The organism is Martelella sp. NC20 (assembly GCF_013459645.1).
GTDB lineage: Bacteria > Pseudomonadota > Alphaproteobacteria > Rhizobiales > Rhizobiaceae > Martelella.
This window is the reverse complement of sequence record NZ_CP054861.1, coordinates 5375592-5490934: the sequence shown is the minus strand read 5'-3', so window position 1 is coordinate 5490934 and position 115343 is coordinate 5375592. Positions and strand designations below refer to the sequence as shown.

At 60.5% G+C, this 115343-nt stretch carries 92 protein-coding genes and 12 pseudogenes (2 of these 104 cut by a window edge); 43 read left to right on the top strand and 61 right to left on the bottom strand.

Annotated elements, in window-relative coordinates; translation table 11 throughout:
• The 3 genes from HQ843_RS26085 to HQ843_RS26075 all read right to left on the bottom strand — a co-directional run.
• Positions 1-212, bottom strand: partial view of a peroxiredoxin-like family protein gene (locus tag HQ843_RS26085; protein WP_180900481.1) — the beginning only. Its footprint begins 463 nt before the window's first position; only the first 212 of its 675 coding nucleotides appear in the window; its start codon is at positions 210-212; its stop codon lies beyond the left edge, outside the window.
• Between the two features lie 71 nt (positions 213-283).
• Complete coding sequence (locus HQ843_RS26080; protein WP_180900482.1) at positions 284-1054, bottom strand: enoyl-CoA hydratase/isomerase family protein; 771 nt, start codon at positions 1052-1054, stop codon at positions 284-286.
• 44 nt (positions 1055-1098) lie between these two features.
• A complete protein-coding gene (locus HQ843_RS26075) occupies positions 1099-1731 on the bottom strand; it encodes a glutathione S-transferase family protein (RefSeq protein ID WP_180900483.1) in 633 nt (210 codons plus the stop codon).
• 109 nt (positions 1732-1840) lie between these two features.
• Here HQ843_RS26075 and HQ843_RS26070 point away from each other — a divergent pair, with 109 nt between their 5' ends.
• A complete protein-coding gene (locus tag HQ843_RS26070; protein WP_180900484.1) occupies positions 1841-2716 on the top strand; it encodes a LysR family transcriptional regulator in 876 nt (291 codons plus the stop codon).
• A 107-nt stretch (positions 2717-2823) separates the two neighbouring features.
• On the opposite strand, the gene HQ843_RS26065 is transcribed toward HQ843_RS26070, so the two are convergent.
• The 3 genes from HQ843_RS26065 to HQ843_RS26055 form a co-directional block, all read right to left on the bottom strand.
• The gene (locus tag HQ843_RS26065) at positions 2824-3150 is read right to left on the bottom strand and encodes a DUF736 domain-containing protein (RefSeq protein ID WP_180900485.1); all 327 of its coding nucleotides are present in this window, start codon (positions 3148-3150) and stop codon (positions 2824-2826) included.
• Positions 3151-3291: 141 nt separating this feature from the next.
• Entirely contained in the window at positions 3292-3618 is a 327-nt protein-coding gene (locus HQ843_RS26060) for a DUF736 domain-containing protein (RefSeq protein WP_180900486.1), read from the bottom strand.
• 552 nt (positions 3619-4170) lie between these two features.
• Positions 4171-5322 (bottom strand): IS110 family RNA-guided transposase, encoded by a 1152-nt coding sequence (locus HQ843_RS26055; protein ID WP_180900487.1) that lies wholly within the window; start codon positions 5320-5322, stop codon positions 4171-4173.
• Positions 5323-5625: 303 nt separating this feature from the next.
• Between HQ843_RS26055 and HQ843_RS26050 the strand changes: the two genes are divergently transcribed.
• Entirely contained in the window at positions 5626-5790 is a 165-nt protein-coding gene (locus HQ843_RS26050) for a hypothetical protein (RefSeq protein WP_180900488.1), read from the top strand.
• A 129-nt stretch (positions 5791-5919) separates the two neighbouring features.
• On the opposite strand, the gene HQ843_RS26045 is transcribed toward HQ843_RS26050, so the two are convergent.
• The 6 genes and pseudogenes from HQ843_RS26045 to HQ843_RS26020 form a co-directional block, all read right to left on the bottom strand.
• Positions 5920-6396 carry a hypothetical protein gene (locus tag HQ843_RS26045; protein WP_180900489.1) on the bottom strand — a complete coding sequence of 159 codons (477 nt, stop codon included), beginning with the start codon at positions 6394-6396 and terminating at the stop codon, positions 5920-5922.
• A gap of 144 nt (positions 6397-6540) precedes the next feature.
• Entirely contained in the window at positions 6541-6708 is a 168-nt protein-coding gene (locus HQ843_RS26040; protein WP_180900490.1) for a hypothetical protein, read from the bottom strand.
• A 205-nt stretch (positions 6709-6913) separates the two neighbouring features.
• A complete protein-coding gene (locus HQ843_RS26035; RefSeq protein WP_180900491.1) occupies positions 6914-8128 on the bottom strand; it encodes a hypothetical protein in 1215 nt (404 codons plus the stop codon).
• A 71-nt stretch (positions 8129-8199) separates the two neighbouring features.
• Positions 8200-9129 (bottom strand): DUF2493 domain-containing protein, encoded by a 930-nt coding sequence (locus tag HQ843_RS26030; protein WP_180900492.1) that lies wholly within the window; start codon positions 9127-9129, stop codon positions 8200-8202.
• 315 nt (positions 9130-9444) lie between these two features.
• Complete coding sequence (locus HQ843_RS26025) at positions 9445-10491, bottom strand: DUF7146 domain-containing protein (RefSeq protein WP_180900493.1); 1047 nt, start codon at positions 10489-10491, stop codon at positions 9445-9447.
• A pseudogene (locus HQ843_RS26020) lies at positions 10491-12284 on the bottom strand (strawberry notch C-terminal domain-containing protein); the annotation flags it as partial. The gene HQ843_RS26025 and the pseudogene HQ843_RS26020, both read right to left, overlap by 1 nt.
• Before the next feature lie 221 nt (positions 12285-12505).
• On the opposite strand from HQ843_RS26020, the gene HQ843_RS26015 reads away from it, so the two are divergent.
• Positions 12506-14947: a TOTE conflict system archaeo-eukaryotic primase domain-containing protein gene (locus tag HQ843_RS26015; RefSeq protein ID WP_097143003.1), complete on the top strand. Its 2442-nt coding sequence runs from the start codon at positions 12506-12508 to the stop codon at positions 14945-14947.
• A gap of 39 nt (positions 14948-14986) precedes the next feature.
• Here HQ843_RS26015 and HQ843_RS26010 read toward each other — a convergent pair whose 3' ends face one another.
• From HQ843_RS26010 to HQ843_RS25985, 6 genes and pseudogenes are all read right to left on the bottom strand, one after another.
• Positions 14987-15991, bottom strand: coding sequence for a tyrosine-type recombinase/integrase (locus HQ843_RS26010; protein WP_180900494.1), 1005 nt, complete (start codon positions 15989-15991; stop codon positions 14987-14989).
• Positions 15988-16899 carry a tyrosine-type recombinase/integrase gene (locus HQ843_RS26005; RefSeq protein WP_180900495.1) on the bottom strand — a complete coding sequence of 304 codons (912 nt, stop codon included), beginning with the start codon at positions 16897-16899 and terminating at the stop codon, positions 15988-15990. Before HQ843_RS26005 ends, HQ843_RS26010 begins: the two co-directional genes overlap by 4 nt.
• A complete protein-coding gene (locus HQ843_RS26000) occupies positions 16896-18422 on the bottom strand; it encodes a tyrosine-type recombinase/integrase (RefSeq protein ID WP_180900496.1) in 1527 nt (508 codons plus the stop codon). The genes HQ843_RS26005 and HQ843_RS26000 overlap by 4 nt, the downstream gene beginning before the upstream one ends.
• Before the next feature lie 146 nt (positions 18423-18568).
• A pseudogene (locus HQ843_RS25995) lies at positions 18569-21121 on the bottom strand (strawberry notch-like NTP hydrolase domain-containing protein); the annotation flags it as partial.
• Positions 21122-21273: 152 nt separating this feature from the next.
• Positions 21274-21675, bottom strand: a complete 402-nt coding sequence (locus HQ843_RS25990) for a hypothetical protein (RefSeq protein ID WP_180900497.1) — start codon at positions 21673-21675, stop codon at positions 21274-21276.
• Between the two features lie 97 nt (positions 21676-21772).
• Positions 21773-23919 (bottom strand): annotated as a pseudogene (locus tag HQ843_RS25985) (ParB/RepB/Spo0J family partition protein).
• 187 nt (positions 23920-24106) lie between these two features.
• Between HQ843_RS25985 and HQ843_RS25980 the strand changes: the two are divergent.
• Complete coding sequence (locus tag HQ843_RS25980; RefSeq protein WP_210275284.1) at positions 24107-25219, top strand: TIR domain-containing protein; 1113 nt, start codon at positions 24107-24109, stop codon at positions 25217-25219.
• A gap of 76 nt (positions 25220-25295) precedes the next feature.
• Here the strand turns inward: HQ843_RS25980 and HQ843_RS25975 are convergent, their stop codons facing one another.
• Positions 25296-26489 (bottom strand): DUF932 domain-containing protein, encoded by a 1194-nt coding sequence (locus HQ843_RS25975; RefSeq protein WP_180900498.1) that lies wholly within the window; start codon positions 26487-26489, stop codon positions 25296-25298.
• Positions 26490-26781: 292 nt separating this feature from the next.
• Here HQ843_RS25975 and HQ843_RS25970 point away from each other — a divergent pair, with 292 nt between their 5' ends.
• The 5 genes from HQ843_RS25970 to HQ843_RS25950 all read left to right on the top strand — a co-directional run bounded on the left by HQ843_RS25970 (position 26782) and on the right by HQ843_RS25950 (position 31852).
• Positions 26782-27159: a helix-turn-helix domain-containing protein gene (locus HQ843_RS25970; RefSeq protein ID WP_180900499.1), complete on the top strand. Its 378-nt coding sequence runs from the start codon at positions 26782-26784 to the stop codon at positions 27157-27159.
• The gene (locus HQ843_RS25965; protein ID WP_246710225.1) at positions 27159-28040 is read left to right on the top strand and encodes a type II toxin-antitoxin system HipA family toxin; all 882 of its coding nucleotides are present in this window, start codon (positions 27159-27161) and stop codon (positions 28038-28040) included. The genes HQ843_RS25970 and HQ843_RS25965 overlap by 1 nt, the downstream gene beginning before the upstream one ends.
• Before the next feature lie 78 nt (positions 28041-28118).
• On the top strand, positions 28119-29615 hold the full coding sequence (istA, locus tag HQ843_RS25960; RefSeq protein WP_180899035.1) for an IS21 family transposase: 1497 nt from the start codon (positions 28119-28121) through the stop codon (positions 29613-29615).
• A complete protein-coding gene (istB, locus tag HQ843_RS25955) occupies positions 29612-30370 on the top strand; it encodes an IS21-like element helper ATPase IstB (RefSeq protein ID WP_180899036.1) in 759 nt (252 codons plus the stop codon). The genes istA (HQ843_RS25960) and istB (HQ843_RS25955) overlap by 4 nt, the downstream gene beginning before the upstream one ends.
• 81 nt (positions 30371-30451) lie before the next feature.
• Positions 30452-31852 (top strand): hypothetical protein, encoded by a 1401-nt coding sequence (locus HQ843_RS25950; protein ID WP_180900500.1) that lies wholly within the window; start codon positions 30452-30454, stop codon positions 31850-31852.
• A gap of 457 nt (positions 31853-32309) precedes the next feature.
• Here the strand turns inward: HQ843_RS25950 and HQ843_RS25945 are convergent, their stop codons facing one another.
• The 4 genes from HQ843_RS25945 to HQ843_RS25930 form a co-directional block, all read right to left on the bottom strand.
• A complete protein-coding gene (locus HQ843_RS25945; RefSeq protein ID WP_180900501.1) occupies positions 32310-32987 on the bottom strand; it encodes a HEPN domain-containing protein in 678 nt (225 codons plus the stop codon).
• Between the two features lie 694 nt (positions 32988-33681).
• Complete coding sequence (locus HQ843_RS25940; RefSeq protein ID WP_180900502.1) at positions 33682-34623, bottom strand: DUF3800 domain-containing protein; 942 nt, start codon at positions 34621-34623, stop codon at positions 33682-33684.
• 2 nt (positions 34624-34625) lie between these two features.
• Positions 34626-38957 (bottom strand): NACHT domain-containing protein, encoded by a 4332-nt coding sequence (locus HQ843_RS25935; protein WP_180900503.1) that lies wholly within the window; start codon positions 38955-38957, stop codon positions 34626-34628.
• A gap of 313 nt (positions 38958-39270) precedes the next feature.
• Positions 39271-39999, bottom strand: coding sequence for a hypothetical protein (locus HQ843_RS25930; RefSeq protein ID WP_180900504.1), 729 nt, complete (start codon positions 39997-39999; stop codon positions 39271-39273).
• 397 nt (positions 40000-40396) lie between these two features.
• Here HQ843_RS25930 and HQ843_RS25925 point away from each other — a divergent pair, with 397 nt between their 5' ends.
• Genes HQ843_RS25925 through HQ843_RS29255 form a run of 5 tightly spaced genes read left to right on the top strand, consistent with a single transcriptional unit; the run spans position 40397 to position 43619 of the window.
• Positions 40397-40699, top strand: coding sequence for a type II toxin-antitoxin system TacA family antitoxin (locus HQ843_RS25925; RefSeq protein WP_180900505.1), 303 nt, complete (start codon positions 40397-40399; stop codon positions 40697-40699).
• Between the two features lie 3 nt (positions 40700-40702).
• Complete coding sequence (locus HQ843_RS25920) at positions 40703-41215, top strand: GNAT family N-acetyltransferase (protein ID WP_180900506.1); 513 nt, start codon at positions 40703-40705, stop codon at positions 41213-41215.
• Between the two features lie 29 nt (positions 41216-41244).
• On the top strand, positions 41245-42126 hold the full coding sequence (locus HQ843_RS25915) for a hypothetical protein (RefSeq protein ID WP_180900507.1): 882 nt from the start codon (positions 41245-41247) through the stop codon (positions 42124-42126).
• A complete protein-coding gene (locus tag HQ843_RS25910) occupies positions 42116-42541 on the top strand; it encodes a hypothetical protein (protein WP_180900508.1) in 426 nt (141 codons plus the stop codon). The genes HQ843_RS25915 and HQ843_RS25910 overlap by 11 nt, the downstream gene beginning before the upstream one ends.
• Positions 42504-43619 (top strand): HEAT repeat domain-containing protein, encoded by a 1116-nt coding sequence (locus HQ843_RS29255; protein ID WP_210275285.1) that lies wholly within the window; start codon positions 42504-42506, stop codon positions 43617-43619. The genes HQ843_RS25910 and HQ843_RS29255 overlap by 38 nt, the downstream gene beginning before the upstream one ends.
• A 38-nt stretch (positions 43620-43657) precedes the next feature.
• Here the strand turns inward: HQ843_RS29255 and HQ843_RS30140 are convergent.
• Positions 43658-43855 (bottom strand): annotated as a pseudogene (locus tag HQ843_RS30140) (type II 3-dehydroquinate dehydratase); the annotation flags it as partial.
• A 116-nt stretch (positions 43856-43971) separates the two neighbouring features.
• Positions 43972-45351, bottom strand: a complete 1380-nt coding sequence (locus tag HQ843_RS25890; RefSeq protein WP_180900509.1) for an MmgE/PrpD family protein — start codon at positions 45349-45351, stop codon at positions 43972-43974.
• Between the two features lie 192 nt (positions 45352-45543).
• Between HQ843_RS25890 and HQ843_RS25885 the strand changes: the two genes are divergently transcribed.
• The 9 genes and pseudogenes from HQ843_RS25885 to HQ843_RS25845 all read left to right on the top strand — a co-directional run bounded on the left by HQ843_RS25885 (position 45544) and on the right by HQ843_RS25845 (position 54703).
• Positions 45544-46707 (top strand): CaiB/BaiF CoA transferase family protein, encoded by a 1164-nt coding sequence (locus HQ843_RS25885; protein ID WP_180902029.1) that lies wholly within the window; start codon positions 45544-45546, stop codon positions 46705-46707.
• Between the two features lie 117 nt (positions 46708-46824).
• Complete coding sequence (locus HQ843_RS25880) at positions 46825-47442, top strand: NIPSNAP family protein (protein WP_180900510.1); 618 nt, start codon at positions 46825-46827, stop codon at positions 47440-47442.
• Between the two features lie 396 nt (positions 47443-47838).
• The gene (gene dctP, locus HQ843_RS25875; protein WP_180903354.1) at positions 47839-48849 is read left to right on the top strand and encodes a TRAP transporter substrate-binding protein DctP; all 1011 of its coding nucleotides are present in this window, start codon (positions 47839-47841) and stop codon (positions 48847-48849) included.
• Between the two features lie 73 nt (positions 48850-48922).
• The gene (locus tag HQ843_RS25870) at positions 48923-49432 is read left to right on the top strand and encodes a TRAP transporter small permease (RefSeq protein WP_180900513.1); all 510 of its coding nucleotides are present in this window, start codon (positions 48923-48925) and stop codon (positions 49430-49432) included.
• Positions 49432-50745, top strand: coding sequence for a TRAP transporter large permease (locus tag HQ843_RS25865; protein WP_180900514.1), 1314 nt, complete (start codon positions 49432-49434; stop codon positions 50743-50745). Before HQ843_RS25870 ends, HQ843_RS25865 begins: the two co-directional genes overlap by 1 nt.
• Before the next feature lie 39 nt (positions 50746-50784).
• Positions 50785-51672 (top strand): SMP-30/gluconolactonase/LRE family protein, encoded by an 888-nt coding sequence (locus tag HQ843_RS25860; protein WP_180900515.1) that lies wholly within the window; start codon positions 50785-50787, stop codon positions 51670-51672.
• A gap of 210 nt (positions 51673-51882) precedes the next feature.
• Positions 51883-53380: pseudogene (gene istA, locus HQ843_RS25855) on the top strand (IS21 family transposase).
• Positions 53377-54128, top strand: a pseudogene (gene istB, locus HQ843_RS25850) (IS21-like element helper ATPase IstB). Before istA (HQ843_RS25855) ends, istB (HQ843_RS25850) begins: the two co-directional pseudogenes overlap by 4 nt.
• A gap of 290 nt (positions 54129-54418) precedes the next feature.
• The gene (locus HQ843_RS25845; protein WP_180900516.1) at positions 54419-54703 is read left to right on the top strand and encodes a hypothetical protein; all 285 of its coding nucleotides are present in this window, start codon (positions 54419-54421) and stop codon (positions 54701-54703) included.
• Between the two features lie 30 nt (positions 54704-54733).
• Here HQ843_RS25845 and HQ843_RS25840 read toward each other — a convergent pair whose 3' ends face one another.
• The 9 genes from HQ843_RS25840 to HQ843_RS25800 all read right to left on the bottom strand — a co-directional run bounded on the left by HQ843_RS25840 (position 54734) and on the right by HQ843_RS25800 (position 66646).
• On the bottom strand, positions 54734-56113 hold the full coding sequence (locus tag HQ843_RS25840; RefSeq protein WP_180903352.1) for a M20/M25/M40 family metallo-hydrolase: 1380 nt from the start codon (positions 56111-56113) through the stop codon (positions 54734-54736).
• A 4-nt stretch (positions 56114-56117) separates the two neighbouring features.
• Positions 56118-58160 carry a hydantoinase/oxoprolinase family protein gene (locus HQ843_RS25835; protein WP_180900517.1) on the bottom strand — a complete coding sequence of 681 codons (2043 nt, stop codon included), beginning with the start codon at positions 58158-58160 and terminating at the stop codon, positions 56118-56120.
• Positions 58147-59970, bottom strand: coding sequence for a hydantoinase B/oxoprolinase family protein (locus tag HQ843_RS25830; RefSeq protein WP_180900518.1), 1824 nt, complete (start codon positions 59968-59970; stop codon positions 58147-58149). Before HQ843_RS25830 ends, HQ843_RS25835 begins: the two co-directional genes overlap by 14 nt.
• Positions 59971-60009: 39 nt before the next feature.
• Entirely contained in the window at positions 60010-61017 is a 1008-nt protein-coding gene (locus tag HQ843_RS25825) for an NADPH:quinone reductase (RefSeq protein WP_180900519.1), read from the bottom strand.
• Positions 61014-62018 carry an ABC transporter ATP-binding protein gene (locus HQ843_RS25820; protein ID WP_246710223.1) on the bottom strand — a complete coding sequence of 335 codons (1005 nt, stop codon included), beginning with the start codon at positions 62016-62018 and terminating at the stop codon, positions 61014-61016. The genes HQ843_RS25825 and HQ843_RS25820 overlap by 4 nt, the downstream gene beginning before the upstream one ends.
• Entirely contained in the window at positions 62018-63034 is a 1017-nt protein-coding gene (locus HQ843_RS25815; protein WP_180900521.1) for an ABC transporter ATP-binding protein, read from the bottom strand. The genes HQ843_RS25820 and HQ843_RS25815 overlap by 1 nt, the downstream gene beginning before the upstream one ends.
• Positions 63031-63927 (bottom strand): ABC transporter permease, encoded by an 897-nt coding sequence (locus HQ843_RS25810; RefSeq protein ID WP_210275286.1) that lies wholly within the window; start codon positions 63925-63927, stop codon positions 63031-63033. Before HQ843_RS25810 ends, HQ843_RS25815 begins: the two co-directional genes overlap by 4 nt.
• The gene (locus HQ843_RS25805; protein ID WP_180900523.1) at positions 63920-64897 is read right to left on the bottom strand and encodes an ABC transporter permease; all 978 of its coding nucleotides are present in this window, start codon (positions 64895-64897) and stop codon (positions 63920-63922) included. Before HQ843_RS25805 ends, HQ843_RS25810 begins: the two co-directional genes overlap by 8 nt.
• Before the next feature lie 102 nt (positions 64898-64999).
• Entirely contained in the window at positions 65000-66646 is a 1647-nt protein-coding gene (locus HQ843_RS25800) for an ABC transporter substrate-binding protein (protein WP_180900524.1), read from the bottom strand.
• A gap of 238 nt (positions 66647-66884) precedes the next feature.
• On the opposite strand from HQ843_RS25800, the gene HQ843_RS25795 reads away from it, so the two are divergent.
• Together HQ843_RS25795 and HQ843_RS25790 are read left to right on the top strand one after the other, a co-directional pair.
• Positions 66885-67667: an IclR family transcriptional regulator gene (locus HQ843_RS25795; protein ID WP_180900525.1), complete on the top strand. Its 783-nt coding sequence runs from the start codon at positions 66885-66887 to the stop codon at positions 67665-67667.
• 246 nt (positions 67668-67913) lie between these two features.
• A complete protein-coding gene (locus HQ843_RS25790; RefSeq protein WP_210275287.1) occupies positions 67914-69650 on the top strand; it encodes a M28 family metallopeptidase in 1737 nt (578 codons plus the stop codon).
• Between the two features lie 239 nt (positions 69651-69889).
• Here the strand turns inward: HQ843_RS25790 and HQ843_RS29625 are convergent.
• Positions 69890-70048 (bottom strand): annotated as a pseudogene (locus tag HQ843_RS29625) (IS481 family transposase); the annotation flags it as partial.
• A gap of 3 nt (positions 70049-70051) precedes the next feature.
• On the opposite strand from HQ843_RS29625, the pseudogene HQ843_RS25785 reads away from it, so the two are divergent.
• Positions 70052-70593: pseudogene (locus HQ843_RS25785) on the top strand (IS6 family transposase); the annotation flags it as partial.
• 140 nt (positions 70594-70733) lie between these two features.
• On the opposite strand, the gene HQ843_RS25780 reads toward HQ843_RS25785, so the two are convergent.
• Entirely contained in the window at positions 70734-71930 is a 1197-nt protein-coding gene (locus tag HQ843_RS25780; RefSeq protein ID WP_180900527.1) for a mandelate racemase/muconate lactonizing enzyme family protein, read from the bottom strand.
• Positions 71927-72721 carry an IclR family transcriptional regulator gene (locus HQ843_RS25775; protein ID WP_180900528.1) on the bottom strand — a complete coding sequence of 265 codons (795 nt, stop codon included), beginning with the start codon at positions 72719-72721 and terminating at the stop codon, positions 71927-71929. The genes HQ843_RS25780 and HQ843_RS25775 overlap by 4 nt, the downstream gene beginning before the upstream one ends.
• Positions 72722-72978: 257 nt before the next feature.
• On the opposite strand from HQ843_RS25775, the gene HQ843_RS25770 reads away from it, so the two are divergent.
• The 8 genes from HQ843_RS25770 (at position 72979) to HQ843_RS25735 (ending at position 81579) form a co-directional block, all read left to right on the top strand.
• On the top strand, positions 72979-74151 hold the full coding sequence (locus HQ843_RS25770) for a mandelate racemase/muconate lactonizing enzyme family protein (protein WP_180900529.1): 1173 nt from the start codon (positions 72979-72981) through the stop codon (positions 74149-74151).
• 5 nt (positions 74152-74156) lie between these two features.
• Positions 74157-75326 (top strand): amidohydrolase/deacetylase family metallohydrolase, encoded by a 1170-nt coding sequence (locus HQ843_RS25765; protein ID WP_180900530.1) that lies wholly within the window; start codon positions 74157-74159, stop codon positions 75324-75326.
• Positions 75327-75764: 438 nt separating this feature from the next.
• Positions 75765-76985: an ABC transporter substrate-binding protein gene (locus HQ843_RS25760; RefSeq protein WP_246710222.1), complete on the top strand. Its 1221-nt coding sequence runs from the start codon at positions 75765-75767 to the stop codon at positions 76983-76985.
• 236 nt (positions 76986-77221) lie between these two features.
• The gene (locus HQ843_RS25755; RefSeq protein ID WP_180900532.1) at positions 77222-78082 is read left to right on the top strand and encodes a carbohydrate ABC transporter permease; all 861 of its coding nucleotides are present in this window, start codon (positions 77222-77224) and stop codon (positions 78080-78082) included.
• Positions 78079-78909, top strand: coding sequence for a carbohydrate ABC transporter permease (locus tag HQ843_RS25750; RefSeq protein ID WP_180900533.1), 831 nt, complete (start codon positions 78079-78081; stop codon positions 78907-78909). The genes HQ843_RS25755 and HQ843_RS25750 overlap by 4 nt, the downstream gene beginning before the upstream one ends.
• 4 nt (positions 78910-78913) lie before the next feature.
• The gene (locus tag HQ843_RS25745; protein ID WP_180900534.1) at positions 78914-79729 is read left to right on the top strand and encodes an aldo/keto reductase; all 816 of its coding nucleotides are present in this window, start codon (positions 78914-78916) and stop codon (positions 79727-79729) included.
• 26 nt (positions 79730-79755) lie between these two features.
• Entirely contained in the window at positions 79756-80814 is a 1059-nt protein-coding gene (locus HQ843_RS25740; protein ID WP_180900535.1) for an ABC transporter ATP-binding protein, read from the top strand.
• Between the two features lie 27 nt (positions 80815-80841).
• Positions 80842-81579: a ribonuclease activity regulator RraA gene (locus tag HQ843_RS25735; protein WP_180900536.1), complete on the top strand. Its 738-nt coding sequence runs from the start codon at positions 80842-80844 to the stop codon at positions 81577-81579.
• A 327-nt stretch (positions 81580-81906) separates the two neighbouring features.
• On the opposite strand, the pseudogene HQ843_RS30135 reads toward HQ843_RS25735, so the two are convergent.
• From HQ843_RS30135 to HQ843_RS25700, 7 genes and pseudogenes are all read right to left on the bottom strand, one after another.
• A pseudogene (locus HQ843_RS30135) lies at positions 81907-82164 on the bottom strand (DDE-type integrase/transposase/recombinase); the annotation flags it as partial.
• 208 nt (positions 82165-82372) lie between these two features.
• Positions 82373-83215: a sugar phosphate isomerase/epimerase family protein gene (locus HQ843_RS25725; protein ID WP_180900537.1), complete on the bottom strand. Its 843-nt coding sequence runs from the start codon at positions 83213-83215 to the stop codon at positions 82373-82375.
• A gap of 138 nt (positions 83216-83353) precedes the next feature.
• The gene (locus HQ843_RS25720; protein WP_180900538.1) at positions 83354-83830 is read right to left on the bottom strand and encodes a VOC family protein; all 477 of its coding nucleotides are present in this window, start codon (positions 83828-83830) and stop codon (positions 83354-83356) included.
• Positions 83831-83894: 64 nt separating this feature from the next.
• Complete coding sequence (locus HQ843_RS25715; protein ID WP_180900539.1) at positions 83895-85139, bottom strand: ABC transporter substrate-binding protein; 1245 nt, start codon at positions 85137-85139, stop codon at positions 83895-83897.
• 25 nt (positions 85140-85164) lie between these two features.
• Positions 85165-86268, bottom strand: coding sequence for an ABC transporter ATP-binding protein (locus tag HQ843_RS25710; protein ID WP_180900540.1), 1104 nt, complete (start codon positions 86266-86268; stop codon positions 85165-85167).
• Between the two features lie 3 nt (positions 86269-86271).
• Positions 86272-87219: a carbohydrate ABC transporter permease gene (locus HQ843_RS25705; protein ID WP_180900541.1), complete on the bottom strand. Its 948-nt coding sequence runs from the start codon at positions 87217-87219 to the stop codon at positions 86272-86274.
• Complete coding sequence (locus HQ843_RS25700) at positions 87216-88112, bottom strand: carbohydrate ABC transporter permease (protein ID WP_180900542.1); 897 nt, start codon at positions 88110-88112, stop codon at positions 87216-87218. The genes HQ843_RS25705 and HQ843_RS25700 overlap by 4 nt, the downstream gene beginning before the upstream one ends.
• A 217-nt stretch (positions 88113-88329) precedes the next feature.
• On the opposite strand from HQ843_RS25700, the gene HQ843_RS25695 reads away from it, so the two are divergent.
• From HQ843_RS25695 to HQ843_RS25680, 4 genes and pseudogenes are all read left to right on the top strand, one after another.
• Complete coding sequence (locus HQ843_RS25695; protein WP_246710221.1) at positions 88330-89145, top strand: aldo/keto reductase; 816 nt, start codon at positions 88330-88332, stop codon at positions 89143-89145.
• A 139-nt stretch (positions 89146-89284) separates the two neighbouring features.
• Positions 89285-89725, top strand: a complete 441-nt coding sequence (locus HQ843_RS25690; protein WP_180900543.1) for a VOC family protein — start codon at positions 89285-89287, stop codon at positions 89723-89725.
• A 66-nt stretch (positions 89726-89791) separates the two neighbouring features.
• On the top strand, positions 89792-90847 hold the full coding sequence (locus HQ843_RS25685) for a LacI family DNA-binding transcriptional regulator (RefSeq protein ID WP_180900544.1): 1056 nt from the start codon (positions 89792-89794) through the stop codon (positions 90845-90847).
• Between the two features lie 110 nt (positions 90848-90957).
• A pseudogene (locus HQ843_RS25680) lies at positions 90958-91151 on the top strand (IS6 family transposase); the annotation flags it as partial.
• Here the strand turns inward: HQ843_RS25680 and HQ843_RS25675 are convergent.
• The 7 genes from HQ843_RS25675 to HQ843_RS25645 all read right to left on the bottom strand — a co-directional run bounded on the left by HQ843_RS25675 (position 91127) and on the right by HQ843_RS25645 (position 99345).
• Entirely contained in the window at positions 91127-92947 is a 1821-nt protein-coding gene (locus HQ843_RS25675; protein WP_180900545.1) for an ABC transporter ATP-binding protein, read from the bottom strand. The pseudogene HQ843_RS25680 and the gene HQ843_RS25675 sit on opposite strands and share 25 nt — an antisense overlap.
• 3 nt (positions 92948-92950) lie before the next feature.
• Positions 92951-93889 carry an ABC transporter permease gene (locus HQ843_RS25670; RefSeq protein ID WP_180900546.1) on the bottom strand — a complete coding sequence of 313 codons (939 nt, stop codon included), beginning with the start codon at positions 93887-93889 and terminating at the stop codon, positions 92951-92953.
• Positions 93889-94863 carry an ABC transporter permease gene (locus HQ843_RS25665; RefSeq protein WP_180900547.1) on the bottom strand — a complete coding sequence of 325 codons (975 nt, stop codon included), beginning with the start codon at positions 94861-94863 and terminating at the stop codon, positions 93889-93891. The genes HQ843_RS25670 and HQ843_RS25665 overlap by 1 nt, the downstream gene beginning before the upstream one ends.
• Positions 94860-95843 carry a nucleoside hydrolase gene (locus HQ843_RS25660; RefSeq protein WP_180900548.1) on the bottom strand — a complete coding sequence of 328 codons (984 nt, stop codon included), beginning with the start codon at positions 95841-95843 and terminating at the stop codon, positions 94860-94862. Before HQ843_RS25660 ends, HQ843_RS25665 begins: the two co-directional genes overlap by 4 nt.
• Entirely contained in the window at positions 95840-96799 is a 960-nt protein-coding gene (locus HQ843_RS25655) for a nucleoside hydrolase (RefSeq protein ID WP_180902031.1), read from the bottom strand. Before HQ843_RS25655 ends, HQ843_RS25660 begins: the two co-directional genes overlap by 4 nt.
• Positions 96800-96889: 90 nt before the next feature.
• The gene (locus HQ843_RS25650) at positions 96890-97771 is read right to left on the bottom strand and encodes a dihydrodipicolinate synthase family protein (protein ID WP_180900549.1); all 882 of its coding nucleotides are present in this window, start codon (positions 97769-97771) and stop codon (positions 96890-96892) included.
• A gap of 23 nt (positions 97772-97794) precedes the next feature.
• A complete protein-coding gene (locus HQ843_RS25645) occupies positions 97795-99345 on the bottom strand; it encodes an ABC transporter substrate-binding protein (RefSeq protein WP_180900550.1) in 1551 nt (516 codons plus the stop codon).
• A 129-nt stretch (positions 99346-99474) separates the two neighbouring features.
• Between HQ843_RS25645 and HQ843_RS25640 the strand changes: the two genes are divergently transcribed.
• Positions 99475-100371, top strand: a complete 897-nt coding sequence (locus tag HQ843_RS25640; protein WP_180900551.1) for a LysR substrate-binding domain-containing protein — start codon at positions 99475-99477, stop codon at positions 100369-100371.
• 612 nt (positions 100372-100983) lie between these two features.
• Positions 100984-101184, top strand: a pseudogene (locus HQ843_RS25635) (IS5/IS1182 family transposase); the annotation flags it as partial.
• Between the two features lie 83 nt (positions 101185-101267).
• On the opposite strand, the gene HQ843_RS25630 reads toward HQ843_RS25635, so the two are convergent.
• The 9 genes from HQ843_RS25630 to HQ843_RS25590 all read right to left on the bottom strand — a co-directional run bounded on the left by HQ843_RS25630 (position 101268) and on the right by HQ843_RS25590 (position 112047).
• Positions 101268-102599 carry an NAD(P)/FAD-dependent oxidoreductase gene (locus tag HQ843_RS25630; protein WP_180900553.1) on the bottom strand — a complete coding sequence of 444 codons (1332 nt, stop codon included), beginning with the start codon at positions 102597-102599 and terminating at the stop codon, positions 101268-101270.
• A gap of 53 nt (positions 102600-102652) precedes the next feature.
• A complete protein-coding gene (locus HQ843_RS25625; protein WP_180900554.1) occupies positions 102653-103825 on the bottom strand; it encodes an NAD(P)/FAD-dependent oxidoreductase in 1173 nt (390 codons plus the stop codon).
• 64 nt (positions 103826-103889) lie between these two features.
• Positions 103890-105212: an NAD(P)/FAD-dependent oxidoreductase gene (locus tag HQ843_RS25620; protein ID WP_180900555.1), complete on the bottom strand. Its 1323-nt coding sequence runs from the start codon at positions 105210-105212 to the stop codon at positions 103890-103892.
• Positions 105213-105311: 99 nt separating this feature from the next.
• Positions 105312-107021, bottom strand: a complete 1710-nt coding sequence (locus tag HQ843_RS25615; RefSeq protein ID WP_180900556.1) for a dipeptide ABC transporter ATP-binding protein — start codon at positions 107019-107021, stop codon at positions 105312-105314.
• Positions 107018-107893 (bottom strand): ABC transporter permease, encoded by an 876-nt coding sequence (locus HQ843_RS25610; RefSeq protein ID WP_180900557.1) that lies wholly within the window; start codon positions 107891-107893, stop codon positions 107018-107020. Before HQ843_RS25610 ends, HQ843_RS25615 begins: the two co-directional genes overlap by 4 nt.
• Positions 107894-107903: 10 nt before the next feature.
• Entirely contained in the window at positions 107904-108854 is a 951-nt protein-coding gene (locus HQ843_RS25605; RefSeq protein WP_180900558.1) for an ABC transporter permease, read from the bottom strand.
• 64 nt (positions 108855-108918) lie between these two features.
• The gene (locus HQ843_RS25600) at positions 108919-110574 is read right to left on the bottom strand and encodes a peptide ABC transporter substrate-binding protein (RefSeq protein WP_180900559.1); all 1656 of its coding nucleotides are present in this window, start codon (positions 110572-110574) and stop codon (positions 108919-108921) included.
• Positions 110575-110821: 247 nt separating this feature from the next.
• A complete protein-coding gene (locus HQ843_RS25595; RefSeq protein ID WP_180900560.1) occupies positions 110822-111514 on the bottom strand; it encodes an SDR family NAD(P)-dependent oxidoreductase in 693 nt (230 codons plus the stop codon).
• Complete coding sequence (locus HQ843_RS25590) at positions 111514-112047, bottom strand: MarR family winged helix-turn-helix transcriptional regulator (RefSeq protein WP_180900561.1); 534 nt, start codon at positions 112045-112047, stop codon at positions 111514-111516. Before HQ843_RS25590 ends, HQ843_RS25595 begins: the two co-directional genes overlap by 1 nt.
• Positions 112048-112361: 314 nt before the next feature.
• On the opposite strand from HQ843_RS25590, the pseudogene HQ843_RS29620 reads away from it, so the two are divergent.
• Positions 112362-112508 (top strand): annotated as a pseudogene (locus tag HQ843_RS29620) (transposase); the annotation flags it as partial.
• Positions 112509-112747: 239 nt separating this feature from the next.
• Here the strand turns inward: HQ843_RS29620 and HQ843_RS25585 are convergent.
• Positions 112748-113902: an extracellular solute-binding protein gene (locus HQ843_RS25585; RefSeq protein ID WP_180900562.1), complete on the bottom strand. Its 1155-nt coding sequence runs from the start codon at positions 113900-113902 to the stop codon at positions 112748-112750.
• Positions 113903-114093: 191 nt separating this feature from the next.
• On the opposite strand from HQ843_RS25585, the gene HQ843_RS25580 reads away from it, so the two are divergent.
• The gene (locus tag HQ843_RS25580) at positions 114094-114642 is read left to right on the top strand and encodes a helix-turn-helix domain-containing protein (RefSeq protein WP_210280276.1); all 549 of its coding nucleotides are present in this window, start codon (positions 114094-114096) and stop codon (positions 114640-114642) included.
• A gap of 34 nt (positions 114643-114676) precedes the next feature.
• A protein-coding gene (locus HQ843_RS25575) for an ABC transporter ATP-binding protein (RefSeq protein ID WP_180900564.1) crosses the window boundary here: on the top strand, positions 114677-115343 show its 5' portion. Its footprint extends 458 nt past the window's final position; 667 of the gene's 1125 nt are visible here — the first part of the coding sequence; its start codon is at positions 114677-114679; its stop codon lies beyond the right edge, outside the window.

The following is a 115343-nucleotide window of genomic DNA, read 5'->3' as shown; positions in this document are numbered from 1 at the left end:
TCGGTCGAAGAGACCATGTTTCCCTCGTCATCAGAGAGACTGAAGACCGGCAGCAGGTCCCCCGCCTTCAAGGCGCGACCTGCTGCGCCCGAAGCGATCAACTCTGCGGTCGCGCGGTGCATGGTCTCGATTACCGAGTAAGGAACATTGTACGGCGGCTTGCCGGCTTCAAAATCGGCCTTGAATGCATCGAGTTTGGATTGGAGTGTCATGGTCTTGTTCCTTCGAGAGAGGAAGGCGCTTCAGGGTGGAGCCTGAAGCGCGGTGATTGGTGAGGGACGTTTCAGCCGTTGGAGGCCATGGAGCGAGCGACTTCGGCGGCACTGATGCCTTCGAGCGCAAGGCCGTAGCCGGCGCCTTCATCGACGATCCGGCGCAGCTTCTGGGTCAGGGCGATGCGGGTGTACCGGCTGGTCAGCGGCGGAAGCGCAGCGATGCCCTCGGCGATCTCGTGGGCGCGGGCAAGCAGGTTTTCCGCTGGCACGATCTCGTTGACGGCGCCCCATTCCTTGGCCGTCTGCGCGTCGAGGATCTGCCGGGTGAGAATGAAATAACGACCGCGAATGCTGCCGATCACTTCCGGCCAGAGCAGGTTGACGCCGTCGCCGGGCACGATGCCGAAGTCGAAATGCGGCTTGTCCTGGAAGATGGTCTCCGGCGTCGCCAGCACGATGTCGGCAAGCAGCGCATATTCCGAGTGCAGGAGGACGGGGCCGTTCAGGGCGGCAATCAGCGGCACCTCGATATCGAGGATGTTCATGAGGACCTTCTTGCCCTCGCGGAAGATCTTGTCGTAGCCGCGCGGGGTGAAGAAATCGAAGCCCTCGGGGCTGATCGCATCCATGAAGGCGTCGCCCGAGCCGGTGAGGATGACGACGCTGTTGTCGGGATCAGAACCGATCTGGTGGAAGAGATCGACGAACTGCTCATGGGTATGGCCGTCGAAGACGAGCTTGCCGCCATCGCTGTGCAGCGCGACCTCCAATACGCCGCTTTCCGAGCGGGTCAGGCGGGCGTTGGCGAAGGATTCTTTATAAGCGTTGAAGTTGGACATGATGGTTCTCCTGTTGTCCTGGGTGGATGAGTGTTGGGGAAGGATCAGGCGGCGGGCACGAGGGCCTCGACGCGGGCAATGGCGCGCTGGACGGCAGGGCGCGCGGCCACTTCGTCGTACCAGCGGGAAAGGTTCGGGTGGCCGTCGAGCGTCAGGCCGGGGAACTGGCGGCGCCACAGCCAGCCGAAATGGGCGATGTCGGCGATGGTGAAATCGTCACCGGCAGCGAAGGCCTGATCGCCAAGCTTCGTGTCGAGAAGACCGAGGATGCGCTCGGCCTCGCCGGTGAAGCGGGCCTCGGCAACCAGCTGCGGTTCCGGTGACGACCGCTTGAAGAAACCGGCATTGCCGAAAGCAGGGCTGAGACCCGAGGCGTGAAAGAAGAGCTGCTCGAAGACACGGGCACGGGCAACGCCGCTCTGCGGTAGCAGCTTGCCGGTCTTCTCTGCGAGATAGACGAGGATGGCGGCGCTTTCCGTCAGGACGAACCGCTCGCCGTCCACGTCATCGACGAGCACGGGCACCTTGCCGTTGGGATTCAGCGCGATAAAAGCCTCGTCCTTCTGTTCGCCCTTGCGGACGTTCACGGGCTTCAGTTCGTAGGCGAGCCCCATCTCTTCCAGCGCGATTGGTACTTTGACGCTGTTGGGCGTGGCGAAAGCGTGAACGTCGATCATCTCTGTCTCCATCGGACTGTCTGTTGTCGTTGGAGGGAGTTATGACCATTCCTAGTATATTGCGGCAGGCGCCTTGAAGCGATATTGCTTATTCCCAAGGAGAATAGGCATGGACAGACTGCAGGCGATGACTGCCTTCGTGCGTGTGGTGGAAACGGGTTCCTTTTCAGGAGCAGCCCGGCATATCGGTGTCGGCCAGCCGGCGATCTCGAAAACGATCGCTCAACTGGAGGACAGGCTGCAGGTGCGGTTACTGGTTCGCTCGACCCACGGCCTGACGCCGACGGATGCAGGTGTCCGCTTCTACGAGCGCGCCAGGATGGTCATCCAGGAGGCTGACGAGGCGGAACTGGAGGCGCGCGGCGCGGGGGCCGGATTGAACGGTCGACTGCGCGTATCGGCCGCGACCACCTTTGCCAGGCTTCTGGTTGTGCCGCGGCTGCCGGAATTTCTGGCCCGGCATCCTGACCTTGAGATCGATATCGTCCTGGACGACCGCGTCATCGACCTCGTTTCCGAAGGAATCGATGTGGCGCTGCGAATGGGCCAACTGTCGGATTCCTCGGCGGTGGCAAGACGGCTGGCGCAGGGGCGGCGATCCGTCATCGCAACGCCCGCCTATCTCGAACGGGCCGGAATCCCATCCGTGCCGGCAGACCTCGCGGTGCATGAGGCGATCGTCTACAGCCAGCTTGAAAACAGCTGGATGTTCAGAAAGGATGGCACCGAAGCCTCCGTCGCGATCCGTGGCCGTGTCCGGGTCAGCGCGGCGGAAGGCATCCGGGCGGCGGTACTCGCGGACATGGGGCTGACTGTCAATTCCGACTGGATGTTTGCGCCTGAGCTGGAAACCGGCGCCGTCATCCGCGCGCTGGAGGACTGGGAACTTCCCCCCGTCGATCTATGGGCGGTCTTTCCAACGGGACGCCTGGCAAGCGCCAAGGCACGCGCATTCGCCGAATTTGTGGAGACGGGCCCCTTATAAACAGGCGCCTAAGCATTCGATCACTCTGAATTTGCGCCGCAACCCAGACGTTTGGTCGTTTTGGAAAGCTAGACCCCGACCTTGCGGCCGGGGCCCTGCGCGGCGCCTCAGTCGCCCCGGCGCCCGTTGGCGCGCGACCAGATGAGCGAGAAGGTCTCACCTTCCTCGTCATCGAAGAGGTTGGCGTAGATCGGGGCGTTGAAGCTTGGATCGTCGAGCTTGAGGCCCAGATAGTCGCGGCCTTCGTTGGAGCGCTTGGACCAGGCGGCACCGATCTCGGCGCGGCCGACCAAGACCCGGTGGCTGGGGGCATTCTCGCCGGTGGCGCGCTGGTCGGGGACGATGCGCACGTTCTTGGCCTGGACGCTGAGGGTGACGATTTCGCCGGTGAACTCGTTCGAGCCGGTCTTCTTGAAGGTGCCGATGGTCGCCATTGTAAGTCTCCGTTTTCCGTTCCCGAGCCGCACCATTGCGGCCTCACATGAGGAACCACTCGTCAAGCTGTGTTTCTGAGCTGCTGAGCGGCGCGTTCCGGACGACGCCCCGCCAAGTGCGGAGCGTCGTTTCGGTGTTCGTCAGTCGCCGTTGCGACGGTTCGGTCGTGACCAGATAAGGCTGTGGCTCTGTCCGTCTTCGTCCTCGACGAGGTTGGCATAGATCGGTGCGGTGAAGCTCGGATCGTCGAGCTTGAGACCCAGGTAGTTACGGCCCTCGTTGGACTGTTTGGACCAGGCGGCTCCGATTTCGACCCGGCCCACGAAGACGCGGTGGCTGGGAGCGTTTTCGCCGCTGGCGCGCGTATCGGGAACGATACGGACCTTCTTGGCCTGGAGGGAAAGGGTGACGATCTCGCCGTTGAACTCGTTGTCGCCGGCCTGCTGGAAGTTTCCGATAGTAGCCATTGTCGTTCTCCTGACTTGGTTGTTCGGAGCCGCCCTGTGCGGCCTCGATAGCGGTCGTGAGACGACGATCCGTCCGACTGCATCCCATGGGCCGCAGCGTCAGCGGAGGACGGCGGCAGCCAAGCTTGTTGTCCCGCGAGGAATGCGGCGCAGCCGCAGGGGAAGAAGGTTGGCGGAGCCGTTGCAGGCAAAGGTCGGACCGGCGTCAGACCAGCCAGAAGAGAGGCCGTTCAGGGAGGTTCCGGCATCAATCCCAGGGGAAGAACACCGGCTTACGGACTGTCAGCCATGCACTCGACACGGACGGCGCGATCGGTCCCGCTGCGTGAACCAGAGGTCTGAGCCCATTTCCTGATCCGCGCCTGTGCACGTATCAACCTCACATCCGGTCGCCGCTCGAGCGGCCGCACCATAATCCCGCCTGCGGCGGCAAAGGCTCAGGGGACGAGACCAGTCTCGATGACGGCGATTAACCCATGCCGCAATGCGGTCGTCCACCTGGTTCCGGCGGGGCTGATCAGGCCCGGGCCGAACTGTTACGCGCTCACGTCATCATGGTCTGACGCGCGCGCCTTCGATCACCACGCCGGCGGTGACGTATTTCCACAAAGCCACGACGAGCTTGCGCGCCAGTGCTGTGATCATCACTTTCTTGAAGCGGCCGCCGTTCTGGGCGACGCGCTCGTTGAACCAGCGACTGAGTTCGGAAGCGGGTTGGTGCCGCAGCCACAGCCACGCCATCTCCAGCAGCGTCGATCGCAAGCGCGGATTGCCGGATTTGCCGATTCCCTGTTCCCTGTCGATCGATCCGCTTTGCCATGGTGTCGGCGCCAGTCCGGCATAGGCTGCCACCTGTCGGCGATTGTCGAAGTGGCGGAACAGGCCTTCGCCCCAGAGCACAGCGGCAAATTCCGGTCCGATGCCGACCACCTTCGTCAGCATGACCACTTCGCGTGCTGACCGCTGTTCTTCAGCAAGCATGGCGTCCCGCTCGGCTTCGACCGCCTTGATCTGGTCGAGCAGCATTTCCATCCGGTCGAGCTCTCGCAAGACCTGGCTTTTCAGATGCATCGGGAGTTCCCGTCCGTCACCGGTACGCAGCGTTACCAAGCGCTCGCGACGGTCCCGGCGCAGAGGATCGTAGCCCCTGATCCCCTGCGAGAAGAGCAGGCCCTTGATCCGGTTGCTGTGCCGGATGCGCTCCTCCATCAGAACCTTGCGTTCGCGAACGATCCGGCGACGGTCTTCCTCGAAAGGTGTTGGCACGCTCAGCATCGAGCAGACCCGCGGTTCGCCGCGCTTGAAAGCGAGCAGCGCCCGGATCATGGTTTCGCCGTCGAGCCGATCTGTCTTGACCCTTCGTCTGCGCCGGGATGTCGCGATCGATGCCGCATCAACGACATGGCTTTCGTGGCCTTCGGCTTCGAGAACCCTGTGCACCCAGAAACCGTCGAGACCGGCCTCCTGGATGGTGACGAACGGATAGTCCTGGCCAGTTCGGTCGCGGGCTTTCTGTTTCAGCTGCGCCAAGCGAGCAAGCAGCCCTGCAATATCACCGCCAGGAACGCTGTGGCGAGACAGTTTCTCGCCAGCGCCGGGTGAGATCGACGTGATCAGCCAGGTTTTCTTGCTCAGCTCAATGGATACGTAGATCGTCTGAAGGTTTTCGTATGTCGATTTGCCTGCGTGTTTGTTCTGCGTCATCTTCCTGCTCCTTTCCGCAACGGCCAACAACGACTGCAGCATCAAAGCAGGTCGCCACCATTACTCATAGGATCTCGATGGCGATCGGCAGGCCGGACGCGATCGACGGCGCACCCCGTAGGGGCCTGACAGCCAAGGAGGGCTTTCTTGTCTCGAGAGGAATGACGGCGCAGCCGGCAGGGGAAGAAAGTTTGACGCCGCTGTTGCGTCATAGGCGATCGAGGCGTCAGCCGGCGTTCGGCCAGATCAGGCCATTGAAGAGGCCGTTTGGAGCGGTTGAGGCACGGTCAGAGAACGGAGAAAATGGCGGCCATCCCGCACCGGCAGACCGGCGTCGCGGCGATGCAAATCGGCTTCGTTTCCTACCGGCCAGAACATCGGCGCTGCATCCTGACCCTCCACCAACAACTGGGAGATCGCCGCGCCGGTTCTTCGGTCTGTCGCGGAAACAAGGTCCTGCCGCTCTAGCGCTGTAACGAAGGCCGTTTGCCGGGACCTGGCGTCGTTCCGCACCCCGCGCTTCCATCATCGGCCTCAGGCGGCGTGGGCGGTCGCCGCCCACCGCACGTCTGGCCTTCGCAATGGCGATAACACCTGTCAGGTCCGCGCAAGGTCCCGGCCGGACGGACCCGTGGCCGCCGCCATCCCCGCGATCCGCACGAAGGCGGTGATGCCGACCGCGACCGCGCCGATGAAGGCGGTGATGCCGACCGCGACCGCGCCGATGACGGAGAAGATGATCTGCCAGGTGTCGGAGGGCATGGTGTGTTTCACGATGCCGTGCGTCGCGTGGTAGCCGGCGAGCGCCGCGGGCGCGACGAAGGCGAGTGCGATCGCAAGACGCATCCAGAGCGGACGGATAAAGGCGAGCAGGAACTGCCCGAGCCCGAGCGTCAGTGCGGCGGCGCCAAAGCCGACGATGATTGCACCGAGCCAGCCGGCGCCAGTCTGATAGGCCCATGTCCCGGCGCTAGCGCCCGCGAAGAACGGCAACGCGAAGACAGCCAGGGTGAACAACAGCCAGCACAGGCCGCCGATCGCGGCGATGCTGGCGAGGATACTGATGAAGATCATGGTGGTGTTCTCCGCGAGATAAAGGTCTGACGGTTGCGCCTCCACCACCACCATGGCGCGTTGCCAGTATAGCCGAAGAGAAGGCGGGACGGGAGCGGAAATCCCGCAGGATTCCCGCTTGCGGCCGTGCCGCCTTGCCCGCGATCAGCGGGCGAAGGGATCAACCTCATGAACAATGGCGGCGGCTTCGCCGTCATATTCGCCGGCGGGCATGACGCCCATGGTGCCGTCGCCGGCCTGGAAGATGACGATTGAAACCATGAGGGTGGTAGCGAGGCTGAAGGCGAACGCGTGAGCTTGATTGAGGGACATTTGACCGGCTCCTGTCTTGGAGGCGGGAGACCATCTCCCGCGCGACAGGCGCCCGATGTGTCCGGCCAATGGCCGCAATCACCGCGCAGGCGAAGCTGAAGCGGCGGCACGCTTTCCGTAGTCCGACCCTTTACGGGTTGATGGCGCCAGGCCAGTGGCTGGACCAAGGATCAGCGCATAGAGAGCGGTTGATGGCGACGCGTTCTCAGGAGGAGGGTGTCAGACCGAATCGAAGTCGCGGGAATTCACCGCGTTCGCGAGCGACCTTGAATACCTGCTCAAGCGCCCCAATGAACGCGTCCTCTGTTCGGAGATGAAGCGTATAGTTGTGAAGTTCTGGGTAGTCCAAGACGAAGCATGGAATGCCGGTATCGTCGAATATTCCCATAACTGGTGGTGTATAAACCGAAAATTCATTCATGAAGAGTTCTTTGACCACAATCAGACCAATAATCTCGCGGCGTCCAACATCGATTTTATGAACAATTCCATTCGTGAGAAACGTAAGAGAGTGGTTCTGTTGCGCATATGAAATAGAGCCGCGCAATTGAGCCGTCGCCTTCGTAAGATGGGAGACAACGGTGGATTTTTTACGTTCAATAGATCTTTGCAATGCACGCTTCGTGTTCGGGCTGTCCTTCGCTTGAATGAGCAGGATGGCAGATGCTGTGATGACAAGGACATCTACAAACTCCTTCCCGTCGTCGGGCCTGATCGGATTTAGATAGATCTGGTCGCTCGCGAATGTCCGATGTAGGGCATGAACGATGTCGAGTTCACTGAAGTGACCGGCATCATCACGCTCTAGGACCGTGTGCATGTTGGTTTTCTTGCCATGATACGAGTTCACTTCGGGTCGGACGTCCGAGATATAGAGATCTTCCGGAAATAGAGGCTCTTGGAGATGGATCGCAAATGACTGCTCGTCGTCCAACGTTGTCCTACGACCGAACCAATCAGGCATCTGATCAAGAAAGTCCCTCGCTAGATGAAATGAGAACGGCAAGAAGTTCATGGTTTCAGCGAATGCCCGAAAGCGGGGGGCGTCATCATTCTTCGCGGAATAGCCCAGCAGTTCACGATTATGCTCGTCGAGAAAATGGATCTTAAAGTGATCGGACGAAAGCAGCTGTCTGATGTCGATGGTCATCTGGTCGTCGAACAGCGGAGACCAGAATGTCAACGGCTCGTCGTGGTCGTCGAAGAAGGCCGTTACGAGCCCATAAGAGGATGAGCCGTCTGCTGTGAGCGGTACTAGATAGAAGCGAAATTCACGCCTTACCTTTGCTGCCAGCATGTACTCTTTTGGGCACTTGATGATCAGTCTTGTAGCCTCTTCCTTGGGTAAACGCAGGGGCCAGAGGCCTCCAGGAAAGCTTACAAGTTCGGGGAATATTTCTGGATGAGTAATTGTGAGCATGCCAGTCCGTTCCTCGAATACTTTGCTGAGAAGACAATAGCCGCCTTTGCGAGATTTAGCAGTAGCGGCGCTCAAGCGCCGCCCGTTGCGAACTTCCAGACTGGGATGCCGAGCTTCTTCGCCTTGTCGGCGAGATTGTCCTGGATGCCCGTGCCGGGGAAGACGATGACCCCGATCGGCAGGACGTCGAGCATCTGATCGTTGCGCTTGAACGGTGCGGCCTTGGCATGTTTCGTCCAGTCGGGGGCGAAGCCGACCTGCGGCACCTTGCGGGCGTCGGCCCATTTGGCCGCGATCTTCTCGGCGCCCTTGGGGGACTTGCCGTGCAACAGCACCATGTCGGGGTGTTTGGCGTGGACCTGATCGAGCTTGGCCCAGATTAGGTGGTGATCGTTGAAGTCGAGCCCGCCGGTGAAGGCGATCTTCGGACCGGCGGGGAGCAGCACCTCGTTGTCGGCGCGCTTCTTGGCGGCGAGGAAGTCCCGGCTGTCGATCATCGCCGAGGTGAGGTTGCGATGGTTGACCATCGATCCGCTGCGCGGCCGCCAGTTCGACCCGGTGTGGCGCTCATAGTGCTCGGCGGCCTGGTCACGCATCAGCTCGAAAGCGTTGCGGCGTTCGATCAAGGTCTGGCCCTCGGCCGTCAGGCGTTCCAGTTCGACGGCCTTCACCTCACTGCCGTCCTGTTCACGCTGGCCGCGGCGCTGCGCCTGCTCGTTGTCGTCCAGCTCGCGCTCGATCCGGTCGGTAGCCCGGTGGAAGACATTGACCGTCGACCAGAGGAGATCGTCGAGGTCGGGCTCGAGGCGGGTGTCCTCCAGGGTAACAATTAGGGCGTCGAAGATGTCGGCGATGGCGCCCGCGATATGGTCGCCTTCCGGAAGCGGTCGGGGATCGGGTTCATCGGTGAAGGGACGGTAGCCGTAAAGCTGGAGTTCGCTGAGAACATGGTCGGTGGGGGAAGAGGCGTGGTGCGGTTCGTAGTCGTCGTGCTCGCTCATAGGGATGCTCCGTCGGTTCGGCCGCGACCCTCGCGGCCTTCATGGCGACGAAAGCCGGCGGGCGGGCCGGACCTGCATCCGCAGCGAAGCGGAGGGCCGGAGCACAGCGGAGGATGACGAAGGCGGGCTATTTTGCCTCGCGATGGAAAGCGGCACTCGGCCGCGCCGGAAAATAGTCCGCCGCAGGCATTGTGGGTCCGGGGCGTTTGCTGGCCGATCGCCCTCTCGAAGGCCGGGGACGCGGTTCTCTCCGACCTGGAATCATTCGAGCGATGTCGACGACGGCGCTCCCGCCGCCTGCATTCTCCTCGCGGTCTATGCCGCCAGCGCCATGAAGCGTGCGACGTCTTGGGGCGCGATCTGCACGCGGACCCCTGCCCGGAGGCTATCCAGCCCCGTCAGGCGGAGATCCTCGTTGAAGTCGCTTAAGGCTGGAGACACCACGACCGCCTCGATCCCGGCCGCGTTCGCCCGTTCGATCAAGGTCGCCATCGCGCCGTCGCCGGCCGGATCATTGTCGCGGGCGATGTAGAGTCGGCGTAGCGTATCGGGGAACAGGATGGCCGAGAGATGCGCCGCCGAAAGCGCCGCCGCCATCGGCATGGTGGGCAGCGCCATCCTGAGCGACAGCATCGTTTCGATGCCTTCGCCCGCCGCCATCACTTCGCCCGCCACAGCGAAGCGAACGGCATGCCCCAGCAGATCGCCCATCGCCCGTCTCGGCGTGTCGATCGGAGCCTTGTCCGAGCCGTCGGGAGCGAGCCAGGTGCGGTGCGCGCCGGTCTGACGCCCGGCGAGATCGGTGACGGATGCGATCATCGCTGGCCAGGTCTCCATCGGGGAATGTTCGTCGGGACGGTAATAGCAATGGGGATGGAAGCGCAGGCTTCCGGTTCCGTGCAAATCCGTAATGCCGCGTGTGCGGAGATACGTCTTTACGAGTGTGCCGGAAATTGGCTGCGCCATTGCGAAGAGCCGCCGTGCCGCTTCCGGTGATCCTGATGGCGCCGACGCCGGTGTGCGCCGGGTAGAGCTTGGCTCCGGTTCGGGATGCGGCATCGCCAGGAAGGTGCGCGCCTCATCGGCGACGTCCTTGAAGTCGACCAGGCCGCAGCTCTGGCGGATGACGTCGAGGAGATCGCCATGCTCGCCGGTGGCGGCGTCGGTCCATTTGCCGGCGGCGCCCTTGCCGATTTCGCCGCCCTTCAGCCGCACGAACATCGAGCGGCCGGGCGTGTTGCGCACATCGCCGACCAGCCAATAGCGGCCCTCGCGATGACCGGCAGAGAGGTAGTGGCGGCACACCGCCTCTGCCTGCCGGCCGAGACGGATTGCCAGTTCGGAGGCGTCCTGTCGTGCCATCACGCCACCTCCCGCTCGCCGATGCGCTCGACGGGATAGCGCTCCAGCACCTTGGCCAGAATGGCATTGCCGGTCCCATCTGTCGGCACGAACATCCGCAGCTTCCACGAGATGATCTCGTGGAAGAGGCCATAGGCACGCAGACGGTCGCGCATGGCGTCGGTGAAGCCGGACAACTCGATGCGGTTAGCACCCATGACCCGGACGCGGCGAATCTGGAGCCCCTCGGCCAAGTCGAGGATGGTCTTTCCGTCCATCAGCGCCATGAAGGCGTAGTCGGGCGTCAGGGTCGATGTGCCGGTGGCGAGCGCGCCGGCCACCCATGCGGGGGAGACGCGACGGCCAACGATGCGCTCGCCGTCGTCGGTCTGGAGTCGATACACCCGCGTCGACTCGCTCGGGAGGCGTTTCCAGATCGGCAGCAATAGGCCGCTGACGACATGGATGGTGCTTTCGGCATACTCCGGCACCTCGGCTACCTCGGCGTTCCATGCCGCGGTGAAGCCCGCCCGGTCCGCGTCGACCCAATGGGTCTCATCCATCATCTTGATGGGGATGTTGTGCGCCTCCATCGGTCGGATCAACCGCACGCGCCGTTCGATCTCGCCATCGTCCAGCATGATGCTGGTGGTCGGTATCTGTACGGCGGCGCGGCCCGAGCGTTCGTTTATCAACAGCCTGGCGCGCGGATCGTTGAGATGATCGAGCGCCTCGGCAAGCGTCACCGGCCGGTTGCGCTGGCGCTGGGTGATGGTCAGCAGCCGGGCTTCGGCGCCGGTGCCGGGATGAACGTGGATCGTTCGGCGGTCGGTGACGATGAAGCTCTCGGCCTGCAGTGTCTCTAGCCCGACGTCATAGCTGCCCGAGGCGATGGCGCCTTCGATCTTGGCGTTCAGCAGCCGCTCGAAGGCGGTGAACAGGACGCCCTGGAGTTCGATGGTCAGCGCCAGCAACCTGTTCAGGAACGTCGTGATCGGCGGCAGTTCGTCCTTGATGCCGGTGGAATCCATCAGCGAGAGGCCGGTGGCGTCCTCAAACATTTGGAGCGAGCACCCTTCGATCTTGCCGCGCACCAGCAGCAGATAGAGCTGCCGCAGCGCGTCGCGGGCGTAGTGCGATTCCAGATTATCCTCGGGCCGGAACAGGCCCTGGCCGCCAGTCTGACGCTGGCCGCGCGTGATTGCGCCGAGTGTGTCGAGGCGGCGGGCGATGGTCGACAGGAAGCGCTTTTCGGCCTTCACGTCGGTCGAGATCGGCCGGAACAGCGGCGGCTGCGCTTGGTTGGTCCGGTTGGTGCGGCCCAGGCCCTGAATGGCGGCGTCGGCTTTCCACCCCGGCTCCAGCAGATAGTGGACGCGCAGCCGCTGGTTCCGCACCGACAGATCGGCGTGGTAGCTGCGCCCGGTGCCGCCGGCGTCGGAGAAGATCAGGATACGCTTCTGATCATCCATGAAGGCCTGCGTTTCGGCGAGATTGGCCGACCCGGCGCGGTTCTCCACCGACAGCCGGTCGATGTCGCCGGGGCTGGTCTTGCGGACGATGCGGCGCGAGCGCCCTGTCACCTCCGCCACGACATCGGTGCCGAAGCGCTGGACGATCTGATCGAGCGCGCCGGGCACCGGCGGCAGCGAAGCGAGCCTCTCGATCAGTCGGTCACGACGGGCAACGGCGTCGCGGCTCTCGACCGGCTGGCCGTCGCGAAACACTGGTCGCGATGACAGGTTGCCCTCGCTGTCGGTGAAGGGCTCGTAGAGCTGCACCGGGAAGGAATGGGCGAGATAATCCAAAACGTAATATGCCGCGTCGGCGTTATGCTGAGTTCGGGGTTTCAATCTGTTGTTCTTCTGATTCATTTTCGGTTTTCCGCTTTGGATAATCATGATGCCTCTGCTCTCAATCGCAGAAGGACATCCCCAACGAACTCCCCCTCCAACTCTTAATGCCGACCTTCTTACGCCGGCCTCTTCCGCGCATTATGCTGGGCGGGACAGAAGAGACTGGGTGGAAATCACGCGTGACCGACAAGAACGATATTGAGGAAAACCTGACGCGGGTTCGAGCGCGGCTGGCCGATCTGGATGCTGAACGGCATGAGCTTCAGCGCGAGATGGCGGCACTTGAGGCTCGTCTTGCTGCAGAGCCCGCGCCAACCGTGAAACAGCCCTCCTTCGAGAACGCCTCCGTCACGAATGCTTCGCCGTCGCACGAAAAGGTTGACCTGTTCCGAAGCCTGTTCGCCGGTCGGCCTGACGTGTTCCCGTTGCGATGGGACAACAGGAAGACCGGTCGCTCGGGGTATTCGCCTGCTTGTGCCAACGAATGGGTGAAAGGAATATGCGGCAAACCGAAGGTCAAATGCGGTGAATGCCTCCATCAGAAGTTCATCCCGCCGGACGAAAGTGTCATGGAAAAACACCTGCGCGGTGGCGATGGCCGAAGTGGCGATTTTGTAGCCGGCGTCTATCCGCTACTATCCGGTGATACATGCTGGTTTCTGGCGGCGGATTTTGACAAGGCATCCTGGGCGGATGACGCGAATGCGCTGCTCGAAACCTGTCGGGCAAAGGGCGTTCCCGCAGCGCTGGAACGATCGAGATCTGGAAATGGCGGTCATATCTGGATCTTCTTCTCCGAACCGGTCTCTGCCCGTGTGGCACGCCAGTTTGGATCAGTTCTGATCACCGAAACGATGGAGCGGCGGCCGGAAATCGGTTTTGCTTCCTATGACCGGCTGTTTCCAAATCAGGATATCATGCCGCTCGGCGGCTTCGGCAACCTGATCGCACTGCCGCTCCAGAACACCGCGCGCAAGGCTGGCAACAGCGTCTTTGTGGACGCGGGCATGCGGCCGTATGACGATCAGTGGGCTTATTTGTCCTCCTTGCCGAGATTGTCTGCGGCAGCGGTGACCAAGCTCGTCGAAGCCGCCGAGCTTTCCGGGCGGATACTGGGCGTGCGCATGCCTGTGGATGACGAACAGGCGGACGAACCCTGGAAGATGACTCCGTCACGCCGCAGCACGGCGCGACGCCTCGACGTGCCCGTTCCACCGACCATCAAGGTAACGATTGCCGACCAGATCTATATCGACCGCTCGGAGTTGCCTTCGGCCATGGTTGCCCAACTGGTGCGACTGGCCGCGTTCCAGAACCCCGAATTCTATCGCGCGCAGGCGATGCGGCTGCCGACATTCGGAAAGCCGCGCATTGTGTCCTGTGCCGAACTGCATCCCCGACACGTCGCCCTGCCGCGCGGCAGCTTCGACGAAGTGGTCGGGTTCCTGTCCGATCACGGTGTGAGAGCCGAACTGGACGATTTGCGTGAAGACGGAACCCGCTTGCCTGAGACGGTCTGCTTCCGTGGCGAACTTCGCCAACAGCAATCGCGAGCGTTCGAAGCATTGGCCGAACACGATACCGGCGTGCTTGCCGCCACGACCGCATTCGGCAAGACGGTTGTGGCCTCGGCGCTGATCGCGCGTCGTGCCAGCAATACGCTGGTTCTTGTTCATCGTCGCGAACTCCTTAGCCAATGGATCGAGCGCCTCAAGTCCTTTCTGCAGATTGACCCGAAGCAGATCGGCACCATTGGCGCGGGAAAGCGCAAACCCACCGGTGTGATCGACGTGGCGCTGATCCAGAGCCTGGTTCGCAAGGGCGAAGTTGACGATATCGTTGCCGATTACGGTCATCTTGTCGTCGATGAGTGCCATCACCTGTCCGCTGCAAGCTTTGAGCTTGTCGCCCGCAGATCGAAGGCGCGCTATGTTACGGGATTGTCGGCAACGGTCGCCCGGAAAGACGGGCATCACCCGATCATCTTCATGCAATGCGGTCCGGTACGCCATCAGGTAAGCGCCAAATCACAGGCAGCAGAAAACGGCCTTCACCATCGGGCGCGGGAACGTCATACGAGATTCAGATTGCCGGAGGCCCTCGCCATAGCCGAACGCCCGTCCATCCCCGCAATCTATGCCGCTCTGGCGGAGGATGAGGCCCGAAACGATCTGATCTTCAATGACGTGTTGAAATCGCTTGAGGTCAAACGCTCACCGATCGTACTGACCGAGCGGAAGGATCACCTCGAGCATCTTCATCAACGACTCTCCCGATTTGTGAAAAACATCGTCGTACTCCGTGGCGGCATGTCCGCAAAGGACCGGAATGCCGCGCATGCGGCGCTGAATGTCGATGATGATGAGGAACGGCTGATCCTCGCGACAGGGCGTTATATCGGCGAGGGCTTCGATGACGCCCGGCTCGACACCCTGTTCCTGACAATGCCGATCGCCTGGAAAGGCACGCTGGCGCAATATGTCGGCAGGTTGCATCGGCGGCATGACGAAAAGAAGGACGTGCTGGTGGTCGATTATGTCGACAGTTCGGTCCCGGTCCTCGCCAGAATGGCCGCCAAACGACGGACCGGCTATCGGGCGCTCGGCTATGTGATGGAATAGCGCCCCGCCGATAGCGGGACACCAATTCTGCCCGATCAGTCAGGATCTCTGTGTCGCGACGGCCAATATCTGCATCAGCTTGTCCGAGGGTTCCCGGAATTTGCCGGGTTTGATCAGCGGGGCATGATGCGCATCCAGAAGTGCGAGCTTCTCGGTCGGGTCCGCGCGCAGATACATCTCCGTCGTCTGGATGCTGGTATGTCCAAGCCAGAGCGCGACCTTGCGGATATCGCCGGTAGCCTGAAGCGTATGCATGGCGCAGCTGTGCCGCAGCACATGCGGGGTCACGTGCTTTGCGGCGATCGAGGGTGCCAAGCCTTCGGCGGTCGCCACATGCTGCCTGAGCCTGTAGGCGAACCCGTCCCGTGTCATCTGGCGACCATCACGGTTCAGGAACAGTTCGGGCCCCACATTGCCTGGCCGGACAGCCAGCCACGCGCGAATGGCGGCCTGGGTCTCCTTCCAGAGCGGCAGGACGCGCTCCCGCCGCCCCTTGCCCAGGATCCGAACGCTGGACAACGAAACTTCGGGAAAATCGTCCATTCGCACCGCGAGCAGTTCGGATGCCCTCAATCCTGCGGCATAGGCAAGATGCAGCATCGCCCTGTCCCGCAATCCGCCCGGCGTGTGACGGTTCGGCGCGGCAAGCAGGGCACGGACTTCTTCCTTGGTCAGATAGTCGATCAGCTTGGCATCTGTCCGCTTGATCGGCATGGCCCGGATCATCATCGCCTGCTCAAGGCATGCCGGGTGACGATGTTCGACGAAACGGAAGAACGATTTGATCGCCGCCAGCCGCGCGTTGCGGGACCGGACGGAATTGGCGCGCCCTTCCTCGATATGTTCAAGGAACGCCCTGATCATCTGCACATCAAGGTCTTCTATGGCGAGTTCCGAAGGGGTTCGCCTGAGCCGCCCCGCCGCAAACCGCAGCAGAAGGGTGAACGCGTGGGCATAGGCCGCGATGGTATGTCGGCTCGCGCCGCAATCGCCAGGAAGATGGGTTTGCAGGAAGGCCGAAAGATCGGGAGCAAGCGGGGTCATGCCGCACCTCCGATCCAGATATCTTCGGCGGTCGACGCGATCATCTTCAGCAGGACCGGCGTGGCCTCGAGGTACCAGTAGGTATTGGCGATATCGACATGGCCGAGATAGGTGCTCAGCGCCTTCATGTGCCGCAACACCGCCTGCGGATCGTTGCCGCAAGCTTCGAGAGATCGCACTGCGAATGTATGGCGCAGATCGTGCACACGGGGGCCAGGGCCTGTTGGGTTGCGATAACCGAGCTTGCGCACGATCCGAACGAAGACCACGTAAACCCTTGTCGCCGTCGGGGCGCGGCCGTGGCCCAGAACGAAGAGATCATCGCCCGGATGGCGCACGGCACTGCGGGCTTCGAGATACCGTTCCAGCGCGGCGCGGGTTGAAGGATGTATCGGTACAAGGCGGCTCTTGCCGAACTTGCCCTTGCGGATCATGAGGCCATCCTCCGTCAGGTCGTCGCGCTGCAGGGACAAAGCTTCCGAAATCCGCAAGCCTGTCGAAGCAAGCAACCCGAACAGGTTGTGGTAGGTCAGCGGGCTGATCGGCGTCAGGCCGGGTACCAGAAGCGCTTCCTGCATGATACGATTGATCTGGTCTCGCGTCAGAATATGCGGGGCGGGCCGCCGTCGGCGTGAACGGCCCAGCAGGCCCATCGCCGGTATCTCATGCCGTGCATCTTCCGCGTGCAGGAACACGGTCAGGGCACGGGCGCGATCAAACCGGGCCCGCGCTGCATAAGGCGTCGCGGCGCCACCGGCCCATTCCAGGATCAGCGCGGTCGTCACATGCGTGATGGAACGGGCCGCGGCAAAATCCGCGAAGGCGCGCAAGGATGTCTCTTGCGCGGCAAACTTCATTCCAAGAGCGCGATTGAGTTGGACGAAGCGGTCGACATGGTGATGCATCATGACGCGCATCCCGGCCATGGCTGCGCTACCTCTGCCAGCATCTCGACATCGACCTTGGCATAGATCGCTGTCGTATAGCGGGAGGTGTGGCGCAGCGCGACACCGATCTGGTCAAGATCCGCACCGCCGCGTAACCAGGCGGACGCCAGTGAATGCCGAAATACATGTGAGCCGGTCGGCAAGCCGGCAAAGCCGCCGCGGTTCAGGACACGGGAAACGATCCCGGCGATCTCGGCGGCGGATCGCAGTGGGGTGAAAGGAGCCTGGGTTCGCAGAAAAACTCTGTCCGTGGCGACCACCGGACGCGCATCCTCGATATAGGCCAGCACCGCATCGCCTGCATCCTGCGGCAGAGGCATCATCACTCCGCGTCTACCCTTGCCGTGCAATCGCAACCGGCTCGCGCGCCAGTCGATATCGGACAGGCGCAGTTGCCAGATGTCTCCCGCGCGCAGGGCCAACCGGGCGAGGAGGAGGAGAATGGCGCGGTCCCGTATCGCGACCGGCGTATCGGTGCGACAGGAGGCTATGATCTCTTCTATCTTCGCAGTGGGTATGGTGCGCGGGACGGTCGAAAGCCTGCGCCGAACAGCGGGTGGTACCGCATGGAGAAGCGCCGGGGCGCATTCACCTTGAATGATGGTGAAGCGCAGAAAGGAACGCAGCACGGTGACCGTCATGCGCACGGATGATCGGGAGCGCTCTTCGCCCTGATCCAGAACGATCGACCGGATTGCCGCCACGTTGTAGTCCTTCGGGGTTGCCCCAAGGTGATCCAGCCAGCGGTTCGCTTCGTTAACATAGCGCCGCATGGTCTCGGACGTTACCCCACGTTCACGGTGCAGCCATTCCGCAAATGCGGTTAGGCGCGGATCGCAGGCGGTGACGCAGTCAGGCTCTTCGACCGGAACCAGACCCTCATCCCTAAGGAACCGCACAAAAGTACGAGCACCACGACGACGATCCCTGGTTCCTGAACCCTTGACCCGTTTGCCGCGCTTGGTTTTGATCCCGCATCGGCAATCATGATGTGCGAACTGGTCGATAATGACATCATCAAGCCCGTGGGCCGGAACACGCATCTGCAGCGCCCATTCCGCGAAATGGCGCGCCTGGCTCAGTCGCATCGAATACGTCACTTCGCTGTAACGGGCGGCGCAGAGCTTCCCGGCATAGGCCTGCAGATATTGCCCGAGCCGTGCGACGTCATCGGCAATGAATACCATTCCGGTGGCTTCGAGATAACTCAGGAACCTGCGGGTATCGGTCGCGTAGGCCGGGTGGCGCAACTGCGCAGGTCTGTAGCGGCCGCAACGACAGCGATGGCGCAGGAACCGATTCACTGCCGATACATCGAGGTCTCTGATCAGGATCTTCCGGGCGCGTGCCCACTTCAGGAAATGTCGGGCGGCGCTCAGCGCACCGGCCGACAGCCCGGGATTATCTGTGAAATACCTGCGGACGAGAGTCCGGTTATCGGCCTCGGCATAGCCACCGAGCGGAGAGTTGGAGGGGGAGTTCATTGGAGATGTCCTTCTGCGATTGAGAGCAGAGGCATCATGATTATCCAAAGCGGAAAACCGAAAATGAATCAGAAGAACAACAGATTGAAACCCCGAACTCAGCATAACGCCGACGCGGCATATTTATGTTTATCCGGAGCTCCGGATAATACATATTCGCGCGGGGTGATGTCCACTCGGACGTCCTTCCATTCCTCGGTGGGGATTTCCGCGAGACGGCGCTCCATCAGGGCTTCGCCGGTCGAGACGATCTGGATCACGGCGGCGTGGCCGTCGACCAGGTCCTGCTCGATCGAGCGGATCAGGGTCGGCGTCTTCATGCTGGTGAGGAGATGACCGAAGAAGCGCTGTTTGGCGGATTCGAACGCCGAGCGGGCGGCGGACTTGGCCTGGCGGTTCAGCGTGCCCCCACTGCCATCAGGGCCGCCGGTGATGTTAGCGGCCTGCATCGCGGCATCGAGATTGTTATGGATGACGGCGAAGGCCCCGGCATAGGCGTCGTAGATGCTGGTCTGTTCGGGGGTGAGCTGGTGTTCGACCAGCTCGTATTCGACGCCGTCGTAGGAGAGCGACCGTGCCGTGTAGAGCCCGAGCGAGCGCAGGTCGCGCGCCAGCACTTCCATCGCCGCGACGCCGCCGTCTTCTATCGCCTCGACGAATTCGGCGCGGGTCGAGAACGGGAAGTCCTCGCCGCCCCAGAGGCCGAGGCGCTGGGCATAGGCGAGATTGTGCACCGTGGTCGCGCCGGTCGCCGAGACATAGACGATGCGCGCATTCGGCAAGGCGTGCTGGAGGCGGAGGCCCGCACGACCCTGCTGCGAGGCGGCGACGTCGCCGCGTTCACCCTTTCCGCCTGCGGCGTTCTGCATGGCGTGGCTCTCGTCGAAGATGATCACTCCATCGAAATCGGAGCCCAACCATTCGACGATCTGCTTGACGCGGGAAAGCTTCTCGCCACGATCGTCGGACCGTAGCGTGGCATAGGTGGTGAATAGGACGGCTTCCGAGAGTGTGATGTCCTTGCCCTGCGGAAAGCGCGACAGCGGCGTGACCAGCAGGCGCTCCATGCCGAGCGCCGACCAATCGCGCTGCGCGTCCTCCAGCAGCTTGTCGGATTTGGAGATCCACACCGCCTTGCGGCGGCCCTGCATCCAATTGTCGAGGATGATGCCGGCCGACTGGCGGCCCTTGCCGGCGCCGGTCCCGTCGCCGAGCATGAAGCCCCGGCGGAAGCGCACAGAGTTCGGCGCGTTGTCGGGCGCTGCCGAGATGACGTCGAAAGTCTCGTCGAGCGTCCACGAACCGGCGAGGAAGTCGGCATGCGCCTCGCCGGCGTAGATGACGGTTTCGAGCTGGGCGTCAGAGAGTAAGCCATCCGGGACGATGTTTGCAGGCAGCCGGGGCCGGTAGCTCGGCCTGGGCGGCGCGACCGAGGCCATCGCGACGGATTGCACAAGCTTGGTCGGATGGGCCTGCGCCCCGGGAATACGGATCGCCTGCAATCCATATTCTTCATAGATCGCGTCGGTGATCCGGGCGTCTTCGGCGGGTGTCCGGTCCACGGTTTCATAGGCGAGTTCGACGCCTTCCGGCTCGATGGACGCGGGCGTGGCGGGCGCGGCAGTGGTACGGGCGCGGTATCCGCGAATGGTCCGGGGCGACGCGGCGGACGCCGAGGTTTTCACTGGCGGCAGGGTTGCAGTCGGACGCGGCGGAATCTGCGTCGCGATCCAGCCGAGCAGTGTGGAGACGTCGGGTGCGATGCCTGGCGAAGGGGGAAATGCCGAACGATCGTCGGCCGGCAGCTTGTCGATGACCGTCAGCCGCGTGTCGATGGTCGTGCCGTGCCTGGCATAGACCGAGCCGTCCACGGCCGCGGTGAAGACGATGCGGCCACGCTCCTGAAGCGGGACGAAGGCCGCTGCCCAAGCCGGGTGGTCGGGGCTGAAGTTGGCGCCGGTGATCGCCACCAGTCGCCCGCCATCGGCAAGCCGGGCCAGTGCTGAAGCGACATGGCGATAGGCGGCGTCGGCCACGCGGCCGGAGACGTTCGCTATGGCGGAGAATGGCGGGTTCATCAGCACGACTGTGGGGGTGGCGTCTGGCGCGAGGTGATCGTCGATCTGGGCCGCGTCGAAGCGCGTGACGGCAACGCCCGGAAACAGCGCAGCGAGCAGATCGGCGCGGGTTTCGGCCAGCTCGTTAAGGAGGAGCGTTCCGCCTGATATCTCGGACAGGATGGCGAGCAGGCCGGTGCCAGCCGACGGCTCCAGCACGATGTCGCCAGCAGCAATGGAGGCGGCCGCCACGGCGGCAAGGCCGAGCGGCACCGGCGTCGAGAACTGCTGGAGCGCCTGCGATTCTTCCGAGCGCCGGGTATGCGTCGGCAGGAGCCCGGCAATCTTTGAAAGAGCGGAGAAACGTGCAGCCGGAGATGCGGCTTTGCGGAAAAGCGCCTTTCCGTATTTACGCAGGAAGAGGACTGTCGCGACCTCGCAGGCCTCATAGGCCGCCTTCCAGTCCCAGGTGCCGCTGGTGTCGGATGCGCCGAAGGCCGTTTCCATCGCTGCACGGAGGATCCCGGCGTCAATGCGCTGGCCGCGTTCGAGATAATCGAGAAGTTGCTGCGCCACGTCTAGGATCGAAGACGCACGGGTGATGGGCGCGGCCGGAAGGGCCGCGGGAGACAGTATGTTCATGGGAGGAACCTCGGGAGAGCGGAAGGGACAAGCCCGGTCGGCGCTCTCTCTCGACCGCCCGGACTCGACCCGTCCCGGCCGTCCTCTCCCTCTCGTCCGCTGACATAAAAAAAGCGCCCGACCGCAAGGCCGGGCGCGCGTATGGGCGGGAATCATCGCACACCGCCCTCAGCCAGCCACCGGCCGGTGCTGATCCACTCGATCGTGCGGCCGGTGGAGAGATCGAGCAGATGGGCACCGCCGGAGAAACCGTCGACGACAGGGTCCGAGGCAATGCCGGCCCATTGAAACCCCCAGGTGCCGGAGAGCGCGAACGCCTCGGCGCAGCGGGTGACGAAGGTGACCAGCAATTGCGGATCGGCGGTTCCGGGGTCGCGAAGCCAAAGGCGCGTCGCGCCATGCTCGGGCGTGAGCGAGAGCAGGAAGGGTTCGGCGGGCGGGTCCTCGCGACCGTTCTCGGCCATCAGCGCGGTGTAGATGTCGAAGGCCCGCGCGACATTGGTAACCGAGCCGACGTCCAGCAGGCAGGAGAAGCGGGTGAGATATTCGGCCATATCAGGCTCCTGAAACGAAAAGAGCCCGGCGCAGGGCCGGGCTCAGAGTGGTTGGAATTGGAAGGTGCGGAGCGGCCGAAGCCGCCCCGCGAACCGCTCATTCGGCGGCGATGAGCTGACGTTCGTCGTCCTCGCCATCGGCCGGCAATTCCGAGTCATCCTCAGTGCTGAGGAAGTCAGGCAGCTCGGCCCCGTCGGCTTCACCGCCGCCATCCGTGTCCGCTGCGGGATCGCCGTCAACGCCGGCCAACCGAAGCGGCTCGGGTAGCCAGCCACTATCGGCCAGGAGACGCTCGGCCTCCTTGGCCATATCGCCCTTTTTCAGATGGTCGATGAGCTGGGCCGCCCGTTCGCCGGCGCCTTCCCGGACGGCTTCGAGGATGCGCGGCTTGGTGACACGGTTGAGGTAGTTGCCGAAGGTCGGGCGCCACCCAGCTTCGACGATGTCGAGCCCGGTCGCCCGCGTCAGCCGGTCGGCCTGCGCGAGCCTCATATCGAGCGTGTGCTGCGACACGCCGCCCGCGCTGTGCGGGTTCGGCCGCTCATAGAGCGCGTTGACCCCATAACTGACGCAATGCGCCAGCAGCGCCATGCGGCTGGCATCGTCAAGCGCGGCGAGCCAGTCCCATAGGGCGTCGTCGTCCTTCGGGATGTCGGCGGCCCAGGCGTCGTGACGCTCCTGCACGGCCCGCGCGGAGGGGCTGTCCTTCAGCGTCTCGTCCTGAACCGGGAAGAAGATGTGCTTCACCCCGGCTTCCATGGCGCCCGTGTACATGCGGGTCATGAAGTTGTCCGAGACCAGCTTGTGGAGAAACGCCGTCATGGCGATGTGCGGGTTTTCAGCCACCGCGTTGCGCAACGCGAGGGTGCGGTAGGCGGTCAGCTCAACGATGAGGCGTTCGGGCAGCGGCTTGATCCCGTCGTCCTCATCGTCGTCATCGGACTCGGCGGGCTGGCCGCCGATAGTTATAACAGCGCGTTGCACAGAGGGGCTCGGGGTGCCGGCGGATTCGGTATCCGTCTCCGATTCTTCCTCACCATCGGTCCGGACCTGAGGCACATCCTCGGGCCGGACGAAGCCGCGATCGACCGAAAGCGATCCGTTGGCGTCGATGCTGACGAAGACGCCGGCGATGGCGATGTCGGCCGGGTCGAAGTGCTTGGGCCGGTCGTCGAAGGCTGCCAGTGCCGTCTCGATTTCACCTAGACGCTCGTCGATCTCATCAGGCAGTTCGTCGGCGTCCTGATATTCCGCTTCAAGCCTGGCCTGCTCGGCGTTGAGCGCCTCGATGGTCGCTTGTTCCTCGACCGCCAGATCGATCGGCACGCCGGGAACCTCGTGCAGGCCGCGTACCGCGTCGTAGGGGAAGCTGACCGCGACCTCGATCCACTTCCAGCCTTCGACGGCGATCGCCTCGGCCTCGGCCTTCAGCTTCTCGGCGACGAGGCGATCGAGAAGCCCCACGTCCTGCAGCCAGCCGCCATCATCGGCCTGGAAGAGGTCGCGCATGACGGTGCCGCCAGCCGCCTCATAGGCTTCGATGCCGAGGAAGACGGCACGCTTGTCGGACGCGCGCACCGTGGTCTCGGTCAGCATGCGCCGGATCTGATAGGGCTCCTTCGACCAGGCGTCCTTGATCGCGTCCCAGACCTGGGTCTGACGCTCGTGGTCTTGGGAGACCGTGAAGGCCATGAGCTGCTCCAGCGTCATGCCGTCTCGTCGGCATAGACGTCGTGGAGGACCGGTGAGACGGTCGCGAGGCGCAACCGCTGCTTGACCACGTTGACGGGCACGAAGAACGCCGCGGCGATCTCCTCCTCGGTCATGCCCTTGATCAGCATGTCGTGGAAGGCGCGAAACTGATCGAGCGGATGGAGCGCAGCGCGCTCGATGTTCTCGGCGAGGGACACCTCCTCGGGGAGGATGGCGCCGTCGCGATCGCGGACCACGCAAGGGACGGGCGCGACTTTGGCGAGACGCTTCTGCTTCACCAGCAGTTCGAGCGCGCGGAAGCGGCGGCCGCCGGCGGGCACCTCGAACATGCCGGTCTCGTTGCCCTCGGCATCGACGACCGGGAAGACGCTGATGCTCTGGATCAGACCGCGACGGGCGATCGAGGCCGCCAGATCCTCGATCGAGACGCCGGCCTTGATGCGCCGGACGTTGGACTGGCTCAGCACCAGCTTGTTGAAGGGAATGTCGCGCGAGGACGACAGGGTGATCTTCTGAACGGCAGTAGCCATCGGGATTTACTCCGCGACGGGCGGCCGGGAGCCTCTCTCTCGACCTCCAACCCGTCACGAAGCGAAGCGCCGCCCTCTCACTCTTGGAGGGCAGCGCCTACCGAAGATGTGGATACAGAAAGGGACAGAAGCCCTACAATAATCAAGAAAATCGAATCAATGCCATTTGTTGCCTGGGAGAAATCCATTGAGCTTATTAGGATATGCTGAAGACTTACAAAAATTATCTGAGGCATTTAAGCAGGTGCACCAACCTCAACTCAAAAAAATAATGGATGAGGCGGTGCGTCTTCAAGAATCCTGGAGTGGTTCCAACATGGGTTATCATGCCTATGTCTATTATTCTAATTTGTCGTCTCGACCACCAGGAGCGCAGTTTAGTCCGGAATGGGGGCTAATGGACATGAGTTTTACCAGCATGGGATCTGTTGGCGATTGGCAGGAATACCCAAGTGGGGCCGTGAAGGAGGAGATCGAGCGGCGAGCAGGTAATCCGGATATTACACTAGCCATCCGTGATAGCGCGGCAATACGTGAAAAAATTGAAGAAATCCGAGATGAAATTATTTCAGAATTGACGGTCGCTTTGGATGAAGAAAGTGACGAGTTTCTCCGAAGGCTAAAAGATGAGGCGGAGAAAATATCTCTGCCAACCGCAGATGTTTTAGGTCGCGCCATGCTACCAAGCGGTCAAGTTTGGTCGCGCGACAGTAATGCGATTAGCGGCGGCCTGCACCTCGCACCTCACCAAGAAGTTATTGCAAAAATTGCGGCCCTACAAATTCCTGCCGATGAATGTGGCGGGCTAAGTAAAATTGCTAGAAAGGCGGGTTCTCATTTGGGTCGCCGCAGTAAGAAAAGTCGTAGAGAAGAGCGGATAGGAACCAATGTATTCATTGGCCACGGCCGATCACCTTTGTGGCGAGAGTTGAAGGATTTCGTGGTGGGTCGACTGGGGCTGCCTTATGAGGAATTCAACCGCGTTCCCGTGGCTGGCGTCACAAATATCGCGCGCCTGTCAGAGATGCTGGACGGCGCGGCGTGTGCCTTGGTCGTACTTACCGCTGAAGATGAAATGAAAGACGGGTCCGAGCGTGCTCGGATGAATGTCATTCATGAGGTAGGGCTTTTTCAGGGTCGTCTCGGCTTCACCAAAGCCATAGTCCTGTTGGAGGAGGGATGTGCGGAGTTCTCGAACATTCAGGGTCTTGGTCAGATCAGATTTCCTCGCAACAATATAGCCGCAGCTTTTGAAGAGGTGCGAGCGGTTCTGGAGCGAGAGGGTGTCTCCACCGCGTAGGCCTGTTTTTGACATATTGGATCAACCAGATAGCAAGCCGGAAACACGGACATCTGCATTTCCGGCTTTGAGTAATTCAGGCCGCCCGATCGAGCAGCTTCTTCGCTTTGCCCTCCATATCGAGGCGGGCATCCTGATGCGGCTTGTCACGCGCGACGGCGGTGATGCCCTGCACGAAATCGAAGATGCTTTCGGGCGGGCGACCTTCCTCGGCCAGCACCGTGTCGATGATCTTGCTGGTCTCGATCTTGGAGAAACCGCGACGGCGCAGGAAATCGGTGCGGTCCTCGTCAGTCTTGGAGACAATCCGTTCGCGGGCGGCCCTGATGCCGTTGACGAAGGGCATTGGCGACGAGTTCGCGAAGTTCAGGAGCGCCGGCGCCGCCTCATGGGAGAAGCGGTTGGCGGCATATTTGCTGTGGCGGATGGTGATTTCCTCGAAATCCTCAACGCCCCACAAATTGCGATTTTGGCAAACGGCACGCAGATAGAAGCTCGCCATGCCAAGGCTCTTGGCCCCGACTTCCGAATTCCAGCAGTAGAAGCCCCGGAAGAACAGGTCGGGCGATCCGTCCGGCAGGCGGCCGGCTTCGATCGGATTCAGATCGTCGACGAGAAAGAGGAAGACATCACGATCCGAGGCGTAGAGCGTGGTCGTGTCCCTGGTGATGTCGACGCGCGGATTGTAGACGCCGGTCGACCAGTCGAGCACGCCCGGCACCTTCCATCGGGTGTCGCCCGTGCCGTTGCCGGCGATGCGCTGCACGGCCTCAACCAGCTCATGGTCGAAGATGCGGCCGTAGTCCGGCCCGGTGACGGCGCGCAGCTCGACCCGGCCGTTGTCGGTTTCGAGCGTCTTGATCTGCTCAGCCCGATTGGAGGTTAGGCCGTATTGCAGGTTGATGGCGGCAAGTGCGGCTGGGAGCTGCCTGAGATAGGCGGCGGGCGCTCCGACCAGGTTGGCGAGCTGTCCAAAGGACCAGTGCGTTGGCGCGATTGCCGCATCCGTGCCCGGCAGGATGAGGGCCAACCGCTCCGAATCGTTGCGGTTCGCCTCGACATGGATGAGCCCGCTCTCCACCACCCGCGTCCGGCTGCGTTCGGTGCGGTCGCGGACCGTGTGGGCCAACTCGGACAAGGAAAGGTAGCGCTCGTCGGCTGGACGCGAGAACCATTCGGACGAGACGCGGCCGATCCGCTCGCCACGGCTGACATCCACCTTGTAACCGCCGCTCGTGTTACGGGACGCATCGAGTGCTTGCATGTTCATGGTACCAATCTCCACGACGGGCGCGGGAGCCTCTCTCCCAGCTATTCACCCGTCACGGAAACCGATCCGCTCTCTCACTCTGGGGGCGTTGCAGGGTTCTCCCCGCTCGAAGGGGTCGGCCGAGACCCAAGGCTCGGACGCAGGGGAAGGCCTTCCCCACCTTCTGGCCGCAAGATGTCGAACCGAAACGATACCGCTGCTGGGGGAAACTGGCTAGAAATCTTGACCAAAGACGTAATCAGTCATATATGATCGATTAATAGCGACATTCTATCAAATATGGATGATTGATATGGGTTCCCCCAAGGCGAAACCAGCACTGGAACGGCTGGGCCAGGATATTCGCAACGCGCGTCTGCGGCGTGGCATCGCCGTGGCGGATCTCGCCGTGCGTGCGGGCACCTCGCCAAGCTCCATCGCCCGCCTTGAACGAGGTGATCCGGGCGTTGCCATCGGAACGCTTGCCGACGTTCTCGTTGTGCTCGGCCTTCTGGAGCGGCTCGCTGACCTGGTCGATATCCGCAAGGACGATCTGGGGCTGGCGCTGGCAGCGGAGCACGGACCGCGCAGGGGCCGCTCCTTCGCGGCAAGGCTGAAAAAGCAGAAGGCTCAGACGGAGGAGACGCAGGATCGACAGGACGTTATGGACCCTGACGGGGCCTCCTTCTGATGGCCGATTTCGTCGCCCATGTTGCGCTTGGCGAAGCCCGGGCATCGGTGGGCCAGTTGCGTTTCACCCATGCTGGGCCACGGCAATTCTCGACCTTCACTTATAGTCCCGAATGGATGGAAAACCCGCGCGCCTTCGCCATACAGCCTGACTTTCTTCTGGAGGCCGGCCCATTCCACACTTCGGGGCAGCCCGGCAACATGCGCGACGCCTTGGCGGGCGTTTTCGCCGATGCGGCGCCGGACAGTTGGGGGCGCAGGCTGCTCGAACGCGCCTATGGCAATGGTCTCAACGAATTCGAGTATCTGACGCTTTCCGACGATGCCTGCCGTCAAGGCGCGTTGCGCTTTCTGGATGACAAGGGCGAGGTCATTCGCGGCAAGGCGGCCGACGCCGTTCCCCGTCTGGTCGATCTTGAAACCATCACGGCGATCGCGCGCGCCTATGAGCAAGGCAAGGAAATCTCGCCCGAGGAAATGCAGGCGCTGGCCGGCGCGGGCGGCTCCGGCGGCGCTCGCCCCAAAGCCAATGTCAGGGATGGCGATGTGCTGTGGCTGGCGAAGTTCACCTCGGTTCACGATCAACAACCGATCGAGCGCGTCGAGGTCGCGACCCTTCGCCTGGCCGCGGCCTGCGGTATCCGTACGCCCGAGACACGGTTGGAACTGGCCGATACGCCGTTTCCGGTCGCGCTGATCCAGCGGTTCGATCGGCGTGGGTCCGCACGGATTCCCTACATCTCCGCGCGCACCGCACTCGGCAAGACAGGAACGGAGCTGGGTTCCTATACCGAGATCGTCGATTTCATGCGGGCTCACTCACCCGATCCCTCTGACGTGAGAACGGCGGTGCAAAAGTCGGCCACGGAAGCGGCGGAATAATTCGTCCGCGGGCGGAGTAAAATCCGGCCACCTATTTTCCTTCTGCAATGAGCGCAGGAGGGACAGAGGATCTACACCGTGGAACTTTATCTGAAGGTTCGTCTGGCCGTCTCGGAAGGGATGAGCCGACGTCAGGCAGCCAAGCACTTCAACATATCCCGCGACAGCGTAGCGAAGATGTTGTCGTATTCGACGCCTCCTGGCTATCAGCGACAATCACCGGTCCGGCGGCCGAAGCTGGACGCGTTCGTTTCAACGATCGACCACTGGTTGGACGAAGACAGACACGTACCGCGCAAACAGCGCCATACAGCCAAGCGTGTGTTTGACCGGCTTCGTGATGAGTGCGGGTTCACCGGCGGCTATACGATTATCAAGGGCTATATCCGGGAGCGGGAACAGCGCCGTCAGGAAGTCTTCGTGCCGCTTTCTCATCCGCCCGGCCATGCGCAGGCCGATTTCGGTGAGGCGACGGTCGTGATCGGAGGTGTCGAGCAGAAAGCCCATTTCTTCGTACTCGATCTTCCGCATAGCGACGGTTGCTATGTGCGGGCTTATCCGGCGGCGGTAGCCGAGGCTTGGGTCGATGGCCACGTCCATGCGTTCGCCTTCTTCGGGGCCGTGCCTCCATCAATCGTCTATGACAATGACCGCTGCCTTGTGGCGAAGATCCTGCCTGATGGCACGCGCAAGCGGGCAACACTGTTCAGCGGGTTCCTGTCCCATTATCTGATCCGGGATCGCTATGGCCGCCCCGGAAAGGGTAATGACAAGGGGAATGTCGAGGGCCTCGTGGGCTATGCGCGGCGTAACTTCATGGTCCCCATCCCGCAGTTTCCAACGTGGGATGCGTTCAATGCCTTTCTGGAAGAACAGTGCCGCAAGCGCCAGCGCGACAGGCTGCGTGGTGAGAGCGAGATGATCGGTGAACGGCTGCAGCGTGATCTGGCTGCCATGCAGTCCTTGCCAGCCTCCCCATTTGACGCCTGCGATCAGGCCAGCGCCAGGGTCACGGCACAGTCTCTCGTTCGCTACAAGACGAACGACTATTCCGTACCCGTCGCCTACGGTCACCAGGACGTCTGGGTCCGAGGCTATGTCGACAAGGTGGTGATTGGTTGCCGCGGCGAGATCATCGCCCGCCATCCCAGGAGCTTTGATCGGGAGGATGTCATCTTCGACCCTGTGCATTACCTGCCGCTGATCGAGCAGAAGATCAATGCGCTGGATCAGGCAGCCCCTTTGCAGGGCTGGGATCTGCCGGAGGAGTTCGCGACACTGTGCCGTCTGATGGAAGGCCGCATGGCAAAGCATGGCCGGCGAGAATACGTGCAGGTTCTTCGACTGCTGGAAAGCTTCGATATGGCTGACCTGCATGCGGCGATCAAGCAAGCCATTCATCTCGGTGCGATCGGCTTCGACGCCGTCAAACATCTGATTCTTTGCCGGGTGGAGCGCCGGCCGCCGCGACTTGATCTGTCGATCTATCCCTACCTGCCGAGAGCAACCGTGGAGACGACATCGGCGAAGGCGTATATGGGCCTCCTGTCATCGGGGAAGGGAGAAGCGGCATGAGCACCGAAGCACCCGAGATCCTGCTTGCCCACGACCTCAAGAGCCTGAAGCTGCCGACCTTCCAGCGGGAGTATCAGAAACTGGCCCGGCTTTGCGCCACCGAGGGCGTTGATCATATCGGATACCTCACCCGGCTTGCCGAGCGGGAAATGATCGAACGGGATCGCCGCAAGGTCGAGCGCCGTATCAAGGCAGCCAAATTCCCGGTTGTCAAAAGCCTCGACAGTTTCGATTTTACCGCCATACCGAAGCTCAACAAGATGCAGGTGCTGGAACTGGCCCGCTGCGAATGGATCGAGCGTCGCGAGAACGTCATCGCTCTCGGCCCCAGCGGAACCGGGAAGACGCACATAGCGCTCGCCCTTGGCCTGGCCGCCTGCCAGAAGGGCCTGTCCGTTGGCTTCACCACAGCAGCTGCCATGGTCAGCGAGATGATGGAGGCCCGTGACGAGCGGCGTCTCCTACGTTTCCAGAAGCAGATGGCAGGATACAAGCTGCTGATCATCGACGAACTTGGCTTCGTGCCGTTGTCAAAGACCGGCGCGGAGCTGCTGTTCGAGTTGATCTCGCAACGCTATGAGCGGGGCGCCACCCTGATCACCAGCAATCTGCCCTTTGACGAATGGACAGAAATCCTGGGATCCGAGCGACTGACTGGCGCTCTGCTCGACCGCGTCACCCACCACGTCAACATTCTCGAAATGAATGGCGACAGCTATCGTCTCGCCCAAAGCCGCGCCAGAAAGGCTGGCTGAAACCCTTCAGAAAATCGCTACGCCGGTATGAGACCCCCGCTCGGGCTACGCCCTCCCGCGGGTCTCATACCGGCGTCCAAAGTGGCCGACTTTTGCTCCGCCCCGTGGCCGGTTTTTACGCCGCCGTTGACACGTGGCACTGCCATTTGTCCGTGCTGCGGTCAACGGGATCGGCTGATAGATGCTGCCAAATTCACCGGCAGGTCTCCCCGGTTCCGTCTTTTCGCCGTTGAAACCATTCCCGCTGGCGTTGAGAAAAGGTACCCCAATACCCATCGGCGGATCCGCGCGGCGAACGCGAACGATATTGCCGTCTATGAGGCGGCACAAGCTAGGTTGCAGGCAGAGCTGCGGCGCGACCCCGATTTTTTAGCACCAGGGCCAATTCCGAAAGAACGGCGAAGCGACAATCGCCTCGTCCAGTACGGCTACGAGGACTACGGCGACCTGTTCGGTGCGAGACAAAAGTTACACTTGGGCCTACTGGCGCGAGAGATTGGCAGACGTAACGGTACGGTTGGTGAGGCCATGAAGATCGCGTTTTCCGATCACCTCACGACCAACAATATGCTGTGCGCATATGCTGGTGGCTGGCGCCGTTTGACCGGGCTGTTCTCCATCCGCGCCTACCGTCACATTGCGAGGCCTGTGGAACTCAATCCTTGGCTTGAGAAAAACGGCAGGGGTACGTTCCCTAACGCCGTAAGGGCCGTGCAGCGGGCTGCAAAGGCGATGCGCGAGGCTACAGAGCCCACAATCACCGACGGACCACGTGCAGTGAGATGGTTTGAGCAGGGAAGTTGGGACGTTCGTTGTCAGGACGCACGCGACCTTTCCCATATTGCTGACGCGTCGGTCGACCTTGTCCTTACCGATCCTCCGTACTTCAACTACATCGCATATTCGGAACTAGGACACTTCTTTGCGCCATGGATGGTCAAACTCGGAATTGTCGGTCCGGAGCACCTCAAGGGCTTTCCGACGGGACAACTCGCTAAACCCGGCAACGGGCTCGACGCCGCCGAGACTTTTGGTAACAGCCTCGCAGAGGCACTCGTCGAGGTTCGGCGGACCTGCAAACCTGCCGCCAGAATCGTTTTCACCTACCAGAACCTTGATGGGCGAGGTTGGCAGTCGCTTGCTTCTGCACTGGCCGTGTCAAACATCCGCCCCGTCCGGATTTGGCCGATGTATGGCGACAGCAGCGGCGGGCTTCACAAGAGAGCTAATTCCATCTCTTGGGATTGCGTGGTGCTGTGTCGGCTGGAAGATGTAGGGTCAGTTGGGCCAATCGCCGACCATATGTCAGCCGGTGAGATCAAGGCTATGTCTTGGAGTGAACGTCTCAAGCAAGAGGGCCATAATCTCGCACCTGGTGACATCCGCAACCTAACGCATGCCGCTGCTATGGTCGAGTCATTCGACTGCGCTGCCAATATTTCAACCGAGCGGCGGTCTGAACAAACCCGAGCAACGGTATAGCGAGACCAACGGCGGAGTAGTGATTCGGCGAAGGTGCCTATAGGTAAGCATAGGAGTCTGGGTCATTTGTGACCGTCGGCGGACGGCCGACTGGGGGGTGATGACGTGCAACCTGAGTTGTCCCCGATTTTGGGTTAGCCTGTTCTTGAACATAAGAGGAGGCAGGCCTCCTCAGCGATCAAGGATGGTGCTGGCTGCATTGATTTAGCTGATTTTGACGGTACTCTATCGAGAGAAAAGGATTCGGAGTTTGAGGTCAGCGCCTCACTGCGAGACGGTCGATAGATGCCGATAGTTCACAGAATTTTTTCCTGCCCTGAAATCCCAAAAACTATAGTAAAATCAAGAGACTAACTTTTTAACGGCCCTGGTCACGGCGCTGGGAACCAAAAAGGAAGTTTTCTTTAGTAAACTCAATTACTTAGAGCGGAAAAAATATTGGAGTGGGCATTCGTCGCTAGAACTCGTCGAGGAAATCTAGCTCATCGAAGTAGCGAACGGGGTGGTTTACAGCGACCTCGGCGATGGCGCCCTGCAATGCTGCGTTCAAGGTAAGCATGGCGCGTTGCAGATGTGGCAAGCTAATATACATCGCTGAGGGCACCGGCGGCACATTCGCCTTAATTGCCCGATCGTAGTTCTCGCCATAGCGGAAGGCGGTTGACTCCGGATCTATCGCGGCAATTTCTTTCAGGCGCGCAGAGATCCAGACTGGTAGCGGCCGCCCCCAACGAGCGATGGCCGTAGCATCGAGCATATCCGCAAGCTCGGAAAGATCATGGGTTCGCGGTGATGCGCCGAGCAACCCTTTAACCAGCAATTCGAGGGAGTGCCGATAAAGAAATAGGGCCGGACTAACGAGCTTATAATCTTCCCAATCTCCACGCTTGATCGATTCCAGCAGCAGGTGTGCGGCATCGAAATACTGCTGCGCCATCTCAATGCGCGTCGGGATGAATTCATCGCCAACCATAAAGCCTTGTGGGCCAGATATCGGGTCGTCTCGAACGATATGATCCCCCGGCTCCTCGAACAGCGGCCGTGTCATAGCTTCGCGTGTAAAGACGCGTTCCGTCTGGACTCCCGACGGTTCAACGGGAAATGCTAGCTTGGGTAGCTTCGACGAATTCGCCATCAACGTTTCTTGTCACGATCTTTCAACGGGATGCGGTCTGCTTCTCGGAGCTTGGCAAGATGAATAAACACAAACCATAGGCATTCGGGATGAGGCGCTCAAGTTGTTTCAGCTTTTCTACGCTTCGCTCACTCATGGTGGACTTTGTAAATCATTTTCAAACCGAATTTCAGTTTGAAAATATCTCGTTTAGCGTCACGTCGGTTAGTAAATGCGGCATGTGACAAACCCTCAGTCTTCGCCTTGATACAAATCCTCGGATTCTGATGGCTGAAATCCGCGGTTTCGTATCAGCCAGCCAGAGAGGCCTAGCCCGTTTCGGCTCCCTTAATCGGCAAGACCAACCCTCCATCCCAGCAATCTGGGATGGAGGTGGGTGTATTGATTTCGTCGATTTTGACGGTACTTTATCAGGGGCAAAAGATTCGAGGTTTGAGGTCTATGCCTCAGCGCGAAATGGTCGATAGATACCGATAGTTCACAGAATTTTTTCTGTCCTGAAATTCCAAAAAACTCTAGCAAAATCAAGAGGTTGCCTTTTTGACGGCCCCGGCCACGGCGCTGAGAGCCCAAAAGGAAATTTTCTGCAGGAAAATCAATTCCTTAGGACAGGAAAAATATTAGAGTGGGCCGGCGGATACAAACGGCGGCAATATCGTGGTTTCGGTGGGCAGTTCCTCGTCGCCATCCTGGTTCAGGAACGACGACGGCCGCGCTTTCTTAGGTTCCGCCGGGCTAGCGCGGCCCAGAAGTGAATGCGCAATCTAAAAAGGAGATGTGAGAGCCGGCTGCCGTTCGGTGGGATTGCTCCCGCCTCGGCAAAACGCACCAGATCTCGTCTGAATTCCTGCCATTGCCCTTTGCTCTTTAAGATTTGAACACCTTCCTGCTTTTCATGATGCTCGGCCCATCTGTGGAGGTGGGCATCATCGACATGGGATTCCAAATGTCCTTTCGGATTCCTCAGCAAGTCAGCCATCGGGAGAATATCGTCAGGGGACGATCGGTTCTCATGCTCCCGGCGTAAATGCCACGCCAGCATGTCCGCTGCTTGGAGCGGCGGCAGCAGTTTGTCATTCTCAAAGGCAGGGACGCCGCTGATAAGATTTCGGGCTCTGCGCGGGATGTTTCGCTTCATCTCGTGGAACAAGAGGTGCATGTCCGAGCTCACGCCGTCTTGTTCGTCAAAGATATATTCGATTCGAGTTTTGGCTTTAGTCTCTGCGACGTAGCGTGCGACGCCGGATATGACGCTGAAGCAGCAGGTGAAGTGCGGGCTTCCCAGACCGCGAGGCGAGACGGGGGTAAGAACGCGAAAATGCTCGCAACGATTGATCGTAAATTGGAAGGATAGGGGCTCGAAATGGTTGATAACGCGCGCCAGACCTTTCAGCTTCTGATCGCGAGCCTCCTTCGTCCATCCTTTAAACTCACCGCGCAGGTTATTCGCTTCCACCATGCGTAAGTACGCGATCGAGGGCAGCACCTGTAGCTCCTCGCGCCATGCCTCGGAAAAGAGCTGCCATCTATTGGCTCGGTTGAGATAGCCCGCCATGAACAGCCGCTTGTCTCCCTTGTCACTGGCTGAGTCGTCACAGAACGCCTGAAGGAGGATAGGGCTTCGTCTTTCCCACATATCTACGCAGCTCTTTTAAGGAGGTCTATGCCGATGACCGTAATCTCATCTACGCGCGGAAATTCCTGCGCAATTACTTCCCAGCGATTCTGAAGCGCTGCAATCAGACCTTCAAAATCAACCCGGTTAGCTCCACCCGGAACATCCCAGCCAGCCTTTTCGCCCGTGCGTACCAGAACGAAAACGCCGCGTTCCGACCTGTTGTCGCGCAAATAGTCACCACAGAGCTGGTTCTCCAGCCGCTCGAAAAGTTCGGGGCCAGTCCACTTGTCGGCCAGCTTCAACTCGGCCGGCACGGGTGCATCAAATCCCATCCCGTGGAACCTGATGTCCGGCTTCTTGGCATCTGCAAACTCCTCCTCTTGCGGGACGGAATAGCGAGCAGACGCCTTTTCACGAAGCTCACGTCCGATATATTTCCGCATATCGGTTTCAAGCCTCGCACCTGCTTTGAGTATCGTCGCGATGCTACTGTCCCCGTTCTCAAGATCATCTTTCAAATCGAGGAACCGCATCACCGCAAGCTCCGCTAGCTCTCGATGATTGGCCGGCGTTCGTTCCAGCTTGTCATGGAAGTCGCGGACCTGTGCCGGCATCCACGGCGCGATATCCGAGTCCTGCTCGGCCTTAACCTTTGCCAAGTGAGCGAACCATGGACGGGATTCCGCCTCCGGGTGGGATCGCGATATTTCTTGCAGGGCCAGGAAGGCTTCCTTGCCGGGAATTTTGTTCAGCAGATCAAATAGCCCGTTCCTTGAGTCCTGCGCCTTGTCGCGCAAACCTGGTGAATAGACCCCCTTGCCGGCGCGATCGATGTCCTCGCTTCGCCGAATATGGCCATGCATAAGCAGGTAGAGAGTCTTCAAATGCCGGGGTGTTTGATATCTGGCCCTGGTGCTGGCTGCGCTTCTGCGGCCGCCCCATAGGTTTGTTACAAAGTTCATCGCGAACTCCGTTCGCGCCTCGCCCTGCGGCAATTCTTCAAAATAGGCGGCAAGGTCGGGAATTGCGGCTTCAGGATCGACACCCACCCATACGGCGTACCAGTGAGCCACATGCTGCGAGGGGTGTACCGACCGGACCTTCTGCGACGCAAGCACTGCTATTTCCTCGTCGGACAGTGCCGACCCTTGCAAAACCTTGAGAAGCTTGTCTAACGTGGCTGCGTTCGCAGGTTCGGATTCCTTCAGCAGATTTGCGATGTGCGGGCCGAGGGTGGCCCAGCTCCATTCACCTGACCAGCTAACGTCACTGAGGACGTAATGATCCTCCTTCTCAGGTGTCGCTTTCGAAAGCTCGAAGCGGATCTCCTGAAGAAGGAAATCTGTGACGATGCTCGTATGCGCCTCGAAGAGCTTGGGAAACCAGGTTGGGAAACCGTTCAATTCGAACGAGGCATATCGGCAGGCGAGCTGGATGTCTGCTTCGCTGAGGCTTTGCGCCCAATTTGGTGTCTCCTGCGCTTCGATTTCGAGTCCGGCCAAGCCCAGAATTACCGACATTGGTGTCGAGTTTTCTGGTGCGCCTTCCGAACGAATAGTCGGTCTCTCACGCCGCCAATAAGCAACAATTCCGTCTCGGAACGCTTGCGCGATATCCTTGCCGAACTCGGCTTCCAAGTTTCTCCAGTTGCCATGGGTCCACCGACCGGAGCGATCGCTATCGCGGCGCATCCGGTCGTGAAGGTAGGTTAGGCCGTTGAAGACATAGCCAGGTTTGGTCAGACTTGGGTCGCGCAATTTGTCGAGATTTTCGCTCAGATACTTTTTTGAGTCTGCGAGATTCTTTTCCTCTTTTCGCTTTCTTCCCTCGGAGCGTCTCTTCCACTGCGCTTCCTGGCGTTTCCAGGCGCGGGCGTCTTTTCCTTGTGCCGGCGGATTGAGGAACTTGTCCAACTCATCCGACAACTCCGTGTTGCCGCAGACGAGTCGCTTGAGCTTTTCACGCCACAAACGCGGCCGGTCGTTCGTGATGTAGAGTCTAAAAGCCAACGACAGCGCGACAAGCTTGTCGTCTTGGAAGGGCTGAGTTGCAATTTGCTCGGAGACATAGTCGAAATCCTCCGCGCCAAAGCGCCAGAACGGCTCCATGACAAAAACCGGCCAGAAATCGGTAAGCCGTTCCTTGCGCTTTTCGTCTCGCCGTTCTCTCGCAAGGTTAATCTCAAACCAAAACAGGGCCCTATTCAGTTCCGGCCACTCTGGCGCAAGGGTTGAGAACTTCGTTTTCGCATCGTTGAGTTCGCTGTCGAGATAGTGACGTCCCATTCCGAACTTATCGAGGACGGCCAGCACGGCGGGTTGCAGTGACGCTGAATGGCGGGCCTCGATGAGACGCTCGGCCGCCTGGGATGCGGGCGTCATCAGCCAAGTAAATTTCTGCGATATCTCGCAAAAACGCCTCTCGATCACTGGGGGTGTGTTGAGCAATTGATCAAAGCCGATAAGCAACTCGGGCAGTTGATCGAGGCCGGTGGCCTGAACAAAGGTGCTCACAGCGTCGGAAAGGCGATCGACGCTGTACCGCTCTTTCTCTTCCGTTTTGCCCAAGCACTCAAGCAGCCACTTGATCATGTCCTGTGTCGGAGCAGTTTCTTTCGTCAATTCGGCAAGCCAGTCGCGATCCAGTTCTGCCGCTTCTGTGAGAAAACTGTCGCGGATTTCTTCTTGATCCTGCTCGGACCCAACTGCCCGAACTGCTCTAAAGCCGGTAATGCGTGTGTACTGTGAAGCGGAAGGTGAAAGCGCGATCTGCTTTGCCTCGGGCAATACACCGGAGAGCTGGCCCAGCCAGACCATTCGGAGCAGAAAAGCCTTCAGTTCGTCATCGGTCGCATACTTGGCCAGAAGGCTGCGCACATCGTCCGTCAGATCGGGATTGGAGAAGCGTTGTACAGCCGCATAGTCGGTCATCGAGCGGCCTGATGTTCCGCTCGCCAGTTGTTCGCAGACTTCATGGAGAATGAGCCTTCGGGTCTCCAATGGCAACTGGCTCGGATCGCCCCCTTCAAAAACCACCTCAGGGGCAACTTTTCGCAACCTCTCTCGGATTTTGGGATCGAGGATAGCCAACCAGGGCAAGATTGGCCGAAGCGTGGGAACGATGATGTCCAGCCCGTACTGATTGGTGAAGAAGAGGGCTTCGATTTTTCGTCGCGAGGTTTCCCGGCCCAAAAGATCAGCGAACCATTCGGCCGCGAGGTACTCGCGGACGGACCGATGATGGAAGCGCACAGTGCCATAGATTGCTTCGTCGAATATCGGGCGGGACAGCAGCGTCGAGCGTTCTCTATCGTCCCAATCAGGAAGCACGTCGCGGAGAGCAATGCCTTTCGAATTTTCGACCCCATCCGGAACTCGGATAGTCGATTCCTGGGCCAAGGTGGTCGCTGCGGCTATGAGCCTAGCTCCCTGCAGAGCTTTCTGAGGTGCTAGTGGGTAAATGTCGACGCGCTCTTGGTCTCTCTCTTGGAGTCGCCGGGAGATGCTGTTGCGCATTATTTCCAGGCGGCTTCCGATGCGGCCCTGATCAAGCCAGAATTCCGTCAGCTCCATCAAATCCTGTGGTCTTGACGTAAAGGACCATGCATCGGCGCGCTCGATGGCCTCGATGAAAGCTTTGGTGTTTTTGATGCCACGGGCATTTGCAAATGCCTCGATTTGAGCACGAGACAGGTCGTCCAGCGTTACGATCTTGAAGACGGGCTGGGACTTTTCTGCCGGTCTATCCGAAGTTTCAACAGCGTCCTCGATCGTATCGTCGATGTGGGCCTTGTCTTCCTTCGCCGTCGTCGTGGCAGGCGTGAAAGGCAGATGAGTGACGCAAAGCGCAAGATCGGTTTTGGGACGCCACGCATTGGTGCGTCCGGTGACAACGATGTGCGTGCGATCCTTCGCTGTCGCGATCCGCCTTCCTAGCTTCTTAATTGCGAGCGCAAAATCTCCCGGATTGCGCAAGCGCGCCTCATCGACGGAGTCCAGCAGAAGCCAGCCCTCATCATTCGATGCCAGCCACGTCTCGAACTCTTCGAAAGTGCCGACCTCGAATCCGTCCTCGAAATCATTGGGCACATGTTCGAGACGGATAAAAAACGCGGACTTGCCTTGGGTACGTAGATCGATGGCGATATTGCGAATTTCAGCAGTTTTACCTGAACCGGCTTCCGACAGGATAATGACGCGGTACCGCTCAATCAGGTCCGACCAAGAAAGCCGATCACCGACACGAAACGCGTGACTTAGGTCGAGCTCATCGTCCTCGTTGGCGTACTTGGATAGCTCGTGAAAAGTGCGGTTCAGCTCTATAAATTGATATTCGGAGTCGCTTTCGGTCATCTTATTCCATTTGGGATGCGAGGTAACATCTTACTATCATGCACATGAGAACAAGAGAAGAACAACCGAGCGGCACGATGCTTCTAGTGCCGCTGACCCGTTTGCCGTATTCTAGCTTGGGGCCAGTACCTCGTTCTGGAGAATGTAACTCACAGGTCCCCTTCAGCGCCGTACTCGTAACGCCATATCTGGAATCCCTCCCAATTCAATCAGGTCGGGTTCCGCTCTAGGTTCGGTGAAAGCGTCACCACTGGGATATGTCGCCTCGGAGCGGATGCTGCTGATTACCGGTGAGCTAATCCGGCGCTCGATTTTAGCTGATGAGAGTAGGAATGAGATCGAGTGGGCCCCAGCCGCGCACGCGCAATTGCTCGAAGTTTAGACTGCCGAGATCAATTTCGAATTCTGATGTAAAAGGCGCCAGGTAAGCCTGTGCGTCGAACCCATTGAAGTTGATGTCGGCGGCCTTCATCGCCTTGAAAACCTTGCTGACAGCCGAGACGAAGATCGGCATCAGATCAAGGTAAGTCTGGTCTTCCGAATATCGGTGCTCGGAACGGAACTTGCGGATCACCGGAAGTCTCAGATGAGTATTGACCAAAGTGAAGCGATCGGCGGCCTTTATGCCGCCCAGTGAGGTGTCGAGATATGGCGATGCGCGTGAAGGATCGAGACGCGCGTCCAAATCGTCCAGTCTTACATGGTGTGACATTCGGATTGGAGCACCGTGAAGCGTGAGGTGACTTGCCACCAGGAGCGACGCGCCCAGCCAGCGTTCCACTCCGCCTTCATCGAGGTGCAGGCGTCGCTGAAGGCTTCGGAAAAGTGGATGATCGCGATGATGGATCGCATTTCGCACCGCGATGATCAAAACGGTATCCCCATGGTCGAAATAGGAAAAGAACCTCCTTGATACGTCATAAAGCGTATGAAAGGCCTCCAGTTTCATCTCGAAGGCGCGATCAACATTGTCGATCGCTTCTTCGGGATCGATTTTGAACAGTTCGCCAAAGCGCATATGCGCTTCGACGTAGATTCTCATCGTGTTTGCGAGAGTGCTGATTGCATTCTCGATTATCGCGCTACTATCCAAAGGCTCATTCCAATGTTGTTGTCGGTGGGATGTCGCAATACGAAATCAGCTTTGCCCCGCTTCAATTAGCAGAAACAATTTTCCGAGGCAGCCGGAAGAGATTGTCCGAGGTGAAGCGATGCGATTCTTCGTTGCGCGGGTGTCGGACCAGATCGAGGGTTCGGCGAGCGTCACATCGAGCACTCAGATAATTGGTCGCATCGAGTTATTTGACGGGTGCCAGCCCGACGAGAGAGCTTCAGGGTAGTTCTGCGGGGTGATCGCGCGTGCGGCGCTCTGGCGCTCCGCCCCTTGATTTTTCCGGCCATTGGCCGTACATTTATCTAAACTCTAAAGGAGCACAGTAATGGTCGAACCTGCGACCCATAACCCTCGCAGTCGGGTTCGTGGCGAGCGTCTTGAGACGCGGGTCACGGCCGACCAGAAGAACCTTATTGAGCGCGCGGCCGCCCTGCAGGGCCGGACGGTGACCGACTTCGTGCTGACCAGCGTCCAGGATGCGGCGCTGCGCGCGATCGAGGAGCATCAGCGTCTTGATCTGTCGGTGCGTGACAGCGAGGCCTTCGTGGATGCGCTGCTCAAGCCGCAGCCGGCGAATGACCGGCTGCGCGAGACCGTGCGCCGTTATCGCCAAGCGACCGGCGTCTGAGGCGTGACCGCGACTGCTTGGGAAGGCCTGCGCGTCGAACCGCTTTCGGCGCAGCATGATCGTTCCGTCTTTGACAGCGGAGTCGAAGCGCTAGACCGGTACATTCGTGTTCAGGCTAGTCAGGACGCCCGCAAGAAGATGGCGGCTCCGTTCGTCCTCATCCTGCCGGATGGTGTGCTCGCGGGCTATTATACTCTGTCGTCGACCGCCCTGCAGCTTGGTGAGCTGCCCGACAAGACGATCAAGAAACTGCCGCGCTACCCGCTCGTGCCGGCGACGTTGCTCGGCCGGCTCGCTGTCGATCACCGCCATCAAGGGAAAGGCTACGGCCGCTTTCTTTTGGCGGACGCACTTCATCGGGCGGTCCGCAGCGAGGTTGCTTCGTTCGCTGTGATTGTCGACGCGAAGGACGATGGCGCCCGTGCCTTTTACGAGCGTGAGAGTTTTCTGCCGTTTCCAGATCAGCCGATGAAGCTGTTTCGACCGATGGCCGACATAGAGCAGCTCTTCAGATGAGCAGATAAGACGGGGGGCGGCCAAAAAAGATGTCTACCTATTTTACTGACCGGGAATACGGAACGCGGCCGCCGACGATCGATGTCATCGACGAGCGTTTGTGGGCCGGGCTCTACAGCCTGATCCAGACCCGGATCGGAGACGGTTCATTCGGATTGCGTTTTCCCGAGCAATGCCCAGATGGGAACGGCCCGTGTGGGTGTGACGAGCAATCTTTCCGCCGGGTACTGGCAGCGGAAGTGCCCTGGGTGGAATGGCCGCTTTCGCCGAGCGAAGTCCCGGTCACGCCTGTTATTCTCGACCTTTTGGAATTTTGCGCCGGCGCTGTGGGGCAGCCCGTTCAAGGGTCTTTTCACTCGTTCTTTCGGCACTACCACCTCAGTTGGGACCGCGCGGCGGGCCTTGAGCGGTTCGTTGCAGATGTGAACATGCTGTTCAGTCGCAATGCGCTCGCGTTTGAGCTTACGTCCGAGGGGCAGGCTCGGCGTCTTCTCCCGGCGCCGCTGGCCGAAGCGATCGGATGGACGCTTTTCCAAACCGGAGATGGCGAGACGGATCGCCTGCTCGAGGCCGCACGGCGACGCTTCGTGTCGCCAAAGCCGGAGGATCGGCAGGACTCGCTTGAGAAACTCTGGGACGCATTTGAGCGGCTGAAAACGCTTGAGCCGGGGGCGAACAAACGCGTCCAGGCGGATGCGCTGCTGGATCGCGTTGCCGCGCCGAACTCGGCCTTCCGCCAACTGCTGGCACGCGAAGCGGTCGAACTGACCACCATTGGCAACAGCTTCCGCATCCGCCATTCGGAGGTCACGCAGGAGGCGCTGACCTCGCCAGACCAGATCGATTATCTGTTCATGCGCATGTTTGCGTTCGTGCGGATGGTTCTGAAAGGAACCGGCCGTGGCGGGTAAGACGACGGCCAAACTGAAGAGCGGCAAGTCTAGTCCGCCCCGCAAGCGTCGCACCGCTGCCAGCGGGGGGCCTCCGGCGCGATCGAGGGTCAGCTCAGGCAATCCCGGCTACGCCGGCTACGAGTATCAAATCGAGGTCACCGTCTGGGTGGCGCTTGACCTTCTGCTGGCCAAAGGCGCGACTGGTGAAGTCGTCATCGAACCGCGCTCCGATGAGGATCTCGAAGCCGCCGTCATAGATCCATCGACCGCCTCGTTGGGGCTGACGGCGGAAGGCGAGCGTCTCGATCTGATCTTGCAGGCGAAGAGCCGCTCCGGATCGCCGTGGTCAGGCGGCGATCCAGGCGTTACAGATTGCGAATGGCGTCGACCTGCGCATGTCTTTGCGAAAGGCCCTGGCGCACAAGCGCTATGATGTTCGTCGAGAAGCACTTCGCGCGCTCGTGCCCGACGCGACGCCCCATGAGCGAAAGCATCTGATTTCGGTCGCCGGCGACGACAGTGCAGATATGCGACTGGCCTTTGCGCATCTCATGGAGGAACACCGTTGGCCAGAGGCCATCGACTCCTTGATTGAATTGCTTGCCGATACACGAAATTTCGGCAGCCATTTGTCGATGGGAGGTGCGTGGTCGCGGTTCAGCGTCGCTCGGTCAGCAGCGCAGGCCCTTGGAGCATTCGAAGGACTGCCGGTCAGCGCCATCGATGCTCTCCTTGACGCGGCTAGCGCGCACTCTGCCGATCCGTTCGTCGCTTGTGCCGCCTTGTCTGCGTTGGCGAAGCAGGACGATGCACGCATCACCCCAGTCTTGTTGACGGCGCTCGAAAGTCCCGGACTGGACGGCGACGCGGCCTTTCGGCCACGAGCCCAGGCCGCGGCCTGGGCGCTGTGCGACCGTGCGACGAGTGAAAAGCTCGACGCATTGGATCCTGACGCAGCACGCGTCGCGCAACGCGATACGTCGGTGATTGCCGGCCCGCTCCTGGTCGCCTTCGGCGCGCTGGGCGGCGAGCCGCGAGAGAAGCTGCTCAGAGAGCTGCGCGCGGCCACGCAGTTCGAGCGCGAGACGCTTGTATTCTCCGACGCCGCGCCGGATAGCTGGGGCCGCAGGCTTCTCGAACGCGCCTATGGCAATGGCCTTTCTGAATTCGAATATCTGACGCTGGCCGATGACACCTGTCGGCAGGGCGCGCTGCGATTTCTCGATGATGCTGGAAAGATCATCCGGGGTGCATCGGCCGACGCCGTGCCGCGTGTGGTAGAGCTGCAGGCGATCACCGCCATCGCGCGGGCCTATGAGCAGGGCAGGGAGATTTCCGCCGACGAGATGCAGGCGCTCGCCGGCGCGGGCGGTTCAGGCCTACTTCAACGCGCTGACACCGATGATGGTGGCAGCATAATCGAGGCGGAAATCCACTTAGCAAAACGCTCGAAACTATTCAGACAAACCGAGCCACCTCTGTCAGCACTCGCGGCAACATTTGCAAAATGAACTTCGACCACAGGCAAACCGGTGTCGTGTAACGCGTGAGGAACACCTATACTTTGAGCCGTCAACCCCGCTGGGTTGATAATGATGCCATCCACCCTTTGCGAGGCGTCGTGAATGAACTCCAAAATCGCGCCTTCGTAATTCGACATGAAGATTTCGACATCGATCTCAAGAGCAACCGACCATTGCCGAACCATTTCATGCAGCGTTTCCGCTGACATGCTTGGACCGTACATATTGTTGCTTCGATGCTTCAAATTCGACACGTTTGGTCCGTCGATGACCGCAATTTTGTGACGCTTTGAGCTCTGCCTGAACACGTTGCTTGCCCTGCTTTCCATGTCCTGCTTCATCAGCTGGCCCGCGCATGGCTGGACGGTGCAAGCGAAGCAGCCAAATCGCGTATAGTGGCTTCGGGTCGATCCAGGTTCGCAATCAGATCAGATAGCCTGGAAGCGTTGTCGCTTCCAAGAATCTGTGACGCGTTGAGCATAAAGCGATCTTGAATGGCTTCCGCGGTCATGGAAGCGAAATTTGGCAGCTCAGCTTCGAGAAGTCTACCATCGGACAATTGGATCTTGACTATGCTGCCGTTGGTTTCGGGATATTTGTCAGACAGTTTGTCGTCGGACACCAATTCTATCCTTGATGCGGCTGCCTGAAGTGTTGGATCAGACCAATTGTCCCACGGGGCATATCTAAGACCGCCTGCTGCCAAAATGGCTATAGTGCTAAACTGAATGGAGAGTTGAGCGTCGAATTGGGTCATGAATCGCGATGGATTATCACATCCTGGATAACGTTGAGCCGCGTTTGTTACACGCACCTCTCCGCAGACAATTTCTTCCGGGGATATGGCGCCGTATTTTTGGGCCAACTCGTCGCTAAGTAAGCAAGCGCCTTGGGTGAATACGCAAGTGGGCGCGGGCTTGAATATGACCTCGCTCATCCCTTTTAGCTCTGACAATTCGTCAATCACATTTTTCGCATCGAAGTGCACCCTAAAAGCAGAAAATACACCACTGGGACTTTCGAATATTTGTTCCGCCATCTTTAGGTCATGAGCGACCAGTTTTGCGGCTTCAATGGCATTGCGTGCCATGGGGGCACTATGGAACACCAGATCATTGGTCCCCTCTGCAGCCCAAGCGTTAAAGCCACTCATGGTATTGGCGTTCAATGAAATCGCGCACGTCGTTTGCGATGGCGTAAGCTTGAGTATTCTGGAGGCGGCCGCAGCTGCTCCAATTGGGCCGACGTGGCTGGTCGCTCTGAAACATTTTGCAAAGTCTGGTGATACGAGAATCTTCCCGAAGTGCGCGATTATTTCATAGCCTGCGACCAAAGCCACAATTAGATCGCGCCCGCTGCAATCAGACTCTTCGGAAAGCGCAAAGATTGTGGGGATCACGCTCATGCCGGGATGGGAATTGCTGACAACGAGTGTATCATTCTGGATCGTACATGAGCACGTGAGCGCATTCAAATAGGCTGCCGTCGCAGAAGATGTGCGAATATCGGTTCCCCACACACATGCAGTGCCCCGATCATGCACCTCCAAAAATGTAGCGCGCGCTGCGACTGCCTCGGGGCGTTGAAGGCTAGCCAACGCGTGGGCAATGGAATCTTTCAAGCACGTTTTCGCCATTTCGACGACATCATCACTTAGGGCACCGAATTCAAGGCTAGTTGCGAAAGTCGCGTACTGCTGGGCCAAAGTCATGTCGCGCATGGTAGAAAACCCCACATATGAAATCTAACATACAGACACTGTGAACGGCCAAAAAAATTTGGCCACTGCGCGTATTGCGATACCAGTTATGCGTTTACAAAAATCGGATTGACCGTGAAAACTAGGTAAAGCCAGTAGGGCGAGCCTGCCCTTCTCGGGACTGAGGCAAGCCGAGGGGGAAAAATGTCTAACCTGCGACCGCTTGAAGGCTTAGTTGTTGTGTCGATGGAGCAGGCAGTTGCCGCTCCTCTTTGCACCGCGAGGCTGGCGGATGCTGGCGCCACGGTGATCAAAATAGAGCGGCCAGAAGGAGATTTTGCGCGCAAGTATGACCGAGCCGCACTGGGTCAAAGCAGTTATTTTGTCTGGATCAATCGCGGAAAAAAATCCGTGGTTTTGGATCTGAATAAAAAAGCTGATCAACATGCATGTGAAGCTTTGATCAAGGGCGCCGATGTGTTTGTTCAAAACCTTCGCCCTGGTGCGGCAGACAAATTGGGCTTCCCCATCAGCAGATTGCGGGCGGAGTACCCACAATTGATCTGTTGTTCCATCTCCGGGTACGGCGAAGCCGAAGGATATGCAGATAGGAAGGCCTATGACTTGTTGATACAGGCAGAGTCCGGACTGGCGTCCTTGTCTGGACCGCCGGGGATGTCTGCCAGAGTTGGAATTTCAGTTGTCGACATAGCGACAGCTGTGACGGCAAATGCTGCGATTTTAGAAGCAATCATTGCGCGAAAGTCCTCAGCGCAAGGCTGTGACATTCGGGTGTCGATGTTCGACGTTATGGCAGAATGGCTGACGGTACCGCTTTTAAGCCATGAGGCTGGGCTTCCCACCCAAAATAGCGGGCTTTCTCATCCTTTAATTGCACCTTATGGAACCTTTGAAGCTGCGGATGGCGCAGAAATTTTGTTGGCGATCCAATCTGAGCATGAGTGGAAGGCCTTATGCGGACAAGTGTTTGGTCAACCGGAATTGGTTTTCGATCCGCGTTTTGTCAGTAATCACGAACGCGTCAAAAATCGCGTCGAAACCGACGGCCTTGTTCGGCGCGAAGTCCTGAGATTCAATCGGGACGATCTGACCAGGGCTCTGTCCGAGCAAAAAATCGCGTTTGCTCAAGTAAACAGCATGGACGGTTTTGCAGCGCACCCGGCGCTGCGTCGGGTTCCCGTGGAAACTGAGAAGGGGAACGTTTCTTTGCCGGCCCATCCCGTGACGGTCGATGGAGGCCGTCGCCGGCTCGGCCGTGTGCCACGATTGGGGGCGGACACCAATGAATTGATTTCCGGATTGGATGACTGCGTGAAAAACGCTAGATCAGCGACTTGGCCCCACACATTTGAATAGCAGTAATTACGCGTTGAATGCTTGGCAAACGCCTAAGCACAATTCATTATCTTTAGGGCGTCAACTGGAGATTTGGTACCAATTTCGGCTCCATTCAACCAATAAAGAGGCAGTGCAATGTCTTATAATATTTTAGAACTACTTACAATTTCTTGTTCAATTCTTGAAATTGGAACTCTTTCAAAGAACATCAATGGGTGGATTGAGAGGTCGCCGTGCAAATATGTCGGAAGCTGGCGCACTGACATCGGCACGCTGGGGCAGTTGCTGGTACTTCGGCAGTTTGAAAACCTATCCAGACAGATGGAAGAAAGGGAAAAACTGCTTTTGCACCCTGATCCGTTTGGCTGTGGCGAACTTATCAAAGGATGGAAAATCGAAACGTTCAGGCAGTTTGACTTCCTTCCAGAAATTCAACCGCGCGAGCTAGGGAAAGTATATGAGTTTCGCGAGTATCTTGTCCGGCCTTATGGAATCAAACCGAGCGTTGACGCCTGGCAGGGAGCGATAGAGGCGGCCAGACCGTATTCAGACCATTTGATCACCAATATGTATGGGCTGGATGGCGCACCCAGGATTTTGCACATCTGGGGCTTCGAAAGTTTTGAGCAGCGACTTTCTCTGAGGGCAGAACACTACAAAAATGGAACTTGGCCACCCAAAAACGGTCCGGTACAGATTGATCAGGCTCGGACAATGATCGCCTTTCCCGAAAAGCACTCACCGCTTTGCTAGGTGATTAAGCTATCCCTTGGCTTGAACAATCCTACGCCGCAAATCTGGAAAAACGCCTTTGGTGAATGAAGTTAATTGTTGAGTTCAGGCGCGGTCGCCTCAGGGTCGGCCGCCGATGAATGTTTAGGTCGGGCCTTACCTCTGTGGGATGGTTGCCCATCGGGGGCGCTTAACCGGCATGTGCGTGGTTAAACCACAATTTCGGTATCCTCATTTGTCGGTGGCCATACCCGGCAAAAACTCAAGCACCACCACCGCCGTATAGCTGATATTATGTTTGCGCGGGTGCACTGAATAACAGTGACACTGCTAGATAAGCCGACAAAGTTGAGATTTAGGACTTCGCAGAGGTTTGAATGTCAAATCTGCGACTTTTAATCGATACAGGAGGAGCTAATGAAAAATTTTGGTTTGGCGGCTGCAACGGTCGGTGTTATCGCGGGAATTGCGACACCGGTTTTGGCTGACGAAATTAAAGTGGCGCATATCACGCCTGAGGCATCGGCCATTTCCCAAGCTGATTTGGCCTTCGCCAATGAGTTGGCAGAAAAGTCGCAGGGTGAGCATAAATTCACGTTCTTTTGGAGTGGTTCACTTGGCGCTGGCAATGAGATCATTCCGCTGATCAAGGGCGGCGCTATTCGGGCGGGCGTGACCGCGCCTGCCTACTATCCGTCTGACATGCCGCTGTCGGGTGTGACCAATACAGTGCCGGCCCTGTTCCCTGATGCTGGTGTCGCAATGGACGTGTCGACTGAGCTTCGTGAGAACGCTGCCGTTGTTGCCGAGTTTGAGCGCAACGGCGTTTTTCCGATCATCGTGCAAGCACTGCCCACAGCTCATTTGCAGTGTCGCGACAAGGTCGAAACCCTCGAAGATCTCAAAGGCAAGAAGGTTCGTAGCTATGGTAGCTTCTTGCCAGTCATGTTCGAGTCGATCGGCATGGTTCCCGTCAATATGGGGCTGAATGAGATTTATGAGGGCATCGAGCGCGGCGTGATCGATTGCACCAGTTTCGGCTATGATTTGTCGAAGTCCTACAATATTCACGAAGTCGCGCCATTCTACAGCGATATCGCGCTTGGGGCACAGTCTGGACCGGTCTTTTACGCAAGCTGGAACGATTACAAGAATGGAGGTTGGTCGGATTCTTTCAAGGCGGTGGTTGATGAAGTGGCCGCCAAGCACCTTGAACTGAGGAAAGAGAATGCCGCCAAGTCTGAGGAAGCTGCATTGGCATTCGTACAGGAGAAAGGCGTCACGCTCGTTCCATTCCAGGATCAGGCAAAAGTGGACGAATTGATACCTGACATGCTTGCACTTTGGGCGGAGACGCAAAAGAAGGCTGGTATTCCCGCTGAAGCCGTCGACTCGGTTGTGGCGATTGTTAAGGCCAAAACCAACTAATAAAAGTTTGGCGGTCGGGAGGTGCAACACACCATTCGACCGTTTTTTTGAGTTGATCTTGCAAGGGGGGACTATGACGCGATTGGAATGGCTTTCGGGCATGTCTGCGAAGGCACTATTTGCCGTTTCTGGTGCTGCAATGGTCCTCATTGCGATGATCGGATTTAGTGACGTAGTTGCGTCATTCCTGTTCAGGGCGCCGTTGAAGGGCGTTTTCGAGGCAACAGAACTTCTCCTTGTCGTGCTTATATTTTTAGCTCAGCCCTTCGCTGTGTTTGCGAGAGGTCATGTCGCGCTGGATCTGTTGGATTTCGCGCATGGCTCCTTTGGTGCGCGGGTCCGCATGCTGCTGATCGTTGTGACTGGAGCGTTATGTTACGGAGTTCTGGTGCGCAGCTCATATGCAAGTTTTATTGCTAGCTACCAGATACAGGAAATTTCCCAGGGTCTCGTGAAGCTTCCAGTTTATCCCGCCAAGTTTGCGGTATTCCTCGGGTCGGTCTTGGCGCTTGTACAGGTTCTTGTCCTGCCGTTCCGTCCTGAGCCGGATTCCCAAGAAACCCACATCAGTGAGATCGTGTGATGGACCCCTTAGTTTTTGCCGCCCTTAGCATTGTTTCCATCGTTGCTCTGATTGTGTTCGGGGTTCCTGTCGCGTTCTCGATTATGGCTGTCACGATAACTGGAATGTACTTTCTGGTTGGCGATGCGTTTTTATTTACGACATTCAAAACCCTTACATTTGCTTCCTCCAGTTCCTACGCATTTGCCGTCATCCCCATGTTCGTATTGATGGGAGAGATCGCAGGACGATCGCGCATTATTGGAGACCTCTACGAAGCTTGCTACAAATGGCTCGGAGGGTTCCGCAGTGGGGTCTACGCATCTACGGTTCTCGCCTCAGCCGGATTTGCGGCGATATCCGGTTCCACTATTGTGAATGCGGCAGTATTTACCCGCGTTGCGTTGCCCGAGATCGTGCGTTTGGGGTATAATAGAGGTTTTGGTGCGGGGTGTATCGCTGCGTCCGGCGCACTCGCGGCCATGATACCGCCGTCCATAACCATGGTGCTTTATGGTGTGCTGACGGAGCAATCAGTTGGTCGTCTCTTGATTGCCGGAATTATTCCCGGATTTCTTACAGCCGCCGGATTATTGCTGGTTTCTGTGATTTCCGTGGCCTTGAGAAAAGAGCTCGCACCTGTCACCACCGAACGATTTACCATGCGCGAGAAGGTTGGCAGTCTGGTCACAATCTGGCCAGCGGCGCTATTGGCTGCGGTTGTTTTGGGCGGAATTTACACGGGAGCTTTTTCGCCTTCTGCGGCTGGCACGGTTGGCGCGGTTGGTGCGCTCGCAATCACTGTTTTACGAGGCAGATTTAGCCTCGAACTATTTTTCGGCTCACTCAAGAGTGCCGCGATAACCACCGCATCGCTGTTCTTGATTATCATTGCTGGAACGCTGCTTGCGCGACTGCTTCTGTTCAGTGGCTCGGTCACCACGCTGACATCAGCGATAAGCGATAGCGGGCTGTCGCCACAGATGTTCATGGTTTTTATCGTGATCAGCTATTTTGTTATGGGAATGTTTATTGATCCCGTCTCGATGATGGTTATTACAATTCCGTTTCTCTTCCCGGCTGTAATCGCGCTAGACATCGATCCGATCTGGTTCGGCATCATTATCGTAAAGATGGTGGAGCTAGCTGCGATAACGCCGCCGATAGGCATAAATTTGTTTGCCGTAATCAGTGCTTCTGATGGGCAGGTCAAGGCAAAAGAGATTTTTATCGGAGTGCTGCCTTTCATCGTTATGGAAATTATTGTTTTGATCCTCCTTTTTTCGTTCCCGGTCCTCAGCATAGCCCTACCGTCGATGATGTTGTCGCGGTGAATGAAATTATGACCGCATCCGCCACCACAGGAATAGAGTATGAAGCTGGAATTGGGAAACACCGAGCTTGTCGCCAATACTAACGACATAATCGGCGAGGTTCCGCTTTGGCATGCGGAGCAGTCGAAATTGTATTGGATTGATGTCTTCAAGCCTGCTTTTCACATATATGATCCAATTGAAGATAATGTGCGAAGCTGGACGCCACCTGAAAAACTGGGCGGGTACAGTCTCTACCGTGACGGAAGTGTCTTAATCTCGGGACGCAGTGGCTTAACCCGTTGGTGGCCGGAAACAGACAAGCATGAACTGATTGCGCCGATCGAGAGCGATCGCCCCGAAAACATACTTAACGACGGCCGCACAGATGCCATGGGCAGGTTTTTAACTGCTGGCATGAACAAGCAGCTCGAAACGGCGTCAGGGCGCCTCTGGAGCTACGATTGTAAGTCCGAGCCACGTGTCCTGCAGGATGGCGATATCACGCTGCCCAATTCCATTTGCTGGAGTCCGGACTGGACTACCTTGTATTTTGGCGAGACGACCAGCAACGTGATTTATTCTTATGACTATGACCTCGAGTCGGGCGCCATTTCCAATCGCAGGATTTTTGCCGATACGCGCGACCTGCCCGGCGAATGTGACGGAAGCATCGTGGACTTCGAGGGTTTTTTGTGGAACGCGCGGATAAATGGAAGTTGCATCGCGAGGTTTGATCCGGACGGTCGTTTGGATTGTCTGATTGACCTGCCCGTTTCGAAGCCAGCGCATTTGACTTTTGGAGGCGAAGACCTCAGCACGCTGTTCATTACGACGGCAACTTTCCGCATGTCCGAGGAGATCCGTGAAAGGGAACCTTGGTCAGGTGGATTGCTGAAACTCCAGACGAACACCCGTGGCGTAAGAGAGCCCTTTCTTGTCGTTTGAAGGGCTACCAACCTTCCCCCAGATGATTTAAAAAAGAAAGGCCCGACTTAAACCGGGCCTGCTATCTTTTAAATTCAAAACAATAGTCTGAGATCGGCGGTGCAAAAGTCGGCCACGGAAGCGGCGGAATAATTCGGTCGCGGGCGGCGTAAAACCCGGCCACCTATTTTCCTTCTGCAATGAGCGCAGGAGGGACAGAGGATTTATACCGTGGATCTTTATCTGAAGGTTCGTCTGGCCGTCTCGGAAGGGATGAGCCGACGTCAGGCTGCAAAGCATTTCAATATATCGCGCGACAGCGTAGCGAAGATGCTGTCGTATTCGACGCCTCCTGGCTATCAGCGACAATCACCGATCCGGCGGCCGAAGCTGGACGCGTTTGTTTCGACGATCGACCCCTGGTTGGATGAAGACAGACAAGTACCTCGCAAACAGCGCCATACGGCCAGGCGTGTGTTTGACCGGCTTCGCGACGAATGCGGGTTCACGGGCGGCTATACGATCATCAAGGATTATATTCGCGAGCGGGAACAACGCCGTCAGGAAGTGTTCGTGCCGCTTTCTCATCCGCCCGGCCATGCGCAGGCTGATTTCGGTGAGGCGACGGTCGTGATCGGCGGTGTCGAGCAGAAAGCCCGGTTCTTCGTGCTCGACCTTCCGCATAGCGATGGTGGCTCATGTGCGGGCTTATCCGGCGGCGGTGGTCGAGGCCTGGGTCGATGGCCACGTCCATGCGTTTGCGTTTTTCGGGGCCGTGCCGCAATCGATCGTCTATGACAATGACCGCTGCCTTGTGGCCAGGATCCTGCCCGACGGCACGCGCAAGCGGGCAACACTGTTCAGCGGGTTCCTGTCCCACTACCTGATCCGGGATCGCTATGGCCGCCCCGGCAAGGGCAATGACAAGGGTAACGTCGAGGGCCTCGTGGGCTATGCCCGGCGTAATTTCATGGTCCCCATCCCGCAGTTTGCGACCTGGGATGCTTTCAATGCCTTTCTGGAAGAACAGTGCCGCAAGCGCCAGGGCGACAGGCTGCGCGGTGAGAGCGAGACGATCGGGGAACGGCTGGAACGCGACCTGGCGGCTATGCGCCCCTTGCCGGCGTCGCCCTTCGATGCCTGCGATCAGGCCAGTGCCAGGGTCACGGCCCAGTCTCTCGTTCGCTACAAAACCAACGACTATTCCGTACCCGTCGCCTACGGTCATCAGGACGTCTGGGTCCGTGGCTATGTCGGTGAAGTCGTGATCGGTTGCCGCGGCGAGGTCATCGCTCGCCATCCCCGAAGCTCGGATCGGGAGGATGTCATCTTCGACCCCGTGCATTACCTGCCGCTGATCGAGCGGAAGATCAATGCGCTGGATCAGGCGGCCCCTTTACAGGGCTGGGATCTGCCGGAGGAATTCGCCACACTGTGCCGTCTGATGGAGGGCCGCATGGCAAAGCATGGCAGGCGGGAATATGTACAGGTTCTTCGACTGCTGGAGACTTTTGAGCTTGTCGACCTGCATGCGGCGGTCAAGCAGGCCATTCATCTCGGCGCGATTGGCTTCGACGCCGTCAAGCACCTGATCCTTTGCCGGGTGGAGCGCCGCCCGCCGCGACTGGATCTGTCGATCTATCCCTACCTGCCAAGGGCGACGGTCGAGAAGACACCGGCGAAAGCCTACATGCGACTTCTGTCGTCGGGGAAGGGAGAAGCGGCATGAGCACTGAAGCACCTGAGATCCTGCTTGCCCACTACCTCAAGAGCCTGAAGCTGCCGACCTTCCAGCGGGAGTATCAGAAACTGGCCCGGCTTTGCGCCACCGAGGGCGTCGCAGGTACCTCAGCCGGCTTGCCGAGCGGGAGATGATCGAACGGGATCGTCGCAAGGTCGAGCGCCGTATCAAGGCGGCAAAATTCCCGGTCGTCAAAAGCCTCGACAGTTTCGATTTTGCCGCCATACCGAAGCTCAACAAGATGCAGGTGATGGAACTGGCCCGCTGCGAGTGGGTCGAGCGTCGCGAGAACGTCATCGCTCTCGGCCCCAGTGGAACCGGCAAGACGCACATAGCGCTCGCCCTCGGCCTTGCGGCCTGCCAGAAGGGCCTGTCCGTCGGCTTCACCACAGCCGCCGCCATGGTCAGCGAGATGATGGAGGCCCGTGACGAGCGGCGTCTCTTACGTTTCCAAAAGCAGATGGCAGGGTACAAGCTGCTGATCATCGACGAACTCGGCTTCGTGCCGCTCTCCAAGACTGGCGCGGAACTGCTGTTCGAGTTGATCTCGCAGCGATATGAACGGGGCGCCACCCTGATCACCAGCAATCTGCCCTTTGACGAATGGACGGAAACTCTGGGTTCGGAGCGTCTGACCGGCGCTCTGCTCGATCGTATCACCCACCACGTCAACATTCTCGAAATGAATGGCGACAGCTACCGTCTCGCCCAAAGCCGCGCCCGAAAGGCTGGCTGAAACCCTTCAAAAAATCGCAACGCAGGCATGAGCCCCCCGCTCGGGCTACGCCCTCCCGCGGGTCTCATGCCTGCGCCCAAAGTGGCCGACTTTTGCTCCGCCCCGTGGCCGGTTTTTACGCCGCCGTTGACACATATCATGGGCTCGCTCTCGTGACAGGGGGGTATTCGACCCCCATCTGCATTATGGACGATGTTGCAAAGGTACGACGCGGTTAAGAGGGGCCTTCGTTCTCCTCGCAGCGCCGCTTCGCGCGCTTCTGGAGGTCAACATCGGCGAGACGAGCGACGATGGTTCTACGATGCGGCGGCTTCAGCCTCGCCGATATGCTGTTCATCTTCGACAAGCAGCTTCACCGTTTTCCGGCCCTTTCCGGCGACGATCCGATCCACATTCTCGGCGCGACCATCCTGCCACAGCGCTTGTGGGTCATCGGCAGCGCCATCTTTGTCTTCGGCGGTCTGTGGGCCTTCTTTACCAAGACGATGACCGGTAAGGCCGCTTTCAATATGCCCGAGATCATTCGACGACGGACATCCTGCAGGATCAAGATGCCCCGTATCCGGAACGCTTGACTCAGTCGCCGGCCTCGATAAAGCCGCGTTTCAGGAAGCCGAAGCGGCTTCCGTCCTGCCGATCCGCGTCAGAAGCGCCGCACCGGTCTTGATGCCCTTGATGAAGAGTTCGATCTCGAGGTTTTCGTTCGGCGCGTGGTTGGCCTCGTCGGCATTGGCGTAGGGCACCACGAAGGCCGGCGTCTTCAGGATCTTGGTGAAAACGTAATCCGGCAGGCTGCCGCCGACGGTCGGGTAGAGCAGAGGCGCTTCGCCGCGCGCGTCGATAATCGCCTGTTCGATGGTTGCCGCAAACGGGCTGTCCATCGGCGTCTTGGACGGCAGCATGCCGTTTGCGGGGATGAACGCGACATCGGGCGCGTGGCGCTCCACATGGGCCCTCACCTTGTCGAAAACGTAGTCCGGCGTCAGCGGCTCGACGAGGCGGATATCGCATTTGACGATCGCCTCGCAGGGCAACACCGTTTTTGTGCCTTCGCCGCCATAGCCGCTGTGAAAACCGTTGATCGTCAGCGTCGGGTGGAACATCAGCCGGTCGTAATAGGCACGATCAACGGGAGCATCCAGTTCGGTGATGCCGAGATCGGCCTTGATCGCCTCAAGATCCAGCGGCAGACGGCTGACGGCCTCGCGCTCCATATTGGTCGGGGGAATGACCGGTTCGTTGATGCCCTCGATGGTGATCTCGCCTGCCTCGTTTTTCATCGTTGAAAGCAGGTGCACAAGTTTCCAGATCGGATGCGGCATCACGCCGCCGAAATTGCCGGAATGGGCATCGCGCCGCGCCGTGCGGCAGCGAAGTTCGAAGGAGGCGACGCCGCGCACGCCGAAGGTGATGATCGGCCGCCCGCTCTCATGCAGCGGACCGTCTGAGGTGATCACCAGGTCGGCCTTCAGCTTCCCGGCATGTTCGGTCACGAATTCGGCGATATGCGGCGAGCCGATTTCTTCCTCGCCCTCCAGCAGGAAGAGCACGTTGCAGGGCAGTTCCCCCCGCGTTTCCAGCAGCGTCTCGATCGCCATCAGCTGCGCGAAATGCTGACCCTTGTTGTCGCCGATGCCACGGGCATAGATGCGACCGTCACGGATGGTCGGCTCGAAGGGCGGGTTGTTCCATTCGCCAAGCGGTTCCGGCGGCTGCACATCGTAGTGGCCGTAGAGCAGCACGGTCGGCTTGCCGGGTTTCTTCTCCCAGCGGCCGAGCACCATCGGATGGTTCCTTGTGGCAATGGTCTCGGCCTCAAAGCCCATGGCGGAAAGCTTTGCGACCAGGATGTCGGCGACCTCGCGGATCCCCTTGTTCTGGGCGCTGATCGAGGGGTGGCTGACATATTCCATCACCCGCGCGACGAAATCATCGGCATGCGCATCGATATGGGCGAAGACGGGTTCAAGTCCGGTTGCAGTCATGGTTTCAGCCCTCCTTGCGGTTCAGAATGACGGCGCCGGACGCTTCGACGCTTGCGCGCCAGCCGGGTTTGACGACGGTGGTGGTGTCAAGCTGGGTGAGGATAGCAGGCCCCTCGAAGCGCGCGCCCGCGCCGAGCGTTGCCCGATCGATGACGGGAACATTCTCGGTGCCGCTTTGAAAGTGCAGCGGCACATGGTCATAAGGCGTGATCGCCCCTTGTTGCGGCGGAAGGACGGCGATCTCGGGAGCCTCGACACAGCCTCTGGCCTCGACCCGAAGCGTTACCAGTTCGATTGCCGCATCGAGGGTGAAACCGTAGAGCGACCGGTGGGCCTCGCCAAAGCGGGCCTCCACGATTTCGGCATCGTCATCCCAGGAAACGGCCAGTTCGCCGCCCTGGCCGTGATAGCGTAGAAGCGCAATCGCCTGTTTCTCGCGGGCTTCCGCTGGAACGCCCTCTTCCTCAAACCAGTCATCGGCCTGTTTCGCGAGACCGTCGATGATGGATCTGGCGCTTTCCACATCGATCGCGCCGGCCTTCGGCATGGTGCGGCTGAATTCGGCCTTGAGGTCGGCGGCCAGAAGGCCGTCGGCGCACAACACGCCGGGCGCGGTCGGGATCATCACCTGACGGATGCCCAGAAGCTCCGCCAGTGCACAGCCATGCAGCGGCCCGGCGCCGCCGAAAGGCACAAGGGTGAAATCGCGCGGATCATGGCCGCGCTCGACGGAGACGACGCGGACGGCGCCAACCATGTGGCTGTCGACGATGGCGAGAATGCCCCGCGCCGCCGCCTCCCGTCCAAGCTTCAAGGGCGCAGCAATGCCGGCATCAACAACGGCCGAGGCCGCTTCGACATCCAGCGCCATGCGCCCGCCGAGCAGTTTCGCCGGCAGATGGCCGAGCACCACATGGGCATCGGTCACCGTCGCCTCCTTGCCGCCATTGCCGTAGGCGGCGGGTCCCGGCCTTGCACCGGCGCTTTGCGGGCCGACGGTCAACGTGCCATCGCTCACCTTCGCGATCGATCCGCCGCCCGCGCCGATCGTCACCATGTCGACCATGGGAAGCGGCAGAGGCCATTCGCCGATGCGGCCATGTTGGGTCAGCCCGATCTCGCCGTCCTTGATCAGGCAGATATCGGCGCTGGTGCCGCCGATATCGACGGTGATGATATCCTTGATGCCGCAAGCCGAAGCCGCGGCCCTCGCGCCGACAACGCCGGCGGCGGGCCCTGAAAGCGCGGTCAGCGCCGGCGCCTGGCGAATGGCTGCCGCACCGGCGACACCGCCATTCGATTGCATCAGGAGCAGTGGGGCCGCGACCTTCTCGCCGGCAAGGCGCTGTTCCAGCTTTTCGACATACGAGGTCACGCCCGGCATGACGGTGGCGTTCAGCACCGTGGTCAACGAGCGCTCGAACTCGCGCACAACCGGCAGGATATCGGTCGAACAGGTGATGGCATGGTCTGGAAGCGCTTCTCGCAGAAGCTCGACGACACGTTTTTCATGGTCGGCATTTGCGAAAGCATGCAGGAGGCAGACGCCGACGGCGGTGACGTCCATGGCGCGGATCGCCTCGGCTGCCCGGCATACGCTCTTCTCGTCAAGCGGTTCGAGCACCGCGCCGCCGGGGCCGATGCGTTCGTCGATCTCGAGAACGCGGGCGGCCGGTACCGGGCGCTCGGGCTTGACCCAATTGTAGAGATTGGCCTTGCGCGGAATATCCTGGCGACCGATCTCCAGCACGTGGCGGAAGCCGCGCGTGGTGATAAGGGCAGTTCTGGCACCCTTGCCCTCAAGGATCATGTTGGTGGCGACCGTCGTGCCGTGCAGCACCTGCGTCAGTCGCGATGCCTCAAGGCCCGCATCGTCGAGGGCAAGGCGGATGCCATCGAGGAAGGCTGCTGACGGGTCGGAGGGAATGCTTGGCGTCTTGGCGCGCCAGACCCTGCCGCTTTGCCGATCCAGAAGCGAGATGTCGGTAAAGGTTCCGCCGATGTCGACGGCGATCGAAAGGGCGCTCGTGATTTCAGGCAAGGACATCGACATACTCCTGGCGATGGAAGGCTTTGGTCTCGGGGCGGCTGGAGCGCAACCGCGCTGTTGCGGCGTGATCGATCGCGCCGTCGCGGATGACGACGCCGTAGAGCCGTTCGGCCGCGTCGGCGCTGACGAAGCCGCCGAGCACATCGGCCAGCACCTTTTCCTCCGGTCGGTCGAAGGGGTGGCCGTGGCCGCCGCCGCCGCCGGTTTCCATGCGCAGAATGTCGCCCTTGATCAGCCGGTTGCCGTCGGAAAGCGGTTTCAGGCCCCTCTCGCTCTCAAGGCCGGGATTGACGGTGACGCGGCCGCTGCCGCCGCCCATGCCGCCGTGAATGCCCCAGGGCGGGTTCTTCACGCTGTCGATCCGGACCGCCAGCATCATGTCCTCGGCGAGGATTTCATACTCGCGGATGATGCCGCAGCCGCCGCGGAATTTCCCCGCACCGCCGGAGTTCTCGACAATTCCGTAGCGCCGGAGGCGCACCGGATAGCCGACCTCGAGAAATTCTACAGGATAATTTTCCTGGGCGACGAAATAAACGGCGTCGATGCCGTCGGCATCCGGCCTTGCGCCATAGCCGACACCGATGCCGTCGGCGAGCAGAAAACGCTTCAGCAGGCCGTCGTCCTCGTCGCGGAACTTGCCGCGCATGATCGTGATCACATAGGCGGAATTGGCGGCGGGCGCCTTGCCGCCGGCGACATTGACGAGCCCGTTGATCGCCGAAAGCACCCGCATCGTCGTCAGGCCGCGCATGCCGAGCGGTGCGGGAAATTCCGGCTGCAGCAGCGAGCCAGCGCGAAGCCTCACGTCATCGAGAGCGTTCGGTCCGCCGGCATTGCAGACCTGGGCCGGATCGCCGCCGAGATAGAACAGACCGAGCGCCATGCCGGGTACGCCCCGGTTCATCAGGAAGTTGACCGGGCCGGGAGCCTGGTCGTCGGTTGCCGTGGCGTCGAATATGAACCGGTCATCGCCGTCATCGGTCTTTTCGCGCGTCAGTGAAAACCGGATCTTGAACGGGCCGTTGCCATGACCGTCGGTATCGATCGCATCGGTGAAGGAATAGGTGCCGTAGTCGAATGTTTCGGCCAGTTTCTCGCGCACAAGCTTGCGGGTACGCACCAGCAGCTGGGAAAGCGCGTCGGCGAGAACATCCGCGCCGAAGCGGTCGACAATCTCACCGATCCTCCGTACGCCGAGATCGACGCTCGCCATCAGTGCGCGCATGTCGCCGATGCTCTGGTCGGGAAAGCGCGAATTGCGATGGAAGATTTCAAGCGCGGCCTCGTTGGTGACGCCCGCAGAGGTCAGCTTCGTCGGCGGCACGATGATGCCTTCCTGGAATATCTCCGTGGCATCGGGACTGATCGAGCCCGGATGGATGCCGCCAATATCGGCGAAATGCGCCCAACTCATCACGAAGGCCGAGAGCCTGCCATCCTTGAAGACGGGCGCAAGCAGCACCTGGTCATTGGAATGGGAGACCGCGCCGCGCGAGCCATAGCAATCATTATACCAGTAGAGATCGCCGGGCTGCATCGTCTCGGCCGGAAATTTCTCCAGCACCGGCGTCGTCATGTCGCCGAAGATCGGCACCATCGAGCCGACCGCCATCACGCCGTCCGCATCGAAGAGAGCGGTATAGAAATCCTTCTTCTCGCGGATGAAGGCGGAAATCGCCGTGCGCTCCAGAAGGGCTTCCATTTCCGCCTGGGCGGCGGCCACCGCGCCACGGATGATCTCGAGCGTCACGGGATCGCAGAGCGGTGGGCCGCCATCCCGTTTTTCATTCATAGTGTCTGACATTAGGCTACCTTCATTCTGAATATGTCCGCAGCGGATGTTTCACGCCGGCGTTTCGGGAAAGACGACGACATTGCCAAGCCCGCCCGCTTCCACGCGTTCATGGGCAAGGGCGATGTCGGCAAGGGAAAATGTGGCGCCGATGGCGACCTTCAACCGGCCTGATCCTGCAAGCGCATCGATTGTCTCCTCACCGGCACGGCGCGCACCCTCGGGGATGGCAAAGCCCTGGATGAAGCGCAGATTGGCGCCGAGGGAAGCAAAGCCGTAATAGGACAGCACCGGCTCTGGATTGCTGCTAGAGGAATAAGCGGCGATCGTGCCGTTCGGCTTCAGGACGGCGGCGGCGAGAGCGGCATTGGCGGCGAAATCGACCTCGATGATCCGGTCGACGCCCGCGCCATCCGTCAGATCCAGTATCCGGGCCGCCACATTCTCCTGTGTGCGGTTGATGGTGATCTCGGCGCCGGCGTCTTTCGCGTGGAGGGCGGACGCCTCATTGCTGACGGTGCCGATCACGCGGGCGCCGTCGAGCGCTGCCATCTGCACGGCGAAATGGCCGACCGCGCCGGCCGCGCCGCTGACGAGCACCGTCTTGTCGGTTACTCTGCCATCGGCAAACACGGCGCGATGGGCCGTCATGGCGGGAACGCCGAGGCAGGCGCCCTCCGCAAAGGTCAGATGCTCGTTCAGGCGGACGGCCTGGCGCGCGTTGATGGCGATCAGTTCTGCGGCCGTGCCGAAGGCGCGGCCTATCTGCCGATAGCCGCCCTGGGCGTTCCAGAGCCAGACGCGCTCGCCGATGCGACCGGCGTCAACATTGGTTCCGACGGCGACGATCTCGCCCGCGCCATCGGTGTGGGGAATGATCAAGGGGTGATCCATGCCCGCGCCGCGCCATCCGGCCCGTCGCTTCACATCCGCCGGATTGATGCCGGAAGCCCTGACGGCCACCAGAACCTCGCCGGACCCGGGCGCGGGATCGGCGAGATCGCCCAGTTTCAGAACGTCGCCGGCGGTGCCGGTCGTCTCGTAATAGGCCGCCCTCATGCGCCGGTCTCCCCGTCGTAAAGATGACAGGCGACAAGCCGGTTGCCGACGGACTGCGGCTTCGGGACGTCCGATGCGCAGCGCCCAAAGGCCTTGGGGCAACGGTCGCGGAAAACGCAGCCCGAGGGCGGATTGCGCGGATCCGGCGCACCGCGTCCGATCGGCAGCGGAGCGTGGCTCTGGTCGGGATGGGGCACAGGCACGGCGGAAACGAGCGCCTTGGTATAGGGGTGCAGCGGTTCGCGCACGATGGCCTCGGTCGATCCGTCTTCCATGATCCGGCCGAGATACATCACGATGGTGCGCTCGCAGACATAGCGCACCAGGGCCAGATCGTGGCTGATATAGATCGCCGTCAGGCCCAGTCGGTCGCGGACATCGCGAAACACATTGAGCACGCCCGCGCGCACGGAAACGTCGAGCATCGAGACTGGCTCGTCGGCAACGACGAATTCGGGCTCGAGGATCAGCGCCCGCGCCATCACCACGCGCTGCAACTGCCCGCCGGAAAGCTGGTGCGGGTAACGGTCGAGAAACTGTTCCGGATCGGGCAGTTTCACGAGTTGAAGCGCTGCGATGATCTTCGTTTCGCGATCGTTGTTGGGGATCCCGGCATTTTCCAGCGGCTCGGCCAGTGTGGCGCGAATGGAAAAGCGCGGATTGACCGCATCGAAGGGGTTCTGGAAGATCAGCTGCGCCTGGGAGCGGAATTTCTTCAGCCGCTGCCGACCCATGCCGACAAGGTCATAGCCCTCGAAACTGATATTGCCGCCGGTCACGTCCTCCAGTTTGAGGAGGAGCCTTCCCATGGAGCTCTTGCCGCAGCCGCTTTCACCCAGAAGGCCGATGCTTTCGCCCCGGCGGATATCGAAGGTGACGCCGTCGACGGCCTTCACCACGGACGAATGGCCGCGCATGGCAGACAGCGCGCTTCCGACCTTGTAGTGCAGCTTTGCCTCGAAGACCGAGACCAGAACATCGCTCCTTTTTCCCGACATCATCAAAGACCCGCCTCCCATGTCTCTGTTCTGGCGGCCTTGGCCCGCAATTCCGTGGCCTCGCCGGCGCGGTGACAGGCAACCTGATGGGCCGCATCCAGCGCGACAAGCGGTGGTTCGGTGGCGCAGATGTTGACGGCGAAGGGACAGCGCTCGGCAAACCGGCAGCCTTGCGGCGGATCGGCAAGGTTTGGCGGCGCGCCCTCGATTGGCGTCAGCGCGCCGGTTTCCGCCCCGGTCAGGTCTGGAAAGGCATTCTTGAGGCCCATCGTATAGGGATGCGAGGGTTTGATCAGCGTGGCCCTGGTGGTTCCGGCCTCGGCGACCTTGCCGGCATACATCACCACCGTCCGGTCGCAGATATAGGCGACGACCGAGATGTCGTGGGTCACCAGGATGACGGAAAGGCCGAGACGTTCCTGCAATTCCTTCAACTGGTCGAGGATCTGGCGCTGGACGATGACATCGAGCGCGGTCACCGGCTCGTCGGCGATCACCAGCTTCGGATCGAGCGCCAGTGCTAGGGCGATCGCGACGCGCTGGCGCATGCCGCCGGAAAACTGGTGAGGAAAATCCGACAGCCGCCCGCGATCGATGCCGACCATGTCGAACAGTTCCTCCGAGCGGCGGCGTGCATCCCTACGCCCCATGCCGCCGCGTTTTCGCAAGACTTCGGCAAGCTGGTATTCGACGGTGTAGACCGGGTCGAGCGAGTTCATGGCGCTTTGCGGCACGAAGGCGATATCGCGCCAGCGCAGCGCGTTCATCCGGCGTTCGGACAGCTTTGCCAGATCCTGTCCGGCAAACATGATCCTGCCGCCGGAGATCGATGCATTGTCGGCCATCACCCGTGTCAGCGCCCGTGCGGCGGTGGTCTTGCCGCAGCCCGATTCACCGACGAGGCCGGTGATCGAGCCCTCGGGCACATCGAAGCTTGCGCCATCGACGGCATGGACGAGGCCACCGGGGACCTTGTAGGAGACGCTGAGATTGTCAACGGAAAGAAGTGGTTCGCTCATCGGCTCAACTTCGGAAACAGGAGGTTTTCATAGCCGCGCGTGACGAAAAAGCCCGCGCTGACGACGAGGATGATGCACAGGCCCGGGGGCAAGAACCAGTAATAGGCCTGTTTGGCGAGCGCCTGGCTGGCGAAGGCATCCTGCAGCATGTAGCCCCAGCTGATCGAGTTCGGATCACCGAAGCCCAGAAAACTGATCGAGGCCTCCGTCAGGATCGCCCAGCCGATCGCGATCGATCCGTAGAGGAAGGAGAGCGGCAGGACGTTGGGCGCGACATGGCGGGCGATGATCTTGAGACTGGAGGAGCCGGAGATTCTTGCCGCCTCGACATAGCCGCGGGTTCTCAGCGTCAGAACCTGGCTGCGGATGACGCGGGCGGTGTCGCGCCAGAGCACCAGCGCCATGGCGATCACAACGTTCCAGATCGAAGGTTCGAGAAAGGCGGCGATGACGATGACGAAGGGCAGGAACGGGATGCCGAAGGCAATATCGGCAAGCCGCATCAAGAGCGTGTCGACCCAGCCGCCGAAATAACCGGCGAGAATACCGACGAGCGAGCCGATCAGCACCACCATGAAAGCTGCGGTCAGCCCGATCACCAGTGCCGAGCGGCTGCCATAGACAAGCTGGGAAAAGATGTCGCGGCCGAGACTGGTGGTGCCGAGGATGAAGCCATCCTGACCGGGCCTGAGATCGGCGGCCAGATCGTATGAGGCGGAATAGAGGATCTCGTTCGGGTCATGGGTGGCGATATCGGGGGCGAATATCGCCGCCAGGATGAACACGACATAGATGACGATGCCGGCAATGGCGAAAGGGTCGCGCAACGGAAATTTCAGCCCGCGGCCGAAGCGGCCAAGACCGCTGGAAACAGAGGAGGCAATCTCACGCATGGCCGATCCTCGGGTCGAGCAGGGCATAGAGAAGGTCGGCGATCATGTTCATGAGGATCACCACCACCGCGATCAGCAGGAAGGCGCCCTGGGCCAGCGGGTAGTCCGAGGCAGAGACGGCGCGCACCAGTTCGCGGCCGAGGCCCGGCCAGGAGAACACGGTCTCGACCACGACATTGCCCTGCAACTGGTATCCGACGGCGATCGCGAACGAGGTCATGATCGGCAGAAGCGCGTTGCGGGCGGCATGGCGCACGACCACGGTCCAGCTCGAAAGCCCCTTGATGCGCGCCATGGTGACGAAGTCCTCCTTCATCACGTCCAGCATGTTGGATCGCATCAGCAAAAGCGGAAGCCCCTGGCTGTAGATTGCAAGGGTAAGCGCCGGCAAAGCGAGATGAGCGAGGAAATCGCGCGAAGTATAAAGGGCGAAATAACTGTCATAGCTTTCGCCCGCCATGCGCGTGCCGCCTGCCGGAAACCAGCCGAGCCAGAAGGAGAAGATAGCGAGCAGCACCATGCCGAGCCAGAATTCCGGCATGGCGCGCGTGGTCAGTACCGCTGGAATGGCCGCCTGCTCGACCCAGTTGCCGCGCTTCCAGGCGAGATAGGCGCCGGCCAGAATGCCGAAGGCATAGGCCACGATCAGCGAGGTGAAGGTCAGGATCAGCGTGTTTGGCAGCAGCGGGAAGATGATATCCGCCACCGGCTGGCGATAGGTGAAGCTTTCGCCGAGATTGCCCTGCAGAAGATTACCGATATAGATCAGATATTGCTGCCACAACGGTTTGTCGAGCCCGAAGGAAGCCATCAGGATCTGCTGCTGCTCCAGGGTGAAGTTCGGGTCGATATAGGCCGCCATCGGGTTTCCCGGCATCAGCCGGAACATCAGAAACAGAATGGTGACCACGGCCCACAGGACCAGCATCATCTGCAGCACGCGACTGCCGATCGGCTTTAAAGTTGACATGAAGCGCCGTCCTCTTCCTGTTGCGATTGCGGCAATCAGGCATGAAGGTCGAAAAGGGGACGGCAGGCACGCGTCTGCCGCCTCTTCGGAGATTGCGCTGGCCTAGTTGCCGAGCGTTTCCTTGATGTCGCCCGGATAATACAGTTTGCCGCCGTCAAGCGTATAACCGGCATCCTCAAGCGTCTGTTTGGCGAGATCGGTTCCGGTCGCGAAGTCCTCGACCGCCGGGTCATGCCAGAATTCAAGCGCCGGCGAGACGACCGAGTTGGAGGGCACCGCATAGCCGCGATAGGCGGCCTTGGCGATCAGCTGGCGGTTGACCGCCTGGGACAGCGCCATGCGGAAGGCCGGGTCATCAAAGGGCGCGCGGCGGTTGTTGAAGCCGATATAGCGGAAGCCGATATCGACGGTAGACACCGCTTCGAGATCGGCGTTCTCCGCGGCCGCGTCAACGAGGACCTGCGGGTCGCCCGGGAACTCGCCGATAAAGTTCAACTCGCCCGACTTTAGCATGCCAAGCGCTGCCTCGGCATTCGGTACGATGCGCAGGATCCAGCGATCGGCCTTCGGCGCGTGGAAATGATCTCCATTGGCCTCCAGAACGATCTCCTCGTTCTTGGTCCAGCTTGTGAATTTGTAGGGGCCGGAGCCGATCGGCGTGTCTTCCTGATAGCTTTCGGCGTTTTCCGGCTTGTCCTTCAGGTCCTCCAGGATCGGCCCCCATATGTGTTCAGGGATGATGTTGATCTTGGCGAGCGTGGAGGTGAGGAAGGAGGCAAGCGGGGTCTTCAGGTGGAATGTGACGACATCGCCCTCGACATCGATGCTGTCAATGTTCTTGGCGAATGGCTGATACATCGGCGCCTCTTCGCTGGCGGCCGCCTCATAGGAGAATTTCACATCCTCGGCCGTGACCGGCTCGCCATCGTGCCATGTCATGCCGGGGCGCAGCGTGAGCGCGATCGTGGTGTCGTCGAGCCATTCATGGCTTTCCGCCGCCCAGGGCTGGGGCAGGCCGTCGGGACCGACGCGCAGAAGGCGGTCATAAACGAGCTCGGTGACCCAGCTGTCGACGCCGCCTGAAATATAGAGCGGGTTGATCGACTTCACATTGTCGGAGGAGTTGAGAACGATATCCTTCTGATCGCCGAGCGGGGCGATATCCATGAAGGTCCAGGCGTTCTTGATGCCGATGCCGCTCTGGTTGACGACGGTTTCGGGGTCGAAGACAGCCTTGTTGAAGGCGAAAGTGGATTTCGGGTGGACCAGCATCATGTACTGCTGGTCGGCGCTCAGGATTTCCTGGGCCTCGAACACCATCTCCCGGCGCTTGTCCTGATCGACCTCGCGGCGTTGCGCCTCGACGATCGAATCATATTCGGGGTTCTCGTAACCGACGAAATTATAGCCGGATTCGGCCGTCGTCGAGTGGAACAGGTTGAACAGAAGCTCATCCGGGTCCGAGCGTTCCGGCCGCCCGACCATCTGCCATGCGGTCGCATCCCAGGCGTCGCGGTCGTACCAGACGACATTCGACATCTGTTCCCAGGGCATGACCTCGACCTTGACGTCAAGACCGAGCTTTCGCCATTCCTGGGCAATGAGCTGGACGGACTGGAACTCGGCCTGTTGTCCGGCCTGCGGCCGGGAGAAAAGCACGATTTCGCGGATCTGGTCGCCCGCAAAGGCGGGGAAAGCCGCCGTGGACGCCAGCAACGCGGCAAGTGAAGCCCGCGCGATATATTTCATGGTCGTTCTCCTCTGAACGGTTTGGTTCTTTTTATCGTGTCCGGATTTTTCCGGTTATATCTTGGAAACGGCGTTCGCCGGTCTGGCCGGTATTTTCGAAAGGAAAGCTCGCGAGGGAGCTTGAAACGAAATCGCAAGTGTTTTATTCAGTAAAACGCTGTTTCGTAATTCTAAGTAAAGCAGATTCTGTCACGATTGCAAGTCGTGAATATGTTGTCAAAGCAGGGGGGCATGAAACGTGACCGAGGCAAAAGACTATACGATCGCCGCCGTCGACCGGGCCATTTTGGTGCTGGAGGCGCTTGCGGCGCGGCCCAATCAGGGCCTGACGGAACTTGCCAAATCGCTTGGCATGACGAAATCCCTGATTTTCCGGATCCTGTTCACGCTTGAGGAACGCGGCTTTGTCTCGCGTGACGCGGAGCGTTCCGAATATGCGCTCGGCTACCGTATCGGCGTGCTTGGGGAATGCCTTGGCAAGGATGGCGGCCTGTTGTTCGCTGCGCGTCCGGTGATGGACTGGCTGCGGGACGTCACCTCCGAAAACGTCAATCTGGTGATCCGTGACGGGAGCGAGAGCTATGTGCTGGCAACGCGGCCGGGGCGGCATTCCATGCGCCTGTTCGCCCAGGCCGGCCGTTTCGGTCCGTTGCATGCCGGCGGCAGTTCGCAACTGCTTCTTGCTTATGCCGAACCCGCGGTAATCGAGGAGGTTCTGGCAAAGCCGCTCGAAACCTTTACGCCCTACACCATCACCGATCCGGAAAAGCTGAGCCAGACGCTCGAGCGCATTCGCGCAAGCGGCTACAACATCGTCGCCAATGATCTCGACGAGGGTGCTTTCTCGGTGGCCGCGCCGATTACAGCGGCGGACGGGACGGTGACCGCGTCGATCTCGGTCGCCGGCGCCGTCATGCGCCTTGACGAGGAACGTCGCGCCGCCAATCTGGAGGCCGCACTTGAGGCCGGCCGCCGAATCTCGGACAAGCTCGCCGTGGGTGGCCTCCTGAAGGTGGACTGAGCGCGATCGCCGCCGTCTGCGTCCCCGTTTCAATCTGCCTTCGACAACCGGCCTGCCGGCCGTGAGGCGGCTTGCCGACGCGCCACCCGGGGGTAGGCCTTTGCCGGCGTGTCGGCCCCACCGCACTTAAATGCCCGTCTCCCTGCGAGTGAATTCGTAAACGCTTGCCGCGACCGCAGCCCTCTGTTATCCTTAATAAAAATGAAACGTCGTTTTATTGAGTAAAACAAAGAGAGGATGACAGCTGTGAACGATATTGAATCCGCTATAATTGGCGACGTGTCGCTTGACGCCCCCTGGGCACTGGTCGAAAGCTTCTCCACCTACAAGCGCGAGCATCCAGACGATGTGAACCGGGGCATGAACGAGGTCAGGACACGCCTTGAAAAACACGGCGTTCCCGTCACCATGCACCAACCCGAACTCTATCTGAGCCTGCCCGGCAAGGCGCGTGTGGAGGCTTCGGGCAAGACTTTTCGGGCCAAGCCGCCGGCCTATTGCGTCGATGCGCGCGATGGCCTTTGCGGCGAACTCGTCTATGTGGCGAGCAACCAGCCGAGAGCGATCTCGACCATGTTCGAGCGCTCGGTGGAGGATGCGGGCGATCTTGCTGCGCTCGTTTCCGGCAAGATTGTCCTCTCGGAAGGTTTCGCCAATCCGGGCCTTGTCGCCCAGTTCACGGAGCTTGGCGCGATCGGGGTGATCGCCATCAATCCCGGCGTCGATATTCACTGGGGCATCTGCACGACAATCTGGGGCACGCCGGATCTCGATGACCTGCCGCGCAAACCGCGTATCCCGGCCGTCGCCGTCAATCGCGAAAGCGGCGATGCGCTGATCGAACTGGCGAAGGCGGGGATGGAGGTCACTGTCTTCGCCGAAATGGAGGAGGGTTGGTATTCCTCGATGCTGCCGGAAGTCTTCATCGAAGGCACTGAGGAGCCGGAGAAATACATCCTGCTGCACGGTCATCTGGACAGTTGGGATGTCGGCGTTGGCGACAACGCGACCGGCGACGCCTCGCTTCTCGAAATGGCGCGGGTTCTCTATGAAAACCGCGACAAGCTGAAACGTTCGGTGCGCGTGTGCTGGTGGCCGGGCCACTCCACCGGCCGTTATGCCGGATCGACGTGGTTCGCCGATCATTTCGCGCTCGACCTTGACGAGAACTGCGTGGCCTCGGTCAATTGCGACAGTCCCGGCTGCCGCTGGGCAACGGAGTTCATCAATCTGTGCATGATGAGCGAAGCTGAGGATTTCCTTTCCGAGGTGATCGCGGAAGTGGCCGGCAAGACCGCCGAGGGCGAGCGTCCGCACCGGGCGGGCGACTATTCCTTCAACAATATCGGGCTCACGAGCTATCTGATGCTGTCATCGACCATGGCTGAGCGCGCCCGCGAGGAGAAGGGCTATTACACGGTCGGCGGCTGCGGCGGCAATATCGCCTGGCACACGGAAAACGATACGCTTGAGATCGCCGATAAGGATATTCTCCTGCGTGACATCAAGGTCTATCTTCTGGCTGTCCTGCGCAATGCCAATGCGGAAATATTGCCCTTTGACTGGCGCAAGACCGCCGAGGAATTCCTCCAGACGATCGATGGCTATCAAGGCAAGGCCGGAGACCGCTTCGATCTGACGCCAGTCCGCAGCGAGGCGGAAGCGCTGAAGGCGAAACTCTCTGTCTTTTACGACGGCATAGCCGATGGCAGTGTGCCGCCTGCCGCCGCCAACAGTGTCATCCAGCGGCTTGCCCGCATTCTCGTTCCGCTGAACTTCACCCGTGAGCAGCGCTTCCGTCACGATCCGGCGACCCCGATCCCGGCTCTGCCTGCCCTTTCTGCAGCAGCGGACCTCGACAAGCTGGGTCCGGCAAAGCTTGGCTTTGCCCGGACACATCTGGTGCGCGGGCAGAACCGCGTCATCGCTGCGCTAAAGCAAGCGGGGGCGCTGATAGAGACCGCAACAGCCCGAGGCGGCTGAAACAGTGGCGCGCAGGCTCGCCTGTGCCCGTCTGAGACCGACCTGACGGGAGCTGGATTGTGTGTTTTGCCGTGGCTCAGGTCCGGAATTGCCGTCTTCGCGGACGCCATCCGGACGGCTACAGGCGCAAGCCGGCCGACGACCAGGATCAGAAAGCCTCTCGATATCGGGCTTGCAAAGAGCCATATGGCTATCGCCTCGCGTGTCTTGCCGCCGGTCTAGCAGGGTTTTGCAAAATCCCTGGCGATGTAGCACGAACCGTCGGTCATGATCCGCTTCACCATAGTGCCGAGGCTGGCGCAACAACCGACTGCCGCCTTGAGGAAGGTGATGGCGCTCTCGGCCTTTGGGTTCGGAAAAATGTCGGTGAAGGCGATCCGGGATGCCTCATCGGGGCACTGTTTTCGCTGAGCCTGCGTATGGTCCAGGATATGCTTGCCGCCCGTGGCGTCGTCGTCTCACCAAACCTTGAGGCCCTGGGCGGAGAAGTTCGGCCGGTATTTTGCCAATGGTATCCGGAGGCGCTCAGCCGGCAGGCTCAGTGACAAATGGCACATCGATGAGGTTGTCATCACGATCGCCGGCAAGGCGCTTGATGCGAAAGCTGCTGAAAGGGCAATGCCGTTCGCCGCGTGTAATTATTACCGACAAACTTCGATCCTACGGTTCGGCGAAGCGCGATATCATGCCCGGTGTTGAACATCGCTCTCACAAGGGCTTGAACAATCGGGTCGAAAATTCTCATCAGCCTGTCCGACGGCGTGAAAGGATTATGAGGCGCTTCAAGTCAGCTAGGCACCTTCAAAGGTGCGTTTCCATCCACGATCCGATTGCCAACCTCTTTCGCATTCCCCGCCACGACATTCCATCCGCCCATCACCGCGAATTGCGAAAAACAGCCATGCAAGCATGGTGCCAAATCGCCGGCATTCAAGTCGCCTGAACCAACGTTTCAGCCCCCTATCTTGAATGCGGAGCGTTAAGTTTACAATACCGACGGCTGGCATCTATCAGGACATGCTGACGACGGCACATCCCAGCGACATCTCGGAATAATTCTGGCAGCAATCTGAGCGCCACGGCTCAATCGAAAAAGCCGCGATCCTCGTCCTCCAGATAGCGCATGGCGCGCTCGGGGATAAACTCTACGCCCATGCCGGGGCGGTCGGAAACGGTGATCATGCCGTCCTTCACGATCGGGTCCGGCAGACCCTCGACGATCTCCGCCCACCAGTCAGGCGTGGCGATCGGGTATTCGAAAGCGATGAAATTGGCGGGCAGCGTGGCCGAGACCTGGACGAGGGCGGCGAGACCCAGAAGCCCGTTCGCCGTGCCGTGCGGCGCCATCAGGATGCCGTGGAGATCGGCATATTCGGCGATCCATTTCAGCTCGGCGATGCCGCCGACATCGGCCGGATCGGGGCCGATGACGTTGACCGCCTGGGTCTCGATCAGTTCCTTGAAATTCTGCCGGAGATAGATCTGCTCGCCGGTATGGATCGGCGTTGGCGACACGCGGGTGAGTTCGCGATAGACACCGGCATTGACGTAAGGGGTGTAATCGCCGGTCAGCAGGTCTTCCAGCCACATCAGGTTATAGGGCTCGACCATGCGGGCGAAGCGCTGCGCATCCGGCAACATCCAGCCCGGCCCGCAATCGAGCGCGAGGCCGACGCGGTCGCCGGTCACCGCCTTCATCGCCGCCACGCATTCGACGACATGCTTCAGCCCGCGCTCGGTGATCGGACCACGGTCAAGCGCGCCGTGAAGCTCGCTCCGGCGCGGTTCGCCATAATAGAAGTCCGGCACCTGGCGCTTCATGTCGGAATGGAAGGCGATCGGCTGCTTGATGATTGTAAAACCTTCCGGCGCAGTGAGCATCCGCTTCGTGTCCTCGGCATAATCCTGCGGACCGTAGCCCGCCATCGGAAACCGGACGCCGCCATTATAGACCCGCACCCGGTCGCGGACCTTGCCGCCGAGCAGGCGATGGACGGGCACGCCAGCGGCCTTGCCGGCGATATCCCAGAGCGCCATCTCGATGGTCGAGACGGCGGCGCCTGCCGGCTTGAAACTGCCGCGCTGGCGGATCTTCAGCATGGTGCGCTCGACAAGCGTCGGGTCCTCGCCGATCAGGATATCGCGGAAATCGAGGATGTGGCGCTTGAGGTAGGGTTTCCAGAACTCGGCTTGCCCATAGCCCGAGATCCCCGCGTCGGTGAGGATGCGCACCACTGGATGGCGGCCGATCACGGCGCACCGGACATCTGTTATCTTCATGGAATGGCCTGTGCCTTGAGTGCTGCCGTCAGGCCCTTTGCGGCCTTGATGACGGCCTCGCGGATTTCATCGATGCGCTCCTGCTCTGTACCCCTGAGGAAGGGAACGCTGATCGCCGCCAGCATCTTGCCCGCGCGATCATAGACCGGCGCGGACACGGCCTGGATGCTCGCCATGTGCTCGCCCGCGTCATGGCCGTAGCCCTGCTTGCGGATGCGCACCAACTCGCGGCGCAGGCGCTGCGGATCGGTCACCGATTTCGCGGTCATCGCCACGAGCGGCTTAGCGAGCCGGCTTTCCAGCTCGGCTCCGTCGAGATGGGAGAGCAGCAACTTGCCGGCCGCGCCGACATGGGCCGGCATGCGCTGGCCGGGCGTGACCGACAGCGCGTAATCGCGCCGCCCCTGTGACACCGCGATCACCAGCAAGCCCTTGTCATCAAGCACCGAGAGCTTGCAGCTCTCACCGATCTCGTCGGCAAGCTGGTCGAGCACCGGCTGGCTCAGCGCCGCGATATCGACCTGTCCCGAACTGCCGGCGACCTGCGCGGCGAGTTGCAGCAGCCGTGCGCCGAGATAGTAAAAACCGTCATCGTCGCGGCGCACGACCTGATGGACCTGCAGCGTGTTGAGGATGCGATAGACCGTGGTGCGCGGCTGGTCGAGCGCCTTCGACAGGTCGCGGATGGTCATCCCGTCCGGCCGACGCTCCAAAAGGCCAAGCACTTCCATCATCCGGTCGATGACCGGAACTGTGTGTTTCTGCGCGGCGGGTTCGACCGACTGTTCCATGCATCCCCGGCTTGATTGACTTTCTGGCGGAACGGATTATAGCATTAACAATTGAACTGCAATAGTTCATATATGAATTGGCAAAGGAATCCAGTTCACGGGGAGGAAACCGCGCGGCAAAGGCGCGAACCCGGTTAGTCTAGTAGCAAAAAGCCGGTGGGACCAGAGGGTCCGGCCGCTCGGCGACAGGCGCATAGGCCCGGGTGGCCACCCGCCGGCGCCGGCATCCCGTTTCGACAGCAAGGGCCCGTCCGGACATGAAGATCACCAAGCTCAAAACCTTCGTCGCCAATGTCTCGCGCACCAATTTCGTGTTCGTCAAGCTCTATACCGATGACGGCATCGACGGCGTCGGCGAGGCGACGCTCGAATGGAAGACCGAAACCATCGTCTCGGCGCTCCACGAACTCGAACGCGCGCTGATCGGCCACGACCCGTTCGCCAGCGACGCGATCATCGAGCGGTTGCACCGCGACAGCTACTGGCGCACCGGCGCCGTGTTCCGCACCGCGCTCGGCGCCATCGACGCCGCCCTGCTCGACATCAAGGGCAAGGCGCTCGGCGTACCGGTGTTCGAGCTGCTCGGCGGCAAATACCGCGACCGCATCGCCTGCTACGCTAACCACTGGTTCTTCGGCGCAACCACGCCGGACGAATATGCCGAGCGCGCCCGCAACGCCGTGCGGATGGGCTACCGGGCGCTGAAATGGGACCCCTTCGACGTCGCCGACCTAGAGATGAGCCGCAAACAGCGCCGCGAGACCATCGAGATCGTGGGCGCCGTGCGCGATGCCGTCGGCCCCGATATCGACCTGATGCTCGACGTCCATGGCCGGCTCAACGTGCCGACGGCGATCGCGATGTGCCGGGAACTCGCCCGTTTCGACCTGCGCTGGATCGAAGAGCCGACACCACCGGAAAACATCGATGCGCTGGCCGAGGTGCGCGCCAACTCGCCGGTCGAGATCGCCGCCGGCGAGCGTTGGTTCGAGCCGGGCAAGGTGCTGGAGGCGCTCTCCAAGCACGCCGTCGACGTGCTGCAGACCGATGTCTCGCATTTCGGCGGGCTTTCGGAGACCAAGCGCATCGCCCATCTCGCCCATGCCCACCTGATCCCGCTCGCCCCGCACAATCCGGTCGGGCCGGTGATGAATGCGATGACGCTGCATACTTCAGTGGCGATCCCGAACTTCGCGATCTTCGAGACGGTGTCGGTCGACGTGCCGTGGCGCAAGACGCTGGTGAAGGAGACGCTGCGCTTCGACAATGGCGATCTCCTGGCCCCGACCGCGCCCGGCCTCGGCGTCGAACTGATCGAGGAGGCCTGCGCCAACTTCCCCTACGAGCCCTATGACGTGCCGCTGTTCGACGGCTCGATGAACACCAAGGGGATCGCGACCGGCGCGGAAACGCTGACCGGGAACGACTGAGAACGATGGCGAAATTTCTCATCAGGGGCGGCCGGATCATCGATCCGGCCTCCGGCTTCGATGCCATCGCCGATGTCGCGACCGAAGGCACCCGGATTACCGCGATCGCGCCGGACATCTTGCCGGACGGCCATCAGGTGATTGAGGCCGGCGGCCTGCTGGTCATGCCCGGCCTCGTCGACCTGCACACCCATGCCTACTGGGCCGGAACCCTGCTCGGCGTCAATGCCGACAAGATCGGGCCGAGGAGCGGCGTCACCACCTGGGTCGATTGCGGCTCGGCGGGGGCCGCGACCTTCGAGGGATTTTACCACCACGTGATAAAATCCGCGCGGATGCGGATCATCCCGTTCCTGAACCTCTCCTATATCGGGCTGACGCCCGCCGGCAATCTCAGCCTCGAGGTCGGGGAGCTGTGCGACTGGCGCTTCGCCGACCTGAAGGAAATCGGCCGGATCGCGCGGCAGTTTCCCGGTGAGGTCGCCGGCATCAAGCTGCGCGCCAGCAACAATGCCACCGGCGGCAATGCCGGGGTCGTCCTGCCGCTTGCCCGCGAGGCCGCCGATATGCTGGGCGTACCGCTGATGGTCCATGTCGGGCTCGCCCCGCCGGTGCTGGAGGAGGTGCTGCCGTTCCTGAAGGCCGGCGACATCCTGACCCATATCTTCAATCCCGCGCCCGGCGGCGCATCGATCGGGGCTGACGGCCGGATCAAGCCGGCGCTGAAGGATGCGATCGCGCGTGGCGTGCGCCTCGACGTCGGCCATGGCGGCGCGAGCTTTTCCTTCACCCATGCCGAGGCGGCGCTTGCCGATGGCCTCGCCTTCGATGCGATCAGCACCGACCTGCACGCCCACAACATCGCCGGCCCGGTCTTCGACCTGCCGCATGTGATGGCGAAATTCCTGGCGCTCGGCATGCCGCTCGCCGAGGTGCTGCGGCTTGCGACCTCGGCCCCGGCCGATGTGCTCGGCCGCCCGGAACTCGGCCGGCTTGCGGAAGGCGGCGAGGCCGATATCGCGCTGTTTCGGCTCGCCGAGGGCGATTTCACCTTCATCGATTCCCTCGGCGCCACCCGCAAGAGCCGGATGAAACTCGAAAACGTCATGACCATGCGCGCCGGCGAACCGGCCACGCCGGTCGATGACGGACGCGAGGACGCGCGGCGCTACTGAGTTGCAACAACAAGGCCCGGCTCGTGTGGCTGCCCGAGCCTTGTTGCACTCCCTCTGTTCGTATTTGAACTCGCAACCTGACGATCAGCAGGAGCGCGCAATTTGCTCGCGGTCTGCGTGCGTGTCGATGCCTTCTCAAAAATAATAATTTATTTTCAATGACTTGTTTCAACGAAAATCCCTCGTGCCCTCGACTTGACTTAAGGGAAGTTCAAGATCATAGTTAAATTGCGAACTGATATTATTCATATTTGAACTTATCGAATTGAAGCAGGAGATTTTCCAGCGGTTCGCGAACTGTCCGCCGCTGCGGGCAGTTGCCACATGAGAGGCCGTCCCGCTGACGGCAGGAGGAGCGCGACCGGCGGGCGGGAGGCCCGGCGCGGACGCATGGGAGATGCCGCGGCAAGACGCCGTGGCAATGGAGGAAACATGACAATGACCGCGATGAAATTTTCGGCGCTCGTCGCCATCTCGGTATCGGCGCTGACGCTCGCGTCCGGAATGGCCTTTGCCGGCGACGTCACCTGGTGGACGCCCAACTTCAACGAGGCGCGCGCCCAGAAGCTGAAGGCCGCCTTCGAGGAAGCCCATCCCGATATCAGGGTCAATCTCGAGATCACCACCACCAACGGCCTGCCGCAGCGCATCATCACGACCCTGATGTCCGGCTCGACGCCCGACATCATCGACGTCCAGAGCCCGTGGGTGAACGGCTATGCCGAGGGCAATCTGGTGCAACCACTCGGCGACGTGATCGAGGACAGGGACGACTACGTCAAGGCCGCGCTCGACTACGTCACCTATGACGGCGAGCTCTACGCCATCCCCTACCGTATCGAGACCATGGCCGTGATCTACAACCGCGGTGATTTCTCGGCCGCCGGGCTCGATCCGGACAGCCCGCCGAAGACCTGGGAAGAGTTGAAGACCGTGGCCGCGACGCTCAGCAAGGACAACCATTACGGCTTCGCCATCACCGGCGGCGGCGAGGTCGGCAACACGCTTTATCGCTCGCTTCCGTTCATCTGGATGAATGGCGGCACCATCGTCTCCGACGACCTGACCAAGGCGACCGTCAACGAGAAAGCCGCCGTCGAGGCGGTCGAATACTGGACCAATTTCTACAAGGACGGCTCCTCGCCGGCCTCGACGCTCGAGAATGACGGCACGGCCAACCGCCGCCTGTTCATCGCCAACACCGTGTCGATGTACCAGTCCGGCCAGTTCGACCTCGCCTCGATCCAGCAGGAAAATCCGAACATCGATATCGGCGTGATGATGACGCCCTATCCCGACGGCAAGGAAACCTCCGGCATTCTCGCCGGCTGGAGCTTCGTCATCCCGAAGGACGCCCCCAATCCGGACGACGCCAAGACGCTGATCAGCTTCCTGACCGAGGCGGAGAACATGGGCAACTACACGGATACCTTCCCGGCCCGCAAATCCGCCATGGACATGGAGCGGTTCAACACGCCGCTGCTGCAGGTCTACAAGGACATGCTGCCCTATGCCCGGCCGCTGCCGATCCACAAGAACTGGGTGCAGATCACCCAGGCCTATTTCGACGGCATCCAGCGCATCCTGCTCGGCCAGCAGACCGCCCAGGAATCCATGGACCTCGCGGCTGAGGACATCCAGGCGCTTCTCGACCAGTAACCGACCAGAGCCACCCCCGGAGCCTCGCCGCTCCGGGGGCTTGTCCGGAGCTTCGACCAGTCTCCCCCTTGAGGGTGAGATGTCGTGAAAAGTCGGAGGACGGCATCGCGTCACTCCCAAGCGCGCGAACCTTGTTGCGAGGCGCCTTCACCCGACGTTGCGGCATCTCTCCCTCAAGCGGGAGGCCGAAACAGGCCGGACCATCCGGGACCCGGCAGCCTTTACGGAGAATGACCATGAAACGGCCCTCGACAGGCTTGCTGTTTGCCCTGCCGGCAGTGCTGATGCTGCTGCTCCTGATCGCCTATCCGGTGGTCTATACCGGTATCCTCAGCGTCACCGACGTGCGCGGCAACTATGTCGGCGCCAACAATTTCGTCAATGTGCTGAGATCGCGCGCGACCCCGCAGGCCTTCATCAACACGCTGTGGTGGGTCGGCGGCTCGATCGTGTTCCAGGTGGTGCTCGGCACGGCGACCGCGATCCTGCTCAACCAGGAATTCCGTTTCCGCGGCGCGCTGCGCGCTGTCGCCGTGATCCCGTGGGTGGTACCCGGCATCGTCGCCGCCACCACCTGGGCGTGGATGTTCCATACCGAGTTCGGCATCATCAACTACATGATGACCTCCACCGGCGTGCTCGACAAGCCGGTCGGCTGGCTCACCAATCCGAACACCGTCATGCCGGCGATGATCGCGATCAATGTCTGGAAGCTGTTCCCCTTCGTCGCCATCATGGTGCTGGCCGGCCTGCAGTCGATCCCGAAGGACCTCTACGAGGCCGCCCGCGTCGACGGCGCGAGCTTCTGGGACGAGGTGATCTACATCACCCTGCCACAGGTGCGCCCGGTGATCATCGCCGTCACCCTGCTGCTGGTGATCTGGGGGCTGAACCACATCACCACGATCTACGCCATCACCCGGGGCGGGCCGGCGAACCTGACACTGATCACCCCGATCCAGATCTTCCGGCTGGCGTTCGAATCCTTCCAGTTCAACCAGGCCGCCGCGCTGTCGGTAATGTTCTTCGCCTTCGCGATGGTGATCGTCGCGATCTATATCCGCTTCCTGACGTCCAACAACGAGGTCGCCCGATGAGACGGTCCCTGCCCGCAAGCCTGATCATCCTGGCCGCCTCGCTCGCCGTTGCCGGTATCTGCCTGTTTCCGTTCCTGTGGATGGGCATTTCGTCGATCAAGGTGCTGCGCGAACTCTATACCGTGCCGCCGACCTGGATCCCGGAGAACCCGACGCTCGCCAACTACAAGACCGTGCTGTTCGACAGCAATATCCCACGCTATTTCCTGAACAGCGTGGTGATCTCGGTCGGTTCCACCCTGCTCGCCCTGATCCTCGCGATCTTCGCCTCCTACGGCTTCGCGCGCTTCAACTTCAAGGGCAAAACCTATTACCAGTCCTTCGTGCTGATCGGCCAGCTTCTGCCGACCGCGGCGATCATCGTGCCGCTGTTCGTGACGTTGCGCTATCTCGGGCTGGTCAACACCTATCTCGGCCTGATCCTGGTCTACCTGATCATCACGCTGCCGCTCTCGGTCTGGATGCTGACCAGCTATTTCAAGGCGATCCCGGTCGACCTCGAGGAGGCGGCGATCATCGACGGCACCTCGCGGATGGGCGTGCTGTTCCGCATTACCTTGCCGCTGTCGGTTCCGGGGCTGGTCGCAGTCGCCGTCTATGCCTTCGTCACCACCTGGAACGAATTCATTTTCGCGCTCTGCTTCGCCACCGATTCCTCGGTGAAGACGCTGCCGATCGGGCTTGCCGAATTCACCACCGAGTTCAACACCGACTGGGGCGCCGTGATGGCCGCCTCGATGATCATGACAGTGCCGATCGCGGTGCTGTTCCTCTCCATGCAAAGACTGTTCGTCGGCGGCATCATGGCCGGCGCCACCAAGGGCTGACCCCATGAACACCACGATCCCGAAACTCGGCCTCGGCACCTTCGGCCGCACCGGCGAGGACGGCCTCACCGCCCTGCTTTCCGCAATCGAGATCGGCTATCGCCATATCGACACCGCCCAGAGCTACGGCACGGAGGAGAATGTCGGCCGCGCCATCGCCCGTTCCGGCCTCGCCCGCGATGCCTTCTTCGTCACCACCAAGGTCGCGGACACAAACCTAGCCAAAGGCGATTTCATGCCGAGCGTCGAGAAAAGCCTCGAAACGCTCGCCCTTGATCATGTCGACCTGCTTCTGATCCACTGGCCCTCCGCAAAGGACGCCGTGCCATTTGAGGACTATATGGAGGCGCTTGCCGAGGCGAAGGCGCGGGGTTTTGCCCGCAATATCGGCGTTTCGAATTTCCCGATCGGCCACCTGAAGCGCGCCGAGGCGTTGCTTGGCAAGGGCGTGCTCGCCACCGACCAGGTCGAGATCCATCCTTTCCTGCAGAGCCCGAAGCTTCGCGACCATGCCCGCGGCATCGGCATGCCGCTGACGGCCTACATGCCGCTCGCCAAGGGCAGGGTCAGCAATGACCCGCTGCTGTCGGAGATCGCCACCCGCCATGGCGTGACGGCGGCAGCAGTCGCGCTCGCCTTCCTGATGGAAGAGGGCCACATCGTCATCCCCGCCTCCTCGAATGCCGGACGGCTCAGGGAGAATTACGCATCACTTTCGGTGAACCTTAGCGCAGACGACATGACCGCCATCCGCGGCCTCGACCGGGGCATGCGGCTGATTGACCCGGACAAGGCGCCCGACTGGGACGACGCCGCCTAAGCGGCCAATGCAAAGGAGACATGCCCATGGGCACGGTGAAAATCGACGACGTCCGCAAATCCTATGGCGCGCTGGAAGTGCTGCACGGCATCGACATCGACATTGCCGACGGCGAGTTCGTCATTCTGGTCGGCCCGTCCGGCTGCGGCAAGTCCACGCTTCTGAGGATGATCGCGGGACTGGAGGAAATCTCCGGAGGCACAATCGATATCGGCGGCCGGGTGGTCAACAACCTGCATCCGAAGGAGCGCGACATCGCCATGGTGTTCCAGTCCTATGCCCTCTATCCGCATATGACGGTGGCGAAGAACATGGGCTTTTCGCTGAAGCTTGCCCGCACCGATCCCGCCGAGATCGCCAGACGCGTCGAGTCGGCGGCGAAGATCCTCGGGCTCGACAGTCTTCTCGACCGCTATCCGCGCGCTCTCTCCGGCGGCCAGCGCCAGCGCGTCGCCATGGGCCGCGCGATCGTGCGCGATCCGCAGGTGTTCCTGTTCGACGAGCCGCTGTCGAACCTCGACGCCCAGCTCCGCGTCGCCATGCGCACCGAGATCAAGGCGCTGCACCAGCGCCTGACCACCACCACGATCTACGTCACTCACGACCAGATCGAGGCCATGACCATGGCCGACCGGATCGTGGTGATGAATGGCGGGCGGATCGAACAGGTCGGAACCCCGCTGGAACTCTACGACGCGCCGGCCAATACATTTGTCGCCCGCTTCATCGGCTCGCCAGGCATGAACATGCTGCCGGGCACGATCGCCGACGGCGGCTTCCTCGGCGATGACGGTACGGAGATCGCACTCGGCGCTGGCCTGCCGCAGGCCGCCGAAGGCACGCGGGTGACGCTCGGCATCCGCCCGGAGCATTTCCGTCTCGACCCCGATGGTATCGGCGGCGAGATCGTCACGGTCGAGCCGACCGGACCGGAAACCCAGGTCTCGATGAAATTCGCCGGGCATGACGTGGTGGCGGTGTTCCGCGAGCGTATCCGCGAACGCGCCGGCACACTGCTGCCGATTTCGCCCGATCCCGACCAGATCATCCTCTTCAACGCCGAAACGGGCCAGCGCCTGCAGTAATCCTCCCTTTCGAGACAGGAAACCCTTATGGAATATCACGACATCAAGCGCCCGAGCCGGGAGACCTGCGACGCACTGGCGGCGATCGGCACCGCGACCGCGAGCAGCGAGCTCAACCGCATGGGCCTGCGCAACTGTCACATCCGCGGCCCGAAGGCGCTGGTGAGCGGCAAGAGCGTCGCCGGCCCGGCGCTGACGCTGCAGTTCATGCCGAAGCGCGAGGACCTGTTTGCCGGCGGCGAATACGACAACCCTGATCTCCAGTTGCACCGCAATGTGATGTATCCGGCCAAGGCCGGCGACATGATCGTCGTCGACGCGCGCGGAGACATGTCGAGCGGCATTTTCGGCGAGATGATGCTGACCTTCTTCAAGGGCCGTGGCGGACAGGGCGTCGTCATCGACGGCTGCATCCGCGATTCCGGCCCGGCGAAAAAGCTCGGCCTCGGCATCTGGGTGAACGGCGTGACCCCGAACTACCATGCCCAGACCGATATCGTGCCCTATGCCGTCAACGTCCCCGTTGCCTGCGGCGGCGCCTTCGTGATGCCGGGCGACATCATCATCGCCGATGACGACGGCGCCGTGGTCGTGCCGATCGCGCTCGCCGAAAAGCTGATCGAGGCCGGCAGCGGCCACGCCGAATGGGAGGAATTCTCCCGCCTCCGCCTGTCAGAGGGCGCCGACCTGCAGCGCTACTACCCGCTCTCCGATGAGGTCTGGGACGAGTACGTCGCCTGGCGGGATGCGCAAAGCAAGGTTTGAGGCCCGGCCATAGCCTCGCTGTCATCGGAATTTCCTCAAACTTTCACGTAAACTGGCTAGCTACCGCATTTCTCAGGCAGGTTGCGCGGCCCAGTTCTGGCGCGCGTTGCACAGGGCGTTTGCGATTGTGACGAGCTTGCGGGCGACCGCCGTGATGACGACCTTGTGTGGTTTTCCGGTGTCACGAAGACGATCAGCGAAGACCCTCAGGGCTGTGCTATGGTAGCTGGCAACAAGGACCGCCTGGAACATCACATGTCGCAACAGGCGGCGTCCGCCTGCAATGGCGCGCTTGCTGGGCCTGTTGCAAATTTTCAGCGATTTCAGAATTTGCAGTCCGAAGAGGCGCGCGAGCAGATCGTTTAGCCACAGCATGGCTTCGAAACCCGCGATTGTCCGCCGCGCCGTTATGAAGGATTGAAAGCCACCAACCTTGGGCATGTTCTTCTTCGTCCGAAAGTGATCACTCTCGATGCGTTGTTGGAGATGCTTGGTGACATAAGGCACGGGTTTGGGCTGAAGGAAACCGCTGTCTACCGAGGTTTTGATCGCGGATGGGACCATTTTGGTTCCATCTGTGCCGACGATGAGCCATGCCTCGAAATGCCTGCCTTTGAAATCATCCTTCGATTGGCGCTTCAGCTTCTCGGCAATAGCATTCAGAAACATGGGCTCGTTTCGCAACAATGGGAGCGCAAATTTCCTTGACGATGGTCTACATGGGGTTAACCAGAAAGTTTGCGACAAGGCCTCCCCGCCCAGGTCGCGGCGCTGATCGCGATGGGCTGAGGCGTCAGCCGAAGGAAATGCCAAGCGGTTTGGCCATAGCCTTCAGAGCGTCGCGGGCGACGGCATAGTCATCGCCCTCCAGATGCTCCAGCATCAACGGGACGCCGCGGTCGAGCTTTTCGAGCTCGGTCAGATAGGCGGCGTAGTCGAGCACGCCCTTGCCGATGATGACCTCATCGAGATGCAGGGCGGCCCGGTCGTGGAGGATGATGTCCTTGGCGTGGCAGCTTGCGATATGGGGTCCGAGCTTTTCGAAGCATTCACGGATCAGCCGTCCGTTTTCGAAATAGACCCTCGGCGTCATGATCAGGTTGACCGGATCGAGATGGGCGGCGAAGGCCTCGCGGTCGACCGCGCGGATCAGGTCGAGATAGCAGTCGACGCTGTCGGGCAGGGCATACTGCATCATTTCCAGCGCGAACCGGGCCCGTTTCGGCTTCACCGTATCGATAATGGCGCGGGCGGTCGCGACTGTGGCGTCAAAGGCGTCGCGCGTCAGGTTCTTTGGGTGCGGGGCATATTCGGTCCCGGCCTCGAACGAACCGATGTAGCTGACGGCGCAGCGGGCGCCGACGGCATCGGCCAGCGCCAGTTTCTTGCAGGCATAGTCGACGTTGTTCCTGCGCACGGTCTCATCCGGCGTGACGAGATTGCGCCAGATACCGATCTCGGCGATCATCACGTCATGGGCGGTAAAGGCCGTCTCGATCGCCCGTTGCCGATCGGTATCGCCGATGTCGCAGGGCGGGCAATAGGCCGCGTGGTAGCCGAAATCGACATGGGCGCGGGCGAATTCCTCCGGATCTTCCGGATCAACGGGAAGGCCATGGCCGCCAAGTCTGATCATGTTGTTTCTCCTGAAGAGGCAGAAGACGCCCGGCTTTATTGAAAAGTCCTGGCCGGTTGCTCGGCAGATATTTGTTTCGCAAACTTGGCAGCAATCCTTCTCCCCCCTTGGCCGGGGAGATTGGGACTGCAAGGCCCCTCAGGTCGCCACCTTGTCCCGGTCCCATTCCAGCAGTTCGACGATCGCGCCCATCTGCGCCATGGCGTCGAAATATTCGTAGCGGCCGTCATTGCCTTCGAATTCTCCGTGCTGGATCATCGCAAGCCCCTTGCCGGCGAGGTAGTCGCGGCGGCCGGTCATGTCGACGGTGCGGAAGGCGAAGTGATGGAATGACGGGCCGTGTTTGTCGAGATGCTCACGCCATGTGCTGGGCTCGGGGCCGGGCTCCAGGAACTCCACATCGATGTTTTCGAAGCGGAACAGCGCGAGGCGGAAGGTGATTTCAGCGGGTTTGCCCAAATACGTCGCCTGGGCGATGTCGGCGGTGGCCGACTTGCCGATATGGGCCGGTTCCTTGCCGGTCAGGTCGGCGAACCAGGCGGTTGATTTTTCAAGATCGTCGGTGACGAAACAAAGCTGCATGACCTTGTCTTCATCGAGAAGGCGCTTGTCCATGGGGGCTCTCCTGACGGCGGACCGGGGCCATGGCGCTCCGGTCCGGGATTGTCGTTGCGAGGCTTCAGCCGAAGATCGCGTCATACTCGTCGGCGAGGCCGGCGCGCACATCGTCGACCGTCATGTCCTGATCGCTCCAGAAGTTGAACATCACGTCCCATATTGCATGGTGCCAGTCGCTGTCTGCGGTGTTGAACGGGTTCTGCACCGTGCCGCCTGGAACCTTGAGCTGATCGATGACCACTTCGTTGCAGACGTCGAGCATGTCGGCCGGCGCGTCGAGGCGGGCGGGCGAGGAGCCCTTTTTCTGGGCGAAGGCACCTGAGACCTTGGGATCGAGGGCGGTCTTTGCGAAGGTGTATTCCGCTTCCGTCACCTCCTCCGACTGATCTCCGAGCAGGCCGAAGGCATCCGACGTGACCGGAACCGCCTTGGCGCCCGGAATGACGATGCAGCCGAAATCGACGCCGGGTTCCTTGCCGGCGGCCTTCCATTCGCCCTTCATCCAGTCGCCCATGATGTGCATCAGCGCCTTGCCGGTGATCACCTGGTTGGTGGCCTCGTTCCAGGGGCGGTTCTGCGCCTCGGGACCGGCTTCCTCGGAGAAGGCGCGCACGACCTCGACGGCCTTGGCGAATTCCGGCGTGTCGATGGCGGTGATGTCCGGGTCGGGGCCATAGATGCGGTTATAGATCTCCGGCCCGGCAATCGCCGCGATCATCGCATGGGTCAGGTAGCCGACCTGGAAGGCCTGGCTGCCGACCGCGGCCGGTGCGAAACCGGCTGCCCGCACTGTATCGAAATCGGCGAGCATCTCGTCGACCGAGGTCCATGATGCCGGGTCGATGCCGGCCTGTTCGGCAACAGACTTGTTCCAATAGACCATGCCGTCGAGATGCAGCGCCACCGGCACCTTGACGAACTTGCCGTCGACCGTCGACAATTCGCGCACGATCGGCGCCAGATTGGCGGCGATATCGGTCGAATTATAGAGGTCGGTCAGGTCAAGCGAGAGATCGCGCTCGGCGAGGTCGCGGTAGACGCCGGGGTTCGATTCGACGAAGGCGTTCGGCGGATTGCCGCCGGTCACCATGTTGACGAGGCTGACATTGACGCCCGAATTGTGCGGGATCGCCAGATCCTTCCACGTGATCCCCTGTTCGGCGAGCGCGTCACGCAGCACGTTCAGCGCGCCGACCTCACCGGGTGTCGACCACCCGTGATAGACAACGAGTTCCTCTGCCGAGGCGCTGAGGGCGGTGCCCATCAGCAGGGCGCCGGCGAGCCCCAAAAGCGATTTCCTGTGCATCTTATTCCTCCCTACAAAATGCTCCTCACATTCGCCGCCCTGTCTGGGCGTCGAAGACATGGGCCTTCCCCTTGAGGAAGCCGAATTGCAATGTTTCTCCGGAACGCGCGGCCCCGAGTTCGGCCGGCGTGCAGCGCATCGCCAGCAACCGGCCGCCGATGCCGAAATAGGCGGTCGAGTCCGAGCCTGTGCGTTCGCCGTAATGCAGCGGCAGCGAAAAGGTGAAGGCGGGGTCCGCGAGTGCTGCGCCCGGAGCGCCGAAATGCTCCGGCCGCAACCCGAGGATAACTTTCTGGCCATCGGATGGCGGTTCGGCGAAATCGTGATCGCTGAGATCGAATACCCCCTCGGCATCGGCGAGTTTCGCGCCGATGCTGTCTCCTGAGACAGTGAGGTTTGCCTCCAGCATGTTCATCGAGGGGGCGCCGATGAAGCCGGCGACGAAGAGATTGGCCGGGCGTTCATAGATCTCGTCCGGCGTTCCGAACTGCTGGATGACGCCGCCATTCATCACGGCGATTTGCGTTGCCATCGTCATCGCCTCGATCTGATCGTGGGTGACGTAGACGATGGTCGATTTCAGTTCGTCATGCAGTTTCTTGATCTCGAGCCGCATCTCGGTGCGCAGCTTGGCATCGAGGTTCGACAGCGGTTCGTCGAACAGAAATACGGGCACATTCTTCACCAGCGCCCGGCCGATGGCGACGCGCTGGCGCTGGCCGCCGGAAAGCTGGGCCGGCTTGCGGGCGAGCAGCGGTTCGATCTGCAACAGCTTCGCCGCCCAGTCTATACGCTTGTCGACCTCCTCCTTCGGCAGTTTGGCGGCGGCGAGGCCGAATTTCAGGTTTCCGCGCACCGTCTTGGTCGGATAGAGCGCGTAGGACTGGAACACCATGGCAAGGCCGCGGTCCTTGGGATCGAGATCGGTGACATCGCGCCCGCCGATGGTGATGCGACCGTCGGTGACTTCGATCAGGCCGGCGAGCAGGTTCAAAAGCGTGGTCTTGCCGCAGCCGGAGGGGCCGAGCAGCACCAGGAAGGCGCCGTCATCCACCGAAAGATTGAGGTCGTCCAGCACGGTCAGCGCGCCGTAGTCCTTGACGATATGTTCGAAACGGATCTCAGGCATGGATCACCCCTTGATTGCGCCGGCAGTGATGCCCTGCACGAAAAACTTGCCGAGAAGGAAATAGATGACGAGCGGGGGCACGGCCGTCAGAAGGGCTGCCGCCATGTTCTCGTTGTAGCGGACCTCGCCGGTGTTGGTGATCACGACATTGGCGAGGATGACGGTCATCGGCTGGGTGCCGAGCCCGCCAAAGGTAAGGCCGACAAGGAAGTCGTTCCAGATATGGGTGATCTGCATGATCAGCACCACGATCAGGATATTGCCGGACATCGGAATGATGATCTCCACGAACACCCGCCAGAACGATCCCGAATCCATCATCGCCGCGCGCATGATCTCGTCCGGTATGTCCTTGTAGTAATTGCGGAAGATCAGCGTCAGCAGCGGCAGAGACAGGATCGCGTGGACGATCGCGATGCCCCAGACCGTGCCATAGACCTTGACCAGGCCGGAGAGCACGATCAGCGGGATCATGATGATCTGGAACGGCACGAAGGCGCACATGAACAACAGGAACATGAACGGCCCGGCCCAGCGCACATTCCACAGCGCCAGCGCATAGCCGGTGACCGAGGAGATCGCGAGCGACAGGATCAGCGAGGGAAACAGGATCATCAGCGAATTGACGAAACCGACCTTCAGCCCGTTGCAGTTGATCCCGGAGCAGGCGTCGTTCCAGGCGGTCAGCCAGGGCTGCAGCGTCCATGTCGTCGGCAGCGCGAAGATGTCGCCGAGCCGGATCTGGTCCATGGTCTTCAGCGAGGTGACAACGATGACGTAGAGCGGCAGGCAGAAGAACGCCGCGCACATCGTCAGGAACACCAGGATCGCGATCGAGCGCGGGCTTATCTTCTTTCGCGGCCGCGGGAAATAGACCGGGCGGCCGGTGACGGCGCGGGGCTTGGCGGCGGGGAAGGGGGCGGCGAGCCCGGTCTCGGTCGGAAGCGTCATGCGGGCCTCCCCTCTCTGCGGCGCTGCTGCCAGGCCGTCAGCGTCACCAGCGGCAGGAACACGGCGAGCGTGATCAGCAGCATGATGACGGCGGCGGCGGAGGCATAGCCGAGATTGGATTTCTGCCAGTAGGCATTGACGGTGAAATAGGCCGGCACATAGGTGGATTGTCCCGGCCCGCCATTGGTCATCGCCACCACGATGTCATAGGCCTTGACCACGCCGAGCGAGAGCAGGATGGCGCAGGTCAGGAAGGTGAAGCGCATCATCGGCACGATGATCTCGACATAGAAGCGGAAGGTGCCGACGCCGTCGAGCTTGGCCGCGCTCCAGATTTCCGAGTTGATGCCCTTCAGCCCGGCCAGCATCAGTGCCATGTAGAAGCCCGAGCCCTGCCAGATCGAGGCGAGGATGATGCCGTAGATCGCGGTGTCGCCGGAGGACAGCCAGTCGAGGCGGACCCATGTCAGGCCGATGGAATGAAAGAAGTTCTGCAACCCGAGGCTCGGATCGAACAGCCAGCGCCAGGCGACCCCGGTGACGATCAGCGAGACGGCGAGGGGATAGAGAAAGACCGTGCGGAACAGGCCTTCGCCGCGCTTTTCGGCATTGATCAGGCAGGCGAGGATGAAGCCGAAGCCGATCGCCAGCGTGCTGCCGACGCCGAGAATGAGCAGGTTCTTCAGCGAGATGAGCCAGGCATGGTCGCCAAAGAGCCGGCCGTACTGGCGTGACCAGTCGCTCCAGTCGATGGCATAGTCCGGAAACCGCCGGCTGCGGGTGAAGCTCAGATAGATGGTCCAGAGCATCGACCCGAAAAAGGCGACGAATGTGATGATGACTGCCGGCGCCAGCGCGAACTGGGGCGACCATCGGCTCCACCGAATACGCATGTTCCTCCCTTTCCGCTTGCCCCTTGCGTCAGGGCTCGCGGCTTCCTGCAACACCACTCCCATTGGTATTGTATTACCGGTAACATAAGGCTATGTTCCTCCTCCGGTCAACAGGGAAAATCAGGTTGCGCCATTTTCCCGATGAGAGATCCGGTTGCGGCTGGAGAGGGCTGTTTGCCGCCGCGGGTGCGGTGGCGAAAAGGTTAGGAGGAGAAATATGAAAAGGAATCAATATGGTATGCCGCTCATGGGGCTCGGCACCTTCGACCGGACCGGCCCGGAGGGCGTGTCGGCGATCCTGGCGGCGCTGGAGATCGGCTATCGTCATATCGATACCGCGCAGACCTATGACACCGAGCGCGAATGCGGCGAGGCTATCCGGCGCTCCGGGCTGAAGCGGGACGACGTGTTCGTCACCACCAAGATTTCCACGGAGAATTTCGGCCCCGGCATGCTGGTACCCTCGCTGCGCCAGAGCCTCGACCGGCTCGGGCTGGAGAGCGTCGACCTTACCTTGCTGCACTGGCCGTCGCCGAAGAACAGGGTCGCGCTTGAGACCTATGTTGCGCAGATCGCGGAGGCCCATGCGGCGGGGTTGACGCGGATGATCGGGGTCTCGAACTTCACGCGAAAGCTGCTGGCCGAGGCCCAGGCGCTGCTCGGCGACCTGAAGATCGTCAACAACCAGTTCGAATGCCATCCCTATCTTCAGAACCGGGTTCTGGCCGATTATTGCCGCGAACACGGGATTTCCGTCACCTGTTACCTGCCAATCGCCCGCGGCAGGCTCGCCGGCGATCCTGTCTTGGAGCCGCTGGCGGAGAGGAAGGGCTGCACGGTCGAGCAACTGGCGCTCGCCTGGTCGATTACGAACGGCCACTGCGTCATTCCAGCCTCCGGCAGGCCGGAGCGGCTGCGCAGTAATTTCGAGGCGCAGGCGGTGACGCTGTCGCACGAGGAGATGGCCATGATCGCCTCGGTCGACTGCGGGCGGCGCTATATCGATTTCGACTGGGCGCCGGACTGGGACTGAGAGGGATGGCATTGACAAGTCATCGCCCATCGCTAAAACCTGTTCGTATTACCGGTACTACAGTCCGGCGACGCACCTCGGGAACCGCACCTTCCAGAGGCTTCGTCATCATCTGCAAAAGCGTGCGCGGGAGGAGTGCATGAAGGGTATCGTTCACATCGGGCATGTCGCCATCAAGGTGAAGGACCTCGACAAATCGCTGGATTATTACGAAAAACGCCTTGGTTTTCCGGAGATGCTGCGGCTTCACAATGACGACGGCACGCCGTGGCTGGTCTATCTCAGGATCACCGACGACCAGTATCTGGAGATCTTCCCGGGTGCCGAAAACGACCGGGCTCCGGGTTGGAATGCCAATGGCGTCAACCACATGTGCTTCACCATCGAGGACCTCGACGGCACGGTTGCCCGGATCGAGGAAGCGGGTATAACGCTTCTGTCGCCAATCAAGGAAGGGCTCGACGGCAACCGTCAGGCCTGGCTTGAGGATCCGGACGGCAACCGCATCGAACTGATGGAAATGAAGCCTGGCTGCCTGCAATATGAGGCGATCGAACGGCTGCATCGCGAAGGCCGCTGAAAACAGGATTGCGGACTGCCGGTCTTCGGGCCGGCGGTCCCGTTTCAGGAAGGATGACTGTAAGGCATGGGCAATTCAGGGGCCCGGCTCGCCGATATCGCGGCCCGGACCGGCTATTCGAAAAACACCGTTTCCCTTGCCCTGCGCGACAGCCCGCGCATTCCCGAAGCGACGCGCTTGCTGATCCGTGAGGCGGCAAGCGCGCTCAACTACCTGCCCAATCACGTCGCCAAGTCGCTGACCAGCCGCGAGACCAAGACCATCGGCCTGGTGCTCGCCGACATCACCAATCCGGTGCTGACCGAGACCTCGCGGATGATCGAGAAGGAACTTGCGAAGCTCGGCTACGGCACGCTGTTTGCGACCTCCAACAACACGCGGCGCGAGGAAGTGGCGGCGATCGAGATGTTCCGCTCGCGCCAGGTCGACGGCATGCTGGTCTATCCGGCCCGTGGCGACCGCAATTTCGATCATCTCATTGCCCTCAGGCGGGCCAATTTTCCGGTGGTTCTGCTCACGTCTGGCGATAATATCGGCGTCGATATGGTGAGCGTCGATGAGAGGCTGGGTGTCTACAAGGCGGTCCGTCATTTCATCGACCTCGGCCATCGCCGCATCGGCACGCTCGATACCAATGCCGCGGAAGGCAATCACGAGAAGTTCGACGGTTATCTGCAGGCGCTGGCAAGTGCTGGCATCGGTTTCGATCCGGAACTGCAGGTCGCTCCGGCCGGCTACGGGCCGAGTGCCGGGTTCTGGGCGATGGACATGCTGATGGCGGCCGCAAACCGGCCGACGGCGGTGTTCGTCGCCAACGACTATATCGCCGTCGGCGCGGTGCGCTGGTGCCAGAGACAAGGACTGCGGATTCCCGAGGATGTCGCGCTGATCGGCTTCGACAATCTGGAAATGAGCGAATTCCTGAGCACGCCGCTGTCGAGCGTCAGCTACGAGATCGACATCCTCACCCGACTTGCGATCGAACGGCTGCTGAAGCTGATCGGCACGGATGGCAAGCTACCGGATCCGCGCGTCACCCTGGTCGAGCCGAAGCTGGCGATCCGCGACAGCAGCGGCAGCGCGCTTGTCGCAGCCGAGTCTTCTTTCCCGGATGCGGGCTGACTTTTGCCGGGCCTGTTGCAAATTTTCGGCCCTGTCGTAAATTTTCTGGTTAACCCCGATGTTGATCATCGTCAGCGAAATTTGTGTTCCCAAGGTTGCGGAGCGAGCCTATGATTCTGAATGCCATTGCCGAGAAGCTGAAGCGCCAGTCGAAGGATGGCTTCAAGGCAGGCATTTCGAGGCACGGCTCATCGTGCAGGCGGTGGCCTGGTATCTGCGCTATCCGCTCAGCTATCGCGATTTGGAAGAGATGTTCCGCGAGCGTGGCTTCGAGGTCGATCATAGCACGATCAACCGCTCAGTCTGAACGAAATGGCCTTCGCCGATCTGTTCATACGCCCGCTTCGGGTGCACGTAGTCGGCGGGATGGAAGGGGCTTTTGATCTCGTCATCGGAAATCAGCCTGTTCTGGCGGCGGGCGGGATCGGCGATCGGCACGGCATCCATCAGACGACGGGTATAGGGATGCTGCGGATTTTCAAACACCGCCCGGCGAGGGCCGATCTCCACGATTTCGCCGAGATACATGACCGCGACGCGGTGGCTGATGCGCTCGACAACCGCCATGTCGTGGCTGATGAACAGATAGGAAAGGCCGTAACTCTCCTGGAGGTCGAGCATCAGATTGATCACCTGCGCCTTGACTGAAACGTCGAGCGCCGAGACGGATTCATCCGCGATCAGCAGCTTCGGTTCAAGTGCCAGCGCGCGGGCGATGCAGACCCGCTGGCGCTGTCCGCCGGAAAATTCGTGGGGAAAGCGCTCGCCCATGGCAGCAGAAAGGCCGACGCGCTCCAAAAGCGTGCCAACCTTTCCTCGCACCTCAGCCTTGCGGGCAAGGCCATGGGCAAGCATCGGCTCTGCAATCGCCTCGCCAATGCGCATGCGCGGGTTCAGGCTTTCGAACGGATCCTGAAAGATCATCTGCGCCTGACGGCGAATGTCGGTCAGCGCCGATTTCCCTGCGCCGATCACATCGCTGCCCGCGATATGCACAGCCCCGGAAACCGGATCGGTCAGGCGGATGATCGATCGCCCCATCGTCGATTTGCCGCAACCGGATTCTCCGACCAGAGACAGCGTCTCGCCCTGGCGAAGCTCCAGCGACACATCCTCGACGGCATGAATCCTGCCGATGGTCTTGCGCAACAGTCCGGCCTTGACCGGAAAACGGGTGACCAGATTGTCGACCTTCAGGACCGCCGACCCGTCGTGGCGAACGGTATCCTCGGTCGGTTTGATCGCCCCGATTTCGCCCGTTGCCATATCCACTTCGGGAAAGCGCAGCGGCAGATCGCTGCCTGTCATCGCGCCAAGCTGCGGAACGGCCGACAGCAGCGCGCGGGTATAAGGATGGCGCGCGCCGGCGAAAATCTCTGCCGTCGAACCGGTCTCCACCTGCTCGCCCCGATACATCACCACTGTGCGATCCGATATCTCGGCAACGACGCCCATGTCATGAGTAATAAAGAGAACAGACATGCCCTCTTCTTCCTGCAGCGTCTTGATGAGTTCGAGGATCTGCGCCTGAATGGTCACGTCGAGCGCGGTCGTCGGCTCGTCGGCAATCAGCAGTTTCGGATCGCAGGCGAGCGCGATGGCGATCACCACGCGCTGACGCATGCCGCCCGAAAAATTCATCGGATACTCGGAAAGCCGGGATTTCGCGGAGGGAATGCGCACCCGTTCGAGCAGCCGCACCGCCTCGGCCTTGGCCTCTGTCTCGGAGATCCCGCGATGGCGGACCAGAACCTCGGTGATCTGCTTGCCGATCCTCAGCACCGGGTTGAGCGATGTCATCGGCTCCTGGAAGATCATACCGATACGATTGCCGCGGATCGACTGCATCTCTGAAAGCGGCAGCGAGAGCAGATCCCGGCCATCGAAATCGATGCGCCCCGTGACCCGGGCGTTGCCGGGCGAAAGAAGCCGCATGATCGACATTGCGGTCACGCTCTTGCCGGAGCCGGACTCGCCGACGACGGCAACAGTTTCCCGGTCGCCGATGTCGAAGCTGACATCGTGCACCACATTGCGCCATTCGCCATCGACGCAAAAGGCCGCGTTCAGTCCCTGGACGGAGAGAATCGGTGTGGTCATGATTTAACCCTCCCGTCGGGGGTTGAGGATATCGCGCAGAGAATCGCCGATCAGGTTGATGCCGACGATCAGTAGCAGAAGCACGATGCCCGGAAAGAAGCTGATCCAGTAAACGCCGGAAAGCAGGTATTCAAAGCCATTGGATATCAGAAGACCGAGCGAGGGCTCGGTGACCGGCAGGCCGATCCCGAGAAAAGAAAGCGTGGCCTCCAGCATGATCGCATAGGCGACGCGCATGGTGGCGACAACAATCAGTGGCGGCAGGCAGTTCGGCAGGATATGCCGGAACAGGATGCGCCTGTCGGTCAGCGCCATCGAGCGGGCCGCGTCGACATAGGCGCGTTTGCGCTCCACCAACGCCGAGCCGCGTACGGTGCGCGCATAATAGGCCCATTGGGTGACGACCAGCGCCAGGATGATCTTGTCGACGCCCTGACCAAGGATGGCCAGAAAGATCAACGCGATCAGGATTGCCGGGAAGCTGAGCTGGATATCGACGATGCGCATCAGCACCGAATCCAGCCGGCCGCCGACATAGGCGCTTACCAACCCGATCGAAGCGCCGATCAGAAGCGCGATGGCGGCGCTGGAAAGCCCGACCAGAAGGCTGGTGCGCAATCCGTACAAGATCGCGCTGAACAGGTCCCGTCCCTGGGTGTCCGTGCCGAGCAGATAGGGCATGCCCGTCATGCTGGCGGAGCCCGGCGGCAGACGACCGTCCATGATATCGAGCTGGGCCAGATCATAAGGGTTTTGCGGCGCGATCAGGGGCGCGAAAACGGCGGCCAGGACAAAGGTGGTCACGATGATGATGCCGGACAGCGCGAGCTTGTCGCGAAGAAGCGCCGACAGCACTTGACGGAAGGGCGAACGCGCAGGCCCTCCGGCCGTGCCATCGCTTGACGAATGAACCGAAGCGGTCACGGGATTTTCCTGGGTCATCACGCATTCCCCTCAAGACGTACGCGCGGATCGACCACCGAATAGAGGATGTCGACGAGCAGGTTGATGACGCTGAACATCACCACCGTGATCATCAGATAGGCAAGGATGACCGGGCGATCGAGAACGCTGATGGCATCGATGATCAACTTGCCCATCCCCGGCCAGGCGAAGATCGTCTCCGTGACGACCGCGAAGGCGATCAACGATCCAAGCTCAAGCCCGATCACGGTGATCAGCGGAATGAGCGTGTTCTTCAGCACGTGGACGGTCACGATGCGTCGCTCGGTCAGGCCCTTGGCGCGCGCGAAACGGACATAGTCGAGCTGCATGACCTCCATCACGCCGGCGCGCGTGAGCCGGATTACCAGCGATATCTTGAAAAGGGCGAGGTTGAGCGCGGGCAGGATCAGGTGGGACAGGCCGTCCAGCGTGAACAGGCTGAGCGGCACGCCGAGCACGTCTACCGTCTGGCCGCGTCCTGAGGCCGGCAGCCAGCCGAGATAGACGCTGAAGACCATGATCATGACGAGACCGATCCAGAAGGTCGGCAGGCTGAAGCCGAGGATGGAGAATGTCATGATCGATTTGGAGATCGGGCCGTTCGGCCTGAGACCAGCATAGATGCCGAGCGGTATGCCAATCACCAGCGCCATCATCAGCGCAACGAAGGCAAGCTCCAGCGTCGCCGGCATCCGCCTCAAGATCAGCGTCAGCGCCGGCTGGTTGTAAATGAAGGAATTGCCGAGATCGCCGGAAAGCGCGCGCTTCAGGAACAGCAGGTACTGATCCCATACCGGCTTGTCGAGACCGAAACTCTGGATCACCTGCAATCGCTCTGCCGGCGTTGCCGTCGGGCTCAGCAGCACATCGACCGGATTGCCGACGAGATAGAGGCCGGCAAAGACCAGCATCGACATCACCAGAAGTGTCAGAATGGTCTGGAGCAATCGGCTTACAAGATAGCGACTCATCTGATTTCAGCCTCCCGTTTATGCCCGTCCCTTGCACAGCTGCCCGCGTGGCGGGCGATACGCTCGGTCAGGAGTTCGATAAAGCCGGCTTCGTCAACGCCCGTGATGACCGTGACATTGGCCTTGCGGCCAAGCTTGCCGGTAAAGTCGGCATAGGTATGCCCCATGGTTTCGCCTCTGGTCTCGACCCCGACATGAGCCGGCTGGCCACTGAAAAGCTCCGGACGGAGCAGCCAGGCGACCGTCATAGCATCATGGATCGGCCCGCCAGGACGGCCGAAGCGGCCGATATCTGAACGGTCAAAGGCCGTAAACAACTTGCAAAGCGCCTCTCCCGCCCGTCCGCCGCGGCGAAAGGCGGCTATGTGTTCGCTCGTGAACAGGGCCTGAAAGGTCACGTCGAGCGGCATCATCACGATCGGTATGCCGGAGCGCAGAACGACATCGGCGGCATGGGGATCGGCATAGACGTTGAACTCGGCCCATGGGGTGCGGTGGCCGAGCGCCCTGAATGCGCCAGCCATGCATATGATCCGGTTGATGCCGCGCGCGGTGTCGGGATGAAGCGTCAGCGCGAGCGCGAGATCGGTCATCGGGCCGATGGCGCAGATCGTGATCGGATCGCCCGAAACTGCGGCCGCGTGCGTGCTTCTGACCAGAAACTGCACAGCGTTTTCACGCGCCGGCGCAATATCGCCCGGCGGCATCAGGTCATCGGCGAAAGTTCCGATACGGGCATATTTTCCGTAAACCTGATCGCGCACCAGCGGGCCGGATGCACCGGCATAGACCGCAACATCGCGGCGACCGCTAATTCCGATGATCTTGCAGGCATTGGCGAGGGTATCGTCAAGCGGCACATTGCCGGCCACGACTGAAAGGCCGAGGAGCTCGATCTCGGGCGACGCCAGGGCCAACAGAATGGCCGCTGCATCGTCGACGCCCGGGTCGCAATCGATGATCACTTGCAGCTTGCTCATGCCGGCTGTCTTTCGGCGTAACGCGAGAGGCGGTCGATAAAGAGTGCGATGACTTTCTCCGCGTCGACACGGGTGACGATCCGCGCATTGGGTTTAAGCCCGCTTTTGCCGTACCAGTCGGCGATGGTCTGTCCCATGCACAGCGCGCTTTCATATTCGATGAAGATACGGGCGGCTTCGGTCTGAAACAGATGCGGCGCCAGGAGATAGGCAATCACCAGCGGATCATGCATCGGTCCGCCGCGCGAGCCGTAACGGGCGACGTCATTGCGGTCCCAGAACGCCATCAGTTCGGCTAGCGTTTCGGAAATCCGCCCGCTCACATTTGCGAATTCGGCGACATGCTCGGGCTTCAGCATCACCTGATGGGTGGCATCAAGGGCAAGCGCGACGATCGGTATCCCGCTCGAAAACACGACATGCGCTGCGTGGGGATCGGCAAGCATGTTGAACTCGGAGGTCAGCGTCCGGTTGCCGGGCTCGCGATAGGCTCCCCCCATCATGACGATACGTTCGATCCCGGCGGCAATATCCGGTTGCATGCGCAAGGCGACCGCAAGGTTCGTCATCGGACCCAGGCAGCAGATGGTGACGGGCTTCTGCTTTTCGCGCGCAACCGAAAGCCGCTCGATCAGGAAATCGACTGCTGAAACGCTTTCCGCCTTCTTTTCCGGTTCAGGCAGGCTGGTCTTGCCGAGACCGGTCTCGCCGTGAAACTGGCCGTGGATCGTGTCGCGAAAAAGGGGGCGGTGGCAGCCGGGGAAAACCGGAATATCGGTGCGTCCGCCGAGTTCGCATATCTGAAGCGCGTTGCGCACGGTGCGCTCGAGTGGCTGGTTGCCACAGACCGGAGTGATGGCGAGAATGTCGAGTTCGGGCGAGACAAACGCCGTCAGCAGGGCAATCGCGTCATCGATGCCGGGATCACAATCGATAATGATCGGGACCGTCTTCATACGGAATTCTTTCATTTTCAAAGTTATCGTGCCTGAAGCATTTTCGGTAAGAACGGAATCACCGGAAATGCTCGCTGACTGCGAAATGCTCTAAAGCGCGCCGACGCTTCGGAGCACGCCTGCGATTTCCTCTCGCGCCGGCGCGTCCAGCGCCTTCTGGGGCGCGATCGGATCGCCGACTGCAAACCCCTGCAGTTCCAGCGCCGCCTTGATGCACGCGGCGAGGGAGTATTTCGCAAAAATCTCGTTGATGCGCCAAAGCGGTCGCTGGAGTTCCATGGCCTGACCCCAGTCGCCCGCCGCCGCCGCCTCGTAAAGGGCAATGCTCTGCCTGGGAACGATGCAGGCGGGACCGGCCATCCATCCCGCGCCGCCGATCATCATGACGCATGCCGGGATGTGAGCGGATGCGGCAAACACTTCCATGCGACCGCGGGTGCGCTCGATGATCGACAGCAGACGGCCGGTATTGGTCGATGCGTCCTTGATGTAGCGGATGTTATCGACGGCGCTGAGCCGCTCGATCACCGGCAGGCTGAGATCGGAGCGCTGAAACTGGGGATTGGTGTAAAGCACGACCGGCCGCCCCTGGGCAGCTTCGGCAATGGCGCGGAAATAGGCTTCGACGCCATCATCGCCAAGCGGGAAATAGGCTTCCAGCACGCCGAGAATACCATCGACGCCGCATTCGACCAGCGCTTCGGTCTGGGCCACGGCATCGCTGATCGAGGTCGATGCCACACCGGCAATGACGGGCACGCGTCCGCGATTGGCCGCAATCACCGTTTCAACGACCTCGAGTTTCTGCGCGCCGGAAAGATAGGCGAACTCGCCAGTGCTGCCGAGGGGCGTCAGACCATGAACGCCAGCGCCGACAAGGTGGTCCACCAGATCCGACAGGACGCCTGTCATCACCGCGCCGGAAGCATCGACCGGCGAGACAAGATAAGGGAATACGCCTTTGAAGGACATGATGGACCGCTCCTTGCTGCCAGTCAGTTCGACGTCACGTAATACGGCAAGGTATAACCGTCGGAACGGCCCGGATAAGAGACGCCGTCCTGCATCGCCCAGGTGTTGGCCAGGTAGAAGACGGGAATAACGCCGAGGTCGTTCATCGCGATCTCCATAGCCTTCTGCAACAGCTGCCTGCGCTTTGCATCGTCGAGCGTTTCGCGCGCCTCATTGAGCGCCTTGTCGAATTCCGGGTTGGCGTAGCGGCCGCGATTGCCCCGTCCGGCATTGTCGCCGTAGGTCTCGAGCAGGGGACCGAGCACGCCGGACGCTTCGCCCGTTTCAACCGCCGCACCGCCCATGATGAAGCTGAAATCCAGATTGGAGGCACGGCTGAAGTAAACGCTTGCCGGCATCGTGACGACATCGGTCTTGACGCCGATGCGGCTGAAGAACTGACCGATCGCCTGCGCCACCTTGGAGTCGTTGGGATAGCGGTCGTTCGAGGCGTGGAAGGTCAGCGAGAAGCCATCGGGATAGCCCGCCTCGGAAAGCAGCTTTCCGGCCATTTCCGGATCGTAGGGATCGACCTTGATCGACGGATCATAGCCGAAATAGCCCTCGGGGACGAGTTGCCCCGCCGGAACGCCCTGCCCATCCATGATCCGGTCGACGATGGCCTCACGATTGATCGACTGGGAAAGGGCCCGCCGCACTTCGGGGTTGCGCAGCGGATTGGAGCCGTCCGGGCCTTTCGCAAAGGGCGAGATTTCCCGATCCTGGTCCATGTGCAGATACATGACCCGATTGCCGGCAACCTTGGTCACCTGCAGATCCTCGGTGGATTCCAGCCGGCGCATGTCGGCGGTCGGAATGCTTTCGATCATGTCGACGTCGCCCGACAGCATGGCGGCGACGCGGGCGCTGGGGTTCTTGAAGACCCGGAAGGTCACCTGGTCCCACTCGGCCTTGCCGTCCCAGTAATCGTCATTGCGCGCCAGGACGACCTTGTCGTCAGGCGCCCAGGAAACGAACTTGAACGGTCCCGTGCCAATGACGCCCTTTCCGGCGTTCATTTCCTCGGTTGTGGTATTTTCCATCTCCGCCGGCAGGATCGCGATCCGGCTCAAATTGTTTGGCAGCAGCGGCATCGGCTCGGCCGTTGTGATGCGCACGGTCATCGGATCCGCGGCCGTGACGTCGGTGATCCCCTTGACGTATGGCGTGAACGAACTCGGACTGTTGGTCGCGGCCAGCGGCACGCGCTTGATGCTGGCGACAACGTCATCGGCGGTGAAATCGCTGCCGTCGTGGAACTTCACGCCTTCGCGCAGCTTGAATTCCCATGTGGTGTCATCGACGGGTTTCCAGTAAACGGCTAGGCCCGGTTTGAGCTGCTGCTTGTCATCCTGATTCACAAGGCCGTCGAAGATATTGCGGGCCATCGCGCTGTTGGGGCCGATCACATAAAATTGCGGGTCCATCGACGTTGTCGATGCCGCCAGACCGATCGTGATATCCTCCGCCTGACTTGCCAGCGGCGAAAAGAGAACGGTTGCAGCCAAGGCAGCCGCGAAAGCGGAATTTTTCATTGAGCACTCCTCCATACTGTCCACTCCCGCACTCCCGGCGGGACTCACATGAGTCTAAACATGATGATCACAGAATAAAAATTGCATTTTTGGTTCTATTCATGCTTAAATGTTATGGATGGGGAACGGATGAAACTGAAACCGCGACAGATCGAAGCCTTTCGCAGCGTGATGATGGCCGGCGGGATTACCGCGGCCGCTGACGCTATGAACATAACCCAGCCGGCTGTGAGCAGGCTCGTGCGCGATCTTGAGGAGGCGGTGCAAATGCGGCTGTTCGAACGGGCAGGCGTCCGCCTCGTGCCGACGGCAGAGGCTGCCCAACTCTATCGCGAAGTCGAAAGGCTCTATCTCGGGCTCGACCAGATCGGGCGGGCTGCCGAAGACATCCGAGTCCATAAGAATACCGTTTTGCGCCTCGCCAGCGTCACCTCGCTGGTGAGACCTTACCTGCACGATGCCGTAATCGAGACGTTGGGCGACCGGCTCGATATTCCGCTCGTGATCGATGTCGAAAACAGTCGCCAGATCTGGGATATGGTCGAGCACAACCGCTACGATCTCGGCCTCGTGTTCGGCTCGCCGCGCATGTCCGACAAAGGGGCAAAGCTTCTTTACAGTTCGCAGGCCGTCGCCGCGATGCGACCGGATCACCCTTTGTCCGCACGCGACGTCATCACGCCCGCCGATCTCATCGATCAGCGCGTGCTTTTGCCGGGACGGAACTCGCCGATGCGCAGGGCGCTCGACCGGGCTTTCGCCAGCGCCGAACAGCAACCTGTCAGCGCCGTGGAAACATCCATGCTCAACTGCTGCCACTTTGCCGCAGCAGGCATGGGTATCGGCATTGTGGACAGGATCAGTCTCAATGCGGCGGGCGCCGAGACGATTTCCAGGCCGTTCGAGCCGGAGGTGGAGATTTCATACTTCGCAATCCGTCCCACAGGCGCGCGCGGCATCACGGTGCTCGACGATCTGATAGAGCGCATCCGCGCGCTGATGGCAAACACGCAGGCCGTTGCCTGATTTCGCTGTCTGCTGAAACCACACCGAGTGGATAACTTCCTGATGGCTCACATCTCGTCGGCGACGGCGTCCATCTCGATGGCGCGGCGCGCCGCTTTCCAGACAGAAATGTGGTGCGCGCGCAGAAGCTCTCGCAGGAGAGGCCCTCGCGGCGGACAAGGGCATTGCGGATATGTGCATGTTCGTGAACGGCCCGGGCCCAGCGGTCCTGATCGCGGTTCCCTGCAGGGACCTTCCGCCACGCACTCTTGGCGAGTGCGATGTAGCGGCATGGGTCTCGAAATTCGATGCCGAATGGGGGGAGTCGACCCGAGGATTGTGGTAATTTGTCTGATGGCGCCACGTGGACCATTCCGTCGCGGAGCCAATCGCGGCGAGTTGTTGAGTATTCTCGTCTTCGCCAAGGCCGAAGAGCCTTCATGTCGATTTACAATTGAAACGGTTCTTCCTCGAAGTCTGTGATTCTCACCCTTCTTTTTAAGGAGGTGTGAATGCGTCCGGAACGGTAACCCCCATCGCGACGCATCCGCCGCCGAACAACGACAGCCCCACTTTCGTCCAACCCAACAAGGCTGCGGCTGTTCTTGCTGAGGTCAATAGCAAGGCATGGAAGCCCAAGCCGTTATCCCGTCCAAACAGGACTGGAAAGCTCCGATCCCGCATGATGAGGAGATGTATCGATGGCGCCACCGCGTGGAGAAATATTTCTCTAAAATCAAAGACTTCAGAGCGGTCAATACACGCTATGACAAGACCGACATCCGCTTTGTCGCAACCGTGAACCTCGCGGCATCCATCATCGTCATGAGGTAATTGTCCACGAACCCCAGTGCGCCAACCACCGTAGCAAGGAATCGCAAACTCAAGCGCCTAACGAGGCCTCTTGCAACCCCCTGCTAGAAGCCGCTGATGATCTCGATCTTCGATCCGTCGGAAAAACGGCTGAAGCGGAAATCGACCGGATCGACGAGCGGCGGCGCACCGGTGACGAGATCTGCCATCAGCCGGCCGGCGGCGGGGCCGATGCCGAAGCCGTGCCCTGAAAAGCCGGTGGCGATGAAGAAGCCGGGTACGTGCTCCACTGGCGAGATGACCGGCACGGCATCCGGCGTGACGTCGATATTGCCGGCCCAGCGCTGGGCTATTTCGGCGTGCTCGAATACGGGAAAGGCCTTTCGTAGGTTCGACAGGGCCCGGTCCTGTAGCGAGAAGGACGGCTTTGGATCAAGAACGCGGCAATATTCGAAGGGGGAGGCCTCGTCCATTGTCCAGCGATTGGGGATGCGGGCCTCGTCGAGAAACCGCAGGCCCCCGCGCAGCATCAGAGAGCGCCACTCAGCACCGAGCGCTGGCAGGAAATCGCGGAAAAAACGGAAGCTGTCCGGAACGATGTCGACGATATTCTCGAAACCGTTGGCGATCGTGTAGCCACCGTCCTGACGCTTGCGGATGGCAAAACCATTGGTCCAGATCGTCGTTTCCGGGCCGCCTTCCAGCGGTTTGGTGCGGATAACGGAATTCTTTACCTTCAGCTGCGGCAGCCGCAATCCGCTATTGCGGGCAAAAAGGCTGGACCAGGCACCACCGGCCAGAACCACGGCATTGCAGGCGATATACCCCCGCTCGGTGAAAACACCGCACACTTGGCCTGCCTTGCGGTCAATGCCACGCACGGCGCATTCCGTCATCACATGGGCGCCGTGTTTCCGCGCGGCTTCGGCAATGGCGGGAGCGGCCTTCTGCGGCTCGGCTCGGCCGTCGACGGAGGTATAAAGCGCGCCTTTGACATCAAGCTGCGCGCCGGGGTTCAGTTCAGCGAACTGGGCGGGCGTCAGCATCCGCGTGTCGATCTGATAGCCCTCAAGATTGTTCATCCAGCGCGTGTGTTCCTCGACCTCCCTGTCGGTCTGACAGGTGAAGGCGATGCCGGCGCGGGTATAGCCGACATCGCGCCCGAGTCTTTCCTTCATACGCGGCCAGATGCGCAGAGCCTCCGCCATGAGAGGAATTTCACGCGGATCGCGCCGGGTGATCCTGACCCAGCCCCAGTTGCGGCTGGACTGTTCGTGGCCGATACCGCCTTTCTCGCAAAGTGCGACCCTCAGGCCGCGTTCGGCCAGTTCCAGCGTGGTTGACGTTCCAATGATGCCGCCACCGATGACCACGACATCGACCTGTTGTGGCAGCTCGGTATCTCCGTGAAACGGCACGACGAAAGGACCAGGCATTTAAGTGACTCCCGAATTGGGTTGGAGGAAGAATTGAACATGAATGGGGCCGGTCAGCCGTGAAGCGCCGGCTCGGTTTTTGTGTGAATGCCGGAAAACCGGTCAAATCCGAAGGCGGACAGGTCATGTGCCGGTGTGTTGCCGGTGGCAAGATCGCACAGGATATGACCGGTGACGGGCCCGAGACAAAAACCGTGGCCCGAAAATCCCATGCCGACGACCAGACCGTCGATTCCCGGCGCATGGTCCAGAACCGGAAGGGCATCCGGCGTCAGGTCGAGCAGGCCGGACCAGCAGTCATCGATGGCGGCATCCGACAGACCCGGTAGCAACAGTTCAGCCTTGTCGATGATCGCGCGCAGGCTGGACAGGGGCGGGCGGATCTTCGGGCGAGGGCCGTCCGCTGTCACCACTGTTTCCATAGTTCCGTTCCACGGCAGCGCGCCGCTCGTCAACCGCAACCGGCCATTGGTTTCCTGCCGTCCGGCCCAGTCGCCACCGACAACGCCAATCACCTGTTCCAGGATCGGGGCGACAGGAGCGGTGCGGACCACCGCCACCATCGGTGTCTCCAGGGGCACATTCAGGCCCAGCGGTTCAAGCAGGCTGTTGGTGAACACGCCGGCGGTCAGCACCACGCTGTCGGCGGCGATACTACGATTCGATGTGCGAAGCCCGGCCGCTTTTCCGCCCACAACTTCGATCCTTTCGACGACCTCGCCCATTGCCAGCGTGACGCCGAGACGCTCAAGCGTGGCGATATAGGCGGCACTGGTCGTCTGCGGATCGGCATGACCATCGCTGGCGCAGAAAGACGCGCCGGGAATTTCCGATGAAATTGCCGGTGCGATCTCACGGATCGCAGCGTTGTCCGGCAGGAAGGTCAGGTCGAGGCCACTGTTGGCCTGTTGCCGGACCATGTTATGAAGCTGCTGGTATTCTGCCGCGTCGCGGGCAAGGCGCAGATTGCCGCGCTGAACATATCGGGTTGGAGCGCCAAGCTCTTCGTGCAGCGTCTGCCATATCTTCACCGCCGCCATGGCAAGCGGCAGCTCGGCCGGATCGCGTCCGGACTGTCGCACGCCAGCCAGTGTCCAGCCGGAGGCCATGGCCGCCGGACCGAAACGGTCAAGGATGATCACGCTGGCCCCGGTTTTGGCCAGCGCGAAGGCTGTGGCGCAACCGCTGATTCCCGCGCCAACGACGGCCACATCGAACTTTTCCATCTTGCTTCTCCTCAGGCCTCACAGTCCCACATCGGTATCGGTCTGTTGCGGGCGTCCGTATCATTCAGGGATGAGGCGGCAGCTCCACGTCGCCGCGCCGGCTCATGACATTGTCGACGAAACGCATTTCACGCAGCTTGTAGTTCGGTCCGTAGTCCATCCACCATGGTGCCTTTTGCAGCGGTTCGGCGCGCAGATCGAGATCCTGCTCGCCAACGCCCATGGCCCAGTCCGAGAGAATGCCGCCGAGCATGGTGCCGGTCGGAACGCCACGGCCGGACAAGCCGGTCAGACCGACCACGCCGGGCGCGAGGCTGTAAAGGCGCGGCACGGTGCGATACTGCATGTCCAGTTCGCCGAACCAGAAATAATCCCAGCGCACGTCCTCGGTAATCTGTGGATGCAACCATTTCAGCCGATCGGTCATGACCCTTTTCGTGTAATCGAGGTCGCGCCCGCGCGGCCCCATCAGGAACATGGAGGCAACGATGCGGTTATCGGCGGTCCACTTGTAGCAGTAGAAGTCGCCGCGTCCGTCGATCATTGAGGTGTTGCGTGGCAGCGCCGCCTTGCGGGCATCATCGGAAAGTGGATTGGTGGCGCAGACATAGACCGGCAGGATCCGGAAGGTCTTGTCCAGTTTCGGCCAGCCATCCACCGTATAGGCCCCTGTTGCGAAGATCACCTTGTCGGCAAGGACATGACCGTTTTCGCAACGGACCTTCCACTTGCCACCCTGCTTTTCGCAGCCCTGTGCCGATGTCTTCGTATAAAGGGCAACGCCTTCCTGAATGGCGGCGCGCGCCAGCCCGCGCGCATATTTCAGCGGATGAAGATGGGCGCCTTCCTCATGCAGCCAGGCGCCATACAGGCGCGGCGAGCCCGTTGCGGTAATTGCCTCGTCGCGGTCGAGCAGGCGCGTTCTCGCCCCGGCGGCATTATAGCTTTCAACCTTGTGACGCAGATGCGGAACATGGCCCGGCCGCATGGCGCCGATGACCAGACCGTTTTGAACCCATTCGCAATCGATATCGTAATCGCGGATATAGCCGGCGGCGACATCGGCGGCGCGGGTCTGGCGACGGATGAGGCGCTCGGCCCAGGGCTCGCCGAGAAGCGTACGGATCTTTTCCAGCTCGTAGTATGAAAAGGTCGGACTGCAATGGCCGGCATTGCGCCCCGAGCCGCCATAGCCAATCTGCTGCCGCTCCAGAACGGCGACGGAGACGCCCTTGCGGGCAAGTTCGATGGCGGTGGTGAGCCCGGTATAGCCGGCGCCAACGACACAGACATCGACGGTCTTTTCGCCGGCAAGCGAACCGGTTTCCGGCGGCGGCGGCGCCGAGGCGAACCAGTAGGATGCTTCAAAGGGAGAAAATTTCGTCATCATGCGACCTCTCAAAAGAAGGAAACGATCATGCCTTTACGCCTCGACGCGGCCGTGCCGCCTCCGGCCGACGCCGGAGGGTGGCTGTTGCGGCAGCGCTCATCGTCCTCCCCAGCCGGGAATCGCTTCCACCAGACTTTTCGTGTAGGCGTCACGCGGGGCTGAAAACAGCTCGTGAGCAGGGGCCAGCTCGACCAGGCGACCACGCCTGAGCACGGCGATGCGGTCGCAGATCTGGCTGGCAACGCGCAGGTCATGGGTGATGAACATCATGGCGATGCGGGTTTCCTGCTGAATTTCGTCGAGCAGCTGCAACACCTGCGCCTGGATCGACACGTCGAGCGCAGAAACCGCCTCGTCGGCAACCAGCAGCACGGGGTTGAACATCAGCGCCCTGGCAATGCCGATGCGCTGGCGCTGACCGCCGGAAAATTCGTGCGGATAGCGCTCCAGCGCGTGTTCGGGAAGTTCGACCCGGTTCAAAAGCCGGACCGCGTTGGCATGGGCTTCCCGGTGGGGCATTCCGAAGCTCATCGGCCCGCAGACCAGCGAACGCTCGATGGTGTGGCGCGGATTGAGCGAGGCGAACGGGTCCTGGAAAACCATCTGGATATAGGGTCGTTTCTGCCGGAACCGGGATTCGGGCATCGACACGGCATCCTCGCAATCCAGAATGATCTGACCGGAATCGCTGTCGAGCAGCTTCATGACCATGCGGCCGAGCGTGGACTTGCCCGAGCCGGATTCGCCGACGATCCCGATGGTCTCGCCCTTGCGAAGCGTCAGGCTGACATCGTCCACCGCCTGTATCAGGCTTTGCCGGCCGAAAAAGCCGCCGCCGCTCCTGTAGCATTTCTTCAGGTTGCGGACATCGAGCACGACCGGAGCGGCGGCGCTAACCGGCGCGCGCGCTTCGGTCCGCATCGTCGGGATCGCCGCCAGCAATCGCTGGGTATAGGGTTCGCGCGGCGCACGAAGCACGGCCTGCGCCGTTCCCTGTTCGATGAGATGCCCCTTTTCCATCACGATCACCTTGTCGGCGATATCGGCGACCACGCCAAAATCATGGGTGATGAACATCACCGCCATTTTCTTTTGCCGTTGCAGCCGGCCAATGATGTCGAGTATCTGGGCCTGAGTGGTGACATCGAGCGCGGTGGTCGGTTCATCGGCAATCAGCAGGTCGGGGTCCAGCGCCAACGCCATGGCAATCATCACCCGCTGGCGCTGGCCGCCGGACAACCTGAACGGATACTGATGCGCCATGGCCTGCGGGTTGGGCAGGCCAACCATGTCCAGCAATTCGATGACCCGGGCGCGGCGATCAGAGCGATTTAACGCTATTCCGGGCGATGAACCGGTATTCGCCTCGTCTGAAACCGCTCCGGAGAACGTGGCGTCGCCATGGGTCTGCATAACCTCCTCGATCTGTTGACCGACGGTCATCAGCGGATTGAGCGCCGACAGCGGGTCCTGAAAGATCATCGAGACGACGCGGCCATTCAGCCGGGCCCGCTCCGTGGCACTCAGGTCGCGGATTTCCCGGTCATGCAGACGGATTTTCCCGCTTTCGATTTTCAGCGCCGGTGGCAGAAGCCCCATGACGGCGTTCGCCGTTACCGATTTGCCCGATCCGGATTCACCGACAATGCAGAGAATTTCTCCGGCATCAAGGGTAAAGGAAATGTCGCTGATCGCATGTTTGCGGTCGGCTGCCGCGGGCAATGCAACGGTCAGGTTTTCAACGGTCAAAACGGGTGTCACGTGCGTCTCCGGCTTGCAAACGGATGGAGAGGTGAGTGGGGTCATTTTGCATCTCCACGCACATCGAGCGCATCGCGCAACCCGTCGCCAACGAAGTTGAACCCCGTCACCGCCAATGTGATTGCCACGCCGGGCACGATGGCAAGCCAGGGGGCCGTCGCCAGATATTGCTGGGCGCCGTTCAGCATGTTGCCCCAGGAGGGAAGCGGTGGCTGGATGCCATAGCCGAGGAAGGAGATGTAGGCTTCCAGCAGGATCGCGTTGGCGATGGTCAGTGTTGCCGAGACGATGATCGGCCCCATCACGTTCGGCAGGATTTCACGGAACATGACCTGGTTTGGCCTCAGGCCGAGCATGGTCGCCGCCAGGACGAATTCGCGGTTGCGCAGCGAGCGGACCTCGGCATCGACCACCCGTGCCACCTGCATCCAGCTGGTCGCGGCGATGATGACGGTGATCATGAACGGGCTCGGATGCACGAAGGCGGCGAGCGTCAGCATCAGGAAGACGCCGGGAAAGGCGAGAAATCCATCGACGATCCGCATGAGAACGGCGCCGGTGCGGCCGCCGTAAAAACCGGATATCGTGCCGACAAGCACGCCGATAATGGTGGACAACAGCATGGCCGCCACGCCGGCGGAAAGCGAAACCCGTCCGGCCATGAACAGCCGGGCTGCCACATCGCGTCCCAGCGGGTCAGTGCCGAAAATGTGGCCGCCGGTCAATGGCGGGACATTGCGGGCGCGAAGGTCGATATAGAGCTGGTCGTAGGGAACCAGAAAGGGGCCAAAAATGCAGGCCAGCGTGAGCGCGACGATGACGGCGAGCCCGAAAACCGCCAGCCGGTGGCGCAGGAAGCGCTTCAGAACCCGGTTTTGCGGACGCGGCGGCAAAATGACATCTGCGGTGGTGGTCATGAAGCGCTCCTCAGGCAAGCCGTATGCGCGGATCTACAAGTGCTGTCAGGACATCGGCCATGAAGCTTCCGAGAATGGTGAGAATGGCTGAAAACATCAGTAGTCCCATGATCACCGGATAGTCGCTGTAGCCGAGGCTATCGAGAAACAGCCGCCCCATACCCGGCCAAGTGAAGACGGTTTCGGCAACCAGCGCTCCGCCAAGCAGTTGCGGGATCTGCATTCCCGCCAGCGTGATCATCGGCAGCAGGGCGTTGCGCGCGACATGGCGGCGCATGATGACCCGTTCCGGGACGCCCTTGGCGCGCGCCGTCTTGACGAATTCCTGGCCGATCGCCTCCAGCATGGAGGCGCGCATATAGCGGCTCCAGATGGCGATGTTGACCAGCGCAAGCACGATTGCCGGCAGGACGAGGTGGTGGAGATAGTCGAGGACCGATTGGTTGCCGATCGTGTACATGTTGCCGGCGGGAAACCAACCGAGTTCCAGCGAGAATATGTAGATTGCGACCAGGCCGAACCAGAAGGTCGGGATGGACAGGGCGATCATGGTGCCGACTGTTGCCGTGTAATCGAAGATGGAATAACGCCGAATGGCGCTCTTCATGCCGATCCATGTTCCCAGACCGATGGCGATCACCGTTGAGCTGCCCATCAGCAGCAGGGTTGCGAACAGATGTTCACCGATGATCGAAAGCACCGGACGGCCGTCGCGAAAGGAGACGCCCCAGTCGCCGCGAACGAGATTCCATAACCAGTCGACATACTGGACCAGAATGGGACGATCGAGCCCCATCTGGTGAGCGATGCGGTCGAGGTCCGCCTTGCCGATTCCAGGCGTCAGGGCGAATTTCGACATGGGGCCGCCGGGCGCCAGCATCAGTACGCTGAAGCCTATCAGCGACACGACCAGCAACAGGATCAGACTCTGACCTAGCCTGTTCAGCAGAAACCTTAGCAACGCGGCTCTCCGTTTTCATGGACATCGGGGAGGGGGTTGCCGGGCCGAAAGGCCCGGCGAGCGCTCAGCTCCAGCGCCAGGTGCCAACGTTCCAGTCATCGATCCGGACGTTCACATTAGGCTCGAAACCTTCGATACCCGTCTTGTAGCCGCGCAGGTCGGTGAACTGATGGAGCGGCAGGAAGGGCAACTCGTCGCGCACCAGTTCCTGGATCTTGAAATAGACCTTCCTGCGCTCTTCCGGCACGAATATCTCGGCACCCTGCTTCAGCAGCGTATCGACTTCCGCATTCTTCCATTGCCAGGTGTTCTGGCCCGCGCCGCCCTGGGCTGGAATGGCCTTGGAACCGAAATAGTCCGATGTATCAGGATCGCCGCCAGTGAGGAAGACGATGCCGGCGATGGCGCTCTGATACTGCGATAGCATCCAGTTATCGCCCCACATGACCGCGGGCGGCAGATTGCGGATGGTCATCTCGGCGCCGATCTGGGCAAAGGTCTGCTGCATGAACTGCTGCATCTGCTCACGCAGATGGTTGCCGGACGTCGTCGCGTTTTCGAAGGAGAGCCGCAGCCCATCCTTCACGCGCACGCCATCGGAGCCCATTTTCCAGCCGGCATCCTCCAGCAGGGCATTGGCCTTTTCGATGTTGAATTCATGCTTCGGAAGGTCGGGATCGTAGTAATAGGCCTGCTGCGGCATATAGCTTTCGGTGGCGACCGGCAGGCCGAAATAGAGCGCATCGATGATCGATGCCTTGTCGATGGCGAGATAGAGCGCCTGACGCACGGCCTTGTCCTGAAAAACGGGAAGGCCGAGGTTCAGCGAGAAGGTTTCGATCGGGCTTCCCGGTGCCTTGACCACGACGCGGTCTGACAGTTTTGACGCTTCGTCATAGTGATCGGCGCTGATGCCCTGCAGGCCGATGACATCGATATCGCCGGTCTTGAACTGCGTGTACATCACGGTCAGGTCCGGAATATATTTGACGATCAGGCGTTCGACGAAGGGGCCGTCGCCATAATAGTCTGTGTTTGCCGCCATTTCGATATAGTCACCGGCAACACGCTTGCTCCACTTGAAGGGCCCGGTTCCAACGGGAGCATTGTTGAATGGCGTGTTGTTGAGGTCGGCCTGACCGTCAAAGGCATGTTTGGGCACGATAAAAGTCGAGGCCAGGATCGATGCGTAGGGTGCGTATGGCTCGGCCATCGTCCAGGCCAGCTCGGTGGGGGAAACGACGGTCAGATCGCGCACCAGTTCGTGGCCGGTATGGCGCCAGCTGTTGAAATCCGGGTTGACCAGCAGTTCCATCGTGAATTTGACATCTTCGGCGGTGAACGGCGTGCCATCATGCCAGGTCACGCCGTCGCGCAGCTTCATCCGCCATTTCAGGCCATCTTCCGAGATGCCGCCATTGGCGACTGTGGGAACTTCCGCTGCGAGGCAGGGGTAGAACGCGCCCTTTTCATCGACCCCGAAAAGCGGATCGAAGATGGCGAAATAAATCCCTTCATCGACCTCGATATGAAGCAGGTGGGGGTTGAAAACCGTCGGTTCCTGCGAAAAGCCGAGGACGATCTGGCCTTTCGGTGCGTCTTGTGCAGCGGCCGGGCCGGCCCTGAACAGACCCGGCATGGCGGCGCTGGCGGTACCGATGCCGAGCATGGCAAGCATCTGGCGTCTGCTGGCATGGAATTTACTCTGTTTCGTGGTCATGCTGTTCCCTTTTTCTGGCGTTTTTGCAAATTTCGGCATGAAACAGTCCATCCCTGTCCGAACGGGCGGGCAGGAAGCGTCAGTTCTTCATTGTAAAGGCGTGCGCCTTTCGAGGCCGGATTGCGTCGCCAATGCACGGGCGAAATTCCGGCTTCTGTTCTTGGCCGGGGGCTGCGGCGTTTTTCGCCGTCGAGGCACCACCCGACACGCCGCAACCGGGCGGCAACTCATGGGGCAAACAGCGTCCCTAGAAGGACGGCTCGGCCCGACAATTGATCGCCAGTTCCGCTACGCTGGCACTGTTCGGCAGGTCGATGACGTCAGCCACGATATCGGCAATGTCGCCGGGCGAGGTCATGTCTTCCGCATCGAATGGCGCTACCGCACGACCCATGTCTGTGGCGACGAACCCGGGGCAGATCGCCGTCGCCCGAATCCCCTGTTCAAAACCCGCCTGACGCAGGCCGTGCGCCAGCGCCACGGCGGCATGTTTGGTCAGCGCATAGGCTGACGACGAAACGGAAGCCACGCGCTTGCCCGAGAGGGACGCAATGATGATGATCCGTCCCGTTCCGGATTGGCCCAGCGCGGGAAAGGCCGCGCGGGCGAGACGTTGCGGCGCGCGAACGTTGACGCGCCACATCGTGTCGAGGTCTTCATCGGAAATTTCGGCGACCGATTGCGGGATCATGACACCGGCATTGGCGATGATGGCGTCAATCCGTCCGAAGCGGGCAAGTGCGGGGGCCACCCATTCGTCCTCGCCACCTCGCGTCGCGTCGTAGGGAAAAGTCTGGATCGCCGGGCTTTCCTGCCAGTCCTGTTGCGGCTGGCGCAGGCCGAGCGATACGTTCCAGCCATCATGGAGCAGCCGGCTGGCGATTGCATGTCCGATACCGCGCCGCGCTCCCGTGATCAATGCAACCCGCCCTTGCGTCATCAGCGGCCTCCTGCCGGGCGCGGCGTCATGACCAGACGCCAGTAGATTTTCCGCAGAATGGACATCGCCTGCTCATACTCCTCGTCTGAAATGTCAGAGAGGAACGCCCGTGACTCGAGAATGCGCGTGCGAACTTTTTCCAAGACAGTCTCGCCCTGTTCGGTCAGGAACAACGACCATGCTCGGGAATCCTTGCGTCCCGGGCGGCGATAGATCAGTCCGGCCTTTTCCATGGCGGTCACCGTCCGGGTGATCTCGGCGCGGTCGCGCATGATGACCTGCGCAATTGTGGAAGGATGGATGCCCGGATAGTTGTTGGCAAGGAACAGGACGCTCACCTTCCCCGTGCCCAGCATTTCCGGCACGTCCTCCAGCCGGGCATCCCAGTCACGGCTGAGGGCAATGTTCAGATCGCGTATGAAATAGCTGAACGTGTCGTTTAGGACGTCGAGGTCGACCGTTTCCGGAGAAACCTCCAGTCCCTCGCCCGGCCAGATATCGTCGGCGCTGTCTTTGGGTGCGTCTGAAACCATCGGAAACCTCATTTGATTGGGATACTCAACTATATTGTGGTTGAGGACGTCAAGTATTTTTCCTAAGAAATGCCAATTCTTTAGGTTTTTTTGGTAATTGCATATGATTTATGCAGATAGTGCCGGATCTTAGGTCCGACCCCTCATGGCAAGTCGGTCGGATTGACCGCCTGAGGGAGCGGTGGGTCACGCTGATGATCTGGTCTGCGGTAAAGGCCCCTTACAGGTACGCGCGATCTGGCAAAGGGCCTGATATCGCGTTCCAGAAGGTTGTTGTCTATCGGCATCCTGCCCAGAAATGAGGTAAGAAGGCGATCATGAGCAAATCGAATTTCAATGACGATTTCAAACGCGATGCGGTGCGTCAGATCAGGGGGCGGGGCTATCCGGTATGGAGGTATCGCAGTGGCTCGGCGTGAGCCAGCATTCGCTCTATGCATGGAAGAAGAAGTTTGCCGGCCCGACGCCGCAAGCCAGCGCTGAGTTCGAGGGACTACCCAGGCGCTTGCCAGCGAAAACCGATCAAACTGACAGCCCGCCCTCATGATCAGAGCCGGAAAAATCCAACATCGACGCTCCAACAAACGGGCGCGGAGCAAAGCTATGCGCCTCTTGAGGAGCAAGGCCCAGAATCTCCAACGGATACTGGGCCTTGATGGCCTGGCGCCATGGCATCAGACGCGGTCTGATTGCGCGGGCATTACTGTCCGATCATCCGATTCCACTGATCTGTCCATAGGGCGCTATGGTTGTTGATCTCCGCATAGGGCGGGATCAGGATCTCATCGATCGGTGAAATCCGCTTTGCGACCTGGTCGGTGTATTTCACGTTCACGTTCGACATGGCGTATTGCAGGTCGCTGCCCCAGCAGCCCTGTGGGCCCGACTGCAGACTGATATCGATGAGTTTCCACGCCAGGTCGGGTGCGCCCTTGGTCTTCTGAATGAAGTTTGAGGCAATCGGCGCTCCGGGCTTCGGATTGATATAGTCGATGTTCGGGTTTCCTTCATCATGAAAGGCCCAGGTGCGGCCATCCCAATACATGCCGATATCAACGTCGCCGCTTTTGATCTGGGAGAGGAACTCGTTGACGTTGTTCCAGAAAATCAGGTTGCCCGAGTCCTTCATTTCCCTGATCTTTTCAAGAGCAGGAGTGATGTCGCCGAGGTTGTCATCGGCGTAAAGATGGGCGAACAGCCAGACTGATGTAATGGCCGATGAGCCGTAATTGATGCTGGGCATCGAGGCAACCCAGTCTCCTCGGATCGTGCCCTCCACAAACTCATCCCAGGTTTTCGGCGGCGCCTCTACCCGGGTTCTGTCGAAGGCAAGCCCCATGGCGCCATAGCCGAAGAAGATTCCGTCGCCTTGTGCCGCTTCCACGAACTGAGGGGCGATTTCATTGAGATGCGGCAGCTTTTCCGGGTTGATCTTGTCGACGAGGCCACGCTCGGCAGCGGAAAAACCCCAGTTGGCGGCGATGTTGAGCACGTCGACCGGCGGCTGGCCAGGGCTGGCGGCAAGCTGGTTGAGAAGCTGGGCGGGGCTGCCGAGGACCAGATCGACGGTCTTGCCTGTTTCCTTCTCAAACGCATCGGCGATGCAGCGCTGGTAACTCTCCTGCCAGATTCCGCCATTGACGCTGACGGTCAGGTCGGCGGCGAAAACGGAGGGTGTTTGCAGCAAAAGCGCGGCCGATGCGGTCAGCGCCAGCACATGTTTATTCGGTTTCATGCAGGGCTCCTGTTGGTGAATGAGAGACAATCCATATTCAATGGTCCGACATGATAATTCAATGACTCTTTGAAAAATATTCATTATAAAGCGTAATTTTTGTATAGAAATGAACGTCATGCATTGAAATTGGCCACATTGCCTCGATAAATGCTCAAAAACTGGTCAATCTTTCGGATTCTCAATATAATATAGTGAATGATAATTCAGTATATTGACACTGCGGCTGTGCCGAGGCTAACTGGCTTCAATCCGATAAAGAGAGGCAGGCCGTGACGGAAGCAAGAGAGCAGACAGGAGTAGGCGCACGATTGCGCGAAAAACGCCGCGCCGCGGGGTGTTCGATCGGCGAACTCGCCGAACGCGCGGGCGTGTCCGCCGGCATGATCTCGCAGGTTGAGCGAGGGCTTTCGAACCCGTCGCTGCGTATTCTTGAGCGCTTGCGCAACGCTCTTGGCGTGCCGCTCAGCGACCTGCTTGAAGATCCTGCGCCGGCAAGGGCTATCGAAGTGCTCGATTTCGTGCGTCGTGCGGATGCGCGTCCAGCCTTCAATGTCGGGCCCGCTCCGCTTTTCAAGCACATGCTGTCGCCGCGCTCCGTTGGCAATCTGATGTTCATGACGATTGAGTTTCCGGCCTTTGCGGCGTCGGACGACATGCAGGAAACGCCGGGGGAAAAGGCCGGGATGGTTATGAGCGGACGGTTTCGGCTCACGGTTGACGGGGTTGAGGCCGAGCTGAACGAGGGAGACAGCTTCCAGTTCGACAGCGCCAAGCCGCACAGCATCCGAAACGATATGTCCACGCCGTCTTCACTGCTTTGGATCATCGCGCAATCCGGCCCGATCCATCAGCTCTGATTACCATAACGCAACGCAAACGGAGACTGCATCAATGCGCCAAGGCTATCACCAGGAACGTGAAACGGGCGCGGCTCTGTGCATCGAACGGTTGCGTAAGTCATTCGGCTCGAATCTGGTGGTTGAGGACGTGTCGCTGCGCGTCGAGCCGGGCAGGCTGCTTTCGCTGCTTGGTCCGTCAGGTTGCGGCAAGACCACGACATTGCGGATTGTGGCGGGTTTTGATGATTGCGATTCCGGGCATGTGCTGATCGATGGTCGCGACATCACCGCCTTGCCGGTGCATCGCCGCAATCTGGGCATGGTATTCCAGAGCTACAGCGTATTTCCGCACATGACGGTCTCCGAAAACGTGGCCTTCGGGTTGAAAATGGCAGGCGTCGGCCGAAGCGAGGTTGAGGAGCGGGTGCGCCGACAGCTTGACATGGTGCAGCTCTCCGCGCTTGGCGAACGTTATCCCAGCCAGCTTTCTGGCGGCCAGCAGCAGCGCGTTGCTCTAGCCCGGTCATTGATTACGCATCCTTCGATTCTGCTTCTGGATGAGCCATTCAGCGCGCTCGACAAGAACCTCCGTGAAGGCATGCAGTTCGAACTGCGGGAACTGCAACGCCGTTTGCATATCACTTCAATCATGGTGACCCATGATCAGGAGGAAGCACTGACCATGAGCGATACCGTTGCCGTCATGTCACATGGCAAGG

What these genes read in the sequence shown, in the direction of transcription:
- HQ843_RS26080 (WP_180900482.1), bottom strand. Translation starts at nt 1,054, where the DNA reads ATGTCCAACTTCAACGCTTATAAAGAATCCTTCGCCAACGCCCGCCTG.
- HQ843_RS26075 (WP_180900483.1), bottom strand. Translation starts at nt 1,731, where the DNA reads ATGATCGACGTTCACGCTTTCGCCACGCCCAACAGCGTCAAAGTACCA.
- HQ843_RS26070 (WP_180900484.1), top strand. Translation starts at nt 1,841, where the DNA reads ATGGACAGACTGCAGGCGATGACTGCCTTCGTGCGTGTGGTGGAAACG.
- HQ843_RS26065 (WP_180900485.1), bottom strand. Translation starts at nt 3,150, where the DNA reads ATGGCGACCATCGGCACCTTCAAGAAGACCGGCTCGAACGAGTTCACC.
- HQ843_RS26060 (WP_180900486.1), bottom strand. Translation starts at nt 3,618, where the DNA reads ATGGCTACTATCGGAAACTTCCAGCAGGCCGGCGACAACGAGTTCAAC.
- HQ843_RS26055 (WP_180900487.1), bottom strand. Translation starts at nt 5,322, where the DNA reads ATGACGCAGAACAAACACGCAGGCAAATCGACATACGAAAACCTTCAG.
- HQ843_RS26050 (WP_180900488.1), top strand. Translation starts at nt 5,626, where the DNA reads ATGGCGGCCATCCCGCACCGGCAGACCGGCGTCGCGGCGATGCAAATC.
- HQ843_RS26045 (WP_180900489.1), bottom strand. Translation starts at nt 6,396, where the DNA reads ATGATCTTCATCAGTATCCTCGCCAGCATCGCCGCGATCGGCGGCCTG.
- HQ843_RS26040 (WP_180900490.1), bottom strand. Translation starts at nt 6,708, where the DNA reads ATGTCCCTCAATCAAGCTCACGCGTTCGCCTTCAGCCTCGCTACCACC.
- HQ843_RS26035 (WP_180900491.1), bottom strand. Translation starts at nt 8,128, where the DNA reads ATGCTCACAATTACTCATCCAGAAATATTCCCCGAACTTGTAAGCTTT.
- HQ843_RS26030 (WP_180900492.1), bottom strand. Translation starts at nt 9,129, where the DNA reads ATGAGCGAGCACGACGACTACGAACCGCACCACGCCTCTTCCCCCACC.
- HQ843_RS26025 (WP_180900493.1), bottom strand. Translation starts at nt 10,491, where the DNA reads ATGGCACGACAGGACGCCTCCGAACTGGCAATCCGTCTCGGCCGGCAG.
- HQ843_RS26010 (WP_180900494.1), bottom strand. Translation starts at nt 15,991, where the DNA reads ATGACCCCGCTTGCTCCCGATCTTTCGGCCTTCCTGCAAACCCATCTT.
- HQ843_RS26005 (WP_180900495.1), bottom strand. Translation starts at nt 16,899, where the DNA reads ATGATGCATCACCATGTCGACCGCTTCGTCCAACTCAATCGCGCTCTT.
- HQ843_RS26000 (WP_180900496.1), bottom strand. Translation starts at nt 18,422, where the DNA reads ATGAACTCCCCCTCCAACTCTCCGCTCGGTGGCTATGCCGAGGCCGAT.
- HQ843_RS25990 (WP_180900497.1), bottom strand. Translation starts at nt 21,675, where the DNA reads ATGGCCGAATATCTCACCCGCTTCTCCTGCCTGCTGGACGTCGGCTCG.
- HQ843_RS25975 (WP_180900498.1), bottom strand. Translation starts at nt 26,489, where the DNA reads ATGAACATGCAAGCACTCGATGCGTCCCGTAACACGAGCGGCGGTTAC.
- HQ843_RS25970 (WP_180900499.1), top strand. Translation starts at nt 26,782, where the DNA reads ATGGGTTCCCCCAAGGCGAAACCAGCACTGGAACGGCTGGGCCAGGAT.
- HQ843_RS25965 (WP_246710225.1), top strand. Translation starts at nt 27,159, where the DNA reads ATGGCCGATTTCGTCGCCCATGTTGCGCTTGGCGAAGCCCGGGCATCG.
- istB (WP_180899036.1), top strand. Translation starts at nt 29,612, where the DNA reads ATGAGCACCGAAGCACCCGAGATCCTGCTTGCCCACGACCTCAAGAGC.
- HQ843_RS25945 (WP_180900501.1), bottom strand. Translation starts at nt 32,987, where the DNA reads ATGGCGAATTCGTCGAAGCTACCCAAGCTAGCATTTCCCGTTGAACCG.
- HQ843_RS25940 (WP_180900502.1), bottom strand. Translation starts at nt 34,623, where the DNA reads ATGTGGGAAAGACGAAGCCCTATCCTCCTTCAGGCGTTCTGTGACGAC.
- HQ843_RS25935 (WP_180900503.1), bottom strand. Translation starts at nt 38,957, where the DNA reads ATGACCGAAAGCGACTCCGAATATCAATTTATAGAGCTGAACCGCACT.
- HQ843_RS25930 (WP_180900504.1), bottom strand. Translation starts at nt 39,999, where the DNA reads ATGAGAATCTACGTCGAAGCGCATATGCGCTTTGGCGAACTGTTCAAA.
- HQ843_RS25925 (WP_180900505.1), top strand. Translation starts at nt 40,397, where the DNA reads ATGGTCGAACCTGCGACCCATAACCCTCGCAGTCGGGTTCGTGGCGAG.
- HQ843_RS25915 (WP_180900507.1), top strand. Translation starts at nt 41,245, where the DNA reads ATGTCTACCTATTTTACTGACCGGGAATACGGAACGCGGCCGCCGACG.
- HQ843_RS29255 (WP_210275285.1), top strand. Translation starts at nt 42,504, where the DNA reads ATGTCTTTGCGAAAGGCCCTGGCGCACAAGCGCTATGATGTTCGTCGA.
- HQ843_RS25890 (WP_180900509.1), bottom strand. Translation starts at nt 45,351, where the DNA reads ATGCGCGACATGACTTTGGCCCAGCAGTACGCGACTTTCGCAACTAGC.
- HQ843_RS25880 (WP_180900510.1), top strand. Translation starts at nt 46,825, where the DNA reads ATGTCTTATAATATTTTAGAACTACTTACAATTTCTTGTTCAATTCTT.
- dctP (WP_180903354.1), top strand. Translation starts at nt 47,839, where the DNA reads ATGAAAAATTTTGGTTTGGCGGCTGCAACGGTCGGTGTTATCGCGGGA.
- HQ843_RS25870 (WP_180900513.1), top strand. Translation starts at nt 48,923, where the DNA reads ATGACGCGATTGGAATGGCTTTCGGGCATGTCTGCGAAGGCACTATTT.
- HQ843_RS25865 (WP_180900514.1), top strand. Translation starts at nt 49,432, where the DNA reads ATGGACCCCTTAGTTTTTGCCGCCCTTAGCATTGTTTCCATCGTTGCT.
- HQ843_RS25860 (WP_180900515.1), top strand. Translation starts at nt 50,785, where the DNA reads ATGAAGCTGGAATTGGGAAACACCGAGCTTGTCGCCAATACTAACGAC.
- HQ843_RS25845 (WP_180900516.1), top strand. Translation starts at nt 54,419, where the DNA reads ATGGTTCTACGATGCGGCGGCTTCAGCCTCGCCGATATGCTGTTCATC.
- HQ843_RS25840 (WP_180903352.1), bottom strand. Translation starts at nt 56,113, where the DNA reads ATGACTGCAACCGGACTTGAACCCGTCTTCGCCCATATCGATGCGCAT.
- HQ843_RS25835 (WP_180900517.1), bottom strand. Translation starts at nt 58,160, where the DNA reads ATGTCCTTGCCTGAAATCACGAGCGCCCTTTCGATCGCCGTCGACATC.
- HQ843_RS25830 (WP_180900518.1), bottom strand. Translation starts at nt 59,970, where the DNA reads ATGTCAGACACTATGAATGAAAAACGGGATGGCGGCCCACCGCTCTGC.
- HQ843_RS25825 (WP_180900519.1), bottom strand. Translation starts at nt 61,017, where the DNA reads ATGAGGGCGGCCTATTACGAGACGACCGGCACCGCCGGCGACGTTCTG.
- HQ843_RS25820 (WP_246710223.1), bottom strand. Translation starts at nt 62,018, where the DNA reads ATGATGTCGGGAAAAAGGAGCGATGTTCTGGTCTCGGTCTTCGAGGCA.
- HQ843_RS25815 (WP_180900521.1), bottom strand. Translation starts at nt 63,034, where the DNA reads ATGAGCGAACCACTTCTTTCCGTTGACAATCTCAGCGTCTCCTACAAG.
- HQ843_RS25810 (WP_210275286.1), bottom strand. Translation starts at nt 63,927, where the DNA reads ATGCGTGAGATTGCCTCCTCTGTTTCCAGCGGTCTTGGCCGCTTCGGC.
- HQ843_RS25805 (WP_180900523.1), bottom strand. Translation starts at nt 64,897, where the DNA reads ATGTCAACTTTAAAGCCGATCGGCAGTCGCGTGCTGCAGATGATGCTG.
- HQ843_RS25800 (WP_180900524.1), bottom strand. Translation starts at nt 66,646, where the DNA reads ATGAAATATATCGCGCGGGCTTCACTTGCCGCGTTGCTGGCGTCCACG.
- HQ843_RS25780 (WP_180900527.1), bottom strand. Translation starts at nt 71,930, where the DNA reads ATGAAGATAACAGATGTCCGGTGCGCCGTGATCGGCCGCCATCCAGTG.
- HQ843_RS25775 (WP_180900528.1), bottom strand. Translation starts at nt 72,721, where the DNA reads ATGGAACAGTCGGTCGAACCCGCCGCGCAGAAACACACAGTTCCGGTC.
- HQ843_RS25770 (WP_180900529.1), top strand. Translation starts at nt 72,979, where the DNA reads ATGAAGATCACCAAGCTCAAAACCTTCGTCGCCAATGTCTCGCGCACC.
- HQ843_RS25765 (WP_180900530.1), top strand. Translation starts at nt 74,157, where the DNA reads ATGGCGAAATTTCTCATCAGGGGCGGCCGGATCATCGATCCGGCCTCC.
- HQ843_RS25760 (WP_246710222.1), top strand. Translation starts at nt 75,765, where the DNA reads ATGACCGCGATGAAATTTTCGGCGCTCGTCGCCATCTCGGTATCGGCG.
- HQ843_RS25755 (WP_180900532.1), top strand. Translation starts at nt 77,222, where the DNA reads ATGAAACGGCCCTCGACAGGCTTGCTGTTTGCCCTGCCGGCAGTGCTG.
- HQ843_RS25750 (WP_180900533.1), top strand. Translation starts at nt 78,079, where the DNA reads ATGAGACGGTCCCTGCCCGCAAGCCTGATCATCCTGGCCGCCTCGCTC.
- HQ843_RS25745 (WP_180900534.1), top strand. Translation starts at nt 78,914, where the DNA reads ATGAACACCACGATCCCGAAACTCGGCCTCGGCACCTTCGGCCGCACC.
- HQ843_RS25740 (WP_180900535.1), top strand. Translation starts at nt 79,756, where the DNA reads ATGGGCACGGTGAAAATCGACGACGTCCGCAAATCCTATGGCGCGCTG.
- HQ843_RS25735 (WP_180900536.1), top strand. Translation starts at nt 80,842, where the DNA reads ATGGAATATCACGACATCAAGCGCCCGAGCCGGGAGACCTGCGACGCA.
- HQ843_RS25725 (WP_180900537.1), bottom strand. Translation starts at nt 83,215, where the DNA reads ATGATCAGACTTGGCGGCCATGGCCTTCCCGTTGATCCGGAAGATCCG.
- HQ843_RS25720 (WP_180900538.1), bottom strand. Translation starts at nt 83,830, where the DNA reads ATGGACAAGCGCCTTCTCGATGAAGACAAGGTCATGCAGCTTTGTTTC.
- HQ843_RS25715 (WP_180900539.1), bottom strand. Translation starts at nt 85,139, where the DNA reads ATGCACAGGAAATCGCTTTTGGGGCTCGCCGGCGCCCTGCTGATGGGC.
- HQ843_RS25710 (WP_180900540.1), bottom strand. Translation starts at nt 86,268, where the DNA reads ATGCCTGAGATCCGTTTCGAACATATCGTCAAGGACTACGGCGCGCTG.
- HQ843_RS25705 (WP_180900541.1), bottom strand. Translation starts at nt 87,219, where the DNA reads ATGACGCTTCCGACCGAGACCGGGCTCGCCGCCCCCTTCCCCGCCGCC.
- HQ843_RS25700 (WP_180900542.1), bottom strand. Translation starts at nt 88,112, where the DNA reads ATGCGTATTCGGTGGAGCCGATGGTCGCCCCAGTTCGCGCTGGCGCCG.
- HQ843_RS25695 (WP_246710221.1), top strand. Translation starts at nt 88,330, where the DNA reads ATGAAAAGGAATCAATATGGTATGCCGCTCATGGGGCTCGGCACCTTC.
- HQ843_RS25690 (WP_180900543.1), top strand. Translation starts at nt 89,285, where the DNA reads ATGAAGGGTATCGTTCACATCGGGCATGTCGCCATCAAGGTGAAGGAC.
- HQ843_RS25685 (WP_180900544.1), top strand. Translation starts at nt 89,792, where the DNA reads ATGGGCAATTCAGGGGCCCGGCTCGCCGATATCGCGGCCCGGACCGGC.
- HQ843_RS25675 (WP_180900545.1), bottom strand. Translation starts at nt 92,947, where the DNA reads ATGACCACACCGATTCTCTCCGTCCAGGGACTGAACGCGGCCTTTTGC.
- HQ843_RS25670 (WP_180900546.1), bottom strand. Translation starts at nt 93,889, where the DNA reads ATGACCCAGGAAAATCCCGTGACCGCTTCGGTTCATTCGTCAAGCGAT.
- HQ843_RS25665 (WP_180900547.1), bottom strand. Translation starts at nt 94,863, where the DNA reads ATGAGTCGCTATCTTGTAAGCCGATTGCTCCAGACCATTCTGACACTT.
- HQ843_RS25660 (WP_180900548.1), bottom strand. Translation starts at nt 95,843, where the DNA reads ATGAGCAAGCTGCAAGTGATCATCGATTGCGACCCGGGCGTCGACGAT.
- HQ843_RS25655 (WP_180902031.1), bottom strand. Translation starts at nt 96,799, where the DNA reads ATGAAGACGGTCCCGATCATTATCGATTGTGATCCCGGCATCGATGAC.
- HQ843_RS25650 (WP_180900549.1), bottom strand. Translation starts at nt 97,771, where the DNA reads ATGTCCTTCAAAGGCGTATTCCCTTATCTTGTCTCGCCGGTCGATGCT.
- HQ843_RS25645 (WP_180900550.1), bottom strand. Translation starts at nt 99,345, where the DNA reads ATGAAAAATTCCGCTTTCGCGGCTGCCTTGGCTGCAACCGTTCTCTTT.
- HQ843_RS25640 (WP_180900551.1), top strand. Translation starts at nt 99,475, where the DNA reads ATGAAACTGAAACCGCGACAGATCGAAGCCTTTCGCAGCGTGATGATG.
- HQ843_RS25630 (WP_180900553.1), bottom strand. Translation starts at nt 102,599, where the DNA reads ATGCCTGGTCCTTTCGTCGTGCCGTTTCACGGAGATACCGAGCTGCCA.
- HQ843_RS25625 (WP_180900554.1), bottom strand. Translation starts at nt 103,825, where the DNA reads ATGGAAAAGTTCGATGTGGCCGTCGTTGGCGCGGGAATCAGCGGTTGC.
- HQ843_RS25620 (WP_180900555.1), bottom strand. Translation starts at nt 105,212, where the DNA reads ATGACGAAATTTTCTCCCTTTGAAGCATCCTACTGGTTCGCCTCGGCG.
- HQ843_RS25615 (WP_180900556.1), bottom strand. Translation starts at nt 107,021, where the DNA reads ATGACCCCACTCACCTCTCCATCCGTTTGCAAGCCGGAGACGCACGTG.
- HQ843_RS25610 (WP_180900557.1), bottom strand. Translation starts at nt 107,893, where the DNA reads ATGACCACCACCGCAGATGTCATTTTGCCGCCGCGTCCGCAAAACCGG.
- HQ843_RS25600 (WP_180900559.1), bottom strand. Translation starts at nt 110,574, where the DNA reads ATGACCACGAAACAGAGTAAATTCCATGCCAGCAGACGCCAGATGCTT.
- HQ843_RS25595 (WP_180900560.1), bottom strand. Translation starts at nt 111,514, where the DNA reads ATGACGCAAGGGCGGGTTGCATTGATCACGGGAGCGCGGCGCGGTATC.
- HQ843_RS25590 (WP_180900561.1), bottom strand. Translation starts at nt 112,047, where the DNA reads ATGGTTTCAGACGCACCCAAAGACAGCGCCGACGATATCTGGCCGGGC.
- HQ843_RS25585 (WP_180900562.1), bottom strand. Translation starts at nt 113,902, where the DNA reads ATGACGTTCATTTCTATACAAAAATTACGCTTTATAATGAATATTTTT.